Below are 106,770 nucleotides of genomic sequence, written 5' to 3' on the forward strand. Positions count from 1 at the left end.
CTGATCAACGTTCAGGTTGGCGCGAACGTCGGTCAGTCGGTTACGCTCGACCTGAGCCAGGGCGTGTCGGCGGCTTCGCTCGGCACCGGCTTCGTGCAGTCGGGCGACACGCTCGGCTCGATCACGGGCCTGAACCTGAACGCGAACGGCACGGAAAACACGACTGGCAGCGCGGCTGCGATCACGCAGATCAACATCCAGTCGAACGGTACGGGCGGCTTCACGTTCACCGACCAGAACGGCAATGCGATCTCGACGGCGGCATCGTCGGCTCTGTTCACGACGACGACCACCAACGGTGTCTCGTCGCTGTCGCTGAACGCGTCCGCAGCGAACCCGCTGACGCCGGCTGGCGATCGCACCGCGATCAACAACGCGATCACCACCGACGCCGCTACGGCGACCGACGGTCAGGTGTTCGGCGTGATTTCGGGCATCAACATCGACGGCGCAACGGGTAAGGATGCAGCAGCAGGTGCAACGAACACGATTACGTCGGTCACGGTGGAATCGGACGGCAAGGGCGGCCTCAAGTTTGTCGACCAGCACGGCAACCAGTTGTCGTCGGCCGCGAGCGCGGGTCTCTTCAGCGCCGCGAACACGACCGCCGGCATCACGTTCGCCACGGCGCCGACCAGCACGATCGGCGGCACCGCGACGACCGGTCAGCCGAAGGGCACGACGCTGGCAAGCGTCAACGCGCTGAACACGCCGACGTCGGTGTCGCAGATCGACATCAGCACGACGCAAGGCGCGAACAATGCGATCGAGTCGATCGACAACGCGCTGGCCACGGTCGCGAACATTCAGGCCTCGCTGGGCGCCGCGCAAAACCGCTTCACGGCAATTTCGCAGTCGCAGGAGAGCGAGTCGACCGACCTGGCGGGCGCGCAGTCGCAAATCACGGACGCCGACTTCGCGCAGGAAACGGCGAACCTGAGCAAGGCGCAAGTGCTCCAGCAAGCCGGTATCTCGGTGCTCGCACAAGCGAACTCGCAACCGCAGCAAGTATTGAAGCTTCTGCAGTAAGATTCGCCTCCAGCAGTAGCAGCAGCAGTAGGCAGTAACGCACGCGGGTGAGCCGGCAGTACGCGCAACACGGCTCATCCGCGAGCGTGTGCTAACGGGGCCTCGCCCCGTTTGTGCATCCAGGCGTCACGCACGCCTGTACAAGCGTCATGTAAGCAGGCAATCATGCAGTCACGCAGGTGCAGCACAAACGCAGTACACAACAGGCAGCACACAAGCAACAAAGCAACACAACGCCTTATACCCGGATAGTTGCACATTACCCAGGCCCAAGAGGCCGCTCGGAGCCTTTCCATGTCGAGTCTTACACCCGCACAGACCGCGGCCCAGGCCGCAGCCGCAGCCGCGCAAGCCGTCAAGGACGCAGCCCAGTCGCTGATTTCCGGTTCGACCGGCAGTACGCTGGACGTCAGCTCGCTCGTGTCCGCGCTGGTGAAAGCGAAGGTCGCGGGCCCGGCGGCGACGTTGCAGGCGCAAGCGACGAGCGACACGAGCCAGATCACCGCGCTCGCGACCCTGTCCGCGTCGATGTCCGCGTTGCAGTCGGCACTCGGTCCGTTCCTGAGCGGCAGCGCCATGTCGTCGTTCAACGCGACGATGAGCGGCGACGGGATCACCGCAAAGGCCGGTACAGGCGCATCGGCAGGCACGTTCCAGATCAACCCGACACAGGTCGCTCAGGCGCAAACGATTACGTCCGGCACGTTTGCGACGAACGACGCGAACGCGATGGGCAGCGGCACCCTGACTGTTTCGCTCGGTAGCGGGTCGACCGCGAAGTCGTTTCAGATCAATGTCGATGGATCGAACGACAGCCTGCAGGACATCGCCAGCGCGATCAACTCGGCGTCGGGCAACCCTGGCATCAAGGCGGTCGTCGTGAACGGCGTGAACGGCCAGTCGATCAGCTTCCAGTCCACTGCGACCGGCGCGGCCAATACGATCAGCATCGCGGTCAGCGGCGCGGCAAGTGGCAGCCAGCTGAACAATCTCGCGGTAACGACCGGGCCCGGCACGGACGCGAGCGGCGCGTCGACCATCACGGCCGGCGCCGCCAACTGGACGCAGACGCAAGCCGCACAGGATGCGAAGCTGACCATCAACGGCACGCTTGTCACGAGTGCGACCAACACGATTTCCTCGGCCATTCCGGGCGTGACGCTCACGCTCGATCCGAGCCTGGTAACGAGCAATCCCACGGCCAATCCGCCCGTCTCCGGCCAGCAAACGCTCACGATTGCACCGGACAGCAGCTCCGTCGAAACGGACCTCTCCACGTTCGTCACTGCCTATAACGCGGTGATCGACCAGCTGAATTCGCTTGCGGCGCCGAACTCCACGGCCACCACGGGCGGCGGCGGCCTGCTGCTCGGCGACGAAATGCTGAACCAGATCGGCGCGGCACTCGGCGGCATCGCAGGCGGGAAGATATCGAGCGGCGGACTGCAGGGCACGCTCGCCTCGCTCGGCATCACGTTCCAGACGGATACCGGCGGCAACCCGTTCGCGGAGCTGCAGATCGACGCGGACCCGAACGGCCCGACGCTCGACGATGTGGTCGCGAACAATCCGGGCATCATTAGCGCGCTGTTCAACGACACCAACGGCATCGCGCAGCAACTGAACACCGCGCTGGATAGCTATACGTCGGTCAGCGGTATCATCGCGAGCCGTACCAGCGCACTGACGGACGACATCAAGAGTCTCGGCCAGCAGCAGGACGACCTGAACGATTACTCCACCCAGTTGACGTCGCAGTTCAATGACCAGTTCACCGCGCTCAATACGTTGATGGCGCAGGCGCAGTCGAATACGAACTTCCTGAACGCGCTGTTCGGCAGTAGCCAGAACCCGGGCGCGCTGGCACAAAACAGCAGCAAGTAAGTGGCGGACAAGCGGCAGATCAGCGCCGCTTGACACCATCGCAGAACGCAACCGCATTACCGTTACACGCTCCGCTCAACAACCGGGAGTTCGCAGGCCATGGACCAGAATCAACTGCTCGAGCGAGTCGTCGAGCTCACCCGCATGATCGAAGAAGCTGCGGCGGTCTCCGACTGGCCGCGCGCCGCGCGTCTGATGGAACGGCGCACGCCGCTGCTCGAATCGCTGACGCTGCCGAAATCGCCTGCGGCATTGCAGGCGCTGCGCCGGGTGCAAGCGTCGATTGACGCGCTGCGCACGCGGGCGAAGGTGTCCCAGGCGGAACTCGAAACGGAATACGGCACGGCGGTCAAGGGCGTCCAGGGCGCGAGTGCGTACGCGCGCGTCGGCATGCTCTGATCCGCGTCGAGGTGGCATAACCCGATACCAACAAGAAAAAACGCGCCAGTTGTCAGGCGCGCTCGTTCAGCTCTGGCCCGCTTCAAGCGGGCTTTTTTATTGGCTCGCTTCCTGTTTTTGCCCGACACGCCCCACCCACTCGCCCGGCACCCACACGTGCGCGTGCGACGCGCCTACGCGCCGAAAAAGGGGGAAATCCTGCATCTGCTCGCCGCATGGTCGGTGACCCAAGTCTCTAGACTGTCCATGGGGCACTTTGCTCTGAAGTCCGATGCCTGGAAGGGAACCCATGACTCTCGACGCCATTCTGCAGCAGGCCGTGCAATGCCATCAGGCCGAAGCTTTCGCAGAAGCCGAACAGCTGTACCGCACGATCCTGCAAGCGCAGCCGGCTCATCCGGACGCGAACCATAACCTTGGCATTCTCGCGGTGCAGTTGGAACAGCCCGCCATGGCGTTGCCCTTTCTGAAAGCCGCGGTCAGCGCCAGCCCGCAGCGCGTCGACTTCTGGCGCGTTTATATCGAAGTGCTCGAGCTCGCCGGCCAGCGCGACGAAGCCGCGCGCGTGCGTGAAGCCGGCCGCCAGGCCGGCGTGTCGGTCGACGGTCATCCGGCCGCCCCGAACGGCACGGCGGGCGCGGCGGGCGCGGCGGGCACGGCAACGCTGGCCGACGTGTTCGCATTGGCCGGCGAATTCGTCGAAACGATCACCACGCTGACCGCGCAGGGCGACTATGCCAGCGCGGAAACCCTTGGCCAGCAGATGACGCAGTTACTGCCCGAGCACGGTTTCGGCTGGAAGACGCTCGCACTCGCGGCGCTGCGGCGCAGCGACCTCGATGGCGCGCTGGCCCCGCTGCAACACGCGGTGCGGCTGCTGCCGCAAGACGCAACGCTGCGCAGCCATCTGAACGCGGCCACGGCGATGCAAAATGCGCGGGCGCTGGATAACGCCGGACAGTATGAGGAAGCAGCCCGGCTTTACCGGTTCGTCGTCGACAGCTATCCGCAGTACGCGGACGCGCTGCATAAGCTTGCCGTCGTGCTGATTCGCCTGTATCAGCCCGACGCGGCCGTGCCGCTGCTGGAGACGGCCCTCGGCATCAATCCGAACCGGCCGCAATACTGGATGAACTACGTCGACGCGTTGCTGCAATCGGGTCAGACGCAAGCCGCATGGGCGGCGCTCGAGATGGGCCAGCAGCGCGGCATGAGCGGCCCCGCCGTGGACGCGATCATCGAGTTGATGACCACCGTCTCGACACAGAAAACGACGACCCGGCCAAGTCCGATCACCCGGCCACAGCGCGACGCGTTCGATGCGTCAACCTTCACGCCGGATCAACCGGTTGCAACGGCCGGCGCTACCGCGCACGGACCGCTCCCGACCAAACGGGAATCCGAGTCCGCGGTCGAGCATTTCAACCAGGGGCGACTCGAAGAAGCGATCGCCGCCGGCCGCCAGCTGACCGAGCGCTACCCGTCACATCCGCTTGGATGGAAAGTACTGGGCTGCAGCGCCTATCGCCTTGCGAGGCACGAGGAAGCATTCGGCGCATTGCGCCAGGCAAGCCAGTTGTCGCCGCTCGATGTCGAAGTCATGCAGGCGTTCGTGAGTCTGCTCCTGTCGAACAGCAAGCAGGCGGAAGCCGAAGCGCGCTGCAAGGCGGCGCTCGACATCGACCCGAACCACACGGAAGCCCAGCGCGTGATGGGTATCGTGCTGCTCGCGCAAGGCCGCCTGAAAGAAGCAGAACGATATACCCGCGATGCACTGGCACAGGACCCCAGCGAGTCCGCCACCCATACCACGCTCGGCGCAATCCTGCTTCAGCAGGGGCGTCATCCGGAAGCAGCGGCGGCGTTCCGGCGCGCGGTCGAATTGAAGCCGATCAACAGCACGGCGTTCGAAAATCTCGTTTTCTGCCTGAGCCATAGCGAAGAGATCGATCCCGACACGCTCTTTGCCGAGCATGTGCGTTATGGGGAGCATTTCGAAAAGCCGCTCAGGAAGCGCTGGAAACCCCACCGCAACAGCAAAGACCCGGAGCGGCCACTGCATATCGGCTTCATTTCGGGAGACTTCCGCGCGCACGCGGTCACCACGTTTCTCGAACCGGTGGTCGAACGGCTTGCACGCGACAGCAACCTGATCCTGCATGCGTACTCGAATACCCCCGGTGAAGACCAGGTCACCGACCGGTTGCGACGCCATTTCCATCACTGGCACTACGTCTTCGGCGCGAACGACGACTCGACGGTCGAACAGATCCGCGCCGACGGCATCGATATTCTGGTGGATCTCGCCGGCCATACCGCCAACAACCGGCTGCTCGTGATGGCGCACAAACCGGCGCCGGTGCAGGCGAGCTGGATCGGCTACCCCGGTACGACCGGACTCACCGCCATCGATTATTTCCTCGCCGATCGATTCTGGGTCCCGTCCGAAGCGTTCCGCAGCCGCTTCACGGAAAAGATCGTCTACTTGCCGGCAGTGGCGCCGTTCCGGCCCGACGACATGTCGCCGCCGGTGAATGCGCTGCCCGCTTTGCACAACGGCCACGTGACGTTCGGCAGTTTCAACCGCATCGAGAAATTGCGCCGGGATGTGATCGAGCTGTGGGCGAAGGTCCTGCACGCGGTGCCCGCATCGCGGATGGTGATCGGATCGATGCCGAAAGACAGCGTGCCCGATGAACTGATCGGTTGGTTCGCGGACGCGGGCATTGCGCGCGAGCGCCTCGATTTCAAACCCCGTTCGTCAGTGCCGGTCTATCTGCAGCAGCATTATCACGTCGACATTTGTCTCGACACGTTCCCGTTTACCGGGCTCACGACGACGATGCAGGCATTGTGGATGGGCGTGCCGACGTTGACGCTGCCCGGCCGCACCGTGCCTGGCCGCAGCGGTGCGACCGCCCTCGCGCACGCCGGGCTCGAGTCGTTCGTCGCCGACGATGTCGAAGATTACGTCCGCAAAGCGGTCGCGCACGCGGGCGACGTACAGGCCCTCGCGGCACTGCGAGCCGGCATGCGCGCACGTTGCGAACAGTCGCCGATGTTCAAGCCGGACCTGATCGCGACCCGCTTCGCGCAGGCGATGCGCGTGATGTGGCGCGGATGGTGCGAAGGCAAACCGGCCGAATCGTTCGATGTCACGCAGTTTGCGCAGACAGCAACGCCTACCACTGCGGAATCCACGCATGCCTGACCAGAAGAACGTTACCGTCGTCACTTCGAAATTTGGCAGTGTGCTGACCTACCAGGATGATCTGGTCACCTCGCAGATCCTTCAGTACGGCAATCACACGAGGCCGGAATTCGCCTTCGCGACCGCGCTGCTCAATCACGACTCGAAGGTCTTCGATCTCGGCGCCCATATCGGCACGTTCACGCTCGAAGTGCTGACGAAACTCGGCGGTGAAGGCCACGTGCTTTGCGTCGAAGGTGATCCACGCACGTTTGATCTGCTCAGGATGAACATCAACCAGCAGCCGCGCCGCGCACAGACGTTACTGCGCAACTGCTTCGTCGGCAGCGGATCCGGTCTTGAGTTCGTGCATGACCCGGACAATACCGGCGCCCATCATCTTCGTCCATCGCAGCAGGGAACGATCGTCGCGGAGCAGCTCGACTCGCTCGTGCAGAGCAGCTTTGAGCCGGACTACATCAAGATCGATGTCGAGGGAGCGGAGTTTTCCGCACTGGGAAATTCCGAATACGTCCGGACTCGCAGACCGCATCTGTATGTGGAAGTGGCCGACCATCAGCTTGCGCGCTTCGGTCACCGCAAAGAGGACCTGAATCGCATGCTGATCGATCTCGGTTATCGGTTCTTCGGGAATGTGGGCGCCCGCAATGCGAGGCATGATCTTTACAAGATCGCGGAAATTGCGAATCTCGTCGACTATGGCGACTTCTTCGACATTCTATGCGTGCAACGGGGAACGCCGGCGTGCGATGCGCTGGCCGAAGCAGCGGCGATGAGCCGGTAAGCGTCGCGGCTCGCTGACCGTCTGGCACCTCGCGCGAGCCCGCCGAGGCAAAGCCGCCGGCCGGCGGCTTTGCCTCATGCATCACTCACGTGTCAAACGTCACAACGCAACACCACGACGTCGGAGTGCGAGCCGATCCGCTGAATCGAAGCGAACTTGCCGGTCTTGCGCAGCGACTCGTCGAGCGGTTCGTAGAAGTAAACCATCGAATTACGCTTGCGCTCATCGTAGTCGCCCACGTAGCCGGAGACGATCAGCGTGCCGGCCGTCGAGCGCGCAAGGAAATCGATCAGCTTGCGATAGTCGGCCTCGGTCGGCTGATGGATCAGCACTTCGAAGCACACGGCCATTTGTCGCGGCGTGAGGACCGGCTGTGACTTGCTGACGTCGATGTGCAGGAACTCCCAGTCCGGACGCGCACGTCGCGCCATTTGCAACGCTTCGCGCGATGTGTCGAGGCCCAGATAGTTCTGAACCGCGAGTCCTCTGATCATCTCGAGATCACCGCAGCCGACGTCGAGGACGCTTTCCGCGCGTTCGATACCCTGTTGCACCAGCAATTCACGCTTGTACCGCAAGTTCTCGCCACGCGAGCCGACGCCTGACCCTCGTTCCGGGAAATGCGCATAGCGCAGATTCCAGAACGTCGTATTTTCGAAGCCCGCGCCGATCTGCCGGTTGGCCGCTTCAACGGCACGACGCTCGAGTTCGTTCAACTGCGCCTTCGGCTCCAGCTTGCCGAGTACATTCAGGCTTACATCGTGATAGTGGAGCAGTGCAATGTTTGAACGGGAATCGAAATATCGATGCTCGCCATCCATATGCACGTAGTAGTTCACGTTGGACGGCGCGGCGCTGTACGGAATGCGGTCCATCACGATCGCAAGCCACATCGACACCTGGTCGACGTGCTGCGCCATGTTGTTGCGCGCGAGGGGCTCGATATTTTCGAGCAGCCACTGCGCCCAGCGGCGCCACGAACGGTCGACCCCTTCAGCGAGCGCTTTCGGAATTCCGTAAAAGCCGCCATTGCAGTTGCCTGCGTAAGTGGGCGCGTGCGCGGCATCGACGGTCCCCACCGGCGGCAGGTTGCGCATGCCGGCGGCACGTCCGATTTCTTCGAGCACCGGCAGCGGCGGCTGCGGAAAATCGACGACCTTCGCAACCAGCGCGTTTTCGCTCAGGAACGGGCGCAGATCCGCGACCGCGATCATATCGGTGTCGAGCAGCACGACATGGTCGAAGTCGAACTGATGCAGGTTCGCCAGTTGCGCGATCTTGTTGCAGTACCGGCCGTCGCCGAAACGTTCGATGTCATGCAGCGTGCAGCCGAGCCGACGGAACACATCGCGTGTTTCAGTGCCGACCTCCTTCGTGAACTGCACGTTGACGTCCGTTGCACTATTGCAGCTGTGCTGGATCAGCGAGCGCGCCAGATGGTAACCCTCGTATGCGAACTTCGGATCCGCATCGACGATGAATGAAAAAATCGTCCGGCCGCGGCGCGCGGCAATCTGCGTGATCGAGCCGGCGGGTGCCATCGCCGGTTGCGGCGCGGCGCCATTCTTTGCGGCGGCCGCCGCCATCGCCGCGGCGACGATCGGCGAACCGGCTGGCGCCTGCGCGAGCGCGGGCCGGCTCGAGACTTGCTGCTGCAACTCTGTGATGCGCTTGTCGCGCTCGAGGATGGCCACCTTCGCCGCTTCGAGCATCGCGTTCAGCAAGCCGGCGTTCTGATAGACGCGCAGCAACGGTTCGATATCGGCGAGGAACTGTCGCCCGCTTTCCAGCGCGCGTTGCAACGTCGCGTCTTCTTCACCGGTGCGGCAGACCGTTTCCAGCGCCGCACACAGCGTCTTCACCAGGCTCGGCGCCGCTTGTATCCCACTCAGATCCGCTGCGGTAAAACGGCTGTGCCGCAAGTCCTCCGACAGGAACGAACGCGCGAACTCGTCCGCGCGCGCCGCATTGACCGGCATATCCAGCCGGCTCGCGAGCCTCGACAGTTCGCCGGCTGGATCGTCGAGCATACGGTCGTAGTCGACGAATGCGCGCACCTTCCCTTTTGTCTCGAGCAGCGAAGGCACGACGTGCGCGAGCCACAGTGCGTAGCCTTGCTCCTCCGACATGTTGTCGCGCTTTTTCAGCGAGCTCACGACGCTGATCGGATTGCGCACCGCAATCACATAGGCGACCTGCAAACCGATCTGCTCGAAAACGGGTTGCCAGAACGGCATCAAGCGCGCGAGCCGCGGGTCCTTCAGCGCGAAGGTCCGGCCCGCGCATTTGGCGCGCAGCGTGTCCGCTGCGCGTTTGCGGAAAGCGTCGAGCTGCGGCTGCGGAATGCGGGCGAGGCCAATGTCGCCTACCGTGTGCCATTGCGCGCCGCCCGCCTCCAGCAGCTCGTGATTGATCTGGAAAACGTCGTAGTCTTCGAAGAAGCCCTTGTCGTTGACGCCGGCCAGCGGCGGCAGCAAGCGGTCGCCGAGCTCAGCGCCGAGCGCCACCATCGCACGCGTGATTGCGCTGGTTCCGCTGCGGTGCATCCCCAGCACCACCACGAGCTTCCCCGACGTCGGCAACGCGACGTTCATGCTGTAGTTCATTCGTTTTCCTGAATTGAGACGGCTGCCGGTTCACCGCTACATGACGGCACGCACAGCCTGCGACGTTATCCTGGTGTGAGTGGGATCGTTCTGCCAGGTCTGCTGCAGAACGGCCAGTACTTGAAACGCGGCGGTAGTCGGGTCGCAGCGGGCGGTCTCGACGCGGATCTCCGGGTTTTCGGGCGACTCGTATGGCGAATCGATCGCGGTGAAGTTTTTCAGTTCGCCGCGCCGCGCCTTTCGGTACAACCCCTTCGGATCGCGTGCCTCGGCAATCTCGAGCGGTGCGTCGACAAAAATCTCAATGAATTCGCCCGACTTCATCAGCGCGCGCGCCATCCGCCGTTCCGCGCGAAACGGCGAAATCAGCGACACGAGCACGATCAGGCCGGCGTCGGCCATCAGCTTCGCAACCTCGGCAACACGCCGGATATTCTCTGAGCGATCGCTATCGGTAAAACCGAGATCCCGGTTCAAACCATGCCGCACGTTATCACCGTCGAGCAGATAGGTCGGTTTGCCGAGCGCGTGCAACTGCTTTTCAACCAGGTTCGCGATCGTGGATTTGCCCGCGCCCGACAAGCCCGTGAACCACAGCACGCAAGGCTGGCTACCCAGCAATGCCGCGCGCGCGGCCCCGGTGACTTCGAGATGCTGCCAATGGACGTCGTTCAACCGCTTCGGTCCGCCAACCCGCGGCATGTTGTCGTTCGACCCCTGAACCATCGAAACACCCTCCGTTCGGTTCGGTCTGCGGTCCGCTGGCGTGCAGCGCCCCTTCGGTAGACGAACGCCGCGAACGGACGACAGACAGAATGTCGCGATTATCGGTGACGACCTGGCGCGCCGAAGCGCTGAATAACGCCCGAAAGTCGTCCCAGTTTGATGACAGCCGGATACACGGCGATGCCGTGACCGCGGCCGCGAAGGAGTTTAACGCCGGAGGGGTCACGCGCGCATTTTGGGCGGCGGGTTCGGAGGAGGATTCTGGACGGCGCGCGCCAGTCGGCTTTCAATACCGGCTGACACGTTCGACGGAGAATAGTTTTCATACGGCCGGGATTCTGCGTGTCACCACCGTCCGGCACGCGGAATCCGCTGCCGAATCAGCACGGCACACGGCACGCATCATTCGCCGCGCAGTGTCCTGCCCTGCTCGCGAATCTGTTCCAGCGTCGCACCAGGCGTACTCGCTTCCTTCGGTATGCGAATCTCAATCAACGCCGGCCGCTGCGCCGCCACAGCACGCTCAAACGCAGGCATGAATGCTTCGGTGCGCTCCACCGTTTCACCGTGCGCGCCGAATGACTTCGCGAACGCGGCGAAATCCGGATTCGTCAAGCCGGTGCCGTGCACGCGGCCCGGATAGTGCCGTTCCTGATGCATCCGTATCGTGCCGTAGTGACCATTGTTCACGACGATAAAGATGACGGGCAACGCATACTGCATCGCGGTCGCCAGTTCATGGCTCGACATCATGAAACAGCCGTCGCCCGCGAAAGCGACGACCATTCGCTGTGGATACATCGACTTCGCCGCGATCGCCGCGGGCACGCCGTAACCCATCGCGCCGCTCGTCGGCGCCAACTGCGAGCGGAAATGCCGGTATGCGAAATGACGATGCAGCCAGCTCGCGTAATTGCCGGCGCCATTTGTGACGATCGCGTCTTCCGGCAAACGCGTGCGCAGCTGTTGAACGATCTCGCCGAGTTGCACGTCGCCCGGCATCGGCCGCGGCTTGCGCCATTCGAGATACGCACGGTGCGCTTCTTCGGCCGCCCCGCGCCATGCCGGCTCCGTCGCCGGACGCAGCGCCGCGAACGCGGACGCGATCTCCGGCATGCCGGAGACGATCGGCAAATCCGCCGCATACACGCGTCCGAGTTCGTCCGCGCCTTGATGCACGTGCACCAGTGTCTGCTTCGTCTTCGGAATGTCGAGCAACGTATAGCCGCCGGTCGTCGCCTCGCCCAGGCGCGGCCCCAATACGATCAGCACGTCGGCATCGCGTATGCGTTGGGCCAAAGCCGGGTTGATCCCAAGCCCCACATCGCCCGCATAGTTCGGATGTTCGTTGTCGAGCGTGTCCTGAAACCGGAACGCAAGACCAACCGGTAACCGCCAGGTTTCGATAAAGCGGCGCAAATCGGCGCACGCTTCAGGCGTCCAGCCGCTGCCGCCTGCGATCAGCATCGGGCGTTGCGCGCCTTCGAGCAGTGACTTCAACCGCTCGATCTGCGCCGCTGACGGCGCCGCCGCCACGCGCTGGTACGCCGGCGCGCCCGGCACCGTCGCGCACGCATCGCTCAGCACATCTTCGGGCAACGCCAGCACAACCGGGCCCGGCCGGCCCGAGGTCGTCGTATGAAACGCATGGCTCAGATACTCGGGAATGCGCCGCGCGTCGTCGATCTGCGCGACCCACTTCGCCATCTGCCCGAACATCCGCCGGTAGTCGATTTCCTGGAAAGCCTCGCGGTCAAGATGCTCGCGCGCGCATTGGCCAATCAGCAGGATCATCGGCGTCGAATCCTGAAACGCGGTGTGCACGCCGATCGACGCGTGCGTCGCACCCGGACCACGCGTGACGAGCGCGATGCCCGGCCGCCCGGTCAGCTTGCCGACCGCCTCGGCCATATTCGCCGCGGCCGCTTCGTGACGGCAGACGATCGTCTGAATGCGCTCGTTCTCGTCGTGAAGCGAATCGAGCACCGCCAGAAAGCTTTCACCGGGTACGCAGAAAACACGCTCGACACCGTGCGTGAGCAGCGCATCGACGATGAGGCGCGCACCGGTCGTCGTGGCAACGGAAGAAGCGGCAGAAACAGCGGAAGTGTTCGACTGAGACATCGCGAAAGCGTCCTCGAATGTTGTTGTCGGGCCGGACTGGCCGGTCGGCTTCGACCCGCTGGGCTCGCACAGCTTACGCCGCAACGGCGGCCGCTGTCACGGTCGGGACATTGCGCATGGCCGATCGCGGCGGTCCTGCGTCAACACTCGATAATGTTCACCGCGAGCCCGCCGCGCGAGGTTTCCTTGTATTTCGTTTTCATATCGGCGCCGGTTTCGCGCATCGTCTTGATGACCGAGTCGAGCGACACGTAGTGGCTGCCGTCGCCGCGCAGCGCCATGCGCGCCGCGTTGACCGCCTTCACCGATGCCATTGCGTTGCGTTCGATGCAGGGAATCTGCACCATCCCGCCGACCGGATCGCAAGTGAGCCCGAGGTTGTGCTCCATGCCGATCTCCGCGGCGTTTTCGACTTGCAGCGGCGTGCCGCCCATCACCGCGGCAAGCGCACCGGCCGCCATCGAGCACGCGACGCCGACTTCGCCCTGACACCCGACCTCCGCGCCGGAAATCGACGCGTTCAGCTTATACAGAATGCCGATCGCCGCGGCGGTCATCAGGAAATCGACCACGCCCTGCTGGTTCGCGGCCGGCGTAAAGCGCGTGTAGTAATGCAGCACCGCCGGGATGATGCCGGCCGCGCCGTTGGTCGGCGCCGTGACGACCCGGCCGCCGGCCGCGTTCTCTTCGTTGACGGCAATCGCGTACAGATTGATCCAGTCGACCATCGACAGCGGATCCTGCAACGCGCGCTCCGGGTTGTTGGTCAGCGCACGGTACAGCTGCGGCGCACGGCGCTTCACCTGGAACGGACCGGGCAGCGTGCCGTCCGCATCCGGATTGCCGATGCCACAGCCACGCGCGACGCACGACTGCATCACGTCCCATATCTTCAGCAAGCCAGCGCGAATCTCGTCGTCGGCATGCCATGCACGCTCGTTTTCCCACATCAGCTGCGCGACCGACTTGCCGGTCGACTTGCACATCTCGAGCAACTCATTGCCGGTGCGAAACGGATGCGCGCGGTCGTCGACGGCGGCCAGCACTTTCGTATTCGGTGCGCCCGCGGTCACGACAAAGCCGCCGCCGACCGACAGATACGTCGATTCGCGCAGTGTCGCGCCTTGCGCGTCGTACGCGCGCAGTTTGAGCCCGTTCGGATGTTCGGCCAGCGCCTGGCGGTAGAACGCAATGTGTTCTTTCGGCACGAACGGCACGTTGTGTTTGCCAAGCAGCGTCAGCGTGCGCGACGTGCGGATTGCATCGAGGCGCTCGCCGATCGATTGCGGGTCGATCGTGTCCGGTGCTTCGCCGATCAGGCCCAGCATCACACCGCGGTCGGTGCCGTGGCCCTTGCCGGTCGCGCCAAGCGACCCGTAAAGCTCCGCCTTCACCGACGCGGTCGCCGCAAGCAGGCCATCGCGCTCCAGCCCCTGGGCAAACATCAGCGCCGCGCGCATCGGGCCGACGGTGTGCGAACTGGACGGCCCAATCCCGATTTTGAAAAGGTCAAATACGCTGACTGCCATGACTGCTCCTGCAATGAGTGGTGCCGTGGCGGCCCGCCTTGTGAGCAGCCGCCGCACTGGCCGCGCGCATCAGCCACCGATCAGCGGCCAGTACGGCTGATTGCCAGGTGAGTTATCGCGCCGGCAACGGCAGACACACGGCGAGCCACGCGGGCGGCGTCGGTGCCAGTTTCAGCGCGATCGGCATGTATTTGCCGTCGAGCCGCGCAGCGAGGTGAAACAGTTCCGCTGCGTCCTTCGGGTCCCATGGTCCTGTGAAGCCGGGCAAGCCCGCTGCGCGGCGCTTTGCATCGAACGGCACCTTCGAGTTCACGAATTCGTCGTGCGTCTTCGCGCCCGTCGCGTACGGCGTGAGCCATGCAAGCGCCGCGGCCAGCGTCGCCCCGCTCGGTGCGCGCAACGTCTGCCAGTTGCGATTGTGGCGGCGCGCGGCCAGCGCGGCGACCACGAGCGGCTCCAGGTCGTACGTCACGTAATGCAACGCATCGCGTTCGGTGAAATCGACGGTCGAGCCGTCCGGCGCGATGTTGTCGTTGATATGCTCGATAAAGAGACGTTGCGCCGCGTCAATCATCTTGCGGTTATCGAGCGTAAACGCCGCCATCGCAATCAGTTTGATACGGTGGCTTTGCCAGTTGTTGCGGAATGTGCCGGTAAGCGGCCGCGGCTGCGCGTCAATTTGCGCGATATAGCCGTTCGCAAGTTTCGTCAGAAATGCCATCGCCGCGTTGCGCGTTTTCACCGGCAACGCGCTCGCGGTCATGTCGTAAGCGAGTATCAGCCCGGCGAGCGGCGCTTCGTCGATCGGGTTGAAGCTCGGCTGGTAGGTCGTCACCCACGCATACAGCACGCGATCGACGTATCGCAGATAGCGCTCGTCGCCCGTGGCACGCCACGCGAGCGCCGCATCGCGCAGCAGTTCGAGATCCTGCTCGGCCGCCTTGCTCTGATCGTAGATGCCTTCGTGCGGCAGCGTGCCCTCCGTGTGGAGCCTCGGCAGCGCCCGTGGCGGGTCGTTCAGATGCGCTTGCACGTTACTGACAAGCGCCTTGACACCCGGGTCGGCGTTCGTGCGCTCGCTCGATTGCATCGCCGGCGCGGCGCAAAAATTCATCGCGGCGCGCGCCTGTGGCTGACACAGCAACGATGCAACGCACGCTACGGCCCAAGCCAGTAGGCGCTGATTCCGGTATGGCATCGCTCGCACCTTTCGCACCATCGGATACTCCTTCTTTGTGCAAATTCGGTGTGAGATGTTAGCCGTTCCGGACCCGTAGCGACAGCCATTGGCAGCACAACGGTGCGCGTCGGCGACGCGACGCGTACCGTTCAAGGACCGATCGTACGCGTCACGCACTGGTAGGTGCGGGTTCGATCACTCGTAATCGGCGACCGGCACGCACGAGCAGAACAGGTTGCGGTCGCCATACGCGTTATCCGCGCGGCCGACCGGCGGCCAGTACTTTCTCGCGACGAGCGACGGCAGCGGATACGCCGCCGTTTCACGCGAATAAGCATGCTTCCAGTCATCGGCGACCACCGCCGCGGCCGTGTGCGGCGCGTGCTTCAGCGGATTGTCCTCGCGCTGCGCGCGGCCTTCCTCCACCGCGCGAATTTCGTTACGGATTGCAATCATCGCTTCGATGAAACGGTCGAGCTCGTCCTTCGATTCCGATTCGGTCGGCTCGACCATCAGCGTGCCCGGCACCGGGAAGCTCATCGTCGGGGCGTGGAAGCCGTAGTCCATCAGACGCTTCGCGACGTCATCGACCGAGATGCCGCTCGCGTCCTTGATCGGCCGCAAATCGAGTATGCACTCGTGCGCGACGAGTCCGCCCGGGCCCGCGTACAGCACCGGAAAGTGCGGTGCGAGCTTGTTCGCGACGTAGTTCGCGTTCAGGATCGCGGTTTCGCTTGCGGCGGTGAGGTGCTTCGCGCCCATCATCGCGATATACATCCACGAGATCGGCAAGATCGACGCCGAGCCGTACGGCGCCGCCGACACCGCGCCGATCCCGTGGGGGTCGCGCTCGTAGCCGGTCGACGTCTGGTTAGGCAGGAACCGCGCGAGATGCGCGCCGACCGCGACCGGCCCGACGCCCGGTCCGCCGCCGCCGTGCGGGATGCAGAACGTCTTGTGCAGGTTCAGGTGCGACACATCGCCGCCGAACTGGCCCGGCGCCGAGAGGCCGACCATCGCGTTCATGTTCGCCCCGTCCACATAGACCTGGCCACCGTGCGCATGCACGATCTCGCAAATCTCGCGCACGTTCTGTTCGAACACACCGTGCGTCGACGGATACGTGATCATGATCGCCGCGAGTTTCTGCGCGTGCTGTGCGGCCTTCTTTTTCAGGTCTTCGATATCGACGTTACCTTGCGCGTCGCACGCGACCACGACGACCTGCATGCCGGCCATCTGCGCGGACGCGGGGTTGGTGCCGTGCGCGGACGCCGGAATCAGGCACACGTTGCGGTGGCCTTCGCCGCGCGACGCGTGGTACGCGTGGATGATCAACAACCCGGCATATTCGCCTTGCGAACCCGCATTGGGTTGCAGCGACACCGCCGCATAGCCAGTCGCGGCGACCAGCATCTGTTCGAGCTGGTCGATCATTTCGCGGTAGCCGACCGTTTGTTCAGCCGGCGCAAACGGGTGAATCTGCCCGAATTCGGGCCACGTGACCGGCAGCATCTCCGACGTCGCGTTGAGCTTCATCGTGCACGAGCCCAGCGGAATCATCGAGCGGTCGAGCGCGAGGTCCTTGTCCGCGAGGCTGCGCAAATAGCGCAGCATTTCCGTTTCCGAATGATGGCGGTTGAACACGTGATGCGTGAGGTATGCGCTGGTGCGTTCGAGCGCGGCCGGAAACGTGTTCGACACACCCAGCTGCGCGTCGAGACCATCGACTGCCGGGACGTCGCTGACGAACGCGGCCTGTGCGAATGCCGCGAGCAGATCGGCAAGGTCCGCGCGGGTGGTCGTTTCGTCGAGCGAGACGCCGACGCGCGTGTCGCTCACGTGGCGCAGATTGATGCGCCTCGCCGTCGCCGCGTCGTGCAGCACCTGCGTGCGCGCGCCGGTTTCGAACGTGAGCGTGTCGAAGAACGTTTCGTTGACGAGCGTATAGCCGAGCTGCTTCGCCCCTTCGGCGAGCAGCGCGGCCATCCGGTTTACGCGCTGCGCGATCATCTTCAGACCGTGCGGGCCGTGGTAGACCGCATACATGCTCGCCATGATCGCCAGCAACGCTTGCGCGGTGCAGACATTCGACGTCGCCTTTTCGCGGCGAATATGCTGCTCGCGCGTTTGCAGCGCAAGACGCAGCGCCGGATTGCCTTGCGCATCGACGGTCACGCCGACGAGGCGCCCCGGCATCTGCCGTTTGAATTCGTCGCGCACCGCGAGGTACGCGGCATGCGGGCCGCCGAAACCGACCGGCACGCCAAAGCGCTGCGAGTTGCCGACCGCGACGTCCGCGCCCCACTCGGCGGGTGGCGTGAGCATTGTCAGCGCGAGCAGATCGGCGGCGGCGATCACGTGACCGCCCGCCGCATGCACCGCTTGCGCGAGCGCGCGGTAATCGCGCACATCGCCGTTCGCGCCCGGATACTGGACCAGCACGCCGAACGCGTTCGCCCGCGCAGCTTCGGCGGCAGGCCCGACCTTCACTTCGATGCCGACCGGCTGCGCGCGCGTTTTCACCACTTCGATGGTTTGCGGCAGCACGTCATCGGCAACATAGAACACGTTCGACTGCGATTTGCCGACGCGCTGCAACAGCGTCATCGCTTCGGCGGCGGCCGTTGCTTCGTCGAGCAACGACGCGTTCGAGATCGCGAGGCCGGTCAGGTCGATAATCATCTGCTGATAGTTCAGCAGCGCTTCGAGTCGGCCTTGCGAAATCTCCGGTTGATAAGGCGTGTACGCGGTGTACCACGCCGGGTTCTCCATCACATTGCGCAGAATGACAGCCGGCGTGTGCGCGTTGTAATAGCCCTGCCCGATATAGGAGCGGAACACCTGATTCTTGTCCGCAAGCTCGCGCAATGCGGCCAGCGCCTCCGCTTCGCTCTTCGGCTCGGCGAACGGACCGAGCGGCAGCGCGTCGGTGCGGCGGATCGCCTGCGGAATCACCGCGTCGATCAGCGCGGCGCGCGACGCGAAGCCGAGTGCGTCGAGCATCGCCTGCTGATCGGCCGCATCGGGGCCGATGTGCCGTTCGGCGAAGGCATCGTGCACTTCGAGCGCAGCGAGCGAAAGAGGGGTGCGATTCATCAGACGGTCCGGGTGTTCGAGCTTCATTGAAGATTCCTGCTGGCGCGGCCTGTCTCGGCTGCCTGTTCGTACATTTCGACCAGTCCTGTTTCGGACCGCCGCGCCCGGTGTTGAAAAATTACTCGCCGATCGACTTGCCGTAGGCGGCGGCGTCCATCAGCCGGTCTTGTCCTGCACCGGCGGTCGGTTTGATCTTGAAGAGCCAGTTTTCATACGGGCCGCCGTTCACCGAATCCGGCGTGTCGACCACGGTCTGGTTCATTTCAATGACCTCGCCCGAGACCGGCGCGTAGATATCCGAAGCGGCCTTGACCGATTCGATGACGGCGACCGTGTCGCCCGCCGAAACCGTTTTGCCGAGTTGCTGCACTTCGAAGAAGACGATGTCGCCGAGCGCTTCCTGCGCGTGGTCGGTAATGCCGACCGTCAGCGTGCCGTCCGCTTCGGTGCGGACCCATTCGTGCGATTCGGTGTATTTCAGATCGGCCGGGATACTCATCGGATGCTCCTATGCGGTTGAATGCGCAATGTGATGCGGATGGATATGAAGGGGGAACGCACGCGACGGGCTCCATGACTATTCGATGACCGGACCGTCCGCTCAACCGACGAGCACTTTGCCGTTGCGTACGAACGGCAGTTTTACCACGCTTGCGGGAAAGGCTCTGTCACGGATGTGCACATGCACGATATCGCCGGGTTGCACGCCTTTCGGCACGCGTGCGAACGCGATCGATTCCTGCATGGTCGGCGAGAATGTGCCGCTCGTGATCTCGCCGGCGCCGTGCGGCGTATCGACTTTCTGATGCGCGCGCAGCACGCCGGCGGCCTTGCCGTTTTCCTTCTGCAGAATCAGTCCGACGAATGCATGCTGCGAACCCGCCGCCTCGAGCGCGGCGCGGCCGACGAAGTCGCGCGGCGCGGTGAGGTCGACGGTCCATGCGAGGCCCGCGTCGAGCGGCGACACTGCATCGTCCATGTCCTGGCCGTACAGGTTCATGCCCGCCTCGAGCCGCAGCGTGTCACGCGCGCCGAGGCCAGCCGGGCGCACGCGTTGCGCCTGCAGCGCTTTCCACAGTGCGTCGACATGCGCGGCCGGCGCGATGATCTCGAAGCCGTCCTCGCCGGTATAGCCGGTGCGCGCGACGGTCAGATCGCCGAACGGCGTGCTTGCGACGCGCGCCGCGTTGAACGGCTTCAGCGCTTCGGTCGCGGCGCGCGCGGCCGGCACGGTTTCCCAGACTTTTTCACGCGCTTGCGGCCCTTGCACCGCGACGATCGCGAGATCACGGCGCGGCGTGATCGTCACACCGAAGCCGCGTTCGGCATTGAGCTTGTTGAACCACGCAATATCTTTGTCCGCGGTCGCTGCATTCACGACGATGCGGAACGCCGCTTCGTCGAAGTAATAGACGATCAGGTCGTCGATCACGCCGCCTTCAGGATTCAGCAGGCACGAATACAGTGCGCGGCCGGGCGTCTGCAGTTTACCGACGTTATTCGCCAGCGCGTATTCGAGAAATGCGCGGGTGCGTGGGCCGTTGAGATCGACGGCGCACATATGCGATACGTCGAACATGCCCGCGTCGGTGCGTACCGCGTGATGCTCTTCGATCTGCGAACCATAGTTGACGGGCATGTCCCAGCCGCCGAAATCGACCATACGCGCGTTGAGCGCACGGTGGGTGGCGTTGAGCGGAGTGCGTTTGAGTTCGGTCATCGGGGCCTCTGGCCTGCTCAGGTGTGTCGACGGATTCGGAGCCACGCAGCAGGTTCGCAGCCGGATCACGCATTGGCTGACGAGCGGTACTTGCATGCCCCCTCTGTCCTCGATACCTGAGAGATTGCGCTACCGTTAACACAACTGACGTTGCCACGGTAAGCGCGCGCCCCTTCGGTGGGCAGCCTGCGTGCACTGCACGCTACTGCCGCTCTCCAGAGTGCGAAAAACCGGTGCCTGAGTGCGCTGTTTGACCAGATTTCAGGGCGGGTTTTTCGACGCGGCCGGTCCTTTTGCCTGAGAGTTTGCGGGTGTGCCCCTTCGGCGGCGCGGCCCGGCATTGCTCGTGTTGCAATGCGGCCAGCGCGCTCTCCCGACGCGTGCGGCGAATGTACGCGACGGTCCGGGGCTTGTCAATTGAAGGTTTCGACGTCTGAGCGGGCCTGCGGTATGCGGGCGCAGCGCGAATGGCGCACCGCCCGCTGACTGCGCGTGCAGCCTGACCCCTCGAAACCGGATGGTCAGTCACCGCGCCTGAACGGCAAGCGCACGCCTTCGTTGTCGCTGCGCTGAGCGAGTTCGATGACCGTCATCACATCGACTGCGTCTTGTGCGCTTACCGGAAATGGCGCGCCGTCCTGAATCGACGCGGCTAACGCGCGATAAAAATCCGCGTAGGCACCGTCGCGGGTCGGTGACGTGCGTTCGACTTCCTGCTCACCATCGAGCACCCGCAGCGTGCCAGCTTCATTGCCGCCGCCGAAGCCGGCGTCCCCGGGGCGCAGGCCCGCTTTCAACTGGTCTTCCTGCGTGTCGAGACCGTACTTCAGGTAGCTGCCGCGTGTGCCGTGGATCGTAAAGCGTGGGGCGGCGAGCGCGGTCAGTGCGCTCGCATGCAGCACGACTTCGTGCGCGGCATAGCCCAGTTGCAGATGCACGTAGTCGGGCGCACTCGCATGATCACGGTGTGCTTTCACCGTCGCGTACACGGTCTCAGGCACGCCGAACAGCGCGAGCGCCTGATCGATCAGGTGGGGGCCGAGATCGAACAGCAGACCGCCGCCACGCGTGGCGTCCTCACGCCAGCGCTGACGGATTTCCGGACGAAACCGGTCGAAGTGCGATTCGAAATGCGTGACGCGGCCAAGTTCGCCGCTTTCGAGCAACGCGCGCACGGTGAGGAAATCGCCGTCCCAGCGGCGGTTGTGAAACGGCGCGAAAACCCGTTTGCGGCTCTGCGCGAGACTCGCGAGCGTGCGCGCGTCGGCGGCGCTCAACGTGACCGGTTTGTCGACCACGACATGCTTGCCCGCTTCGAGCGTGCGCTTCGCGAGCTCGAAGTGCGTGTCGTTCGGCGTCGCGATCACGACGCATTCGACGTCGGCAAGCGCGAGCAGCGCGTCGAGATCCGGCACGATCGTGGCTTGCGGAAAGTCCGCGCGCGCCTTGTCCGGCTGGCCCGTTGCGATCGCGGCGACCTGCGCGCGACCGCAGTGTGCGATCACCGGCGCGTGAAACGTCGCACCGGCAAAGCCGTAGCCCATCAGTCCAATTTTCAGCGGTGAGCTCATGGCTGTTTCCTGTTCGTGCAAAACGGCGCGCGGCGAAGGCTGCGTGCAACCCCTTGATTGTGGCACGCGCGCGCACGCAATTCGTGAGACTGGCGGCCACGGGCAGAGCGGCAGACCGGAGCCCGCCGTTCGACGCCAGCCGGCAAAATCGTCGACAATGTGCGCAGCCTGCACGACTCGATGCGGCGCATCGACAGGAGACAGATGAATGAAATGCACGATCGTGGGATCCCGCTACTTCGGCGCGTCGGTGCTGGAGGCGTTTCGGGCTGACGGCATCGAGATCGCCGGGGTCGTGGCCCCTTCCGCCGACGACCGTCTTGCGGTGGCCGGCCGCGCGGCGGGTCTGCCAACGGCGATCCACGACAACCCGAGGCGCGTTGAAGGCAGCGCGATTCCCGAAGACACCGGCCTGATCATCGCCGCGCACACGCATGCGCGTGTGACCGACGAGGCGCTCGCACGCTCACGCCTGGGCGGTGTCGGCTATCACCCTTCGCTGCTGCCGCGCCATCGCGGCATCGCGGCGGTCGAATGGACGATTCTCGAAGGCGATCCGATCGCGGGCGGCTCGATCTATCACCTGTCGCACGGCTGGGATGCCGGCGCAATCGCCGCGCAGGACTGGTGCTTCGTCAAGCAGGGCGAAACCGCGCGCGAACTCTGGGAGCGCGCGCTTGCGCCGATGGGGCTCGCGCTGCTGCTGCGCGTCGCGCATTACGCGCGCGAACACGGTGAACTGCCCGCGAGCACCCAGGACGAGCAATTCGCGACGCGCGCACCGATCATCCGTCGGCGCATCGAACTCACCGAGGAAACGCCGGGGCCGCTGGCCACGATCGTCGTCACGGCCATCGGCGCCGACCGTCCCGGCATCGTCAACCTGCTGTCGGAGCGCGCGCGCGCGTTCGGCGCGAACTGGATGGGCAGCCGCATGGCGAGTCTCGGCAGCCAGTTCGCCGGCATGGTGCAGTTCGAAGTCGCACAGCGTCACGCCGACGCGCTCACCACCGCGTTGCGCGATCTCGAAAGCGCGGGGCTGCGTCTCGTGATCGCGCGCAGCGATCTGCCGGCGCTCGGTCAGGGCCGGCGCCGTGTGTCGCTGGAGCTCACCGCGCCCGACCGTCCGGGTATCGTGCAGGACCTGTCGGCCAGTCTGTCGGCGCACGACATCAGTATCGAGGAACTGAGCACGGAGCTCGCGCACGCGCCTGCCGGGTCGCATCAGTTCGGCGTCAAGGCCGTGCTCGCGATGCCCGCGACGATGTCGATCGACGCGCTGCGCGCGCTGCTCGAATCGCTCGCCGCCGAATTGATGGCCGACATGGCGCTCGGCGAAGGCGACGCCTGATCCCGCACGCCTGAATTGCCGCGCGCGAACGTGGAAGGTTGGTTGACGACGGCCTGCGCCGGAATCGCCGTGCCGGCACGATCTTCCGTGTTAACATCGCGGGTCGCCGGCGAGCGGTAGCGCAAGTGAAGCGTCGGCGCCGATGCGCTGTGCTTTGCGTGCGCCATCCCACCCGCCGCTCGCGGCAGCCTGTTTCACGGGCCGGGCAATCGCCGCCGCGCCCATCCTTGCAGAATCCACCCACTGACATGTCCGCAGGCCTTAATTCCGCGCAAAGCGAAGCGGTGCGCTATCTCGACGGTCCCTGTCTCGTCCTTGCCGGCGCGGGCAGCGGCAAGACACGCGTGATTACGCAGAAAATCGCGCATCTGATCGAAGCAAAAGGCTTCGAGCCGCGCCATATCGCTGCCGTCACGTTCACCAACAAGGCGGCCGCGGAAATGCGCGAGCGCGTCGGCAAACTGCTCGAAGGCAAGACACTGACCGCGCCCGGCAAGGAAGGCCGCAAGGTGCCGGTCAATCAGCTGACGGTGTGCACGTTCCATTCGCTCGGCGTGCAGATTCTGCGTCAGGAAGCGGAGCACGTCGGGCTCAAGCCGCAGTTCTCGATCATGGATGCGGACGACTGCTTCGGCATGATCCAGGAGCAGGTTGGTTCGACCGATAAAGGGTTCATTCGGAAGATTCAGTCGATCATCTCGCTGTGGAAGAACGGGCTCGTGATGCCCGAGCAGGCGCTGGCGATCGCCGCAAACGAAGATGAACACCAGGCGGCGATTGTCTATCGCAACTACGTCGCAACGCTGCACGCGTATCAGGCGGTCGATTTCGACGATCTGATCCGGCTGCCGGCCGAGCTCTTCGCACAGAACGAAGCGGTGCGCGACCGGTGGCAGAACAAGCTGCGCTATCTGCTGATCGACGAGTATCAGGATACCAACACGTGCCAGTATGAATTGCTGAAGCTGCTTGCGGGTCCGCGCGCGGCGTTTACCGCGGTCGGTGACGACGATCAGGCGATTTACGGCTGGCGCGGCGCGACGCTCGAAAACCTCGCGCAGCTCGGCAAGGATTTCCCGAAGCTGCACGTGATCAAGCTGGAGCAGAACTACCGTTCGACGGTGCGCATTCTGACCGCCGCGAACAACGTGATCGCGAACAACCCGAAGCTGTTCGAAAAGAAGCTGTGGTCCGAGCATGGCATGGGCGATTCGATCACGGTCACGCCGTGCAACGACGAGGAACACGAAGCGGAGTCGGTCGTGTTTCGCCTGTCCGCGCACAAGTTCGAGCGACGCACGCAGTTTCGCGACTACGCAATTCTGTATCGCGGCAATTTTCAGGCGCGCATCTTCGAGCAGGTACTACGGCGCGAGCGGATTCCGTATGTACTGTCCGGCGGGCAATCGTTTTTCGATCGTGCTGAGATCAAGGATATTTGCGCGTATCTGCGCCTGATTGCGAATGCCGATGACGACCCCGCGTTTATCCGCGCGATCACGACGCCGCGGCGCGGGGTCGGCAATACGACGCTTGAAGCGCTGGGCGCGTTCGCGGGACAGGCGAAGGTGTCGCTATTCGAAGCGGTGTATATGGGCGGCATCGAAGCGCGGCTGTCCGCGCGGCAGGTCGAGCCGCTGCGCGCGTTCTGCGATTTCATCCAGCGCCTGACCGATCGCGCGGACAAGGACCCGGCCACGACCGTGCTCGACGACCTGATGGACGCGATCCATTACGAGGCCTATCTGTACGATGCATTCGACGAGCGGCAGGCACAGACGAAATGGCAGAACGTGCTGGAGTTTTTCGAATGGCTGAAGCGCAAGGGCACGAAACCGGAGCGTGAAATCACCGAAGACGGCGAAGCGACCGGCTACGACAACGCGGATGGCCTCGCGGATACCGGCAAGAACCTGCTCGGACTGATTCAGACCGTTGCGCTGATGTCGATGCTCGAAGGCAAGGACGAGGACCCGGACGCGGTGCGGCTGTCGACCGTGCATGCGTCGAAGGGGCTCGAGTATCCGCATGTGTTCCTGGTGGGGGTCGAGGAAGGGATCATGCCGCACCGCGGCGGCTCTGAGGATGATGGGCCCGTCGACGATTCGCGCATCGAGGAAGAACGCCGGCTGATGTACGTCGCGATAACGCGCGCACAGCGGAGCTTGCACCTGAACTGGTGCAAGAAGCGCAAGCGTGCGCGGGAGACGGTGGTATGCGAGCCGTCGCGCTTTATTCCGGAGATGGCGCTCGATGATGCGCCGCCGCCGACTGCGGAAGAAGCGCCGATGACGCCGAAGGATAGGCTCGCGAGTTTGAAGGCGTTGTTGCAGAAAGGGTAAGCGGCGCGGGCTATCAATGAAAAATCCCTGCGAGGCTTTGATCGGCCTTCGCAGGGATGTTGTCTTTTGGCTTCGGCTTATTTGACCTGGCTGATCATATAGTCGACGGCCGCTTTCACATCCGCGTCGGACGCGTTCGAACCGCCCTTCGGCGGCATCGCGCCCTTGCCGTGCAATGCATAGTTGTAGATCGTGTCGATCGGGTCTTTCAGGCGCGGCGCCCAGGCTTCCTTATCGCCGAACTTCGGCGCGTTCAGTACGCCGGCCGCATGGCATGCCTGACAGACCGACTGATACAGCGCCTTGCCGGCCTGCGATGCATCCGCGCTTTGTTGCGCATCGCCGCCTGCTGCCGGTGCGGCGCTTTGCGGGACGCTGGCGAGTGCGGCGACGGCGGCGGCCGCTTGCGCGGCGCCCTGGTCTGAAGCGGCGGCGCCGGATGCGGCTGCGGCTGCCGCGCCGGACGCCGCAGCGGCAGCCGGCGCACCCGGCACTGGCTTCGGCGGGTCTTCAAAGTGAGCGCCAGCGTTGTTCGCCATATACGCGACGGCGAGACCGATTTCGTAGTCGCTATAGTCGTCGGGGCTCGTGCCACCGCGGGGTGGCATCGCGCCTTTGCCGGTCAGCGCGGTGTGCCAGAGCGTATCGAAGCCTTGCGCGATGCGCGGCGCCCAGTCAGCGGTATTGGTGAATTTCGGGGCGCCGGCGGCGCCGGATGCGTGACAGGCCGAGCAAACGGCCTTGTAGACTTCTTCGCCGGTCTTGTAGGTGCGCGGCGCGTTCGAGTCGCGAATTTCGACCTGGCCGATCGGGGCAATGCGCTTGGCGACCTCTGCGTCGGACAGGCTGTCTGTGCCGGCGCCGGTGCGCGTCGAAGTGTCGACGTAGTGAGCGAGCAGGATGATGATGACGATGGGGATAGCAAATGACGCGATGACCGCGGCGATGAGCTGTCCAGGTGTTTTGATCGGGGCTCCGTGTGGTGCTTCGCTCATGCTTGTCTCGTCTCCCGTGGGTATTGTGAGCGGTACAGCGCGACGGCAACGACTTTATTGTTGATTCAGGCCACGGACGATTATAGACGGAAGGTTTCGGCGTCGGTGCGGGTGCGGAGTGGGTGTTCAGCAGGCGTTTACCCGCAGTTTGTAGTGGGTTTTTAGTCGATTGGTGGTGGTTTCGATGCAGCTGGAATGGCCCCGGGCGGCCGGCGCGGTGGACGGGGCATGCGAAAACGGTTATTCTTTTGGTCTTGCCCGGCGCTGGTTCTTGCTTTTTTGATTGATCGCGGCGCTTGGTTATTGCCTTCCTGCACGCGCCCGTAGCTCAATGGATAGAGTACTGCCCTCCGAAGGCAGGGGTTGCTGGTTCGATCCCAGCCGGGCGCGCCACCTGATTGTTTTGTTTCTCTGCGGCTTGTGCCTTTTGCGGCGCGATGCCCGCGACTGTTACAGCTCCTACTCCCAGAAACGACTCCTGTTGGCCACGCCTGCTGCGCGTGGGTTGCCAACGCCCGCTTCCACACTGACGAGCACTCCTCGTCGGACTCGCACTCAATCTCTGCAAGTGTCTCGAGTGGCGGTAGTTCCGCCGTTTCGGCCAACAGCATGATATCGGCCGCGTCTGGCTTACGACGTCCCGCTTTCCATTTGCTGATTCAGGAATGCGTCCGCCCGATCTTCTCCGCGCTGGCCAGTTGTGATCCGGCAGCCTCTCTAGCGCGTTCGATCAGTTCGACGATATCCATGTGAAGTCCTCCTAACTTGTACCACTTTGGTACATAACTTTCCCAAAACGGTCCCTGACCGGATCGGGACAGCGCTAGTTTGTCAGTCCTGCTCGAAAGGAAAACCGTGAGACGGTTTCGCATGCGAAACCGTCTGTTGATGTAGCCAACGAACGGGGGTCCGTTGTGCCTGCGTCTCGTGTTTATGCCTATACGCAGCACGCGCATACGCGTCGCGACCATCGATCGCGGTAGCGACCATGCGCGCGACAAGACCGGTGTCGAAGTCAACCGGCAGGGTCGACAGCCCAATTTCCTCACGCTGGTGCCGGTCAAAGTCGCGGCACCGGCAAATCCATTTCCTCACTAGCTGTGAACCGTCCCGCGTGCGATTGGGGTAGGTGATCTGGGGCGATACCGGGTTTGCGCCGGATATCGCCACACTTCGGGACCAGTTGACGAGATCGTGGCCGCTTCGCGTTTTTAAGACGATTTTCGCCAAATTCAGTCGATGTCCGTTTTCAGAGATTTATATTCTAAAAGCCAATACGGCTTGACATACTCTGAGGAGCCCTCCATGGGATGCATCAACTCGACAGCAAATGTGGAACAAGCGCGGAACGTTGCGTTGCAGCCAGTGCGGCATAACCCTTCGTCTCAAACACAAACGACCGGTTCGGCCACCCGGCAACAAGTTCGTAACGAGCTAGCTGAATTGTCCCGTCCGCCCAGCAGAACGTCGCTTCGGGAAGGTGACAAGTACCGGACTCTCGGGGTGATTAAACACTATTACGAAATGGATATCGGGGCAGCCGGTGAAGAAAATGCGGTGGAGTACTTTAGTAGTCGGCAGCGTGACCGACACGAAATCAAAATTCAAGATGGAGTGATGCTTCAGAAGACTCGCGATGGCCGCTGGATACCAATGGACACTAACGGGAGACACGCCATATTCGTCATGAACGGACAGGGGACGGTCTACGCCGGCGACCAGGACTTCGTCCCTAAACACAGCTCGTTTTTGGCCGGAGGACCCGTCGCTGCTGCTGGTACGCTAAGCGTAAAAAATGGGCAACCACAACGTGTTACAGATCAAAGTGGACACTATATGCCACCAAGGGAGCATTCGAGCCAATTTGAGCGGGAGTTGCGAGACAAAGGGGTGTCGAGCAACTATTACACACGTTACGATGGGAAAACTAAAGCGCAATTGGAGCAAGCACGCGTTGAACACGAACGTGTCTATCCGGAAGGTGTACGCACGAAGCAATACTAATTAGGGGCGTAGGGCAGTAGGGGTATCGTCTGCGTGGTACTCTGACTTAGGCAAGTCAAAGCAGATTCTCGCCTGGGAAATTAAGTGAACCGCGTCGCGTGGTCTATCGCTTACCTGTGCGTTGGTGTCGCGTTGTCGTGGCTATCGATGGTATGGATTAGCCGATTGTCCCGGCGGCTAGCATGGCCGCTAATCAATACGCGTTGGCATGATTGTTGGGATATCGAGCATTGCCATGTATCGGCGTTAGGTTATACGTTCATCGTCGCGTTCATCGCCGCGCCGAGCCTGATTTGGGCGATTGCCGGATTTAAGCAAGCTAACGCTGCTTCGTCGCGAGCCGTAGCGGCGCTCTCACTTGTCTTGGGTATGGTCTGTTTCTATCTGCTCTACTACGCCGCAGTATGGCGTTGATTATTATCAGACGGCCACCCGTTTCGCAGTCGGCCTTGCCGCCCCGCACGTGCGGGGCTTTCTATTCCAGCGTGCAACGCTACTCCCTTGATTCGTACGTTTCGTGTCCCGTTCCGTTATCCAAACGCCCATCGTTCCTGTCTCTGCGTCGTGTCGGCATGACCAAATGGCGAGCCTTGGCGGTGCGCGGTATTGACACGCTCATATGCCCGCGCGAAATGTTCCGGGCCCCAACTCGATACGACGAGGCGCCGCCCCGCTTACAAGTTTGTAGCTGCAACGCCGGCCGTACAGCGCGCAACGCTCTGACCTTGGAACGTCGCCGGCCGATCTCGTTCTGGGAGATAACGTGAAACGCATCGCAATAACGGCTTTGGGCTTCGGATGGGGGCTGTTTTTGATGTGGTTGACGCTATACATCTTAAGTCGGGTCACCCGGTCGCATGACCATTTACCCGTTTCAGCTTGCAATGACATGGAGCGCTGCAGTTCACGCCTCATCGCTCTTTTGTCCCTGGCAACCGTGTTTTTTGTACCCACATGCGCCTTTGCGCGTCTGAATGCGGTCGCTTACGGGCGTTGGTCAGTGGTCCGGTGGGCTGCGTCTTTTGTGTAGAACCCGCTGCACCACTTCAAAGTCACTTCCCACATCCAAGACTGCAGGCACATGACCCGTATCCCGATAACCGTCCGCACACCAGCCTTCCCACCCAGCAATTTTTGTACTCCACCCTCCATTTCGCGGTAAGATACGCAAATTCGAGATGCGGTAACCCTTTGATTTTATAGACGAACCCGCAATCCGTATAGTTGGACGACGCCCTTCGAATGCCGGGGTTGCAAGTTCCACCCCAGCCGGGCGCGCCAGATTTTTGAAAGGACACTGGGTGATCTGAATTACCCAGCCAGATCAAGGCCCTACGGCGGAAGCCAAGGGTCTTTTTTTCTCGTGTTGCCGGAAACAGTTGCCGGCGCGTAATAGAACAGGTGGGAGGTGGGTGAGTATGCTTAAGCGCTTGATAGCTATTTCGTTGTTGTTCAGTAGCCTGCTCGCATTGGCGGGCTGCAATACGGTCGCAGGCGCCGGTAAAGACCTGACTGACTCAGCGAACGCCGTTAAGAAGGCGCTCTGAAGCCCGGCGAATCTCTTTCGAACAGTAGTGGCTCCGACGAGGGCCGGAGTGAGTCAAACTCCGGCCCTCGCGTTTTCAGATCACGCCGGTGTGATCGTGAATTTGCCCGGCTCGACCGGGTTGCCGAACCGCGCTTCTGTTCCTCCACCTCTCCCTTCTTCGCTCCAACGTTCGTCGTGTCGATTGAGATCGCACACCTTTTTATTTGGCTATCCGATTTATTTTTCCTGACTGCAACGTGGGATGCCTCAACCCACATCCATACACCCTCTTCCCTCGCTTTCAGAGGGCTGTATCGCAACGGGCTCGCAACCGTCGGGCCGGTCGCCATCGCCCAGGTCGGCCAGCTGCATTTTGATCGGTTCTTTATGGGCGCACGCGGCATCGACCTCGAAGCCAGCTGGACCAACGCGAACCAGCTGGAGACCCAGCTGAAACACGCAGCGATCGAACGTAGCCGCCAGGTGTGTGCGATCGCGGACAGCACCAAATGGGGTCAGCGCGGCTTCGTATCGATTGTCCCATTCGAGCGGGTTTCGACCTGGGTGTGCGACGACGATTTGCCGCACAATGCACGTTCGGCTGCTGAAAACGCAGGCATCGAATTGCTGCTTGCCAGCTGATCTTTCCAGGACTGTTCCCCATGCATCGACAATTGGATTTTCTGCGCTGTAACTGTGTGCTGTTTGATATGGACGGTACGCTGCTCGACTCCCGGGCGCCAATGCACCGGGCGTACATCGAGTGGGCGAACCGATACGGGCTGGACCCTGCGCTCGTGGTACGGGAAGCCCAAGGACGCCGCACGATCGACACGATGCGGACATTTGCGCCGGCCGGTGTGGACGTCGAAGCAGACGCGCTTGCTCTGATGCGGCGTGAGTATGACGATACCGACGGCATTATCGAGGTCCCGGGCGCGGGTGCGCTGCTACGCGCGTTGCCCGCGGATCGCTGGGCCGTCGTGACTTCCGCGGATCGGCCGCTTGCGCTCAAACGCCTGGAAGCCGCCGGCTTGCCGGCTCCGCCACTGCTGGTCAGCGCGGAAGACGTCACACGCGGCAAGCCCGCACCGGACGGATTCCAGCTTGCAGCCCGACGCATGAATTCCGACGCGCGCAACAGCGTGGTGTTCGAGGATGCGCCGGCCGGCATCGAGGCGGGCGTTGCGGCGGGCGCCAAGGTAATCGCGATCGCGTGGGCGTCGTCGGCTGCCGGGTTCGGTGAAACCGTTCGCGTGCAGGATCTCCGCTGCATCCGTCCCGTCATGGACGGCGATGATATCGTCCTGCAAATTTCCGCCTGAGCGCCGCGGCGAGTAAGCTCGCCGCCCCTTGCCTGGCTCGCTGGATCATTTCGTACCAGAAAGCGTTATCCTCCGCATCGGTGTGATCGGCATCGATTTCAGATCCGTCTGACCAGAAAGACACAAACTGTCCCTTTGCTTTGGCACAGACTGGTACGTGCGATGCGTTCGCCACGTCCACGCAATACGGTTGCATTGGCACAAAACATGCGGCCCGCCGTTGCAGTTATACACACAGGTCACCGCCGCCGTGCGACCGATCGACTTGCGCACTGACGGGGCGAATCGTAAGGACGCGGACGATGGGTGCCAACGAGCAACTGCAGGATTGGCGTAGCGATGCGCTCAACCTGGAGCGGGAAGCCGCGAAGGCGGTGATCGGACAGCACGACACGGTGCGGCTGATCAATATCGCGCTTTTTGCACGCGGCCATGTGCTGCCTGAAGGCGGTGTCGGCGTCGGCAAAACAACCTTGTTGCGCGCAATCGCCCGCGCGGTCGGCGGCCAGTTCGAGCGTGTCGAAGGCACGATCGATCTGATGCCGGGCGACCTCGTTTATCACACGTATGTCGATGCGGACGGCAAACCGCGTATCGAACCGGGGCCATTGCTAAAGCACGGCGAATCGCTGTCGACTTTCTTTTTCAACGAAATCAACCGTGCCCGCCCGCAGGTGCAATCGCTGTTGCTGAGGGCGATGGCGGAGCGCTCGGTGTTCGCGTTCGATCGTGAATACAACTTTCCGCACATGACGCTGTTCGCCGACCGGAACAAGGTCGAAAAGGAGGAGACCTTCGAACTCGCGTCGGCCGCGCGCGACCGCTTCATGTTCGAACTCAACATGGCCACGCCCGACGACGACGAGGTACGGCGCACGCTGGTGTTCGACCCATTGTTTCACGACACCGACGCGCTGCTGGACCGCGTCGCACCGGCCGTTTTGCCATGGCAGGCGCTGAACACGATTGCTGCGATCATTCAGGCGAGCGTGCACGCATCCGAAGCGATCGAGCGCTATGCGCTGGACATCTGGCGCGCCACCGAGTCGCCCGCGCGCTATGGCATCGCACTCGACGAGGTCGACATGAATAACCTGATCCTCGCGGGCGCCAGTCCTCGCGGGATGAGCATGTTGCTGCGCGCTGCGCGAGTCGTCGCGTGGCTTGCCGGTCGTACGTATATCGAACCCGAGGACGTACACGTCGTCATCGCGCCGACGCTCGCACATCGGGTGTTTTTCACGCCGATCTATGAGCTGCGACGCACCGAGCTCGCGCAGGCGTTGATCGAGCGGATCGTCGAGCGCATCGCCGCGCCGTAATGCCATGCCGCAACTCAAGGAATTTCATTACAGGTTGCCGGTGCGCGTGGCCGGCGCGCGGCCCGGCTCGCATCGAGGCACGAGCGTCGGCGTTGGCCAGGAGTTCATCTCGCACGCACGCCTGTTCGATTATCCGGACCCGCGGCGCATCGACATTCGCGCCAGCATTCGAGGCGGACACGGCGAATGGCTAGTCAGGCTTCACCGGCAGCGAGTCGCGGTGCCCGTCTACGCGGTCGTGGACGTGTCGGCGTCGATGCGGTTTGGCCGACTCTCGTCGAAGCTCGAGGCCGCTGCGCAGTTCGTCGAAGCGCTGGGCTACAGCGCGTTCCGTCATGGCGATCGTGCCGGCATGCTGGCGTTCGATACGAATGAGCGCGAGGACCTGTTTCTGCCGGCTCGCCATGTGCGCGGCGCCGGCGCATTGATGAGCGATACGCTGCGGCACGCGAAACCAGGCGGGGACCCAGGCGGCAAGCGAGGCGCGTCGCCGGTGGCCGGATTGGAAAAGGCGCTCGCGCGCATTGCTGAACGTGCGTGCCTGGTCTTTCTGGTCTCCGATTTCCACTGGCCGCTCGATACGCTGCCCACGATGCTTCGATCGGCTCCCCGTATCTGGCTGGTGCCCATCGTGTTGTGGAGTTCGGCGGAGTTGGAGCCGCCGTCGGCCAACGGCTGGCTCACGACACACGACATGGAAACGGGCGAACCACGCTCGATCTGGATGACGGACGCGCTGCGCGACCGATGGCGCGCGGCCGTAGCCGCCAACCGGAATCACATCAGCACCCTTTTCGCGAACAGCGGCATACGGCCGCTTTTCGCGACCGACACGGTCGATGCCGATGCGCTGAGCCGCTATTTCGTGGAGCAGGTCGCATGACGCAACGAGCGAGCGCGCGGGAGAAAGGAAGCGAACGCGGGCGGGCATGCGTGGCCATCGCGCTTGGGCTATCGATGCTGTGTGCCTGCCGGTTGGCGAATGCAGATCAGGCGATCGTGCAACAGCCTCCTGCGTTCGGCCACGCGATTGCCGATGTGCTCGAGCAAAAGGTGCTGCTGCAGGAGCGCGGCCACCGTGCCGAACTGGTCGCGCTGCCGTCCGCCGGCCGCATCACGCCGTGGCTCGAACGCCGCCCGCCTTCCATTTCGACGGATGATGAAGGCCGCCAGTGGCTCGTGCTCCACTATCAGATTGTCAACGCGCCGCAGCAGCTGGTGTCCGTGACGATCCCCGCGACGAGGCTGCCGCTCACGTCCGGTGCCGCGCTCGATGTCCCTGACTGGGCCGTGACGGTCGCGCCGCTGACACTCACCGACCCGCCGAATCGCGGACTGCTGACGCCGTTGCAAGCGGACCGCGTCATCACCGCGCCCTCTTTGGCGCCCATCCGGCGCGCGCTCGCGATCTGGGCGTCGGCCACATTCGGCGTCCTGATCGCGTGGTGCGCGTGGGCCTTGTGGCGCGACCGGCGCGAGTTTGCCCGGCTGCCGTTCGCGCGCGTGTGGCGAGCGCTGCGCCGCCGCGACCCCGCCTCAGTGGATGACGACGCGACCGCGTGGCGCCTGCTTCACGACGCCCTCAATTCAACGGCCGGCCGCGTGATTCGCGCGCGTTCATTGCCCCAATTGCTACGCGATGCGCCGCACCTGCAGCCGCTTCGCCCGCAGCTCGAGGCGTTCTTTCGTTGCTCGAGCGCGCGCTTCTTCGAAAACGTGCCGCCGCCCGAGCGATTTTCGTTGCGCAAATTCGCCGAGGCGCTGTATCGCGCCGAACGGCGCAACCAGCACTGACCGCCATGCTGGACTTCGCCAACTCCTGGGTACTCGCGCTGCTGCCGCTGGCCGCGCTGCCGCTGTCGCGCCGGCGCATCGATTCGCTACCGTTTCCGTGCGTCGCATGGCTGCCGCGCGACCCGATCGGACGCTTCGTCAGCGTGTTGTGGCGCGTGGCCGCGATGCTCGCGATCGCCGCGATCGTCGTCGGGCTCGCGGGTCCAGGCCGTTCGAATCTGCAACGGCAAGTGATGGGCGCCGGCGGCGAGATCCTGATCCTGATGGATCGCAGCGCCAGCATGGACGCCGAGCTTGGGCGCGGCCTCGCCAGGTTGCCGAACGGCATAGCCGGCGGCGAGTCGAAGAAACAGGTCGCATCGCGCGCGTTGGCGACTTTCGTCGCGCGACGTCCGAACGACAGCTTCGCATTCGTGCTGTTCGGCCTGCAGCCGATGCTCGCGGTCCCCTTTACGCGCGATCACGCGATCGTCGATGCGGCGATGGAGGCGACCAGTGTCGGCCGGGGCATGCCGGACACCCGGCTCGACGCCGGATTGTCCTACGCGGTTCGGCTATTCGACGGGCGACCGCACACGGGCGGTCGTGCAATCGTCCTTGTATCCGACGGCGGCGCGCGCCTCGACGCAATGGCTCGTGAGCGGATCAGTGCCGCCCTCGCGCAAGACAGTGTCGCGCTGTATTTCGTCTATCTGCGCAGCGGCGTCTACAGTCCGGATCTCACTGATATTGCCCCTCAATTCAATCATTCGGCAGAAGCCGAACTACATCGTTTCTTTCAGTCCTTACGGACTCCGTATCACCTGTATCAGGCCAACGACGCGGAGCACATGGCTGCGGCCATGTCCGAGATTGGACGTCGTGAAAATCAGCAATCGGTATTGATCGAGCGGCTGCCGAGACAGGATCGGAGCACTGTATGCTTTGTCGCCGCGCTCGTCTGTTGTGCCGCGTTGATCTGCATCAGCAGTGTTCAGAAGCGGAGCTGGGCATGAGACGCCGATCGATGCACATCCTGTTTGGTGCCGCCGCAGTCTGCTGCGCAGGTGTCGCCGTCTATTACACGCTGCAGCTTGAACGGACCATCGATCTTGATCGGACCATCGCTGCGACACGCAGCGCGACGATCGCGCAACTATCGGCCAGCAACGCTGACGAAGCGCCAGAGGCACGCCTTGCACGCGCGGTCGCGTTATCGGCGGCACGGCGTCAGGTCGACGCGGGCCGGCTGTTCAACGAGTTGATCCAGGGGCCCGCGCCCGTCAGCGTCCAGCGGGCAGCGCTCTACGATCTCGCGAACATGAACTTGCGTGAAGCGGCAGGCGACGACGCGCGCGGGCCGGTACGATCGCTGCCGCTGATCGAGCTGGCGAAAACCCGCTACCGCGATTTGCTGCGCGAAGACGCAACCGATTGGGACGCACGCTACAACTTCGAGCGGGCATTGCGTCTCGCCCCCGAGTCGGCCGACGAAGCCGACACCGATCAGGACATCGAGCAGCAGCGTAGCGTGACGGTACGCGGCGCGCTACCGCAGGAGCTGCCGTGAACGCCGCCGCCGTCGACTGGACGGGCTTGGTGCGCCGACACGCGTTGCTCGGCGCGGTCGTCCTGTTGCTCGCTGCTGCCGTCTGGATGCCGCCGATCGAACACACCAGAGTCGTCACCCGTTACATCGTCACCTTCGACATCACGCAGAGCATGGATACAGAAGACGTCACGCTAAACGGGCGACCCGTCAGCCGGCTGATTTTCGCGAAGGCGGCGATGCAGCAGGCGTTACAGCGTCTGCCATGCGGTTCGAGCGTGGGCTGGAGCGTGTTTACCGGCACGCGCTCGTTGCTACTTTTTGTTCCGGTCGAGGTCTGCACACACTACGACGCGCTGCTGTCGTCTCTGGACGAAATTGGCGGTCACATGCGATGGGCAGATAGCAGCATCATCGCGCAAGGCGGTATTTATTCTGCGGTGCAGGCGGCGTCGCAACCGGAATCGAAGGCGGCGGTCATCTTTGTCACCGATGGCCAGGAGGCGCCGCCGGTGCCGCCGTCCGAAACGACCGTCCATGGAATTGCGCAAGGACAGGCGGGCGGTTGGATCATCGGTGTCGGCGGCGATCAGCCGGCGCCGATTCCACGCACGAACGCGCAGGGCGTGCGCTCCGGATACTGGCGCGCGGACGAGGTGGTGCAAAGCGCGCCCGAGCGAGACGGCCGCACGGCCGGCAGACACGAGGAATTGTCGGAGTTGCGTGAGCCGTATCTTCGTGCGCTCGCCGCTCATACCGGCTTCGGCTATCGGCGGCTCGATGAATTCGCATCCTTATATGCGGCGCTGGCCGACCCTCGATTGGGCCGGCGCATGCCGGTCGCGACCGATTTCCGGTGGTGCCCGGCGCTGGCCGCGTTGCTTTTGCTTGTGCTACGTTTTCTCCCTCGCGGAAGCACCGGCATCGCCACAGTTCGCGATGCCGGCGCTCATCTGACGCGGCATGAGTCGCGTGCTACTGCATCGTCAGCACGACCCGAAAACGCGCCTCTCCACTGATCATCCGGTCATACGCCGCGGCCGCGCGTTCGAGCGGATAGGTCTCGATCATCGGCTTGACGCCGGCGAGTGCGCTGAACTCAAGCGTGTCTTCGGAGTCGGCGGACGTACCGGAAGGCCAGCCCTGCACCGCGTTGCGTCCCATGATGAGCTGCGCGCCAGACACTTCGATCGGCTCGTGCGCGATGCCCAGCACAATGAGCTTACCGTCCAGCGCCAGGCCGCCGAGCGTCGCGGACATCGCATCCGCATTTGTCACGGTCGCGAGAATGACTTTTGCGCCGCCAAAGGCCTTCAGCGCGTCAGCGACATTCTCGCGGCGGCTGTCGATATAGTGATGCGCGCCGAGCTGTTTTGCGAGCGGAGCCTTGTCCTCTCCGCGCGCGATCGCGACCGTGCGAAAACCCATCCGCCGTGCGAACTGCACGCCAAGGTGGCCCAGCCCGCCGATACCGAGAATGGCGACCGTATCGCCCGCGCGTGCGCCGCTGTTGCGCAGTGCATTGAACGTCGTGATGCCGGCGCAGAGAAGCGGTGCGGCGTCCACGTCAGCCATCTCGTTCGGCACGCGCGCGAGTGCTTCCTGCGGCGCCACCATGTATTCCGCGTATCCGCCGTCATAACTGATGCCCGGCACCTGCGCCTTCTGGCAGAGAACGAAGACGCCGCGACGGCAATTCGCGCAGTGTCCGCAATGCCCGCCATGCCAGCCCACGCCGACACGCTCGCCGGCCGTCCAGCCTTCGACACCCGTTCCGACGGATTCGACCACGCCCGCCACTTCATGCCCCGGCACACGTGGAAATTGCAGGCCCGGCCATGTGCCGTCCTTGGTCATCGCGTCGCTGTGGCAAATGCCGCACGCTTGTACCTTGATCAGCACCTGGCCAGCGCCCGCTGCGGGGATGTCGCGCTCCACCAGTTCCAGCCGCCCACCCGGGCTAGCGACCTGTACCGCTCTCATCTTTCGCATGGGTCTCGCTCCAGTTGAAGAACAGTCGATCCAGCGCAGCCGCGATTCGCCCGGCATAGTTGTCGCCAATCCTATGACAACGCCGGGTGCCGCGATCGGCTGGTCCGCACTGGATAGTAGGTCGCGACGCACGTGATCACAACCGAACGGTCGTAAGGATTGCGGATTTTCGTCGCGGCTAGAGTGAGCGCTGGATGGCCTGCTCGAGCAATTCGAGGCCGAGGCCGATTTCGTCCTCGTGAACGGTCAACGGAGGCGCGATGCGGAAGACGCCGCCCATGCCGCGCAACTGCACGATGTTCATGCTGAGCCCCAGATTCATGCACTCGCGGGTAATCCTTGCGCCCAGTTCATCCGCAGGTTCCTTCGTGCGGCGGTCCTTCACGATTTCCATGCCCAGCAGCAGGCCTCGCCCACGCACGTCGCCGATGCATTCGAAGCGCTCCATCAGATCCAGCAGTCCGCGCTTGAGTCGCCCGCCCATCACGTTCGCACGCGCCACCAGTCCGTCGCGCTGCACGACATCCAGCACACGCAGGCCGACGGCGGCGGGCAGCGGATCTGACACATGCGTCGTATAGAACAGATAGCCCAGTTCATGGGCCCGCTCCTCGATCTGCGCGGACGTCACGACGGCCGCGAGCGGCAAGCCCGCCCCCAGCGTCTTGGACAGCGTGAGAATGTCGGGCGTGACGCCGTCACGCTGGCACGCGAACATCGTGCCCGTGCGCCCGATGCCGGTTTGCGCCTCGTCGAGAATCAGCAGCATGCCGCGTTCCTCGCATTTGCGTTTGAGGGCCGCCATGTAGCCTTCCGGGAGTTCGATAATCCCGCCGGAGCTCAGAATGGGCTCCGCGATAAAGGCAGCAAGATTGCCGCTGGATTGACGATCGATGAGATCGAACGCGTAGTCCAGTTCTGCGAAGTAATCGTATTCACCGTTGCGCTCGAAGCGCGGCCGGTACAAGAACGGCGCGGGGATCGCGAACGAACCGGCGGCGGCCGGACCGACACCCTTGCGCCCTGCGCTATAGGTCGCGGATGCGGCCGCGCCCGTCATGCCATGCCAGGACTGTGCGAAACCGACAATTTCATATTTGCCGGTGACCAGCTTCGCCATCCGAATGGCCGCCTCGTTCGACTCGGCGCCGGTGCTGAGCAACAGTGCCCGGTCGAGTCCGTCAGGCGTGATGTCGGCGAGACGGGTCGCCAGTTCGACGACCGGACGCGAAAGCATTCCGCTGAAAAGGTGATCGAGCTTGCCCGCGTATTCGTTGATCACCGAGACGATATCGGGGTGGCTGTGTCCCAGCACTGCGCTCATCTGGCCCGAGGTGAAATCGAGTATCGCGCGACCATCCGCGTCGTACACGAAGCTGCCTTGCGCGCGTTCGATAATCAGCGGCTCGAACGCGCCGCCATAGCGTATCAGGTGCTGCCTGGCGTTGTGCCAGAACGTTGCGTCGTGGTTTCGGGACACCGTCGTTCTCCTCGCGAGTGGGGAATCAGCTTGCAGTCTAGACGGGTCGCTGGGTTTTGGAGAATCGTGCAATGTGCAATAGCCGCTAACGCCCTATCAACCTGCGCTCGACCCGAGTAAAGGCCCAGCTGACGAACAGCGTCGACACCGTGCCGATACCGACCTGCACGAGCCGGAACAACGGCACATCCCACAGCGGCCCTTGCACGGGGACCAGCAGCACAATCGTCGCGGTAATCGCCCCCAGCCGCGCCGCGCTGCCCACATTCACGCACCAGCAAGCGACGATCACTGCGGCGACCGTCGTCGCATAGCCGAGAAGCTCATGCGTGCCGGCGCCAAGCGACGCGCCAACGAAGCCGAATAGCCCGCCCGCCATCGCGCCGATAAACTGATCGCGCGACAGGTTGCGCGTATCCGCGTAGGTATGCTGCGTGACGGCGATAGCGGTGATCGCAGCCCAGAAAGCCTGCTGCGTGTGCAGCGCGATAGCGAGGCCGTACGCAAGACACGCCCCGCACACCGCTTGCAGTGCGACGAGGCAACCTTCGACGACGCGTTCGCGAAACGGCTGGTTCTTCAGCAAGCCGGCCAGCGCATCGGCGGCCCGGGTTCTCGCTTCGTGTCGCCTTTCCCTGGTGTCAATCCTCGTTCCGTTCTGGTCCTCTGTCATCTGCGCGATTCCGAATGGGCATCGCGGCAATCATGCCATGCAACCGGGAGCATTGCGGCACGCATATCGCCACACCCCACCCGCCTAAAGACTCGCGTAAGCAGGCGCCGGTTTCGTGTCAGGAATAACCGCGTTCGCGCCGAAGTACGGCACACAAAAACCAGGCGGCCCGACGCAGTCTCCTGGTCCGTCCGGCTGCCCATGCAAGTTGGCGCAACTCGACAATGCGATCGCCATGGCGACACCGAAAGCGGTCCGCCCTACCATGCAGACAATGCGTCGTTTCATTTCGCTATCCTGATCTAATGATGCGCGTAGATCGTACGATCGAGATAGTTGACCTGGCCATCCTGCTGCGCGTGCACCATGTCATGGTAGACCTGCGCCCGCGTCAGGTCAGTCGACGCATCGGGTTGCCAGTTTCCCGCCTGATTCACAGGCGGCTGCGCAGCATTTGTGTTCTGGCTTGTCGTAAAAGGCTCGCTCGCCGACAAATCTTTCGCTTGCGCGCACATCGGCAAAGCAACTGCCACGGTCATGCAAAGCGCAACCCATCCTCTGATACTGGCGTTCATGCTGAAAACTCCTATTCGGGAATCCCGATCAGTCACTTCCGGTCGCTATTCGGCAGCAACCCGTGGAGACAAGCATAGTGACGTGAGGCTTCATTTACGCCAGCACAAACATGAAGAGATATTTAAGTTGATCTGTCGCGCGACCGCGGCAAGGTCTTGCCGTACCGGCAATGACCAAACAAAAGGCCCCGCGAGCTTCCACTCGCGGGGCCTTCCTTGTTGCTTCGAAGCGAACCGCTAAACCGCGGTAAACGGCTTACTTGCCGCCCACGCTCTCGAGTGTCGTCCACTTGCCGTCGACCACCTTGTACAGCGTGATGCCGCCGTTCTTCAGGTCGCCCTTGCTGTCGTACGAAAGATCCTTCGTCGTCACAGCCGGCATGCTCGTCTTCGCGAGCACCGGCAGGTACTTCGCCGGGTCGGTGGAGTTCGCCTTCTTCATCGCGTCGAACATCGCCATGGCGCCGTCGTAGGCGTATGGCGAGTACGTCTGAACGTCTTCGCCAAAGCGCTTCTTGTACTTTTCGACGTAGTCCTTGCCGCCCGGCATTTCCTCAAGCGGCAAGCCCGCCAGCGACGCCACCGTGCCGTTCGCCGAATCGCCCGCCACTTGCAGGAAGGTCGGCGTGTGAACCATTTCGCCGCCCATCAGCGGCGCCTTGATGCCGAGCGTCTTCATCTGCTTGACCATCGGCGCTGCTTGCGAATCCGCGCCGCCGTAGTAGATCAGATCCGGGCTCTGCGACTTCAGCTTCGTCAGGATCGCCTTGAAGTCGACGGCCTTGTCGTTCGTGAATTCACGGTCGACGATCGTGCCGCCCGCGGCCTTCGCAGCCTTCTCGAACTGATCAGCCAACCCTTGACCGTACGCGGTGCGGTCGTCGACGATCGCGATCTTCTTCATGCCGAGCTTCTTCACCGCGAACGTGCCGGCCACCGAGCCTTGCTGCGTATCGGAGGTCATCATGCGGAACGTGGTCTTGAAGCCTTGTTGCGTGTATTCCGGCGCGGTCGCCATCGAGATCTGCGGAATGCCGGCGTTCGCGTAGATGCGCGAGGCCGGAATCGTCGTGCCCGAGTTGAAGTGGCCGAGCATGCCCTTGATGTTGTCGTCGACCAGTTTCTGCGCAACCGTCGTGCCGGTACGCGGGTCGGCCTGGTCGTCGGCGACGTCCAGCACGAAACGAACCGGCTTGCCGCCGATCACCGGCTTCGTCGCGTTCATGTCTTCGACCGCGAGCGTGATGCCGTTTTCGAAGTCCTTGCCGTAGTGTGCCTGCGCACCCGTCATCGGACCGGCGAAGCCGATCTTCACGTCTTCAACCTGCTGAGCGTGCGCTGCCCCCGCAAGCGACATAGCGGCAACCAGCGTTGCGCTTGCCAGCTTTTTCATCGTGTGTTGCATATCATCTCCTTGGTACCAGGTGTGGATTGGAGCGGATGTCGGGCTCGCCGTGCCGCTGCCGTTTTTTTGAATCGATTGGCGAAGGTTCGCTCAGCCGATCGTCATCAAATTTGCATTGCCGCCTGCCGCTGCCGTATTCACGCTCACCGAACGTTCCGTCAGCAGACGTTCGAGCGCGTAATCTTCGTCGCCGCTTTCCAGCGCCCGTGCCGCGACACCCTGCACCGAGACGATCGGACCGGGCCGCTTCGCGACCTCCTTCGTCAAAGTGAGCAGTTCGTCGCTGTCTCCTTCGAACAGCACCGCGTCGAACGACGCGTCGCCGTTTTTCTTCGCGCTCGCATAGCGCTTCAGCGAAGCCGGCAGTGCTGCGACCAGTTGTTCGCCCGCCGCGCCATCGAACAGCGCGTGATTGTCCGTTGCCAACGCCGCCGCGAATTGCACCCGCGCGCCGCCCGCCGTCGACGCAATACACAGCACGGTGCCGCGCGCGCCCAGCGAATACGTATTGCGTTCACCGGTCGGGCCAGCCAGCACCGCGGTCGCGCCAGCCGGCACGTGCGCAAGGTAACCGTCGCAGCGCGCCGCGAGCGACGGCTCGCGTTCGGCGATCAGCCAGTCGCGCAGCGCGGTCAGTGCGGCCGACGGTTTGTCGTGCGTGAGCGCTTCGCCGTTCGACGCGGACGCGGCCGGCTGAGGCGCGTCCGCGATCAGCGTTTGTGCAAGCGACTTCGGCAAGCCCGCCGGCCGTTTCGCCAGCAGCCGCTGCAAATACAGCGCCCCGCCCGCCTTCGGCCCGGTGCCCGACAACCCTTCACCTCCGAACGGCTGCACGCCGACCACGGCGCCGATCACATTGCGGTTCACGTAGATGTTGCCCACGTGCGCGCGGCTGATCACATGCGCGATCGTCTCGTCAATGCGCGTATGGATGCCGAGCGTCAACCCATAGCCGGTCGCGCGGATCTGCTCGAGCAGCTTGTCCAGTGCGCTGCGCCGATATCGCACCACATGCAGCACCGGCCCGAATACCTCGCGCTTCAACTCGTCGATACTGTCGAGCTCGATCAGCGTCGGCGGCACGAACGTGCCCGCCGTGCAGCCGTCCGGCATCGGCAACTGCACGACCTTGCGGCCCTTTTCGCGCATCGCGGCAATATGCGCATCGATGCCGCGCTTCGCGTCCGCGTCGATCACCGGGCCGACGTCGGTCGACAGACGGTCCGGATTGCCAACGGTCAGTTCCTTCATCGCACCGGTCAGCATCTCGAGCGTGCGGTCCGCGACATCGTCCTGCAGACAAAGAACGCGCAACGCCGAACACCGTTGACCGGCCGAGTCGAACGCCGACTGCAGCACATCCGCGACGACCTGCTCCGCGAGCGCCGACGAATCGACGATCATCGCGTTCTGGCCGCCCGTCTCCGCGATCAGCGGAATCGGTTTGCCGTCCGCGTCGAGGCGATCGGATAGCGTTTTGTTGATCAGCCGCGCAACTTCGGTCGAGCCGGTGAACATCACGCCGCGCGTGCGCGCATCGGCGACCAGCGCCGCGCCGACCGTTTCGCCGTCGCCCGGCAGCAGTTGCACCGCGCCGGCCGGCACGCCGGCTTCGCGCAGAATGCGCACGCCCTGCGCGGCGATCAACGACGTCTGCTCGGCCGGCTTCGCGAGCACCGTATTGCCTGCGGCCAGCGCCGCGGCCACCTGGCCCATGAAGATCGCGAGCGGGAAGTTCCACGGGCTGATACAGACGACTGGCCCAAGCGGGCGGTGCGTGTCATTCGAGAATTCGTTGCGGATCTGCGTCGAGTAATAGCGCAGGAAATCGATGGCTTCGCGGATTTCCGACACCGCGTTCGGCAGCGACTTGCCCGCTTCGCGCACCACGAGGCCCATCAAAGTGTGCATCTGCGCTTCGAGCAGGTCCGCCGCGCGCGCGAGGCAATCGGCGCGCGCATCGACCGGCGTCGCCTGCCAGATCGGCGCGGCCGCGAGCGCATGCGCGAGCGCCGCGCTCACGTGCTCAGGCGTTGCATCCACCACCGTGCCGACGATGTCGCGAAGATCGGCCGGGTTGCGCACATCGCGCGTCGCGCCCACGGCGATCGCATCGTCGGCCAGCATCGGCGTGGCGCGCCACGGATGATGCGCGCTCGCGAGCAGCGCCGACGACAGCGACGCGAGCCGGTGTTCGTTCGACAGATCGAGGCCCATCGAATTGACACGCTCGGCGCCGTACAGGTGACGCGGCAGCGGAATCTTCGCGTGCGGCGCGCCAAGCGGCACGATCTTCGATGCTTCCTCGACCGGATCGGCGACGAGGTCCTTCACCGGCACGCTTTCATCGGCGATCCGGTTCACGAATGAGGTATTCGCGCCGTTCTCGAGCAGACGACGCACGAGGTACGCAAGCAGCGTCTCGTGCGTGCCGACCGGCGCGTACACGCGGCACGGGCGGTTCAGCTTGTCGCGGCCAGTCACTTCCTCGTACAGCGGCTCGCCCATCCCGTGCAGGCACTGGAACTCGTACTGGCCCGGGTAGTAGTTCTGCCCCGCGAGGTGATAAATCGCGGACAGCGTATGCGCGTTGTGCGTCGCGAACTGCGGATAGACCGCGTCGGGCGCGCCCAGCAGCTTCTTCGCGCACGCGAGATACGAAACGTCTGTGTAGATCTTGCGCGTGTACACCGGATAGCCTTCGAGACCATCGACTTGCGCACGCTTGATCTCGCTATCCCAGTACGCGCCCTTCACGAGCCGCACCATGATCCGGTGACGGCTACGGCGCGCGAGATCGACGAGATAGTCGATCACGAACGGGCAGCGCTTCTGGTACGCCTGCACGACAAAACCGATGCCGTTCCAGCCGGCGAGCTCCGGATCGAAGCACAGCGCCTCGAGCAGATCGAGCGATAGCTCGAGCCGGTCCGCTTCTTCCGCGTCGATATTCAGGCCGATGTCGTAGCGGCGCGCGAGAATCGCGAGCGCGCGCACGCGCGGCAGCAGTTCGCTTATCGTGCGCTCCTGCTGCGAGCGCGAATAGCGCGGATGCAGCGCGGACAGCTTGATCGAGATGCCAGGGCCTTCATAGATGCCGCGGCCACCCGCCGCTTTGCCGATCGCGTGGATCGCCTGCTCGTACGACGCGTAGTAGCGTTGCGCGTCCGCTTCGGTGGTCGCCGCTTCGCCGAGCATGTCGTACGAATAGCGGAAGCCGCGCGCTTCGTATTTGCGGCTGTTCGCCAGCGCCTCCGAAATGTTTTCACCGGTGACGAACTGCTCGCCCATCAGGCGCATCGCCATGTCGACGCCCTTGCGGATCAGCGGCTCGCCGCCCTTGCCGATCAACCGCGTCAGCGCCGACGACAGCCCCGTTTCGCTATTCGTGGTCACCAGTTTGCCGGTGATCATCAGCCCCCACGTCGCCGCGTTGACGAACAGCGACGGCGCGTGGCCGACGTGCGACTTCCAGTCGCCCTTGCTGATCTTGTCGCGGATCAGCGCATCGCGCGTCGCGCGGTCCGGAATGCGCAGCAGCGCTTCGGCGAGACACATCAGCGCGACGCCTTCCTGGCTCGACAGCGAAAACTCGTGGATCAGCCCTTCGACGCCGCCGCCCGAGCGCTTGCCGCGCAAGGTTTCGACGAGCTTCGCCGCCATCGCCTCGACGTCTTTTGCGAGGTTCGCGGGAAGGCGGGCCTGGCCGAGCAGGAATGGCACGCACTCCGGCTCAGGACGCCGGTACGCGGCCGTGATCGCCGCGCGCAGCACCGATTGCGGCTGCACGTTCTGCGCGAATTCGAGAAACGGATGCGTGGCGCTGTCTTCCTCCGATGCGCCCGCCGGACCGTCCAGATCGACCGCGCCGTGACTGCCCGACAGTTCGGCCGGAAGCTGGCCGTGCTCGATCTTTTCGAGGTACGCGAAGATCGCCTGCTTGATCAGCCAGTGCGGAGTGCGTTCGAGGCGCGTGGCGGCGTCTTTCAGCCGTGAACGCAACAGGTCATCGACTTTGACGCCAAGGGTAGTGCTCGCCATGTTTCCTTCTTGATGCTGATGCGCCGGCGCACGGACGCCGGCCAAAGACTGAAAGGTTGGCGAATCGTACCAATCTCAATAAAAAGGTGCAACCAATTTGCAAGCGTGGTTGCACCTCGCGTCAAGCCTTGCTGGATAAGGGTTTGCGCGGTTTGCGATGGGTTCTTCGCGAGGTTGGGAGGCTCGGTATTTTCCCTGGCGAGATTTCTTTTGTGGACACCCTAAGTGAATCGCGCGTCGCGCCGTTATACAGGTAAGCAATACGCGCAATCACATAGAACAAGTAAAAACGACCGGAAATCAGGGAAGAAACGCAAGGAAGAAAGGCAATGGAAAAGTGGTGGGTAGTCGCAGCAATCTGGACCATGTGCGCGATGTGCGCGGTGCTGTTTATCCGCGGCGCCACGTGCGAGGCCACGCGCGGCGTGCGCGCAGATCGTCGGAACGAGCGTTCCGGCGATCTGCGCGAGTACAACTCAAACGACGCGTAAGCGAACGTCGCGTGGGTCGTGAGCCGGGCGCGCGTGCGTCCGGCTGCCGGGTCAGTCCAGCGGGGTGAATTGATGGCAGGCGTCGTCGGGCGAGACGAAGCGGTCGTGCCGCATGCACAGCCGCGTCGCCGCTACGCTCGCGCCGAAGCCTGAACCGAAGACAGCGAGGCCGGGAATGCTTTGTTCGATTGAATGCCGATCATCGGCGCGGTATCGGCAACCGGCGCAGCTCGGCCGGCGCGTAGCGGCAGCGGTGAGCGGCGCGGGCCGCTCGGCAACGGCGGCGCTCACGAGCCCTGCCCCAAGCTATTCCAATACGGTGCGAACACGTGCGCGGACAGCACGTAACCGATCACGATATTGACCGCGACGCCCGCCGTAAAAGCGACGAACGGCTTGACGCCGGTAGCGGTCAGCGAGCGCAGACGCGTCGTGAGGCCAATGCTGAGGAAGCAGAAGATAAACGCCCACGTGCGCAGCACGGTGATCGGCGCGACCAGGTCGGGCGTGACCACCTTCCGGTAGTCAGCCAGTGTGTAGTGGCTCGCGATCCACGTGACGAGCGCCGATGCGATCACAAAGCCGATCACGAACTTCGGAAAGCGCGCCCAGATCTCGCCGGCGTCGGCTTTCGCTTTGATCGCGCGACCGTCGCGTTCATCGGTTTCCCAGCGGGTGGTCGCGACGATCGCCAGCAGGAACGCCCAGATGCCGATCCAGATGTCGCGGCCCACGACTTTCATCAGCGTGAACGCCTGTAGCGAGGCTTCCGGTGCGCCGGCGATCGCGCCGCCCGCGTGCTTCGCGAAGTCGCCGTAGGCCTGCGCGGCGGCGATACCCGCCGCGTCCGCGAATTCCGACGTGCCGATCCACGCGCCCGCGACCGCCGTCGATAGACCGAGCGAGCGCGATACAAACGGCAGCACGAAGATCATCACGATCGCCCAAAGAATGACCAGCGTGATCGCGACCGATGCATGCTCGCGCTTCGCGCGCACGGCGCCCGCGATCGCAATCGCCGCGGACACGCCACACACCGCGCCGCCGACGCCCAGCACGGCCGCGAAGCGCTTGTCGAGGCCGAGCGCTTTCGCGACGGTGAAGATCACGAAAAACGTGACGACCGATACGATCGTCGCTTGACCGACCGCGACGGGACCGGCCCAGACAAGCAGCGTGAACGGCAGCGTCGCGCCAAGCAGCACGATCCCCACCTTGATATAAAACTCGACGCGCAAGCCGGCGGAGAACCATGCCGGCAGCGTAAACACGTTCGAGATCAGCAGGCCCAGCGCGAGCGCGACGAGCGGCGGCTCGAGGTTGTACTTCGCGGCGTTGACCCACGCGCCTAGTACGAAGATCAACACCGACGCGATGAAGAGGATCACGAACGATGGCAGAAAATGCGCGACGCGTTGTTTCAACGCGCTCAGCCCGATGCTGAACAGCAACGCGAACACGGCGAACAGCGCGACATAGTTAGGCAGATGGGCGGCAACATCCCGCGCGGCCTGCTCGAGGTTCGTCCATTTTGCCGGCGCGACCGCCAGCCATTTGATGCTGCTGCCCGACGCAAACAGCGCCCACGCAACGACGATCACCAGCAAGCCGATCCATACGGCCCACCAGTCTTCCGTCGAAAAGAGCCCACGTCCGCCAGGCGTGCTGCGCGCCGCGTCATCCTTCGGTGGATGGGCACCCGCCGGCAACGTATGTTTCGTATCACTCATCTTTCATTCCCCGCAGTCGAATGGTGACAGGCCGCATGCCGATTCAATTGTTGTAAAAACACGCGCCGATTCGGCGAAATATAGGTGAGCGTGTCCGCGAAACGAAACGATCTTTCGCTCTATCGATATGACTGAAAGGGATTTGTGAAAGCGCGGGTTTGCCGCCGTGACGGCGTACGCGTCGCTCGATTCAGATGTCGAGCGGATCGACCTCGATGCTCCAGCGCAACACGCCTTTGAGCGCGCGCAGCATCGGCTGCCACGCGCGCAGCGTCGCTTGCAGCGCAGCACGCGACGCGCTTTCGATGAGCAGTTGCGCGCGATGCACGTGCATCACTTTGACGATTGTTAGTGGAACGGCGTCGTAGACTGTCACGCGTTCGGCGGCCGGAATCTCGCGCAGCGCCGTCGCGGCCTGCAGCAGGAACGCGAGCGCGGCTTCGAGCGTTCGGCCTTCCGCACGCAGCATCGCCTGGTAGACGAACGGCGGCAGATGCGCATCGCGACGCTCGGCAAGCGTCGCGTTCGCAAAGCCGACGTAATCGTGGCGCGCGAGCGCGTGATAAAGCGCGTGACGCGGATAGCGCGTCTGCACCAGTACTTCGCCCGGCAGACCGGCGCGGCCCGCGCGGCCGCTCACCTGCATCAACTGTGCGAACAGACGCTCGCTGGCGCGAAAGTCGTGTGAGAACAGCGCGGTGTCCGCGTTCAGCACGCCGACCAGCGACACGCGGCGAAAGTCGTGTCCCTTCGCGACCATCTGCGTGCCGACCAGGATATCGACTTCTCCCGCATGCACATCCGAGAACAGCGCCTGCGCGCTGCCTTTACGGCGCGTACTGTCGGCATCGATGCGCAACACACGCGCACCCGGCACGACCTTCGCAAGCGATTCCTCGACGCGCTGCGTACCGCGTCCGAGCGGCGCGATATCGACGTTGCCGCAGTCAGGACACGCGCGCGGAATGCGCGTCTCCCACCCGCAGTGATGGCAGCGCAGCGCGCGCTCGGGCTTGTGCAGCACGACGTACGCGCTGCAGCGCGGGCAACCGGCCACCCAGCCGCACGCGTCGCATGCGAGCTGAGGCGCGTAGCCGCGACGGTTCAGAAACACGAGGCTTTGTTCGCCGCGCTCGACGCGCGCTTTCAGCGCCGCGACCAGCGGACCGGAGAGACCTTCGACCGACGCGCGGCCGCGACGCCGTTCGTCTTCGAGATCGATCAGCTTGACGGTCGGTAATACCGCGTCGGCGACCGCGCGCCGCGCGAGCGTCAGCCGTGTGTAGCGCGCTTGGTCGGCTTGCCACCAGCTTTCAAGCGACGGCGTCGCCGACCCGAGTACGACCGGAATGCCGAGTTGCTTCGCGCGCCAGATCGCCAGATCGCGCGCCGAATAGCGCAGGCCTTCCTGCTGCTTGTAGGCGGGGTCGTGCTCCTCGTCGACGCAGATGATCGCGAGGCGCGGCAACGACGCGAGCACCGCGAGACGCGTGCCGAGCACGATGCGCGCGCGTCCGGTGTGGGCCGCGAACCAGTTGCGGGCGCGCTCGCCTTCGGCGAGGCCGCTATGCAACGTGACGATCGAGCGGTCGTCGAACGCGGCGAAGCGGCCGCGAAACGCGGCCTCGAACTGCGGCGTCAGGTTGATCTCGGGGACGAGCACCAGCGCTTGGGCGGTGGGATCCGTTGCGAGCAGTGCGGCGAGCGCGCGCAGATAGACTTCGGTCTTGCCGCTGCCGGTCACGCCGTGCAGAAGGAATGGCGCGAAGCCGTGCGCGTTGTGGATGGCGGTGACCGCGGCAGTCTGTTCGTCGGTCAGGACGGGAAGCGCCGCGCTGTCGCGGGCGTCGTCGCTCGGCGCGCGGAGTGCCTGTGGGACCGGCATTCCATGTTCAGCGCGTGCGGTTGGCTCGGCCGTTGCGGCAGCATTGATGAGTTCCAGCGCCACCCAGCCTTTCGATTGCCACGCATCGAGCGTGGCCACTGCCTTCGGATGCAGCCCCCGCGCGTCGGCTGCGGTGAGAAAGTCCGCGCGCGCGAGCTCGTCCGCTAGCCGTCGCAGTGCGCTCGCGCGCGCCGGCAAGCCGTCGGGCAACGCGCTTCTTCCCGCCGGCAGCAGACGATAGCGCTCTTGCGGCGCGAGTAGCCGCGTCCATCGGGCCGCGTCGCGCAGTGCCTGCGGCAGCGCGGGCAACGCGACTTCACCGAGACCGCGCTGGTAGTAGTCGGCGGCGAATTCGGCAAGCTCGAGCCACGCTGTGGACAACGGAGGACAGGCGGTGCAGATGTTATCCACAGCGCGCACGCGGTCGTCGGCGACTTCGCTGTGAGCGGTCACTTCGCACACGAGGCCAACCACCGTGCGTTTGCCGAACGGCACACTGACCAGCATGCCGGGCTGCGGCGCCGCCAGGGGGTCGCAGCGGTAGTCGAATAACGTCGGCAGTGGATGGTCGAGCGCAACCCGGACGAACATGTGACTCACCCGGCGATCCGCCGCGACGACGATGCGCAGAACAGCACAGCCGGCAAACTCGGGGCTCGCGTACCGAACTTAAAGTGAAACATCACATTCGGTGCTAAGTTTTGGATTCGGCAGAACAATTATCTGCTTCCGCGCTCTGTGGATAACTTTGTTGAGAACTTCGCCCCGCAGGCCCGCAAAGGGCGTCGCAACAGGCTTTGTGTGGTTTTCCGCACACTTGGTCCGGCCCCGGTCAAACCCTTACTGGAAAAGGCGCTCACACGAAGTTCCGTGATTTGACAAGGAAAATATGGCGACCCGGCCTTCTACCGCGCCGCAGCGTGATTAATGTGTATAAGTCAAGCCTTGACAACCAGCAGAACGCCATTCGACGGCCTTTGGAATGTTATTTTCCCTCCGGAACCGATGCCGCCGTCATTGCGACGCAACAAATCTGTCACGTTTTCGACACGGCTCCGGGCACTTGCGTCTGCCCTGTCGCGCGTATTGCACGACTATGCCGATGCACTTCATCGACCAGTTCCGCGACGTGTTCCGGCGGCGTGAACTGCGAAATGCCGTGCCCGAGATTGAACACGTGACCGGGATAATTCCCGTAGCTGTCGAGCACCGCGCGCGCCTCGATGCGGATTGTCGATGGCGGCGCGAACAGCACCGACGGATCGATATTGCCCTGGAGCGCGACCTTGCCCGCGACGCGTTCACGGGCGCGGCCGAGGTTCACCGTCCAGTCGAGGCCAACCGCGTCGACGCCCGAGGCGGCGATCTCTTCGAGCCAGAGGCCCCCGCCCTTCGTGAACGTGATGACCGGCACGCGACGCCCGTCATGCTCCCGCTTGAGCTGGCTGACAATCTGCTCGATGTAGTGCAGCGAGAAGCGCTGATACGTGCCGTCGGCGAGCGTGCCGCCCCAGGTGTCGAAAATCATCACCGCCTGCGCGCCCGCTTCGATCTGCGCATTCAGGTAGGCGGTAACCGCGCGTGCATTGACATCGAGAATACGATGCATCAGGTCCGGCCGGCCGTACAGCATCGACTTCACCGTGCGGAAGTCGTCCGAACCGCGGCCTTCGACCATATAGCATGCAAGCGTCCATGGGCTACCCGAAAAGCCGATCAGCGGCACGCGCTGGCGGCCTTGCGCATCGGTCAACGCGCGGCGGATCTGGCTCACCGCGTCCGTCACGTAACGCAGCGTCGCGTCGATGTCAGGCACTGCGAGACGCGCAACGTCGTCTTCGCTCCGGACCGGGCGCGCGAACTTCGGACCCTCGCCGGTCGCGAACTCGAGGCCGAGGCCCATCGCGTCGGGAATCGTGAGGATGTCGGAAAACAGAATCGCCGCGTCGAGCGGGTAACGCTCGAGCGGCTGCAGTGTCACTTCGGTCGCGTAGTCCGGGTTCTGCGCGAGGCCGAGAAAACTGCCGGCACGGCCGCGAGTCGCGTTGTACTCCGGCAGATAGCGGCCCGCCTGGCGCATCAGCCAGATCGGCGTGTAGTCCGTCGGCTCGCGCAGCAGCGCGCGCAAGAAGGTGTCGTTGATCAGTTGTTGAGCCACGTTGCGTGCGTCTGGAAGCCGGTAGGCAAAGGGCCATTCTACCGGACTCGGCCCCTCGCCAGACGTCGGCTGGGCTTCGGCGACGCGTGTGCTTCACGTATCTGAAGCGCGTCGGGATCGCGCGACCCACCCGAGCGTTTCACGAATGGACGCACTTTATCGACAAGCGTAAGTTGCAGCGCTGGCGACGGTTTTCAGCGCTCACTACGTACAATAAGGCCGCCGACGAGGAGATCCCATGAGCAAGGCCGTTTCCATATCGCTGCATGTGTTGTCGATCACGTTTACAGGCGCGCTTTCGTTGGCGCTGTCGGGCGCGTTGCTGTGCGCCGACCCGGCGCACGCGCAGTCCTCCGCCCCCAGCGCAAGCGCGCCGCAGTCGCGGCTCGACGAGATCATTGCGCGCGGCACGCTTCGAGCCTGTACCACTGGCGACTACAAGCCTTACTCGTACTACAGGCAGGACGGACAGTTCGAAGGCATCGATATCGACATGATCGAGTCGCTCGCGAAATCGCTCGGCGTGAAGGCGGAGTTCGTCAAAACGAGCTGGCCGAACCTGTTGAACGACTTCGTCGCGAAATGCGACGTCGCGGTGGGCGGAGTCTCGACCACGCTCGATCGTCAGAAACGCGCGTTCTTCACCGAGGCTTACCAGGTCGACGGCAAGACACCGATCGTCCGATGCGGCGACGTGAAGAAGTACCAAACGGTCGAGCAGATCGACCAGCCGTCCACGCGGGTGATCGTGAACCCGGGCGGCACCAACGAGCGCTTCGCCAGGCAGTACTTTCCGCATGCGACGCTGAACGTCTACCCGGATAACGTCACCGTGTTCAGGCAGATCCTCGATGGCAACGCGGATGTGATGGTGACCGACGCATCCGAGACGCTGCTCCAGCAAAAGCTGAATCCGGGGCTGTGCTCGGTCCACCCGGACAAGCCGTTCCAGTATGGCGAAAAGGCATGGATGGTGCCGCGTGGAGACGTCGTGTTCCAGCAATATGTCGACCAATGGCTGCATCTTGCGCGCGAAAGCGGTGAATATCAGGCTATTTCCGATAAATGGCTGAAGTGACCTATGCCGCGCCGTCGCGACGGTGGCGGATTTCGACAGCATCGACCTGTAACCGTACGACCGCAGACAGCGCGCGCTCCTTCGCCGCCCTTATGTTCGGCCGACCTCACTGCACCGCGTCCCCGATCGCGCCGTTTGCATTGCATCATTTTTCACCGCGCCGCGCTTTCCGACCTTGCAAAACCTTCGGAAGCGACTACGCTTCAACCAACTCCACCCGGCATGCTAGCTATTCCGCGGCAAAATTTTCCGCCGACGATGCACTGCGAAGCAGTGCAATAATCCGTGCGAATCAAATCGGTAAATATAGATTTATTAATTTTCTGCTGGTCGGTAAAAACGAACTTTTAATCGGCAAATAACGGCAAAAAATCCCGGAGAGCCTTATCTGGCGGGCGTTACAACCTGAAACACTTTGTTACCGCGTTCCCGGTTTAATTCGCCCACAATGCCTCTCACGGGTTCAACACGGATGTGGCTTGGTGTGCGGTGTGAGCGGACATCTTTCATCAAGCCGGTCGGCAAATTGCCGGGTCCCTGAGAAGGGGCATCCCTGTTGGAGTCGTGGTCGACGGCGATAGCGTCGTTCCAGTCGATTCCTCCTTTGGTCTCCTCGCGCTAACCCCGTAGCGTGTGGTTTTTAGCGGGCTCCAGGCCCGCTTTTTTTTTGCTCCGCTTAACGTTTGCGCAGTGCAGCGTTTGGCGTGTCGCGGCACCTGTTTTCGGGTGCCGTTTTCTTGCGCGGCGTCCGGTTTTGCATCGTCGTTGGACGCCGCCCCCCTGCGATTTGTGGACGTTCGGGCGTGTCCGCCTAAGCGGTCTTGTCCGGGGTCAGCTTCAGCTCTTCGATCATCCGCTCACGCATCACGAATTTCTGCACTTTGCCGGTCACCGTCATCGGCAGTTCGTCGACGAAGCGGATGTATCGCGGCACCTTGTAGTGCGCGATCTGTCCGCGGCAGAACGCCTGGACTTCTTCCGCCGTCGCGTGCTCGCCGGCGCGCAACACAATCCACGCGCAGACCTCCTCGCCGAATTTCGGATCCGGCACGCCAAACACCTGCACGCTCTGAATCTTCGGATGACGGAACAGGAATTCCTCGATCTCCCGCGGATAGATGTTCTCGCCGCCACGGATCAGCATGTCCTTCAGACGGCCAACGATGTTGCAGTAGCCATCCGCGTCGATCACCGCGAGGTCACCGGTGTGCATCCACCCGTCGACGATGCTTTCGCGTGTTTTCGCGTCGTCGTCCCAATAGCCGCGCATCACCGAGTAGCCCTTCGTACACAATTCGCCCGTCACGCCGACTGGCACCGTATCGCCCGACGCATCCACCACTTTCACCTCGAGGTGCGGCTGCACGCGCCCGACCGTCGTGGTGCGCTTGTCGAGTGGATCGCTGGCCGAGCTCTGGAACGACACCGGGCTCGTTTCGGTCATCCCGTACGCGATCGTGATCTCGGATAGATGCATCTTCGAGACGACGCGCTTCATCGTCTCGATCGGGCACGGCGAGCCGGCCATGATGCCGGTGCGCAGATGCGTGAGATCGAATGTGTCGAAATCGGGGTGGTCGAGCTCGGCGATAAACATGGTCGGCACGCCGTGCAGTGCCGTGCACTTTTCGTCGGAGACGGCGGCAAGCGTCGCGGCGGGATCGAACGCTTCACCCGGAAAGACCATATTCGCGCCGACTGACACGCACGCGAGCACCGCCAGCACCATCCCGAAGCAGTGATAGAGCGGCACGGGGATGCACAGCGAATCCTGCTCCGACAGCCGCATCGCCATCGCGATATAGCGCGCGTTGTTGATCACGTTGCTGTGAGTCAGGGTCGCGCCCTTCGGGTTGCCGGTGGTGCCGCTTGTGAACTGGATGTTGATCGGGTCGTGCGGCGACAGACTCGCGGTGATCGCGTCGAGCTTCGCCGTGTCGCGGGTCTGGCGACCCAGTTCGATCAGCTCGGAAAAACACAGCATGCCCGGCGTCTCGGTATCACCAACGCGGACCACGATGCGCAGATCAGGTAGGCGCGCCGCGTGCAGGTCGCCGGGAGCTTGCTTCGGAAGTTCCGGCGCAAGCTCCGTGAGCATATTCAGATAGATCGACGACTTGAACCGCTCGGCCGAGACGATCGCCTTGCAGCCGACCTTGTTCAGCGCATAGTCGAGTTCGGCGAGCCGGTACGCGGGATTGATGTTGACGAGGATCGCGCCGACTCGCGCGGTAGCGAACTGCGTGAGCAGCCATTCAACGCGATTCGGCGACCAGATGCCAACCCGGTCGCCCTGGCCGATACCAAGCGCCGTGAGAGCCGACGCCACAATATCGACTTCGCCGGCGAATTCCCGCCAACTCCAGCGAATGCCCTGCTCACGGAAAACAACGGCCGGCCGGTCGGGGAAGCGTCGGGCGGTGTCGATCAGGAACTGGCCGATGGTCGCCGTGCTGAGCGGGATGTCCGACGAGCCACGCACGTACGAGAGCCCATCCTTTGGCGCGATCAACGCGTCGTCACCCGCCGCCTGAGACCTGCAGGGTCCACCTTCGGTCGCTGCCATGTTGCTTGTCTCCTATGTCACCCGGACCTGGCGCTTTTGCGCTTTTTGGGTCATGCGGGGCCTGGAAGGCATTCCCGCTTGGCAGAAATGGGTTTGGAAGAGATTGTGCCACTCGCCCATTCGTCGACGGCATCAAGTCTTTCCCTCACCGTTCGGCCCTCAGTCTGCGCGAAAGCCGTTGGATGGTGATTCTTCGAAGCCTTTACGTTAACGTCAAGTAGCGTGCAAATAAAAAGCAGCCGCTAAGGCTGCTTTTTATCTCATCGTGTGACGCTTCGACCGCGTCGCTTAGTGCTGGCCGCGCAGTTTGCGCAGTCGCTGAATTGCCGCGAGCTGCGCCGTCGCATAAGCCAGCTCCGCCTGCGCGGTTGCGTATTCGAGGTTCGAGCCGGTGTTCTGCAGCGCCTCTTCCGCGCGCTTGCGGGCCTGCTCGGCCTTCGCCTCGTCGAGGTCCTTGCCGCGGATCGCGGTATCGGCCAGCACCGTCACCGCGCCGGGTTGGACCTCAAGAATGCCGCCCGCGACGAACACGAACTCCTCTTCGCCGCTCTCCGATTCGATGCGCACCGCACCCGGACGAATCCGTGTGATCAGCGGCGTGTGGCCCGGCAGAATGCCGAGCTCGCCCGCCTCGCCTGGCAGCGCAACGAACTTCGCCTGGCCCGAGAAGATCTCTTCTTCCGCGCTGACGACGTCTACCTTGATAGTTGCCATAAAGTCTCGACTCCTGTCGACGGGAGTTGGCGCTTTGGCGCTTACTCCCGTCCCATGCAAAGCAGCTGGTTGAGCGTGTTGCGTGCGACGCGGCCTTCCTGCGATGGATGCGGCGGCTTTCACCGCCGCATCCGCTGAACACCTGCGCCTCGTTGCCGACGCGTCAACCGTTACTGGATCTTCTTGGCCTTTTCGAAGGCTTCGTCGATCGTGCCGACCATGTAGAACGCCTGCTCCGGCAGGTGATCGCATTCGCCGTCGACGATCATCTTGAAGCCGCGGATCGTTTCCTTCAGCGGCACATACTTACCCGGCGAGCCCGTGAACACTTCCGCGACGTGGAACGGCTGCGACAGGAAACGCTGGATCCGGCGTGCGCGCGCAACCGACAGCTTGTCTTCCGGCGACAGTTCGTCCATGCCGAGAATCGCGATAATGTCGCGCAGTTCCTTGTAGCGCTGCAGCGTCTGCTGGACCGAGCGCGTGATCGTGTAGTGCTCTTCGCCGATCACGTGCGGGTCGATCTGGCGCGACGTCGAGTCGAGCGGGTCCACCGCGGGGTAGATACCGAGCGACGCGATATCACGCGACAACACGACCGTTGCGTCCAGGTGGCCGAAGGTCGTGGCCGGCGACGGGTCGGTCAAGTCATCCGCAGGGACGTACACGGCCTGCACCGACGTAATCGAGCCGGTCTTCGTCGACGTGATGCGCTCCTGCAGCTTGCCCATTTCTTCAGCCAGCGTCGGCTGATAACCCACCGCCGACGGCATCCGGCCGAGCAGTGCCGACACTTCGGTACCGGCCAGCGTGAAACGGTAGATGTTGTCGACGAAGAACAGCACGTCAAGGCCTTCGTCACGGAAGTGCTCGGCCATCGTCAGACCGGTCAGCGCGACGCGCAGACGGTTGCCCGGCGGCTCGTTCATCTGGCCATAGACCAGTGCGACCTTGTCGAGAACGTTCGAGTCCTTCATTTCGTGGTAGAAGTCGTTCCCTTCACGGGTCCGCTCGCCCACGCCCGCGAACACGGAGTAACCACCGTGCTCCTTCGCGATGTTGTTGATGAGCTCCATCATGTTGACGGTCTTGCCCACCCCTGCACCGCCGAACAGACCCACCTTACCGCCCTTGGCGAACGGGCAGATCAGGTCGATCACCTTGATGCCGGTTTCGAGCAGCTCGGTCGAAGGCGACAGCTCGTCGAACGCCGGCGCCTTCTGGTGAATCGCGCGCATCGTGTCGCTCGCGATCGGGCCCGCTTCGTCAATCGGGCGGCCCAGCACGTCCATGATGCGGCCGAGCGTCGGCTTGCCGACCGGCACGCTGATCGGCTTCGCGGTGTTCTTCACCACGACGCCGCGGCGCAGACCGTCCGACGAACCCAGACAGATGGTCCGTACGACGCCGTCGCCCAGCTGTTGCTGGACTTCGAGGGTCAGTTCCGAACCTTCCAGAATGAGCGCGTCATACACCTTCGGCATGTGTTCACGCGGGAATTCCACGTCGATCACCGCGCCGATGCACTGTACGATCTTGCCTTCTACCAAAGCAGTTGTACTCATCGCTTTTCCTTTAGATACTCAATTCTTCACTCGCGCCACGGCGCGGTTGGTTGCCCGCAGCTTGTTCTTTCGTGCGCAGACGCGTTCGGTTGCGGTCGCTACGCTCAGACTGCCGCCGCGCCGCTGACGATCTCCGACAGTTCCTTCGTGATCGCCGCCTGACGGCTCTTGTTGTACGACAGCTGCAACTCGTTGATGACCGTCTTCGCGTTATCCGAAGCGGCCTTCATCGCGACCATCCGGGCCGACTGTTCCGACGCCATGTTTTCCGCGACGGCCTGATAGACCAACGCCTCGACATAGCGCACCAGCAGTTCGTCGACGACCGTTTGCGCGTCTGGCTCGTAGATGTAGTCCCACGATGCGCTCGGCGTCGCCTTGTCGCTTTCCTCAACCGCCTCGAATTTGTCGGCCGACAGCGGCAGCAACTGCTCGATCACCGGCTCCTGCTTCATCGTGTTGATAAAGCGCGTGTACGCGAGGTACACCGCCGACACCTTGCCTTCCGAGTACATGTCGAGCTGCACCTTCACCGCACCGATCAGCCGTTCGAGGTGCGGGGTATCGCCCAGCTGCACGACATTCGACGTGACCTTCGCGTGCAGGCGGTTCAGAAACCCGAGGCCCTTGCTGCCGATCGCCGTTGCATCGATCGTCTTGCCTTCGCCTTCGAGCTCCTTGAACTTCTGCAGCGACGCACGCATCACGTTCGTATTCATCCCGCCGCACAGACCTTTGTCCGTGGTGACGAGAATGAAGCCGGCCACCTTCGCGCTATCGTTGGCCACCATGAACGGGTGACGATACTCAGGATTCGCACGGCTCATGTGCGCGGCGATGTCACGGACCTTGTCGGCATACGGACGGGCAGCGCGCATGCGCTCCTGGGCGCGGCGCATCTTCGATGCGGCGACCATCTCCATCGCTTTGGTGATCTTGCGCGTGTTTTGCACGCTCTTGATCTTCCCGCGAATTTCCTTCATTCCAGCCATTGCTTGCTCCTTGATCGAAGCGGCGCGAGCGTGTTCATCTGCTGCGCGCGCGGCTTCGAGGTCCGGTTATGTCTCGCGGATCGGATCAGTAAGCGCCGGACTTCTTGAAGTCCTTGAGAGCCGCATGCAGCGCAGCTTCGTCGTCCTTCGACAAATCCTTGTTGTCTTCGATGCGCTTGATCAGATCGGCATGGCTCGCCTTCAGGTATTCGCGCAGGCCACGCTCGAATGGGAGCACGTCCTTCACGTCGAGATCGTCGAGGTAACCGTTGTTCGCGGCGAACAGCGCCACGGCCAGTTCCCACACCTGCAGCGGCTGGTACTGCGGCTGCTTCAGCAGTTCCGTCACGCGGCGGCCGCGCTCGAGCTGTTTGCGGGTTGCTTCATCGAGATCCGATGCGAACTGCGCGAACGCGGCTAGTTCACGGTACTGCGCGAGGTCGGTACGGATACCGCCCGACAGCTTCTTCACGACCTTCGTCTGCGCCGCACCGCCCACACGCGACACCGACACGCCGGCGTTAATTGCCGGACGGATACCGGCGTTGAACAGGTCGGTTTCAAGAAAGATCTGACCGTCGGTAATCGAGATCACGTTGGTCGGAACGAACGCGGTCACGTCACCGGCTTGCGTTTCGATCACAGGCAGCGCGGTCAGCGAACCGCTCTTCCCCTTCACTTCACCCTTCGTGAACTTCTCGACGTACTCTTCCGACACGCGCGCGGCACGCTCGAGCAGACGCGAGTGCAGATAAAACACGTCACCCGGATACGCTTCACGGCCCGGCGGACGGCGCAGCAGCAGCGAGATCTGGCGATACGCCCAAGCCTGCTTGGTCAAGTCGTCGTAAATGATCAGCGCGTCCTGACCGCGGTCGCGGAAGTATTCACCCATCGTGCAGCCTGCGTACGGCGCGAGATACTGCAACGCAGCCGATTCCGAAGCCGACGCGGCGACCACGATCGTGTATTCGAGCGCGCCCGTTTCTTCGAGCTTGCGCACCACGTTCATGATCGACGAAGCCTTCTGGCCGATCGCGACGTAGATACAGATCAGGTCCTTGCCCTTCTGGTTGATGATCGTGTCGACGGCCACCGCGGTCTTGCCGCACTGACGGTCGCCGATGATCAGCTCGCGCTGACCGCGGCCGATCGGCACCATCGAGTCGATCGACTTCAGACCCGTTTGCACCGGCTGCGACACCGACTTACGCCAGATCACGCCCGGCGCGATCTTTTCGATCGCGTCGGTCATCTTCGCGTTGACCGGGCCCTTGCCGTCGATCGGGTTGCCCAGCGTATCGACCACACGGCCGATCAGTTCCGGGCCCACCGGTACTTCGAGAATGCGACCCGTCGTCTTGACGATGTCGCCTTCCGAGATGTGCTCGTACTCACCGAGAATCACGGCGCCGACCGAATCGCGCTCGAGGTTCAGCGCGAGGCCGAACGTGTTGCCCGGAAACTCGAGCATTTCGCCCTGCATCACTTCCGACAGGCCGTGGATACGCACGATACCGTCGGTCACGGAGATCACCGTGCCCTGGTTGCGAACGTCTGCGCTCGCTTCAAGGCCCTGGATCCGGCTCTTGATCAGCTCGCTGATCTCAGAGGGATTGAGTTGCATTATTCGCTCCTGATAGTCAATTCTGTTGCGTGCCAGCCGCTATGCGCGTGCTACGCCGACGTGTGCAAAATCAGGCGGTCAGCGCCGTCTGCATCCTCGCCAGCCGCGCGTGGACCGAGGTATCGAGCACTTCGTCGCCCACTGTCACGCGAACGCCGCCGATCAGCGATGCGTCCACCTGAACGGTCGGCTTCAGCTTGCGTTTGAACTTGCGTTCGAGCGCCGCGACGAGTTCATCCAACTGCTGGCCTTCGAGCGCAAACGCGCTGACGATCAGCGCATCGGCCGCGCCGTCACGGGCGTTCTTCAGCGCTTCGAACTGCGTCGCGATTTCCGGCAGCAACGGCAGCCGATGGTTGTCGACCAGCATCTGCACGAAGTTCTTCGCCTGTGCATCGTCTTTCAACGGTGACCTCACGGCCGCCAGCACGAGGTCGACGACCTGCGCGCGGCTCACTTTCGGGCTCGTCGCGATCGACTCCACCTCGGGCAAGCTCGAAACCTGAGCCAGTTCCTGCGTGAGCGTGGACCAGCCGGCGGCGTCACCCGCTTGCGCGACGGCAAACAGCGCTTCAGCGTACGGACGGGCGATAGTGGCAAGTTCGGCCATGATCAGAGCTCGGTTTTGAGTTGATTCAGCAGATCGGCGTGAACCGACTGGTTCACTTCACGCTTCAGGATCTGTTCGGCACCCTTCACCGCGAGCACCGCGACTTCGCCGCGCAGCGCTTCGCGCGCCTTCACGATTTGCTGGTCAGCATCGGCCTTCGCCTGAGCAATGATCCGGGCGGCTTCGGCCTGCGCCTGCGCCTTGATTTCATCAGCGACCGCGACCGCGCGCTTCTCAGCTTCGGCGATCCGGTGCTGGCCATCGGTGCGTGCCTGCGCAAGCTCCTGGTCGACCCGCTTGTGCGCGGCTTCCAGTTCCGCCTTGCCCTTTTCGGCGGCCGACAGGCCTTCGGCGATTTTCTTTGCGCGCTCGTCGAGGGCGTTGACCAACGGCGGCCACACGAACTTCATCGTGAACCACGCGAGGATCAGGAACACGACCATTTGCGCAAACAGAGTTGCGTTGAGATTCACGGTGTTTCCTCAAATGTTGCTAGTTCGGACGGGGAAACGGGAAACGGCAAGGCGCTCATCGAATCAGTGCTCGATCAGCGCCTGGTGCCCGTTCCGCTTAGCGCCATTCCCTGTTATAGGTCAGGCGCGCAGTTCCGAGGAACCTCAGCCTGCCAGCTTCGACAGCAGCGGGTTCGCGAACGCAAACAGCATGGCCACACCGACGCCGATCAGGAACGCCGCATCGATCAGACCTGCGAGCAGGAACATTTTCGTTTGCAGCGGGTTCATCAGTTCCGGCTGGCGGGCGCACGCTTCAATGTACTTGCCGCCCATCAGGCCGATACCGATACAGGCGCCGATAGCACCCAGGCCGATGATGATGCCGATACCGATGGCGGTCAGACCCTGGATGTTGGCGATGAAAGCTTGCATGATCACTCCTTTGTGAAAAGTCTTTTTGGAACTGGGATTTAGAAAAATTAAAGCGATTCTTTTTTAGCCGACAGGACCGGGGTTAATGGCTGTCGTGTGCCTGGCCGATGTAAACCAGCGTCAGCATCATGAAAATGAACGCCTGCAGCAGAACGATCAGGATGTGGAAGATCGACCACACGCTGCCTGCGATCACGTGGCCGATGAAGCCAAGCACCGTCGTGTCCGCGCCGAAATTCCAGATGCTGCCCAACAGGGCAATCAGCAGGAACAGCAGTTCACCCGCGTACATGTTGCCGAACAGCCGCATGCCGAGCGAAACCGTCTTCGCGACGAACTCGATGATGTTCAGTGCAAGGTTCGGGATCCACAGCAGCGGATGCGCGCCGAACGGAGCGGACAGCAGCTCGTGCACAAAACCGCCTGCGCCCTTGATCTTGAAGTTGTAGTAAATCATCAGCACGAACACGCCGAGTGCGATACCGAGCGTGCCGTTCAGATCGGCGGTCGGCACGATGCGATGATGCGGAATGATGTTCGACAGGCCCAGCCAGCCGATGATGCGGGGCGGCAGGTCGACGGGGATGAAGTCCATCGAGTTCATCAGCGCGACCCAGACGAACACGGTCAGCGCGAGCGGAGCGATGAACCTGCGGTTGCCGTGGATCATCGATTTCGATTGGTCTTCGACCATCTCGACCAGCATCTCGACCGCGCACTGGAAGCGACCCGGGACGCCCGGCGTGGCTTTGCGCGCCGCGAGACGCAATATGAGAATGGTGACGAGGCCACAGACGATCGACCAGAAGAGCGTGTCCAGATTCCAGACATGAATGTCGAAAATCGACGTCTGATGCGCGGTGGAGAAATTCTGCAAGTGGTGCGCGATGTACTCGGACGGATCCAGAGCGCGCGTTCCTTCGCTAGCTGCCATGTCTTTATTGCCACCCAAATTGTCGAAAATCGATCGAGGCCGCCCGCCGCCGTTCGCGTCGCAGGCCTGCCCGGCACGGGCCGTCTCGAGCCCGCACGCCTTTTGCCGACGCCGCAGTCGTGCTACCGCGTCAGCCAGTGTTCTATACCTTCGTTACCGCCAGGCCAGTGCAATCCAGTACGTCTTGAGCGCAACCAGGTATGTGACGAGCAGCGGCACCCACTGCACCCCGTGATACCAGAACGCGATGGCAACGAACATCGCGATCGTCGCCCCCATCTTGAGCGCTTCACCGATCATCCAGCTCATCGCCGTCTCAGCGCCGCTCAACTTCTTAAGACGTGCCGCGAACAACGCGCTCGGCACCCAGCAAATCGCCCCCCCAAGGAATGCGGACAGCGCAGCATCACCCGGCGGCTTGTAGAACAGCCACCACAGCAGCGTCGCACCCAGGGACAAAACCATTTGCGCCGCCACCACCTTGTAAGGCGTAACGCGCGATGGACGACTCACGTTCGGACCGAATAGCTTTTCTGCTTCTGCCCGAGTGAGCGGAACGATGTTGTTGTTATCTTGCTGCTCGGCATCCCACGCATCAGACTGCGCGGCAGGCAAACTTCGAGACGAATCTGAATTAGTCTCAGAGACAATAGGCTCGGTACGGTGCTCGTCGTCGCTTTGCTTCGGCGCATGATGCGACGCCGTGCCCGACTTTTGTACCGCCATTGCAGTGTCCCGCCAAGTTCTGTTCAGCCCGCGAGCTTACTCACCGCTTACGGGGGTGCCTAGCAAATAAATCCGGGGGATTGTAAGCGATAGTTGCAGGCAATTCAAGACTTTAGGGTACTCAATAAATACCCGCCGACCGTCTCCCGTGATACGAAAATCTGTCTCTTTTGCGTCAAACAGGCGTCAACTGTAAGCGGCGTGCCGGCATGCCGGGGCCGTTGCGGCTTCGAAGATTTTTCGCTGCCTTTTCAACGCGCGGCAGGCGCTTTTATGCGGTGTGAGTGAGTGTCAGAAATGCAACAGCAGCCACGCGCCGAGCATACCGCTGACGAGCCAGAACGGCACGGAATAAAGGTGGAACAGCGTCAACATGCCGCGCTCGTTCGACAGCCGCATCGCAATCAGATTGGCGAGCGAACCAATTGCGATACCGAAGCCGCCGACGCTCACGCCGAACGCCAACGCGCGCCAGTCGCTGGAAAATTCCGCCAGCATGATCGCGGCGGGAACGTTGCTGATACCCTGCGACAGCACGGCGCCCGCCACATAAGTTCTTAACGGCGTGGCGAGTTGCCATGCGCTCACCGTCTCGTGCACGTGCGGCAGGGCGGCGACGCTGCGCAGCACGATAAACATCAGCACGAAAATCAGCAGCAACAGCCAGTCGATCTTCAGCACGATCGACGGACGCCAGATCAAAAAGCCGAGCGCGACGCCAGCGAGACCGATGCCGGGCCGATGCGCGTCCGCGAGTAGCACAAACGCGACGAACAAAAAAGACGCGATGCCCATCAGCGGGCGCTCGACCGGATGCGGCTCGACGTCTCGCGACAGATCGAGCGGCGTGGCACGAAAACTCGCGATAGTCAGCAGATACAGCATGACCATTAACACCGCGCACAGCGGCGCGAGTGCCCAAACGAAATGGCCGAACGACACACCGCTCGTTTGCCAGAGAAACAGATTCTGGGGATTGCCCAGCGGCGTCAGAATCGAGCCCGCGTTGACCGCGAGCGCGACGAATACGACGAGGCGCTTCATCGGCAAGGGTGTCAGCTTATGCAGTGACAACGCGAGCGGCACGACGACGAACAACGCGACGTCATTGGTCAGCAGCGTCGACAATGCCGCGGCGAGGCCGACCAGCAGACACGCAAGCGCGCGCTCAGTATGAATGTGATGAACCACACGATGCGCGGCCCACATCAGGAATCCTGACGATTCCACTGCCTTTGTCAAGATCAGCAAGCCCGTAAGCGTCAATACAGTCTGCCAGTCGACGAGTGCCGGCAGCGACGTCCATGGTCGCGCGTGAAAGATCTGCAGCAGGATCAGCGCCAGCGCGAGGATCGCCAGCACCGGCTCCTTGATGACGAGTCGCCAGGTTGCCCGCAGCACTGCGTGCGCGGGCCTGAGCGCGCGTTCCGCGGGCGGCACGATCGCAGCGCTTACGCGGTCGCGTTGCCGCGAAGGCGCACGAGAATGCCTTCCAGCGCGTCGAGGTCGCCGAATTCGACGGTCACCTGGCCGCGACCGCGGCGGCCGAGCTTGATTTTCACCGTGGCAGCGAGCAGATCCGACAGTTCTTCCTCGAGTCGCCGCGTGTCGCGGCCGCCGTCGTGGTCGACGCGCGTTTTCGGCGCGGGCGCGGCCTTGTTAGTCGCGGTCACGAGCTTCTCGGTTTCGCGTACCGACATGCCCCGATTGACCACCTGATTCGCGAGCGTAATCTGCGTCGCCGAATCGACCGCGAGCAGCGCGCGCGCGTGGCCCATGTCGAGATCGCCGGCGAGCAGCATCGTCTGCACCGGCGTCGCGAGATTCAGCAAACGCAGCAGGTTCGATACCGCACTACGCGAGCGACCGACCGATTCGGCCGCCTGTTCATGCGTGAAGTGAAATTCGTCGAGCAGACGCTGAATGCCCTGCGCTTCTTCAAGCGGGTTCAGGTCTTCGCGCTGGATGTTCTCGATCAGCGCCATCGCCGCGGCGGCCTGATCCGGCACATCGCGCACGAGAACCGGCACTTCGTCGAGGCCCGCAAGATGCGCGGCACGAAAGCGGCGCTCGCCCGCAATGATCTCAAACTTCTCGCCACCGATCGGGCGCACGAGAATCGGCTGCATCAGGCCCTGCGCACGAATGCTGGCCGCGAGCTCCTGTAAAGCGCCCTCGTCCATTCGCGTACGCGGCTGATACTTGCCCGCCTGCATCCGCGACAGCGGCAGCGTATGGGGCGCGCTATCGATCTTCACGGCTTCGGTGATGTCCGCACTTCCGCCAAGCAGCACGTCGAGTCCTCGGCCAAGCCCCTTCTTTCTTGCCACTGCGTTCATCGTCTTTCCTCGGTCCGCTTTGGATGATTGGCGTTGTGTGGTCACAGCGTGCGCACCCGTTCGATCATTTCCGCGCCGAACTGCACGTACGCCTGCGCACCGCGCGACGCACGGTCGAATACGACGCCCGGCAGGCCGTAACTCGGCGCCTCCGCCAAACGCACGTTGCGCGGGATCACCACGTCGAACACCTTGTCGCCGAAATGTTCCTTCAATTGGTCGGAGACCTGCTGCTGCAACGTGATGCGCGGATCGAACATCACCCGCAGCAGGCCGATCACCTTCAGGTCGCGATTCATATTCGCGTGCACCTGCTTGATCGTGTTGACGAGATCGGACAAGCCTTCAAGCGCGAAATACTCGCATTGCATCGGGATCACCACGCCGTGCGCCGCGCACAGTCCGTTCAGCGTCAGCAGCGACAACGCCGGCGGACAGTCGATCAACACGAAGTCGTAGTCCTGCGTGACGTGCTGCAACGCTTCCTTCAATTGACGCTCGCGATTGTGCACACCGACGAGTTCGATTTCGGCGCCGGCCAGTTCGCGATTCGCCGGCAGCACGTCATAGGAGACCGCCTCGGATTTCACCCTTGCATCGGCAACCGACACGCCATCGCACAACACTTCATAGACGGTGTTCTCACACGCGGCCTTGTCGACGCCGCTGCCCATCGTCGCATTGCCCTGCGGATCGAGATCGATGAGCAGAACACGTTGTCCCTGCGATGCGAGGCTCGCGGCGAGATTGACAGCCGTCGTCGTTTTGCCGACTCCGCCCTTCTGGTTCGCAACGCAGAAGATTTTTGCCATCTTGGATGTGTCCCTTTGCAGCCTGAATGTTTGGTATGGATGTGCTTCTGTCGCGCTCGGCCGGCGTTATGCCGGCGTCAAGGCCGACGACTGCCCCTCAACCCGCACTTCGACCAGATGCCGTTCAGCATCCAGTGATGGCACTTCGAGCCAGATGATCTGCTTCGCTTCAGTGCCGGCCGGCAAACGCGCGATCTCGGCGTCCGGACGCACGCCCTTCATCGCCCAGATCGCTCCGTTTTCCGCGACCAGATGACGGGCCAGTGTAACGAAATCCGCGAGCTCTGCGAATGCGCGCGACACGATCACGTCGAATTTTTCCGGTACTTCGACACCCGGGCGCAAGGTTTCGACCCGTCCGGTCACGACCGACAGGTTTGCGAGCGCCAGCTCGGCCTTCGCCTGAGCCTGGAACGCGGTCTTCTTCTGCACGATGTCGTTAAGCGTGATCCGCCAGTCCGGCAGCGCGATCGCGAGCACGATACCAGGCAAACCGCCGCCCGATCCGACATCAAGCGCCGACGATGCTCCTCGCCCCGCAAGATGCGGAACGATCGAAAGCGAATCGAGAATATGTTGGATCAGCATCTGCCGCGGGTCGCGGATCGCCGTCAGGTTATAGACGGCGTTCCATTTCGCGAGTAACGCGACGTAGTCGAGCAGCTTCGTGGATTGCGTATCGGTCAGATCGATGCTCAGTGCGCGGGCGCCTTCGGCCAGCATCGCCGCCAGTGTTTCGCGGCTGGCAGCGGCTGGACTACCGTGGCGCGCCGTCATTGAGCCGTCGGCGTGCTGTCGACGCCGGAGTCGATCGGCTTGGCCGAACGGCGACCCAAGCCCCGCTTCAGATGAACCATCAGCAATGAAATCGCGGCTGGTGTGATGCCGGATATTCGCGAAGCCTGGCCGATCGTTTCCGGCCGGAATTGTGTGAGCTTTTGACGCGCTTCGAACGACAAGCCGCGCACCTCCGCGTAGTCAAGCCCTTCCGGCAGTCGCGTGTTTTCGTGCGCCTCGTTCCGCTCAATCTCGTCCGCCTGGCGCTCGATATAACCTTGGTACTTGATGCCGATTTCAATCTGCTCCTTGATCTGCTCGAGCAGCACCGGATCATCAGACAGCGCGTCAGTCGGTGCGCATGCGCCTTCACGCAACCCACACACGCCATCGTACGTAACGCCCGGCCTGCGCAGCAGTTCAGCAAGGCTATATTCGTGATCGATTGGTTTGCCGAGCAGCGCGGTCGCTTCATCAGAAGAAAGCGTCTTCGGCGTCACCCATGTTATCCGCAGACGTTCTGTTTCACGTGAAACAGCGTCGCGCTTGCGACTGAACGCATCCCAGCGGTCGTCATCGACGAGGCCAAGTTCACGGCCGATTTCCGTCAGACGCATATCGGCATTGTCTTCGCGCAGACTGAGGCGATACTCGGCCCGGCTCGTGAACATCCGATATGGCTCCAACACGCCGCGCGTCACCAGATCGTCGACCAACACGCCAAGGTATGCTTGGTCACGGCGTGGACACCACGCGTCCTTGCCCTGCACCTGCAGACCAGCGTTGATCCCAGCGAGCAGACCCTGAGCGGCCGCCTCTTCATAGCCAGTCGTGCCGTTGATCTGTCCCGCAAAGAACAGTCCATGGATCGCCTTCGTTTCCAGCGACGCCTTCAGTGCGCGCGGATCGAAGTAGTCGTATTCGATCGCATAACCGGGCCGCAGGATATGAGCGTGTTCAAGACCGCGCATCGAGCGAACCAACTCCAATTGCACGTCAAATGGGAGACTCGTCGAGATGCCGTTCGGGTAGAACTCGTTAGTGGTCAAGCCTTCCGGTTCGAGAAAAATCTGATGCGATTCCTTCGATGCAAACCGATGGATCTTGTCCTCGATCGACGGGCAATAGCGCGGCCCGACGCCTTCGATGACCCCGGTGTACATCGGCGACCGATCAAGGCCACCACGGATGATGTCGTGCGTACGCGTGTTCGTATGCGTGATCCAGCACGGCACCTGGCGTGGATGCTGTTCGGCGCGGCCGAGGAAAGAGAACACCGGCACCGGGTCGAGATCGCCGGGTTGCTCTTCGACCTTCGAAAAGTCAATCGTCCGGCCGTCGATACGCGGCGGCGTGCCCGTCTTCAGGCGGCCTTGCGGCAGCTTCAATTCCTTCAGACGAGCCGACAGCGACACAGCCGCCGGATCACCGGCACGACCACCGGTGTAGTTGTTCAGCCCCACGTGAATTTTGCCGTCAAGAAAGGTCCCGGCCGTCAGCACGACCGCGCGCGAGCGAAAGCGGATGCCGACCTGCGTCACCGCGCCGACGACCCGATCGCCCTCCACCATCAGATCGTCGACCGACTGCTGGAACAACCACAGATTCGGCTGATTCTCCAGCCGACGGCGGATCGCCTGCTTGTACAGCAGCCGATCGGCTTGCGCGCGCGTCGCGCGAACTGCGGGTCCCTTCGACGAGTTGAGGATGCGGAACTGGATGCCGCCTTCGTCGGTAGCGGCCGCCATCGCACCACCAAGCGCATCGACCTCCTTCACGAGGTGGCCCTTGCCGATGCCACCGATCGACGGATTGCAGCTCATCTGGCCGAGCGTCTCGATATTGTGCGTAAGCAGCAACGTCTTGTTGCCCATGCGCGCGGAGGCCAGCGCCGCTTCGGTGCCGGCGTGCCCGCCGCCGACGACGATTACGTCAAACTCTGTGGGAAAAAGCATCGGAGACCTCACGCAGACCGTTCGCGTGAGCCTTTCAGAAAAATGTATGGGCGAATTATAACGGGTTCGCTTTTGGCCCGATTTTCGTTGAATTGATCGAGGGCGTAAAAAACGCGGCGTGTTTCACGTGAAACACGTCGCCGCGGCTTAATGTTCGCGAACTCATCGGCGCGCGCCGCCGTCACCTTAACGCGATTTCAAGGTCTGGCCAGCTTCTTCGCCAGCCCCAGATACGTTTCGATCACCTGCGGGTTTTGCGCAAGATCCTTCGCCGCACCTTTGAGCGCAAGTTCACCGGTCTCCAGCACGTAGCCATAGTCGGAGATTTGCAGCGCCGCGCGCGCGTTCTGCTCGATCAGCAGCGTCGCGACGCCGGTGGCTCGCAGCGCACTGATGATGTGAAAAATCTCCTTCACGATCAGCGGCGCGAGCCCGAGGCTCGGCTCGTCGAGCATCAGCAGATCCGGCTTACCCATCAACGCGCGCCCCAACGCCAGCATCTGCCGCTCGCCGCCGGACAACGTGCCTGCGGCCTGCTTGCGACGCTCGTTGAGTCGAGGAAACAGCCTGAATACCGGGTCGAGCTGATCGAGATAATTTCGCTCCCCGGCCTTCCTGCGACGATAGGCACCGAGCACCAGGTTGTCCTCGACGGTCATCGTCGCGAACAGCTCACGCTTTTCCGGCACCAGGCACATGCCGCCCGCGACACGCTGTTCGACCGGCAACGCACTGACATCGTCTCCGCGATAGCGGATCTCGCCCTTCGCCTGCCCGGTCGCCGGTAGCGAGCCCATGATCGCGTTCAACAGCGTCGACTTTCCCGCGCCGTTCGGCCCGATTACTGAGACGATCTGCCCCGGCCGCACCTGAAGTCGCAGGCCATGTAGCGCCTCGACTTTCCCATATCGGGCCGACAAGCCGTTGACTTGCAAAATGGGCGCGGACGTCGAATCAACCGATGTCGCCCTGTTTGCCGTTGTCATCATTCCACCCCGCCGAGATAGGCTTCCAGCACAGCCGGATCTCTCTGCACTTCATGCGGCAAGCCCTCGGCGATACGTGTGCCGAACTCCATCACCACCAGTCGATCCGTCAGGTTCATCACGAAGTCCATGTCGTGTTCGACGAGCAGGATGCTCATCCCTTCCTCGCGCAACCGACGCAGCAGCGCAGCCAGTTGCTGCTTCTCCTGATAACGCAAGCCCGCGGCCGGTTCGTCGAGCAACAGCAACGTCGGGTCGCAGCACAGCGCACGCGCGATCTCGAGAATCCGCTGCTGGCCGAGCGCGAGGCTCCCGGCTTCGTCGTACAGATGCTTCTCGAGCCCGACGCGCCGGATCTGACGTGCGGCTTCCGCCATCAGGCGCGCTTCCTCTGACCGGTTTAGCCGCACAATGCTGCGCCAGACGCCAGCACGGCCACGCAGATGCGCGCCGATCGCGACGTTCTCCAGAACGGTCATACCCGGCACCAGCTTCACGTGCTGAAACGTGCGTCCGATGCCGCGCCTCGCGATCTCTCGCGAATTCAGCGCATCAATCCGCTCGCCGCGAAACGTCACCGTGCCACGCGTTGGCTGCAGCACACCGGTCACCAGGTTGAAGGTGGTCGACTTGCCGGCGCCGTTCGGGCCGATCAGCCCGATGATGTGTCCGGACTTCACGTCGAAACTGACATCGTTCACGGCGACAAGCCCGCCGAATTCCTTGCGCACCTTGTCGACGGAAAGCAGCCGCTCGCCGGCCGCCGGTTTGCTGCGCATCGGCAGCGGATGCACATCGTTCGGCGCGCGCGCTTGCGGGCCGCGCGGGAAGAGCCGCGCAACGAACGGCCAGACACCGCCGCGCGCGTGTTGCAGCAGCAGGACCATCAGAATGCCGAACACGATCATTTCGAAGTTGCCGTTTTCGCCGAGCAGCTTCGGCAACAGTGTCTGAAGGTAGTCCTGCAGTAGCGTCAGAATCGCCGCCCCGAGCACCGCGCCCCACACGTGCGACACACCGCCGACCACCGCCATGAACAGATACTCGATGCCGTGATTGAGACCGAACGGCGTCGGATTCACCGCGCGCTGCAAATGCGCGTACAGAAAGCCGGAGATTGCCGCGAGCACGGCCGCATAGACAAAAATCACGACCCGCATCCAGCCAGTATCGACACCCATCGCCTCCGCCATCGATCCGCTGCCACGCAGCGCGCGGATTGCACGGCCAGGTCGACTATTAAGCAAATTCTGAACAGAGACGACTGCGCCTAAGACGACGATCCAGATCAGGTAGTAGATATGCCGGCCCGTCTCGAGATCGATGCCGAGCAGGTTCAACACTGGAATGCCGTTGATGCCGTCGTATTTACCCAGTAGTTCGAGGTTGCCGAACAGAAAGAACAGCGCGAGTCCCCAGGCGATCGTACCGAGCGGCAGGAAATGCCCGGACAGCCGCATCGTCACCGCGCCGAGCACCCACGCGATCAGCGCGGTCAGCAAGACACCGGCAATCAGCCCGAGCCACGGCGACACGCCGAACTGCGTCGTCAGATACGCGGTCGCATAGGCGCCGATGCCGACGAACGCGGCCTGCCCGAAGCTCGTCATTCCGCCGATGCCGGTCAGCAGCACGAGCCCGATTGCCACGATTGAATACAAGCCGATGTAATTGAGCAGCGTGATCCAGTACTCCGGTACATGAAGCGGCTTCGGCAGCACCGGCAGCGCGAATAACACGATCAGGAACATCCAGAACGGTCCGTTCTTCACGATACGTTTCATCGCGTCACTCCTCCGCTTCTTCAGCATGCGGCGTCGTGAGACTGCGCCACAGCAGCACCGGGATGATCAACGTGAACACGATGACTTCCTTGTACGCGCTCGCCCAGAACGATGAATACGATTCGAGCAGCCCGACCAGCACGGAGCCGGCCGCCGCGAGCGGATAGCTGACCAGCCCGCCGATGATCGCGCCGACGAACCCCTTTAAACCGATCAGGAAACCCGAGTCGTAGTAGATCGTCGTCAACGGTGCGACAAGCATGCCGCACAACGCGCCGAGGCCCGCGGCGAGCGTCAATGCGAGACGTCCGGCCTGCGTCGGACCGATTCCGACCAGCTGCGCGCCGACGCGGTTCACCGATGTCGCGCGTAATGCCTTACCGGAAATCGAACGATCGAAGTACAGATACAGCGCGACAATCAACACGACAGCGGTGCCGATCACCCAGAGACTTTGCCCCGAGATCGCCAGCGTGCCGACGTTCCACGTCGCATCCGAGAACGCATGGGTGCGCGAGCCTTCCGCGCCGAACATCACAAGCCCGAGGCCGACCATCGCGAAGTGCACCGCCACCGACACGATCAGCAGCAACAGCGTCGGCGTCCCGGCGATCGGCTCAAACGCGAGCCGGTACACGAACGGTCCCATCGGAATGACGATTAGCAACGCCAGCGCGATCTGCACCATCATTGGCAGTGGCTGCATGAACAGGCCGCGCGTAACTGCGCACACGGCAATCGGGAACAGCAGATATTTGCCGGCGAGCGTGACGAGCGTGCGCGCCCCATGACGACATCGTTCGGGACGCCGAACGAGTCCGCCCGCTTCGACGACAAAGCATGCGGCGCCCATCGCAACCAGCATCCAGCAGGTGGCGGGAAACTTCTGTGACTGCAGCGCGGCCAACGTTAGCGCGCCGTATGAAACGAACTCCCCTTGCGGGATAAAGATCACGCGCGTGACTGAGAACACCAGCACTAGCGCGAGTGCAAGCAATGCGTAGATCGCGCCGGTCGTGATGCCGTCCTGCGCGAGGATCGTCGCGATTGATAGGTCCATACAAACTCGTCCTGGAGCGTCGAAAACCGAAGCGGGAAAAGCAAACGGAACAGCCGGAAGACCGAACGTGTCAGAACCGGCAGTGAAGCCTTGAAGGCTGATTCGTGCAGCAGGGGCGCAGCGCGTTCAACGCGCGGTTCGATCGCCACTGCTGCTGCGGCGGCCGCTGGTGCACCGACCCTCGCCGAGACCGACTATTGATGTGGCAGCGCCTGCCATTGTGCTTGATACGACGCTTGTTCGCCGCAGTTACGGCGCGTTCGTTCTAGTTCTTTGAGATGCTTTTGAGCCCGGACCGCGCTGCACGCAGGCAACAAAAAAGGCGCGTCGATGATCCGCACGCGCCTCTTTGCTCCGGAAGCTCCGACAGCCGATGTGACCTAGTCGGACACGAGTTTCCATTTCCCGTCGACGATCTGCACCATCACGCGCGCCCGCTGATCGAGGCCGGCGTGATCATTGACGCTCATGTTGAAAATGCCCTGCGATGCCGGCAAATCCTTGGTGTTCTCAAGCGCTGCGCGCAGCGCTTCGCGGAACGCCGGCGTACCCGGCTGCCCCTTCTTCAACGCGGTCGGAATCGCGCGCTGCAGCAGCAATCCAGCATCCCACATATGGCCGCCGAATGTCGACACCGAACCCGGGCCGAACGCCGCTTCGTACGCGTGCTTATACGTTAGTGCGGGCTGTTTGGCCGGATTCGAATCCGGCAGTTGATCCGCAACCAGCAGCGGCCCCGCCGGCAGATACGTGCCTTCGCAATCCTTGCCGCAGACGCGCAGGAAGTCGTTATTGGCGACGCCGTGCGTCTGGTAGTACTTCCCCTTGTAGCCACGTTCCCTTAGCGTTTTCTGCGGCAGCGCGGCGGGCGTGCCGGCGCCGGCGATCAGCACCGCATCCGGGTTCTGCACCATCATCTTCAGCACCTGGCCGGTCACCGATGTGTCGTTGCGCGCGAAGCGCTCGCTTGCGACGATCCTGATCTTCGCAAGCTCGGCGGCCCTGGAAAATTCCTTGAACCAGCTCTCGCCATAAGCATCGGCGAAACCGATGAACGCAACGGTCTTCACGCCATGACTGGCCATGTGCCGCGCAATCGCCGTCGCCATCAGAATGTCGTTTTGCGGCGTCTTGAAGACCCAGGCGCGCTTCGCATCCATCGGCTCGACAATCGCCGCCGCGGCCGCAAGCGAGATCATCGGCGTTTGCGTTTCGCTCGCGATGTCGATCATCGCAAGTGAATTCGGCACGACCGTGGAGCCGATCAGTGCATCGATATGATCTTCGCTGGTCAGCTTGCGTGCGTTCTTGACGGCCTGAGTGGAGTCCGTCGCATCGTCCAGCACGATGTAGTCGACTTTCTGCCCGGCGATCTCTTTGGGCAATAACGTGGTGGTGTTCTTCTCCGGGATACCGAGGGAGGCTGCCGGACCCGTCGCCGATACGGTAACGCCAATCTTCACGTCCGCTGCCGCCGGGCCGCTGTACGCCGCACTCAGGCCCGTCGCGACGAGTGCCGCGCTGATCCACCGCAATGCCGACTTCATTCCGCTCCTTTTGCCCGTGTTCGAAACGAAGTCGAAATAAAGGGCCGGTATAGAAGGGCCGACCCTATGGTCTGGCCGCTATCAAGGGAATCGCGAGTGTAGCGGAGCGTTGTTCGATGCGGCAAGCGTTTGCCGATCTGGACAAAGCGCGCGTAAAGCGGGGTTCGCACCCTCGTCGGCAGTCATGCAGCGGACGGAAATATTCTGCCGGGACGCGATTCAACGACGCGGCACACTGAATGTGCCGGAAAGAGGGCTACAAATAAAAAGCGCTGTTGGACCCAGTCCAACAGCGCTTTCGTGTGGGCGCTTAGCGCCTCATGTCTCCTCGTTCTCCACCTGCAAAATTCGGGTGCAGCAGAACTGTGTGAAGATTAAACAACCGGTCTTTTCCAAACAACTAGCATTTACCCTAGTGGTGCAGTTTCGCACCGCAATGGGGCGCGCTGTCGACACTTTAGGGCGCTCGCCGAGCGCACCCGATCGCTTCGCTTTTTATATCGGACGCCGAAACAACACACGAAGGCAGGAAGCGTTTCCACCCGCTTATGCCCTCAGCGGCTTCACCCGCGCGACGATCTCACCGACGATCCCGCGCCGGAACGCGAGCACGCACGCGATGAAGATCAGGCCCGTCACAATCGTGACCGACTCGCCGAGCGAGTGAAACCAGTCGATTCCGGTCGCCGACGCGATCCCGTTGCCGATGTCGCCGAGCCGGTCTTCAAGCGCGACGATCAGCGCGGCGCCAAGCAGCGGTCCAAACAGCGTGCCCATCCCACCGACCAGCGTCATCAGCACCACGAGGCCGGACATCGTCCAGTACGCGTCGCTCAGGGTTTCGAAGCCAAGCACCAGCACTTTGAGCGAACCGGCGAGGCCAGCGAGCCCGGCGGACAGCACGAATGCGAGCAGCTTGAAGCGGTTCGTGTCGTAGCCCAGTGAAATCGCCCGCGGCTCGTTCTCCTTGATCGCGATCAGCACCTGCCCGAACGGCGAGTGCACGATACGCACGATCAGCAGGAACGCGAGCACCATGACCAGCAGCACGACAAAGTACAGCGTGAGATCCGACGACAGATTGAGCAAACCGAACAGCTTGCCGCGCGGCACACCTTGCAGACCGTCCTCGCCATGCGTGAATGGCGCCTGCAGGAACACGAAGTAAACCATCTGTGCGAGCGCGAGCGTGACCATCGCAAAGTAGATGCCCTGCCGGCGGATCGCGAACAACCCGACGACGAGGCCGAGCAACGTCGCGGCTGCGGTGCCGGCCAGCACGCCGATTTCGGGCGTTGTGCCGAGCGTCTGGATCGCGTAGCCCGTCACATACCCGGCCGACGCGAGAAACATCGCATGCCCGAACGACAGCAGCCCCGTATAGCCGATCAAAAGATTGAACGCCGCCGCGAAGAGGGCGAAGCACAGCACTTTCATGACGAACACCGGATACGCACCTGCGAACGGCGCGACGATGAGCCCGATCAGCAGCAGCACGTAAAGCGCTTTTCTCTGCATCATTTTTCCTTGCCGAAGAGACCCGTCGGCCGCACCAGCAGCACGAGCGCCATGATCACGAACACGACTGTCGCCGATGCTTCCGGATAGAACACGCGCGTGAATCCCTCAATCACGCCGAGCACGAGGCCGGTCACAATCGAGCCCATGATCGAACCCATCCCACCGATCACGACGACCGCAAACACGGTGACGATGAACGGCTGCCCCATCAGCGGCGAGACCTGGATCACTGGCGCAGCGAGCACGCCCGCGAACCCCGCAAGCGCGACACCGAAGCCATAAGTGAGCGTGACCATTAGCGGCACGTTGACGCCAAATGCCTCGACTAGCTTCGGGTTTTCCGTGCCCGCGCGAAGATACGCGCCAAGGCGGGTCTTCTCGATCACGAACCACGTCGCGAAGCAGACGACCAGCGATGCGACGACCACCCACGCGCGATAGTTCGGCAGAAACATAAAGCCGAGATTGGTCGCACCGGACAGCGCAGCGGGCACGTCGTATGGTTGGCCGGACGCGCCATAGATCGAGCGGAACACGCCTTCGACGACAAGCGTGAGGCCAAATGTCAGCAACAGGCCATAGAGGTGATCGAGCTTGTACAGCCAGCGCAGCATCGATCGTTCGATCAGCATGCCGAACAATCCGACGATGATCGGTGCCAGCGCGATCATCACCCAGTACGGCAGGCCGAAATACGCAAGCCCCATCCATGTGAGCATCGCGCCCAGCATGAACAATGCTCCATGCGCGAAGTTGATCACGTTAAGCAAGCCGAAGATCACCGCGAGGCCCAAGCTCAGGATCGCGTAAAACGAGCCGTTCACGAGACCCAGCAGCAACTGGCTCAACATGGCCGGCAGCGGGATGCCAAAGATATCCATTGAACGCGTCGTCAAAGTGAAAGCGAAAGCGCACTGGGCGCATCGGACCCGCTTCGGCCCAATGCGCCCAGCACGCGGAACGTGCTCACCTGCCGCGTGCTATGCGCGCGGCAGGCAGTCACCGCCGGCGCTTATTTCCACAACGCACAGCGCGTTTCCTGCTTTGTCGTAAATGCCTGCTCGCCCGGAATCGTCGCCGTTATGTTGTAGTAGTCCCACGGCTCCTTCGACTCGGCCGGCGTCTTTACCTGCATCAGGTACATGTCATGGATGAAGCTGCCGTCCTGACGGATATAGCCCTTCCCGTAGAAGTCGTCGATCTTCGTCTTCTTCAATTGCGCCATCACCTTGTCCGGGTCGGTCGAACCGACCGCCTGCACCGCCTTCAGGTAGGTCATCGTTGCCGAGTAGTCGGCGGCCTGCAGACTGGACGGCATCTTTTTCATCTTGTCGAAGTAGCGCTGCGCCCACTTGCGCGTGTTCGGGTCCTTGTTCCAGTACCAGCTGTCCGTTGCAACGAGACCTTGCGTGGTCTCGAGCCCGAGGCTGTGGATATCGTCGATGAAGATCAGCAGCGCGGCGAGTTTCATCGTCTTCGTAATACCGAACTCCTTCGCGGCCTTGATCGAGTTGATCGTATCGCCGCCGGCATTGGCCAGGCCGAGAATCTGCGCCTTCGACGCTTGCGCCTGCAGCAGGAACGACGAGAAATCCGATGCGGATAGCGGATGCCGCACTTCGCCGAGCACCTGGCCGCCGTTCGCCTTCACGACATCCGCCGTGTTCTTTTCGAGCGCCTTGCCAAACGCGTAATCGGCCGTGAGGAAATACCACGTCTTGCCGCCCTGCTTCGTGATCGCGGAGCCAGTGCCTTTTGCGAGCGCCGTCGTGTCGTACGCGTAGTGAACCGTGTACGGCGTGCATTGCTCGTTGGTCAGCGTGTCGGCGCCCGCGCCGATGTTGATGTACACCTTGTGCTTCTCGCCCGCGACCTGGTTGGTCGACAGCGCGGTGGCCGAGTTCGTGCCGCCGATCACCGCGTCGACGCCGTCGCGGTCGAACCACTCCCGTGCGCGCGATGCGGCGATGTCGGCCTTGTTCTGGTGGTCCGCGTAGAGAATCTGGATCGGTTTGCCGTTCACCTTGCCGCCGAAATCCGCGACTGCCATACGAATCGCTTCGAGGCCGCCCTGGCCATCGATATCCGCATAAAGCCCCGACATGTCCGTGATGAAGCCGATCTTGACGGCGTCATCGGCTGCCCGCGCGCTGCCCACGGTCAGCGCGATACCGGCCGCCGCCGCGCAACACAATGTGGTCAGGCGCGCGAGAGTCTTCCTTTTCATGTATGTCTCCTTCGTTCTGCGTTGTGGTTATCAGAGGCAATGTGTGCTGCGCGAGCGGCCCGAAAAGCGTCTGCGCCGTTCACACCCCGAGCAGGTCATGCAGGACCGGCATCTTGCTTTCGAGCTCCTTCGCACCGAAATGTTCGACGATACGGCCGTGCTCCATCACATAGAAACGGTCCGCCAGCGGCGCGGCGAAGCGGAAATTCTGTTCGACCATCACGATCGTGTAGCCGCGCGCCTTCAGCGTGACGATCATCCGCGCGAGCGCCTGCACGATCACCGGCGCAAGTCCTTCCGAAATTTCGTCGAGCAGCAGCAGGTGCGCGCCGGTGCGCAGAATGCGCGCGACCGCCAGCATCTGTTGCTCGCCGCCCGACAGCCGCGTCCCCTGGCTCATCCGGCGCTCGTGCAGATTCGGAAACATCTCGTAGATTTCGCCGAGCGACATCATGTGCGCCGGATCGCCCACTGGCGGCGGCAACAGCAGGTTTTCCTCACAGGAGAGACTCGAAAAGATGCCGCGCTCCTCGGGGCAATAGCCGATACCGCAATGCGCGATTCGGTGCGTGGCCAGGTCGATCGTCTCGCGGCCGTCGATGCGGATCGAACCCGTGCGCCGGCCGGTGAGACCCATGATGGCGCGCAAGGTCGTGGTGCGCCCGGCGCCGTTGCGGCCGAGCAGTGTGACGACCTCGCCGGGCGCCACCGTCAGGTCGACGCCGTGCAGGATATGCGACTCGCCGTACCACGCCTGCAGCCCGGCGATCTCGAGCGCGGGCTGCGCGCTTATCGACCCGTTCGTCGCGGTGTTCTCGTTCTCGGTCACCGTGCTCATGCATGGGCTCCGGCCAGCGTGGCATCGGCACTGCCCATGTAGGCCTGCGTCACGAGCGGGTTCTTCGACACCTCGGCGTACGTCCCTTCCGCCAGCACTTCACCGCGTTGCAAGACCGTGATCGTGTCCGAGATGCCGGCAATCACATTCATGTTGTGCTCGACCATCAGGATCGTGCGGCCCGTCGATACTTTTTTGATCAATGCGGTCACACGATCCACGTCTTCATGGCCCATCCCTTGCGTCGGTTCGTCGAGCAGCATCAGCTCGGGCTCCATCGCGAGCGTCGTCGCGATTTCGAGCGCGCGTTTGCGGCCATAGGACAGTTCGACTGTGGGCACGTCGGCGAAATCGGCAAGGCCGACTTGTGTCAGCAAATCCAGCGCGTTGTCGTCGAGCTGGCGTAGCGTGCGCTCGCTCTTCCAGAAATGGAACGCGGTGCCCAATGCGCGCTGCAAGCCGATCCGCACGTTCTGCAATGCGGTCAAATGTGGGAAAACCGCGGAAATCTGAAACGAGCGAATGATGCCGCGCCGCGCGATCTGCGCCGGACGCTCGCCCGTGATGTCGATGCCATTGAAGACGATCTGCCCCGCGGTCGGTTCGAGAAACTTGGTGAGCAGATTGAAGCAGGTGGTCTTGCCCGCGCCGTTTGGTCCGATCAGCGCATGAATCGAGCCACGGCGCACCCGCAGGTTGACGCCGTTGACCGCAGTAAAACCTTTGAACTCCCTCGTGAGCCCGCGCGTTTCGAGTATCGTATCGCCGAGAATCATGTTCCCTTCCATGCGAAGTAAGGCGAAGCACTACGGTAATCCGCGCAGAACTTGCGCAAGGTCGGATGGCGGTAAAACCCCCGTTGCCGTTCGTGACGTGATGCACCAATACGAACGGCAAGCCATGCCGCGCTACGCAGCATGGCTGCCATTGTCGCGCCAATGATGCAGCGCATTCATTGGGATTTGCACTAAGTACGCGGCGACTATCCGGTGCATGCATCCCGCACTGGTGCGCCGCCGCGAATATGACACTGTCACGCGACCGACATGGGCGTGCTCACTGCGGGTGTGGGTTCGTTCGACATCGTGCTGCGTTGCGCGCGTCGATCGGCACGGATCATTTCGCTTGCGCGCTCCGCGATCATCAACGTCGGCGAGTTCGTATTGCCCGATGTAATGACAGGCATCACCGATGCGTCGACCACGCGTAAGCCTTCGACACCGATCACGCGCAACCGGGTATCGACCACTGCTGCGGGATCGTCGGTTGTGCCCATCCGGCAGGTGCCGACCGGATGAAAGATCGTCGTGCCGACATTGCCGGCTGCACGTTGCAACTCTTCTTCTGTCTGGAACTGCATGCCGGGCAGAATCTCCTGCGGCGAGTAGCGCGCAAGCGCGGGCGCCGCGACGATACGGCGCGTCAGACGCAGTGCATTCGCGGCGACGTGCCGGTCATAGTCGGTCGACAGATAGTTGGGGGCGATCAGCGGCGGTGCATGCGGGTCTGGCGACCCGATGTGAATGCTGCCGCGCGAAGTCGGCCGCACGTGACAAACCGAAGCGGTAAACGCGTTGAAACGATGCAACGGTTCGCCGAAGCGTTCGAGCGACAGTGGCTGTACGTGATATTCGAGGTCGGGACGCGTGATCGACTGGTCGGCAGGGTCCGACTTCGCAAATGCGCCGAGCTGCGACGGCGCCATCGACATCGGGCCGCTTTGCAGCAGCAGATACTGCAGCCCGATCACCAGCTTGCCCCACCAGTGCGCGGAAGTCGTATTCAGCGTGCGCACACCACGCACTTGATAAGCCATCCTCAATTGCAGATGGTCTTGCAGGTTCTCGCCGACCCCGCGCAAATCCTGAACGACGTCGATGCCGAGGTCTTGCAGACGCGCCCCGTTGCCGACACCGGACAGCTCGAGCAATTGAGGCGAATTCACCGCGCCGGCGCTCAGGATCACTTCGCATTTTGCTTTTGCGATGTAATCCACCTCATTGCCGCGATACTCGACACCGACGCAGCGCTTGCCGTCGAACACGAGGCGCTCGGTATGCGCACCGGTGATGATGGTCAGATTCGGGCGGCCCATCGCAGGCCTCAGGAATGCCTTTGACGCATTCCAGCGAATGCCGTGCCTCTGATTCACGTCGAAATAACCGACGCCACAGTTATCGCCGCGATTGAAGTCGTCGGTCGCGGGAATCCCCGTTTCCTGCGCCGCGTGCGAAAACGTTTCGAGTATTTTCCATTTGAGGCGCTGCTTTTCGACGCGCCATTGTCCGCCCGCGCCGTGCCACTGGTTCGCCCCGCCGTGATGGTCTTCGCTGCGCTTGAAGACCGGCAACACCGCGTCCCACGACCACGACGGGTCGTTTGTCACGCGCGCCCATGCGTCGTAGTCCTCACGCTGGCCGCGCATGTAAATCATTCCGTTGATCGACGAACTGCCTCCGAGCACTCTGCCGCGCGGATACGACAGCACGCGGCCATTCAGACCCGGTTCGGGACAAGTCTTGTAGAGCCAGTCCGTGCGCGGATTGCCGATGCAATACAGGTATCCGACTGGCACGTGAATCCAGTGGTAATCGTCCTTCCCACCGGCCTCAAGCAGCAGCACCGACACGTCGCGATCCTGGCTCAGACGGTTTGCGAGCACGCATCCCGCCGTGCCCGCGCCAATCACGATGTAATCGAATTCGCCTTCGACGGTTCGGGCGCGCGCCGTCTGGGCGGCTGCCGATGATGCGTTGGTTGTGGTCATCGTTGGTCTCCTTTTGCAATCCCGCGCACCATCCGGGGTGTTCGCGCTTTCACTTCGAATCAAATGACACGCTGCCGCTTCGGCTTATTTCGCCACCGGCATCGCGAACTCGGCGCCTTTCGCGATGCTGTCCGGCCAGCGCTGCATGATGCTCTTGTAGCGCGTGTAGAATCGCACGCCTTCTTCGCCGTATGCGTTGTGATCGCCGAACAGCGAGCGCTTCCAGCCGCCGAACGAATGCCAGGCCATCGGCACCGGAATCGGCACGTTGATCCCGACCATGCCGATCTGGATCTGCCGCGAGAATGCGCGAGCCACTCCGCCGTCAGTCGTAAAGCACGACACGCCGTTGGCAAACTCGTTTCGGTTGATCAGTTCAACTGCCGAAGCAAAGTCGGGCACGCGCACGACGCACAGCACCGGCCCGAAGATCTCGTCGCAATAGATCGACATATCGGTCTTCACGTGATCGAACAGCGAGCCGCCGAGGAAGAAGCCTTGTTCACGACCGGCCACTTCATGATCGCGGCCATCGACGACCAGCGTCGCGCCTTCCTTCACGCCGGCGTCGACATAGCCCGTCACCTTCGCGCGATGCGCGCCCGTGACGAGCGGACCCATCTCGGCCGCCGGGTCCATACCGTTTGCGATCTTCAGCGCTTTCACGCGCGGCGTCAGACGGTCGACCAGTTCGTCGGCGATATGACCGACCGCCACCGCGACCGAGATCGCCATACAGCGTTCGCCGGCCGAACCATATGCGGCGCCGATCAATGCGTCGACCGCCTGATCCATGTCCGCATCCGGCATCACGACGAGGTGATTCTTTGCACCGCCGAGCGCCTGCACGCGCTTGCCGTGCTTCGTGCCCTCCGTATAGATGTACTCCGCGATCGGCGTCGAGCCGACAAACGACACCGCGCTGATATCCGGATGCACGAGCAACGCATCGACTGCCACCTTGTCGCCGTGCACGACATTGAACACGCCGTCGGGCAAGCCGGCTTCCTTCAGCAATTCGGCCAGCCGGACCGACGCGGACGGGTCGCGCTCCGACGGCTTCAGCACAAACGTGTTGCCGCATGCGATCGCGACCGGGAACATCCAGCACGGCACCATCATCGGAAAGTTGAACGGTGTAATGCCGGCCACGACGCCTAGTGGCTGGCGCAGATTCCAGTTATCGATGCCGCCGCCGATCTGATCGGTGAAATCGGTCTTCAGCAGGTTCGGAATGCCGCATGCGAATTCGACGACTTCGATGCCGCGAATCACCTCGCCCTTCGCATCGGAGAACACCTTGCCGTGCTCCCGCGTGATCAGTTCGGCGAGCTCGTCATGATGCTTGTCGAGCAGCTCCTTGAACTTGAACAACACCCGCGCGCGCTTGATCGGCGCGGTTTCGCTCCACGCGGGAAACGCCGCCTTCGCCGCGGCGACCGCCGCGTCCACTTCGGCGACGCTCGCGAGCGGCACGCGCAGCGCCACGCTGCCGAGCGCCGGATTGAACACGTCGCCGAAGCGCCCGCTCGTACCTTCGACCGCGCGTCCGTTGATCGCATGCGTCAGTGCGCGCAGGCGCGAAGGGTTTTGATCTGTCTCGCTCATGTTTTCCTCGTCGAAAAAGTCGATGAATGCGGCTCGTTGGCGCGCTTATGACCTGCCGCTTATGACCGGCAATACACCGAAGCGTAATCGCGTTCCGGATGCGAAATCCAATGAGTATTGCTCAATTGCGATATAAGCTGCGCTAATATCAGCGGATGGACCTGACACTGCTTAGGGCATTTGCGACAGTCGCGCGCGAGGGTAATCTGACGCGCGCCGCCGCGCAGCTGCATCTGACCCAACCCGCCGTCAGCCTGCAGATCAAACATCTGCAGGAGGCCCTTGGCGTGACGCTATTTACGCGCTCGTCGCACGGTCTGACGTTGACCCGCGACGGCCAGGCGCTGCTGCCGCACGCGGAACGCGCGCTCGCCGCCGCCGGCGACGTGGAGCGCGCCGCGGCGACATTACGCCACGAAGTGCGCGGCCGGCTGCGCATCGGCACGATCCTCGATCCTCAATTTCTACGCCTCGGCGGCTTTTTGCGCCAGTTGGTGGAAACCTGGCCGCATATCGAAACCGCCTTGCGGCACGGCATGTCGGGCTGGGTGCTCGAGCAGGTTCGCGCGGGCGAACTCGATGTCGGCTACTACATCGGCCAGCCCGCCGATGATGACCCACGCGACGCGGCGATCTTCCATACGCTGACGCTGATCCGCTTCCAATACCGCGTGCTGGCGCCGGCCGGCTGGAAAGACCGCGTGAAAGCGGCGCACGACTGGCGCGCGCTCGCCGCGCTGCCATGGATCTGGGCGCCGCCGGCGTCGGTGCACAACCGGCTGCTGTCGCGGCGCTTTGCCGCAGCAGGCGTCAAACCCGTGAAGGTCGCCGAGGTGGATCAGGAGCAGTCGATGCTCGATCTGGTCAAATCCGGAGTCGGGCTTTCGCTGGCGCGCGATGCGACGGCGCTCGCCGAGGCCCATGCGCACGCGTTGACGATCGTCGAAGGGATCACCGTTCCGACCGAACTCAGTTTCATCACGCTAGCCGCGCGCAAGGATCAACCTGCGATTGCAGCCGCATTGAAGCTGATCGACGCGCAGTGGGCGATATGAGCGACGCTCATGTCAGTTGCGGATGTCCGCCGCGTCAACGCGGGGTCACGCGCTTTTTGCTAGATTGTCGGTTCCCCGTCTTCTGCCGCTCTCCCGTTTTCTCCCGTTTGGCCCTTCGTCCGGTATCCGGCACGCATTGATCTGCGCAAACGCAGATCGCCGCCGTCCGCGCTCGATGGACTCCGGGACGTTCGTGCTTTTTGTCTGTCAACCGCCGACTCTCTCAACAGGAGCTCTACATGGCCCGCAACATCGAAATCAAAGCCCGCGCCCCCCAGTTCGACTTGCTTCGCGAGCGCGCCGCCGCCCTTTCGCCTGATGCTCCGTTGATCTTCCGACAGCAGGACAGCTTCTACGACGTGCCGCGCGGCCGCCTGAAGCTGCGCCAGTTCGACGACGGCACGCCAGCCGAACTGATCTTCTATCAGCGCGACGACCGCGACGGTCCAAAGGTTTCGTATTACACGAGAAGCCCGGTGACCAATGCCGACGCGATGCACGCGCTGCTCGCGACCGCGTTGACGACGCGTTGCGTCATATCGAAGGAACGGCATGTGTATCTGGTGGGCCGCACGCGGATCCATCTGGATCGCGTCGATGGGCTCGGCGACTTCATCGAGCTCGAAGTCGTGCTCGCGCAGGACGACGACGAAGAAGGCGGCGAAGCCGAAGCTCACGCCATGTTCAGGAAGCTGGGTGTGCCGGAGTCGGATCTGGTGGCGGTCGCTTATGTCGACCTGCTGAATCCGGTGCAGGAGCCGTTGAAGGTAGCCTGAGCGGCGCCGGGCGCAGCCGGCCATTTCGGCTATTCGGCCGCGGTGCCCGGCGACAGATGCCCGAGCGGCAATGGCCCATTGCGCTTGAACGTGGTCAGCACGATGTTCGAGCGCACGCTATCGACCCCGGGCACGCGCATCAGTTTCTTCATCACGAACGCGGACAGCGCGGTCAGATCCGGCGCGACGATGCGCAATAAATAGTCCGCATCGCCGACCACCGCGTGACATTCGAGCACTTCCGGCAACGCGTCGATCTGCTGCTGAAACTGTTCGATGATCGAATCGCCGTGGTGCTTGAGCTTCAGGCTCGTGAACGCGGTCACGCCAAGACCCAGCTTTTCGGGCCGCAGCACGACGCGATACCCGTCGACGACGCCGATCGCCTCAAGCCGCTGCAAGCGCCGGCCGATCTGCGAGGGCGACAGCGGCACCTGCTCGCCAAGCTGCTGATGGGTCGCGCGACCGAAGCGCTGGAGCACATCGAGCAGCGCGAGATCGAAATGATCGAGCTCCATCATAGAATTTCCCCGCATATTCCGCCGATTTAACGCGCAATTATCGCATCGGATCAAGCCAGCGAGCGTTCGCGCGCCACACCTGCCGCATTGCCCAGCTCACTGCAGGGTATTTTCTTCCGTGAAAGAATAGAACGGTCTTATACGATGGGCTGATGCCCCGGAGACTCGCCGATGAGCCGCAAATTAAGCCCCGACGAACGTGCTGCGCAACTGCGCGAGTTGAAGGACTGGCAAAGCGCCGCGAATCGCGATGCAATCGAGCGAAATATCGAGTTCGCCGACTTCAACGAAGCATTCGGCTTCATGACGCGCGTGGCCATCAAGGCCCAGGAAATGGATCACCATCCGGAATGGTTCAATGTCTACAACAAGGTGCGAATCACGCTGTCGACGCATGACGCGAACGGCATTACCGGGCGGGATGTCGAACTCGCACGCTTTATCGATAGCGTCGTGAACCGTGACTGATCATTCATCCGCGTCGCATGCGGTGAAAGGATTTTGGAGGTATTCAGGCCACCAAACCTTCACTTCTAAAGGCCATTCTTAAGGCGAACGTAAGAGTTCCAAGCGTCCCGTGCAGCCCCGTCCAACGCTTCCTGCGACACCAGGTGCTGTCGCTGTACAATCATCAACGCATATGGCTTGGAGAGCGCGTTTGCCTCCTCGCACAGTGCCAGTTCGTCGCCTTTTGAAGGTGAACGGGCACGCCAGAAGTTGATTGCGGCTTCGAGTTCGTTGATCGTGATTTCGGACATGACTTTCGTGATCATCCCCGCCGCGGCATGCGGCGGCCTCCTGTGTAGCAGGCGCACCGGCGAACCGCGTGCCTGACATGCCTAACCCATTGTACTTGAGCGAAACCCATGCGACTCCTTCTGATTGAAGATGACCGCCCCATCGCACGCGGCATCCAAAGCAGCCTCGAACAAGCCGGCTTCACGGTCGACATGGTCCACGACGGCATCTTTGCCGAACAGGCTCTCACGCAAAACCGTCACGAGCTCGTGATCCTCGATCTGGGCTTGCCCGGCATCGATGGCATGACGTTGCTGTCGCGGTTTCGCCAGAGCAACCGGCATACGCCGGTCATCGTGCTGACCGCCCGCGACGAATTGAACGACCGTGTGCAAGGCCTGAACTCCGGCGCGGACGACTATATGCTGAAGCCGTTCGAACCCGCCGAGCTCGAGGCGCGCATCCGCGCCGTGATGCGCCGCAGCGGCCCGCACGGCGATATGCCGCGCCCGGAAGTGTCGCTCGGCGGCGTGCGCCTGTCGGGCGTCGATCGTCGCATCTTCAATGACGACAAGCCGCTCGAGTTGTCGCCGCGCGAGTTCGCGGTACTCGAAATGCTGCTGCTGCGTCATGGCCGCGTGGTCAGCAAGGCGCAACTGCAGGATCACCTGACGCACTTCGGCGGCGATCTCGGCGACACCGCGATCGAAGTCTATGTCCACCGGGTCCGCAAAAAGCTCGAAAACTGCCGCGTCGAGATCGTCACGGTGCGCGGTTTCGGTTATTTGCTGCAAGAGATCCGTCAGGCTGCATAATGGCTGCATGACCGCAGTCGCCTGACGGCCTGGCGACGCGCATTGCGCGAGTGCCGGTTTGGCCCGTCCGCCGCCGGCACCGCAAGCGTGTCCCAGACGTCAGGCGCCCTGCACCGCGCCGTGCTTCACGTCAACACGGCGACGTGAACCCGCCGGCGGTGCTTTGCCGCCGTTCATGGGTGTAACGGGCCCGCGGTCGACGCCCGCGGGTTATTTCTCGCGGTTCTTCGCCGTATTTGTTCTTTCGCGGGTTCGAGCATGTCCTATCCGGCCGCGAACAGTCTGCGCCGCTCGTTGCTGCGCCGCCTCGCCGCTCCTTTGTCGCTGCTCGCGCTGATGAGCGGCCTGATCGCGTACTGGCTCGCGTGGCAATACACGCAGCATGTCGTCGACCGGTCGCTGGCCGATCTGGCGACCGCGATTTCCAAGCAGATCCAGATCGCCGGCCCCAACGCGCGCATCGCCGTGCCGCCGCTCGCGCAGGCGATGTTCTCGGACCCGGTCGAGCATCTCGTCTACCGGATCAGCAACGGCGACACCGAGATCGCCGGCGATCCGAACCTGCCGCTGCAAGGCACCAGCGTGCGGCGCATGCACTACGCCTATGTATTCGAAACGGAGCACAACGGCGTGACGGTACGCGTTGCGCAGGTGCGCGTCGATCAGCCGGTTGGCAACCCAATCGTGATCGAAGTCGGCCAACCGGTGCGGCATCGCTTCCGGATCGCCGCCGAATTCCTGATCGCGATCATGATGCCGCTGCTGCTGCTGCTGCTCGCGGGCTGGGTGATCGTCTGGCGCGTCGTGAACCAGCAGCTGAATCCGCTCACCGACCTCGCCGATTCGCTGAACCGGCAGACCCACACATCGCTGGAACCGGTCGACGAAACCTACGTGCCGGTCGAAATCCGGCCGCTGACCGGTGCACTCAACGGTCTGCTCGACCGCCTGAAAGCCGCACTCGATTCGCAACGCAAATTTATCGCGGATGCGGCGCATCAATTGCGCACGCCGCTCACCGCGGTGAAGCTGCACGCGGAGCAAGCCGCGGTCGCGCGCGACCCGCAACAGACACTCGCCGCAGTTCGTGAACTGCGCGCCGCGGCGGACCGCGCGGTGCGGCTATCGAACCAGTTGCTGTCGCTCGCGCGCGCGGAGCCGGGTGAACAGGCCGCGCGCTTCGTTAATATCGACATCGCCGCGCTCGCCTTCGATACAGGCGCCGAATGGGTGCCGCGCGCACTCGCCGTACATGTCGACCTTGGCTTCCAGCGTCTCGACGATCCATCGAATGACCGCCCGCTTATTGCGCGCGGCAATCCGGTGCTGCTGCGCGAAGTGATTGCGAACCTGCTCGACAATGCGCTGAAGTATGTGCCGCTCTCGCGCCTGCATGGCGGCCGCATCACGATGACCGTCGAACAGATGGTGATCGACGGCATAAGCATGGCGGAGCTGACTGTCGACGACAACGGTCCTGGCGTGCCGGCGACCCAGCAGCCGGATCTCTTCAAGCGGTTCTTCCGCGGTGACCGGCATGGCGAGACACTAAGCGGCGTGGACGGTGGCGCGGGTCTCGGGCTTGCGATCGTCCATGACATCATGGTGCTGCACCACGGCAGCGTGCATTACGAAGACGCGCCCGAAGGCGGCGCGCGTTTCATCGTGCGGATTCCGATCGTACTTGGCACGACCCGGCGCGATCCGGACAAGGATCAGGCCAACACGGACGCTAGCCGCGCGGAGCGCGGCGTACCCGAAGCGACGTCCGAGGCGACGGCCCCTCAGGATGCAAAAAAATCGGCGCATAACGCGCCGATCGATCTATAACCGCAGTGACCATTCAAGCGGCAGTGAAACGGCGGCGAACTGGTGAACGGCCCGCTGCAGGCCCGTCGCCAATGGTCACTTCTTTTTCTTCTTGCTTTTCTTTTCCTTCGCGTCCTTTTCCGCCGGTGCGAGCATCGTGCCGCGGCACTTGCGCGCACCACACCGGCATTCGTATTCGCGCTTGAGCTTCTTGGTCTGGCGCGCGTCGATGACGAGCCCATAGTCGTAAAACAGCTCTTCGCCGGCTTCGATATCGCGAATCGCCGCGATATACACGTGCCCGTCGATCTCTTCCGCTTCGCAATTCGGCGCGCATGAGTGATTGATCCAGCGCGCGCTATTGCCGTTGACCTTGCCGTCGATCACGCCGCCATTGTCGAGCGCGAAGTAAAACGTGTGATTCGGTTCGTCCGGATTATGCGGATGACGCCGCAGAGCCTCTTTCCACGAGATCCGCTCCCCCTTGTATTCGATCAGGCGCTCGCCCGTGGTGATCGGTTCGAGGGCAAACACGCCTTTGCCATGAACGCCCGATTGGCGCACGGCGATCCTGCGTGAACTCATTGAATGAATCCTTCTTAAAACCTAAGGTGGACTTCCCGTCTGTTCCGGCTCTTGCGGGCCTTGACCGGTTCCTGATACCCGATTGCATGACCTCGCTCTGTTCGTGCGCCGCTGCTACCCGATCAGCCCCGCACGGCCTCGCGCCGCTTTCCTGACCTGGATAGCAAACGCGGCGCCTTGCTGGCGCCGCGTCGACTGGTGATGCGCAACCGCATCACAACCGGCATCGTACACGTTCGGGACGGCTTCGTTCAAGCGTCGGCGCATGCCGTGCGCCGCTTCCCGCGAGAACTCCGCAACGTCAGCGCTGCCCGAACGAAATATCGCCGAACAACGCCTTCTGTTCGCGCGGCTGCGAACGCCAATACTGCGGCGGCGCCTTCACCGACGCGCCGAGCTGCGCGGCTGCATGCCATGGCCAGCGCGGATCGTACAGCATGGCGCGCGCCATCGCGACGAGATCGGCATCGCCGTCTTCGATGAGCCGGTTCGCGTGTTCGGGATCGCTGATCAAACCGACCGCGATTGTCGGCAGGCCGGTCGCCTGCCTGATCTCCTTCGCGAACGGCGCCTGATAGCCCGGCTCGAGCGGAATCTTCTGTAACGGCGATACGCCGCCGCTCGACGCGTCGATCCAGTCGCAGCCGCGCTTCTTCAGTTCCTGCGCGAACGCGATCGTCGCATCGATCGTCAGGCCGCCATCGACCCAGTCAACCGCCGATACACGTACGCCGACCGGTTTATCAGCCGGGAATGCGGCACGCACGATGTCGAAAATCTCGAGTGGAAAGCGCATCCGGTTGTCGAGCGAACCGCCATACTCGTCGCCGCGCTGGTTCGCGATCGGCGAAAGGAATTCGTGCAGCAGATAACCGTGCGCGCAGTGGATCTCGATCGCATCGATGCCTAGCCGTGCCGCGCGCCGCGTCGCAGCGCCAAAGGCATCGCGAATACGGTTCAGCCCTGGATAGTCGAGCGCCAGAGGCGACTCTTCGCCGGCCTTGTGCGGCAACGCTGAAGGCGCATGCGGTAGCCAGCCGCCTTCGGACACCGCAATCAGCTGTCCGCCGTCCCACGGCGCGTGGCTCGATGCTTTGCGGCCGGCATGCGCCAGCTGCATCGCGACCGGAATGTCGGAATGCTTGCGGATTGCCGCCAGCACCGGCACGAGCGCCGCTTCGGTCACATCGTCCCACAGGCCGAGATCGCCCGGTGTGATGCGTCCGTCCGGTTCGACGGCGGTTGCTTCGATGCACAGAAGACCCGCGCCGGACAGCGCGAGATGTCCGAGATGGATCATGTGCCATGCGGTCGCTTCGCCGCGTTCGGCGGAGTACTGGCACATCGGGGAGACGACGATGCGATTCGGCAGCGTCACGCTACGCAGCGTGAGTGGAGAGAACAAGGCGCTCATAGGATGGGGTCCGGACGCACGGGGAGGAAGGAGCGTTCGAGAATAGCACCTGCCCAAGACAGCTGCAGACGAGTCCGGACACGCTTCCCGCGCCTGTGCGCGGGAGCGTTCAGTCAGCTCGCCGGCGTGTCGAGTCTACGGGTCCACGACTCGACGGTGCCACTCGCGAGACGTTTTGCGGCAGTCGCACGCCACGAAGGTGTCAGGGTTTCCAGATTCGCCATCTGCTCGAGCGCCGCGCGATCATCGCGTTCGACATACAGCACGCGTAACAACCGCGCGATCGTCCAGTCCGCATGCACACGCGCAAGCCGCTCGATCCGATCGCCGGCGCCGATTTCGCCGGCTTCGAGCACGCGGTAATACCAGCCGGTGCGAAGCGTCTGCTGAACGCGCCGCGACATGTTGTCGCGGGCAAAGCGCAGGTTCAGTTTCCAGCATGGCTGACGCGGTTGCGAGATCTGCACGATCGCCGCGCCGATCCGGTAGACATCGCCGACGCATACGTTCGCTTCAGTCATGCCGCGCGTACTAAGGTTTTCGCCGAACGCGCCGCATGCTGCCATGCGTGCAAGACCGATTGCAGCCTCGCTGCCGCCGCTTTCCCATTCGCTACGCCAGGCGGCGTAGTGGTCGAATGGATAGTGATGCAATGCTTTCTCCGGCCCACCATGATGCTTGCGTTCGGCCTGTTCGTCGCCGTCGAGCCCCGTTTCACCAAGACGAATACGCGCAGCCACCGGATACTTGTCGATTGCGCTGGTCTTGCCGAAGTCGCCCAGCGGCGCAACCTTGCCGGTCAGTACGGCGTCGACGCGGCAAACAGGGTTGTTCATAGCGCTAACGGGAGAGAGGGGATCCGAAGGATATCCGTTACGACCGCGTGTCGAGCTGATCGAGCCATTCGTCGAACATCCGCCATGCGGCGACCTCGAGCGATGGACCGAAGTGCGCGGTATCCGCGCGCAATTGCTGCACGCTCAAGCCGTGCGCAGCCAGCTCGCTCGCATGGCCGATCAGCCAGGGTTCGAACCGCTCGGTGCGAATCTCAGGATGGCATTGCAAACCGAGTACGTGATTGCCGAACGAAAATGCCTGGTTCTCGCAAAGAGACGTAGACGCAAGCCGCGTCGCACCCAACGGCAAGTCGAACGTATCGCCGTGCCAATGCAGCATCGACGTCAGGTTGCCATCCAGATGACGAATCGGTGACATCCGTCCGGCGTCGGTCAAGGTCAGCGGCGTCCAGCCGATTTCCGCGTGCCCCGACGGATACACGCGCGCGCCCATCGCACGCGCGATCAGCTGCGCGCCAAGGCAGATGCCGAGCGTCGGCAAACCTGCTGCGACGCGTCTTTCGATCATCGAAAGGAGTGGCCCGAGCGTCGGGTAGCGCTCGTCGTCATAGGCGCCGATCGGGCCGCCGAGCACGACCATCAGCGACGGCGCGACCGGATCCGGCGCCTCGATGCGCGCGAACCCGACGTCGAGATAACGCACTGGCCAGCCACGGTCGCCCAGCACGCGTTCGAGACTGCCCAGATCTTCGAAGTGCACATGGCGAATGGCCAGAACTTCGTGATTCATCGGCACATCCCACATCACGTTGACAAAAGAGGCGCCGTCCCGCCAATGCGAGAAAGCTCACCGCGCAACGCCGCCTGATACGACGTCGCAACCGCATTGCGAAGCAGCAGGGCTCGGAGCATTCCATCGGCCCCGCTACTTCGTTACCCCTGGCGTCTTCACGCAGCGTCAAACGTCAAACGCTGCCGCCGCAAGCCGGCTCCGCAAGTCAGCGGTGTCAGGCCTGCTGCGCGAAGATCTTCCAGGTTTTCTTTTGCGTCGCGATATCCGCGGTTTCGTGGACCGAGCAATCGAGCCGCAGGTCGGTATCCGACATCGTGATGTCGAGCAGCGCGCAGCGGTGCAACGACTTCTTCGGATTCTTGCTGGGTTCGAAATGCGAGCAGGTCACGCACATCCGGTGTGCCGGGATGTGGCCTTGCACTTCCAGTTGCCGGACCGTCTTCAGCAGCGTGCGATAGAACATGGCCTGTTCATCGTCGCGCAACGTACCGACTGCCTTCGACAGGAAGTCGGGCCATTGCGCCGCGCGCTTGGCGGCCGTGCGCCCGCGCGCCGTCAGACGGACCGCGAGTGCGCGACCGTCATCCAGCGCCCGCCGCTTCTCGACAAGGCCTTTGCCTTCCAGCGTGCTCACCGCATCGCTCGTCGTCGCGGCGGTCAATGCCGTTTCACGTGCGATCTCGCCGAGACGCATCGGGCCCTTGCGCTGCATCAGCAGCACAAGGATTTCGCCCTGGGTGGGCGTGAGGCCTGCGCCTTCCGCCCATTCCCATGCCTGGCTACGCATTGCCGTGCTGAGTCGCAACAGGCTGTGGGTCACCCGCCCGGTAGCCTGCTCTCCGTAAACGCCTTCGCTCATAGTCATTCGTTGGTTATGACAGCGTGCCGCAGCGTGTTGACTTCAACGCAACGCGCCGGCAGCCGTGTGGGGTTGTCCCGCCAGAAAAGCCGGCGAGCCGATTCCTACTATCTCAAAAATTTCCTGCTCTGCACGCCTGTCCCGGCGTGTTATTGGAGAGTCGCACACTCTCTTTTTGTCCGCAGCGACCATTGCACCCGGTTGACCCTCCGAACCCGCTGGACCCGACGATGGAACTGTCGTTGGACCTGCTGTTGGATCAACCTCAAACCGGATGCAGCGGGACCATTCACTGCAGCGAAGTCGTCATTCTATTCGAGAGCGGCAAATCGTACAGCTAAGTTGTCCAACGCAATCTGTGGATAACCACGGGAAAAGACTTGTGACCGCCTGTGCGTGAATATTTGATAACGGTCGCCGCGGTCAATTACTTAACCAGGTTACCCGCGGTTACCCACCACGGTCCAGCCCCGCTCCATATGGTTATGATTTACGCAGTGCTTTGACTTTTCAGGAGATTATTCTGTTGTCCACAGGCAAGTGCAATGCTTGTTAACTACTACTACGTTTGTATATGTAAACATTGGAAAGAAGCTCGGAGCCCGAAGCTGGGACCGTTTAAACGAAAAAACCCGCTGGAAGCGGGTTCATCAAGATGACAGAAAATGACTTCGGCCGTTGTATGCGTCAGGCACGCCACTGCAGACACTGCTGACGCACCGCTTCGTGAAGTGATTTTTCATGGCTGTAGACGCTTCGCAACCACGTCGCGTCGTTGACCTGGCCACGCGCGATCGAGCCGATCTCGTCGAGCGCCTTCATCGAACCCAATACTTCGGCATGCGGCGCGATCTGATCGAGTGTTTGAATGATGTCTTCCGAAATGGTCCGGCGTTCCCCGGTCTGCGGATCGATACAGGTGCCCGCGAGGCCAAACCGGCATGCCTCGAAACGGTTAAATGTATAGACGAGGTAGTCGTCCTCTTTTGGCGTAAGGGGCTTATCCAGAAGAAGATGGCGCGCGAGCGTCTGGATATAGCAGGCAATCGCCGCCGCGCGATCAACCGAGAGCGGCGTATCCATCACACGCACTTCGATCGTGCCGAAGCCGGGCTTGGGGCGGATGTCCCAATAGAAATCTTTCATGCTGTTGACAACGCCCGTGTGGACCATCTTCGAGAAGTACTCTTCGAAGCTGTCCCACGTCAGCACGAACGGCGCGCGGCCCGACAACGGAAACGCAAACACCGAATTCAGACGTGCCGAATGAAAACCCGTGTCGACGCCCTGCACATACGGAGACGAAGCTGACAGTGCAATGAAATGCGGAATGAATCGGGACATCGAATGAAGCAGAAACAGCGCGCTGTCTGAATCGGGGCAGCCGATATGCACGTGCTGGCCGAACACCGTGAACTGCTTCGCGAGATAACCGTAGAGTTCGGACAGGTACTGAAAACGCGGCGTATCGACGATCTGCCGTTCGCTCCACTGCTGGAACGCATGCGTGCCGCCACCGCACAGACCGACGTTCAGGCGATCCGCCGCGGCAACCAGCGTGTCGCGAATCGTGCGCAGATCGGTAATGGCCTGTTCGTGCGACGTGCAAATGCCGGTCGACAACTCGATCATGCTTTCGGTGATTTCCGGCGTGATATTGCCGGGAATTTTCTCGTCCTTGATCAGGCGCAGCAGATCCGACGCCGCTTTGGTCAGATCATAGTCATGCGTGTTCACAATCTGCATTTCGAGTTCGATACCGAAGGTGAACGGTTTCGAATCGACGAAGGGTTCGAGTGACATGGTGTCCCTTGACTCTGGGTTACGTGTTCGTGTTCCTGGTATGGCTAACTTATTCGCGCCGTTCACCGACCAGTGCAAGGCTTCGGTAAACGAGCCACGGCCCGACAAGCTGCAGCACGACGATTGAGCACATCACGACCGCGCGAAGCTTCGGGTCAAAATTCGGATACAGCGTATAGGTATCGTCCACCAGCAAATAGGCGAGCGCGGACATTGGCGACAACGACAGCCCGAGCGCGGCGCCCTGCTTCCAGTTCAGCCCGCTCGGCTTCGCGAACATGAGCACGCCGACCATCTTGCCGACAAGCCGCGCGACGATCAGCCCACAGGCCGCCACACCGCCGAGCGCGATATCGCGCCATTCGAACGTCGTGAGCGTGAGCACGAACAGGATCACGGTGAGCAGCCACCCTGCGGTGCCGAAATGCTGCGGCCACAGTTGCGGGCGCGCTTCCAGATTCTTCACGATGATGCCGGCGGCAAGCAGCGCGAGAATCGTCGACAGCTTGAACACCTGAGCAATGGCGATCGCCAGCAGCACGAGCCCGAACAGCGCGACGAACGAATGCTCGTCCTGCATGTTCACGCGTCGATAAAAGAATGTGCAGGTACGCGCCAGCAGATACGCAAGGATCAACGAGCCGACCAGCAGATAGAGCGGCTGCAGGATCGTCGCGAACACGTTGCCATAGACCTCCTGATGCAGCCAGCTCGACGCGAGCTTTTCGATCACGACCGCGTACATGCTGTTCAACGCGGTGAGCGTCATCAGGCGCTGCGTGACCTGGCCTTCCGCGCGCAGTTCGGTTTTCAGCTGGATCACCATCGCCGGCGACGTCGCCATGGCAATCGATGCGAGCACCATCGCCGTCATCACCGGCACGTGCACGAACAGCAATACGGTCAGCACCAGCACGAAGGTTAGCGTCGCTTCCGCGATGCTAGACAGGATCAGCCACGGATTGCGGCGGATCCAGCGCAAGTCCAGACGGCTGCCGAGCTCGAACAGCAACAGCCCTAGCGCAACGTCGAGCAATGGGCGTGCCGCGCTCGCTGACTCCGCATCGATCACGCCCGACCCCGCGGCGCCGGCAATCAAACCGATTACTGCATAACCGGAGATGCGCGGCAGATGCCAGGCGCGATAGCACAACTCGCCGCACAGACCCGCGGCGAGCAGCGCGAGCCCTGCCCAGAACAGCGCATCGGGCGTCAGAGGCCAGGCGGGAAAGAATGAAAACGCCGACTTCATCGTGGTGGGTTCTCCTTGGGCAACAACCGCAACAGGCCCCGGTCGGCGCAAAGGGATTCGCCGATGAGCAAAACCCTGAGCCAGCCCCGGGCCAGGTGCGAAGCGGGTTCGTTGCAGTGATCGCTTCGCGCCGACCTGCGTTGCGCGTTGTCAACGATCGGGTGAAAAACAGGACGAACACGCCGACACCGCGGTCACTACAAGCGGCGTCGACACGGGGGATAGAACGCCGTCGACTTTCGGATCAGATTCTGATGAAGCGGCAACCGTTCCTTAGGTGCGCTGCGCCACCCAAGGCGGCACTCGACGCGTGAAGAACGGCGATTGTGCCATAGCTTTCCGGAAGCGGTTGCAAAAGCGTCGAACTTACCGTCAAAGACGGTAAAACGTACGCGATCTGGATAACAACAGGAAAAAGCGACCTTTGTTGGCATGTACCGGGGGCGGTTCTACCGTCAAAAGGTTGCGCCTGCAATCGATTCGGCAGTCGGCAGTGGCTTCTGGTTTGGGCTCGGTTTTTTTCCGAAAGTTTGCGACGAACGCACTCGGCCGACCGACCATGGGTCTGCTATTCAAAGGTTTACCTGTATGTATACGTAGTAGAAGTTAACAAGGGTGCGTCGCTTTTGTGGACAACGCCGGTTTACCAAACCAAATCATTGGCTTGAAGCGCGCATAACCGATCGTAAAGCGTGTGCGCGCGTGGGTGGCTTCTGCGGGTAACTTTTGGCCTTTAACGGGCAGACTCCCACTTACCCCGTTTACGTCCACATCGATTCCACACGCGTTTCGCGTTGAATTCGACCGGTTATCCACAAACCCGAGTGGATAACCGGGGTCGGTCCTTCGCCTGGGCAAACCGCTTACTCAAAAGCGTCGTGCCGCAACGCACGCAGCAGGAAACGAGCAGGATCGATGGCTTCGGCCAGTTCGCGCTCGATCGGCCACGGTTCGCCTTCCAGTTGCGACGCAATCAGTTCGGCGCCAAGCGCCGCCCAGACAAGCCCGCGAGACCCGAACGCAAATGCACCGCAGAGTCCGCTCGCACGTGGCAAGTCGCGCGGCCACGCGCCGCGTAGCTTCGCGGCATCGGCGATCGCGGCGGTTTCGTCGGCCAGGGTGCCGATCATCGGCAAGCGGTCGCTCGTCACGCAGCGAAATGCGACGCGTCCGGTCAATGTGGGTGATGTGAGGAATTCGCCGGCTTCAATGGGTACGCGCATGGACCCGTCGGCTAGCGAAGGCAGCATCTGTGCCACACGCTCGATGTTTTCGATATGTGCTTCGGCGCGCAGCGCCGTATCCGGGTCGTCGATGTCGTAGGTCGCGCCGGCAAGTGTGCTGCCTTCGGCGAGCGGCACCGCGTAGCCTTCGCCGATCACCGGAACGCGTAGTCCTGCCAGCGTGCCGTTCGGCACCAACGTCAGCTGCCCGCGCACGCTGCGTGTCGGCGCGTGATTCAAACCCGCGAGACGCGCCGCGTCGTGAGCATTGGCCATGATCACGACCGGCGCGCGGGCAAGCGTTTGTCCAGCGCCGTCGAACACGGTCCATTGATCGCCTGAGCGTTCGATTCGCGCCGCTTGAACGCCGTAACGCCGCTCGAGGCGCTGGCCGGCGCTCGCGCATTGCGCTGCACACAACTGCGCAGGGTCAACCCAGCCACCATGACGGAAATAGCAGCCGCCACGTGCGACCGGTACGCCGGCGATCCGTGCGGCGTCATCGCGCGAAACGGGAATCACGAACTCGGGTGGATAGCCAAGCGCCGCAAGCACTTGTGCGAAGGCCCGCGCTTCGTCTTCCGATTCGGCGATCTGCAACAGGCCTTCGCTACCGCGCGCGGGACGCCACGCTGAAGTCTCCAGCATCGACCAGCGCCGTAACGTGTAGAGAAAACCTGCGCGTGTGATACGCGATGCGACGCTGTCATCACGCGATAGCATCGGATGGAATACGCCTGCCGGATTGCCGGATGCTTCGCGCGCCGCGGCGTGATGCCGCTCGAGCAAAGTGATGTGCCAACCGCGCGCGGCGAGCCGTTCGGTTAGTGCGCAACCGGCCAGTCCCGCGCCGATGACAATCGCGTGCCGCTCGCTGACGGAAAGCGCAACCGGCGGTTCGTAGCGCCGAACGCGCCAGCGCGGCGCGAAGCGGCCGACGAGCATCGCGCGCTTACCGGCGAAACCTTCGACCTTGCGGCATTCGAAGCCCGCTTGTGTGAGCCCGCGTTTGACGTCGCCGGCGCTCGAGTAGGTCGCGAAGGTCGCGTCGTCGGCTGCGACGCGAGTGAGCGATCTGAAAACCTCAGGGCTCCACAGATCCGGATTCTTAGCGGGCGCAAACCCGTCGAGGTAGAACGCGTCGGCACGCATCCATAGTGACGGCAGCGTGTGCTGTGCGTCACCGAATACAAGCGTAAGCGTGACGTGGCCGTTTTCGAATTCGAGCCGGTGCATGCCCGGCACCAGCATCGGCCACGCATCCACGAGTGCGCGCGATAGCTTCGCGATTGATGCATCCGCAACGATCGCTTCGTGTGCGGTGCGCAAATCCGCTTGCGAAAACGGATGCTTCTCGATCGACACGAAATGCAGCCGTTCGCAGCGCGCCGGATCCGCGCGCCAGTGCGCCCATGTCGCCAGAAAATTGACGCCTAGCCCAAAGCCGGTCTCAAGAACGCTGAATACCCGGCGGGCGCGCCATCGTTCGGGCAGCGCGTTGCCCTGCAGAAACACGTGGCGGGCCTGCGCAAACGCGCCGGCGGCGCTGTGATAAACGTCGTCGTGCAGCGGCGAGTAAGGGGTGCCGTCCGTCCGAAAAACGAGCTTAGCGGGTGTCAGGGAAGCGGTCATGCTGGCGAAAAACAGTCGGCGGTTCGGAACCGGTGCTGCGCGAAACCTTGCTGGAACGGCTTGCAGCGGGCGTCTTGCGGCGGCTCGACTGCTCAAAACGTTGGCAAAAACCAACGCTGAACTGCGTCGAAACCCGGCCTGGAGTGCGAATACGGCGCTATCCGAGCGCAATTTGCCGGTTTCCATGCTGGATCGGGCAAAGCGCGATGTAATTCTTCGAAACCCTTGTCCTGATTGGGTTTGCGCTGAGCTATCATAGCAAGCGCCGCGAGGGAAGCGGCAGCACGGTGTTCGATGCAGTGCGGCAGCGCGCTGCTTAGGTCGGGGAATTCCCAAGCCGTCGCTGCTCGACGGCGCGGCGCGCGCACGTATAATCGGCGCGTTCGCGCTGTTCGTGTCAACCTAAACCAGAAAGGAACCTTAATGAACAAACAGGAACTGATCGACGCCGTCGCAGGACAGACGGGCGCCAGCAAGGCTCAAACCGGCGAAACGCTGGATACGCTCCTCGAAGTGATCAAGAAGGCAGTGTCGAAGGGTGACTCAGTTCAGTTGATCGGCTTCGGCAGCTTCGGTTCGGGCAAGCGCGCAGCACGTACGGGCCGCAACCCGAAGACCGGCGAAACCATCAAGATTCCGGCGGCCAAGACGGTCAAGTTCACCGCCGGCAAAGCATTCAAGGACGCAGTCAACAAGCGTTAAGCGAGCTTTTCTTTAGCTTCGCGTCATGTGTTGACACCCGCCGCTCGGCGGGTTTTTTTTGCCTGCGACTTTCCGGATCGATACGCAGGGGCGATGAGCGACGGTAGCCGGCATTCAGCCAGCCGAAGCAATCGGCAATCGAACCGTTGCCGCCCTGCCTGCTCAGTGCGGATCACGATGCACGATTTCGCCTTCGCCATGATGGTCATCGTGATCGTGGCTGTGGTCGTGCGCGTCGCTCTCGTCGAAATTGGCGTCCCAGGATGGGAATGGGTCGGCGAACTGAAGCCAGCCTTCAGGGCCCAGCGCGTATTCGTCATCGGTCAGCAGGCACGCGTCGAACTTCGCCTGCCAGTGCGCCGGATCGATGTCGATGCCGATCATCACCAGCTCCTGACGGCGATCGCCGATTGTCGTATCGTCGAGCTCGCCGTGCCAGTCCGCGACGATTTCGGCCATCAGTTCGTCGGCGCCGTCCGGCCATTCACTGCGATCCTGCGCCGCCCACCAGGTGCCGGCCGGCCCATGCCGGCACGCGCCGCCCGCTTGCGACAACATGCCGCCCATATCGTTGCGAGTCGCCAGCCAGAAAAAACCTTTGGTGCGCAGGATACCTTGCCATTCTTCGTGCATCAGCGCCCACAGCCGTTCCGGATGAAACGGCCGGCGCGCGCGATAGATGAAATGGCCGATTCCGTATTGATCGGCTTCGCCGGCATGGTCGTGGTCGTGATGCAGCGACGCGAGCCAACCCGGCGCATTCGACGCGCTATCGAAATCGAAGCGCTTCGTGTCGATCACCTCGCCAAGCGGCACTTCACCGAAGCGACTCACGATTTGCGCGGCGCGCGGATTGATCTGCGCGAGGATGCGTTGCAGCTTCGCCAGTTCGTCCGCGCTGACCAGATCCGCCTTGTTCACGACCAGCACGTCGCAAAACTCGATCTGGTCGATCAGCAGTTCGACGAGCGTGCGATCGTCTTCCTCCGATGCCGCGATACCGCGCTCGGCCAGTCCGTCGGCACAAGCGTAGTCGCGCAGGAAATTGAACGCGTCGACGACTGTGACCATCGTGTCGAGCCGCGCGACGTCGGCTAGCGACGCGCCGTCGTCGTCGACGAACGTGAAGGTTTCGGCGATCGGCATCGGCTCGGCAACGCCGGTCGATTCGATCAGGATTGCATCGAATCGCTGTTGTTCCGCAAGACGCCGGATCTCGGCAAGCAGGTCGTCGCGTAGCGTGCAGCAGATGCAGCCGTTCGACATTTCGACGAGCTGCTCCTCGACGTGCGACAACTCGGCGGCATCGCGCACCAGCGTGGCGTCGATGTTGACCGCGGCCAGATCATTGACGATGACGGCCACGCGCAACCCGGCGCGGTTCGCGAGAATGTGATTGAGGAGCGTGGTCTTGCCGGCACCCAGAAAACCGGAGAGCACGGTGACGGGTAGGGGCGGCTGGTTCATCGCAATACGGAAAACGTGATCGGAAAACCGAAGTATCGGTCAGGAAGCGAGTGTGCGGCCGGAATTTCGGCCAGCGCAAGATGCGTCGGGGTTCTGCCGGAGCGCGTCTTGCCGCTTTTTGGCCGTTAGCGGCGTTTCGCTGCGATAGCGACGCAAACGGGCAACCGCGGCGCGAAGCCGCATTGTGCATCAAATATCGGGATGCCGTTGCGCTTAGGTGAGTTAGGTTAAAATGCGCGCAGCGTTCGTTCAGGTCCTATACCGCTCATCCCGCTTACCCCGGTCCCTTCGACGGCGGCATCAGATTCCACTTCTGCAAAATCGCGACGATCTGCCGGGCGTACTTGTCGCGCAGCGCGGGTGTTTCCGAGTGATACGCGCCGACTGCCTGCCAGGTGTTGCCGTATTTGTTCATCTTCTGGCGCAGATGCCAGGCGGCGATGTAGACGTTCTTGCACGGCTCCATCAGCGTGCCGCTGGAAATGCCATATTGAGCAAGCACCGGCAGATGCACCGAGTTGATCTGCATCACACCGTAGTCGGTCGAGCCGTCGGCGTTCTTATGGAGCGCATCGGGCCGGTTATGCGATTCCTGCCATGCGATCGCCCGGAGAATCAGCGGGTTCACCTTCTGGTACTGGGCCGCTTCGTCGAAGCAGTCCGCCCGTGCGTTGCCGGCCGCGAGTAGCGCGGCGAGGGCGGCGGTAACGGTCAGAAGAGTCGGCTTCATCGGGCGATAGCAAAGTAAATGGTAAACAGTTTTAACGGCGAACCGTCAACGGCAATCAGACAAACGGACCAGCAACGGCACAGACAACTGACTCACAGCGACCAATCAAGATGACTAAGCAAATCAAAAATCGAAAGTAAAGACGGTGCGGGCGCTCACAAAAAAAGCCCGGTATGGCGCCAATAAAGCGCGCCATCGGGGAAAACCCGCTCTAGCCAGGCGTCTTCACCGCATCGAACCGCCCGTATCATACCGGCAGTCAGCGGCGCGTCAATGTTGGCCGACGGACATATACCGCGCAAACCGTGGCGTCCGTGTGTCATTGCGCACGCAACCAGGCTCAAGGCTTTCAAACCCTTACGGAGCCTGTGGGCGTGAGAGAGTCTTACGGAACCACTTAGTTTTGTGACATTTCCGACACGAAAAGCTGTTACTGTTCCTGCTTTTCCGAATACCGGAGCGCTGGCGGCCGAATGGCCATCGAGACCCATCGAGTGTGCCAGCCGACGACGGGGACGATGTCTTACCGGGGTATTCGCTGCGAACAGTCGGCGCAGCGCGCCGGCATTCATTTCACATCCATGAGAAGAAACCGTTTTGTATTGCGTCGCTCGGCAACGGCGCTGGTGATGGCTGGTCTGTTCGCCGCGCAGGTCGCGCAAGCGCAGGTCACGCTCAACTTTGTCAATGCCGACATCGACCAGGTGGCGAAGGCCATCGGCGCCGCGACGGGCAAAACCATCATTGTTGACCCGCGTGTCAAAGGTCAGCTCAATCTGGTGTCGGAGAATCCGGTCCCGGAGGATCAGGCGCTCAAAACCCTGCAATCCGCATTGCGGATGCAGGGCTTTTCGCTGGTGCAGGATCATGGGGTACTGAAGGTCGTGCCGGAGGCCGATGCAAAGCTGCAAGGCGTACCGACGTACGTCGGCAATGCGCCGACCGCGCGCGGCGACCAGATCATCACGCAGGTTTTCGAACTGAAGAACGAGTCGGCCAATAATCTGCTGCCGATCCTGCGGCCGCTGATCTCGCCGAACAATACGATTGCTGCCTATCCGGCCAACAACACGCTGGTCGTCACCGATTACGCGGACAATGTGCGCCGCATTGCGCAGATCATCGCGGGCGTCGATACGGCGGCCGGGCAGCAGGTGGTGGTCGTGCCGCTGAAGAACGCGAATGCACTCGACATCGCGCCACAGCTTTCGAAAATCATGGATCCGGGCGCGATCGGCAGCACGGACGCGACGCTGAAGGTGTCGGTGTCCGCCGATCCGCGCACCAATTCGCTGTTGCTGCGGGCCTCGAACATCGCGCGGCTTAACGCGGCGAAGACGCTCGCGAAGCAACTCGATGCGCCAACCACCGAACCGGGCAACATGCACGTCGTCGCATTGCGCAACGCGGATGCGGTCAAGCTCGCGAAAACCTTGCGCGGCATGCTTGGCAAGGGCGGCGACAGCTCTTCGGGGGGTGGCGCCGGCGCAGGAGGCGGTGGCGCGAGTTCGTTCAGCCAGGGTCAGGGCGGCGGCAGTTCGACCGGTACGTCCGGCACGCCGCCGCTGCCGGGCGGATCGAGCTCGTTCGGCACTTCCTCGATGAGCGGCGGCAGCTCATTTGGCGGCAGCAGCGGTTCGTCGTATGGCGGCAGCGGCGGTGGCGCCGGCGGCAACGCGCCGTTTCTCAGCAGCGACAAGGATGGCGACGAGGACAATCCGGCGGGCGGCATGATCCAGGCCGACGCCGCGACGAATTCGCTGATTATCACCGCGCCGGAACCGGTGTACCGCAATCTGCGCTCGGTGATCGCGCAACTCGATGCACGCCGCACCCAGGTGTACATCGAGGCGCTGATTGTCGAGCTGAACTCGACCACGAGCGGCAGTCTCGGCATTCAGTGGCAGGTCGCGAACAATTCGCTGTTCGCCGGCACCAATTTCCCGCCGAACAGCATCATCAATCTGACGGCCGCCGCAGCCGCGGGGACGCCCCCCGGTCTTGCCGCGGCACTTGCAGGTCAGGGGATCCAGAATGGCCTGAACATCGGCTGGATTCACAATATTTTCGGCGTGCAGGGGCTCGGCGCGTTGCTGCAGGCGCTGTCGACGAACCAGGACGCCAACGTGCTGTCCACGCCTAACCTGATTACGCTGGACAACGAGGAAGCGAAGATTGTCGTTGGCACGAACGTACCGATCACGACGGGTTCGTTCTCCAACCTGACCAGCGGCAGCACGTCCAATGCGTTCAACACGTTCGACCGCGTCGACGTCGGCATCGTGCTGCACGTGAAGCCGCAAATCACCGACGGCGGCATTCTGAAGTTGCAGCTTTACACGGAAGACTCAGCGATCGTGGCGGGCACGAACAACGCGGCGACCAACCCTGCGGGTCCGGAGTTCACCAAACGCTCGGTGCAGTCGACGGTACTCTGCGACAACGGCGAGATTATCGTGCTGGGCGGCCTGATGCAGGATAACTACGGAACCAGCAACAGCAAGGTGCCGCTGCTCGGCGACATTCCGTGGATCGGGCAGTTGTTCCGCTCGGAGCAAAAGAACCGCACAAAGACGAACCTGATGGTGTTCCTGCGGCCCGTGATTCTCACGGACAACGCCACCACGCAGGCGGTGACGTCGAATCGCTATGACTATGTTCAGGGCGTGCTGGGCGCGTACAAGTCGGACAACAACCTGATCAAGGACAAGGACGACCCGGTGCTTCCGTCGATGCCGCTGGGTCCTAGCCAGGGTGCGTCGCCGGCCTTGAATCTGTTCAATCTCGATGAGATGCGGCGTCAGCAGATGGCGCCGCCAGCGGTGGTGCCGGCGCCGGCGCAGGTTCCGTCTCCGAGCCAGGCCACGGTGCCGGCCCAAGGTCAGGTTCCGGCGCAGGCTCCAGCCCTTGCGCCGGCACAGGCTCCGACGCCAGCGCCGGCGCAGATGCCGGTCCCGGCCCCTGCGCAGATGCCGCCGGCGACCAACACCGCACCGGGCCTCCAGTCTCCGGGAGCGCAGCCGTGACACAGGCGCTTGCACAGGCAGCGGATCCTCGTTCGGGCGGCGATCCCGCCAGCGAGCGGGGCACGTTGCCGGCCGCCGGCGAGCGCGCGGCGCCCTCGCCGCTCGCGGCGCGGCTCGTCCCGTACAGCTTTGCAAGGACCGGCCAGATCCTGGTCGCGCACCAGCATGCGGACGGGCTCGAAGTGTGGATCAGCGAACGCACCAGCGACGCGGCGCTCGCTGAAGTCGCGCGCAATCTCGGTGTGCTGTCGGTCGTGCGGATGCCCGCCGACGAACTCGCGCAGGCCATTAACGCCGCGTATTCGCGCCAGGACGGCAGCGCCGCGCAGGTGGTCGGAGAAGTGGAAGGCGAAGTCGATCTGTCGCGGCTGA

The 106,770-nt window shown here is 62.7% G+C and carries 84 protein-coding genes, 1 tRNA gene, 2 pseudogenes and 2 riboswitches; of the genes and pseudogenes, 28 read left to right on the forward strand and 59 right to left on the reverse strand.

The annotated features are described in order from the left end of the window. The 5 genes from HV796_RS24740 to HV796_RS24760 all read left to right on the forward strand — a co-directional run. The coding region (locus tag HV796_RS24740; protein WP_175229141.1) for a flagellin at positions 1-1,029 on the forward strand (1,029 nt) is incomplete at its 5' end. Between the two features lie 294 nt (positions 1,030-1,323). Further along, positions 1,324-2,913, forward strand: coding sequence for a flagellar filament capping protein FliD (gene fliD, locus HV796_RS24745; RefSeq protein ID WP_175229142.1), 1,590 nt, complete (start codon positions 1,324-1,326; stop codon positions 2,911-2,913). 99 nt (positions 2,914-3,012) lie between these two features. Further along, positions 3,013-3,312 (forward strand): flagellar protein FliT, encoded by a 300-nt coding sequence (gene fliT, locus HV796_RS24750; protein ID WP_175229143.1) that lies wholly within the window; start codon positions 3,013-3,015, stop codon positions 3,310-3,312. 289 nt (positions 3,313-3,601) lie between these two features. Then, positions 3,602-6,523, forward strand: a complete 2,922-nt coding sequence (locus HV796_RS24755; RefSeq protein WP_175229144.1) for a tetratricopeptide repeat protein — start codon at positions 3,602-3,604, stop codon at positions 6,521-6,523. Continuing rightward, positions 6,516-7,307, forward strand: coding sequence for an FkbM family methyltransferase (locus HV796_RS24760; RefSeq protein ID WP_175229145.1), 792 nt, complete (start codon positions 6,516-6,518; stop codon positions 7,305-7,307). The genes HV796_RS24755 and HV796_RS24760 overlap by 8 nt, the downstream gene beginning before the upstream one ends. Positions 7,308-7,399: 92 nt before the next feature. Here HV796_RS24760 and HV796_RS24765 read toward each other — a convergent pair whose 3' ends face one another. From HV796_RS24765 to HV796_RS24805, 9 genes and pseudogenes are all read right to left on the reverse strand, one after another. Further along, a complete protein-coding gene (locus tag HV796_RS24765; RefSeq protein ID WP_175229146.1) occupies positions 7,400-9,913 on the reverse strand; it encodes a hypothetical protein in 2,514 nt (837 codons plus the stop codon). Positions 9,914-9,949: 36 nt separating this feature from the next. Then, positions 9,950-10,672: pseudogene (gene cysC, locus HV796_RS24770) on the reverse strand (adenylyl-sulfate kinase); the annotation flags it as partial. A 369-nt stretch (positions 10,673-11,041) separates the two neighbouring features. Then, positions 11,042-12,763, reverse strand: a complete 1,722-nt coding sequence (locus tag HV796_RS24775) for a thiamine pyrophosphate-binding protein (protein WP_175229148.1) — start codon at positions 12,761-12,763, stop codon at positions 11,042-11,044. A gap of 140 nt (positions 12,764-12,903) precedes the next feature. Then, entirely contained in the window at positions 12,904-14,292 is a 1,389-nt protein-coding gene (locus HV796_RS24780; protein WP_175229149.1) for an L-serine ammonia-lyase, read from the reverse strand. Between the two features lie 112 nt (positions 14,293-14,404). Beyond that, complete coding sequence (locus HV796_RS24785) at positions 14,405-15,511, reverse strand: alginate lyase family protein (RefSeq protein WP_175229150.1); 1,107 nt, start codon at positions 15,509-15,511, stop codon at positions 14,405-14,407. Positions 15,512-15,667: 156 nt separating this feature from the next. Next, on the reverse strand, positions 15,668-18,598 hold the full coding sequence (gene gcvP, locus HV796_RS24790; protein ID WP_175229151.1) for an aminomethyl-transferring glycine dehydrogenase: 2,931 nt from the start codon (positions 18,596-18,598) through the stop codon (positions 15,668-15,670). A gap of 91 nt (positions 18,599-18,689) precedes the next feature. Beyond that, positions 18,690-19,070: a glycine cleavage system protein GcvH gene (gcvH, locus tag HV796_RS24795; RefSeq protein WP_175229152.1), complete on the reverse strand. Its 381-nt coding sequence runs from the start codon at positions 19,068-19,070 to the stop codon at positions 18,690-18,692. Between the two features lie 102 nt (positions 19,071-19,172). Further along, entirely contained in the window at positions 19,173-20,291 is a 1,119-nt protein-coding gene (gene gcvT, locus HV796_RS24800) for a glycine cleavage system aminomethyltransferase GcvT (RefSeq protein ID WP_175229153.1), read from the reverse strand. A 93-nt stretch (positions 20,292-20,384) separates the two neighbouring features. Next, a riboswitch (glycine riboswitch) is annotated at positions 20,385-20,520 on the reverse strand. Between the two features lie 45 nt (positions 20,521-20,565). Beyond that, positions 20,566-20,677, reverse strand: a riboswitch (glycine riboswitch). Positions 20,678-20,812: 135 nt separating this feature from the next. Further along, positions 20,813-21,862: an oxidoreductase gene (locus tag HV796_RS24805; RefSeq protein ID WP_175229154.1), complete on the reverse strand. Its 1,050-nt coding sequence runs from the start codon at positions 21,860-21,862 to the stop codon at positions 20,813-20,815. Between the two features lie 208 nt (positions 21,863-22,070). Between HV796_RS24805 and HV796_RS24810 the strand changes: the two genes are divergently transcribed. Beyond that, on the forward strand, positions 22,071-23,213 hold the full coding sequence (locus HV796_RS24810) for an ACT domain-containing protein (protein ID WP_175229155.1): 1,143 nt from the start codon (positions 22,071-22,073) through the stop codon (positions 23,211-23,213). 248 nt (positions 23,214-23,461) lie between these two features. Continuing rightward, positions 23,462-25,555, forward strand: a complete 2,094-nt coding sequence (locus HV796_RS24815; RefSeq protein WP_175229156.1) for a UvrD-helicase domain-containing protein — start codon at positions 23,462-23,464, stop codon at positions 25,553-25,555. 77 nt (positions 25,556-25,632) lie between these two features. Here the strand turns inward: HV796_RS24815 and HV796_RS24820 are convergent, their stop codons facing one another. Continuing rightward, positions 25,633-26,550, reverse strand: coding sequence for a c-type cytochrome (locus tag HV796_RS24820; protein ID WP_175229157.1), 918 nt, complete (start codon positions 26,548-26,550; stop codon positions 25,633-25,635). A 317-nt stretch (positions 26,551-26,867) separates the two neighbouring features. Here HV796_RS24820 and HV796_RS24825 point away from each other — a divergent pair. The 11 genes from HV796_RS24825 (at position 26,868) to HV796_RS24875 (ending at position 37,070) form a co-directional block, all read left to right on the forward strand. After that, a tRNA-Arg gene (locus tag HV796_RS24825) sits at positions 26,868-26,943 on the forward strand. 912 nt (positions 26,944-27,855) lie between these two features. Further along, the gene (locus tag HV796_RS24830) at positions 27,856-28,554 is read left to right on the forward strand and encodes a hypothetical protein (RefSeq protein ID WP_175229158.1); all 699 of its coding nucleotides are present in this window, start codon (positions 27,856-27,858) and stop codon (positions 28,552-28,554) included. A gap of 84 nt (positions 28,555-28,638) precedes the next feature. Continuing rightward, the gene (locus HV796_RS24835; protein WP_246356026.1) at positions 28,639-28,968 is read left to right on the forward strand and encodes a hypothetical protein; all 330 of its coding nucleotides are present in this window, start codon (positions 28,639-28,641) and stop codon (positions 28,966-28,968) included. Positions 28,969-30,277: 1,309 nt separating this feature from the next. Next, positions 30,278-30,724, forward strand: coding sequence for a DeoR/GlpR family DNA-binding transcription regulator (locus HV796_RS24840; RefSeq protein WP_246356027.1), 447 nt, complete (start codon positions 30,278-30,280; stop codon positions 30,722-30,724). Positions 30,725-30,744: 20 nt separating this feature from the next. Next, complete coding sequence (locus tag HV796_RS24845; RefSeq protein WP_175229159.1) at positions 30,745-31,407, forward strand: HAD-IA family hydrolase; 663 nt, start codon at positions 30,745-30,747, stop codon at positions 31,405-31,407. Between the two features lie 302 nt (positions 31,408-31,709). After that, the gene (locus HV796_RS24850) at positions 31,710-32,729 is read left to right on the forward strand and encodes an AAA family ATPase (protein ID WP_175229160.1); all 1,020 of its coding nucleotides are present in this window, start codon (positions 31,710-31,712) and stop codon (positions 32,727-32,729) included. Between the two features lie 4 nt (positions 32,730-32,733). Further along, positions 32,734-33,612, forward strand: a complete 879-nt coding sequence (locus tag HV796_RS24855; protein WP_175229161.1) for a DUF58 domain-containing protein — start codon at positions 32,734-32,736, stop codon at positions 33,610-33,612. Next, a complete protein-coding gene (locus HV796_RS24860; RefSeq protein ID WP_175229162.1) occupies positions 33,609-34,523 on the forward strand; it encodes a hypothetical protein in 915 nt (304 codons plus the stop codon). The genes HV796_RS24855 and HV796_RS24860 overlap by 4 nt, the downstream gene beginning before the upstream one ends. Continuing rightward, positions 34,520-35,518, forward strand: a complete 999-nt coding sequence (locus HV796_RS24865) for a vWA domain-containing protein (RefSeq protein ID WP_175229218.1) — start codon at positions 34,520-34,522, stop codon at positions 35,516-35,518. The genes HV796_RS24860 and HV796_RS24865 overlap by 4 nt, the downstream gene beginning before the upstream one ends. Next, a complete protein-coding gene (locus HV796_RS24870) occupies positions 35,515-36,072 on the forward strand; it encodes an MxaK protein (RefSeq protein WP_175229163.1) in 558 nt (185 codons plus the stop codon). The genes HV796_RS24865 and HV796_RS24870 overlap by 4 nt, the downstream gene beginning before the upstream one ends. Continuing rightward, complete coding sequence (locus HV796_RS24875; protein WP_246356028.1) at positions 36,069-37,070, forward strand: vWA domain-containing protein; 1,002 nt, start codon at positions 36,069-36,071, stop codon at positions 37,068-37,070. The genes HV796_RS24870 and HV796_RS24875 overlap by 4 nt, the downstream gene beginning before the upstream one ends. Here HV796_RS24875 and HV796_RS24880 read toward each other — a convergent pair. The 6 genes from HV796_RS24880 to putA form a co-directional block, all read right to left on the reverse strand. After that, entirely contained in the window at positions 37,027-38,043 is a 1,017-nt protein-coding gene (locus tag HV796_RS24880) for an alcohol dehydrogenase (RefSeq protein WP_175229164.1), read from the reverse strand. The two genes, HV796_RS24875 and HV796_RS24880, sit on opposite strands and share 44 nt — an antisense overlap. A gap of 178 nt (positions 38,044-38,221) precedes the next feature. Then, positions 38,222-39,523, reverse strand: a complete 1,302-nt coding sequence (locus tag HV796_RS24885; protein WP_175229165.1) for an aspartate aminotransferase family protein — start codon at positions 39,521-39,523, stop codon at positions 38,222-38,224. An 85-nt stretch (positions 39,524-39,608) separates the two neighbouring features. Then, positions 39,609-40,196, reverse strand: coding sequence for an FUSC family protein (locus tag HV796_RS24890; protein WP_175229166.1), 588 nt, complete (start codon positions 40,194-40,196; stop codon positions 39,609-39,611). A gap of 302 nt (positions 40,197-40,498) precedes the next feature. Continuing rightward, positions 40,499-40,771: a DUF4148 domain-containing protein gene (locus HV796_RS24895; protein ID WP_175229167.1), complete on the reverse strand. Its 273-nt coding sequence runs from the start codon at positions 40,769-40,771 to the stop codon at positions 40,499-40,501. A 256-nt stretch (positions 40,772-41,027) separates the two neighbouring features. Beyond that, positions 41,028-42,176, reverse strand: coding sequence for a branched-chain amino acid ABC transporter substrate-binding protein (locus HV796_RS24900; RefSeq protein WP_175229168.1), 1,149 nt, complete (start codon positions 42,174-42,176; stop codon positions 41,028-41,030). Positions 42,177-42,266: 90 nt separating this feature from the next. Then, positions 42,267-46,217: a trifunctional transcriptional regulator/proline dehydrogenase/L-glutamate gamma-semialdehyde dehydrogenase gene (gene putA / locus HV796_RS24905; RefSeq protein ID WP_175229169.1), complete on the reverse strand. Its 3,951-nt coding sequence runs from the start codon at positions 46,215-46,217 to the stop codon at positions 42,267-42,269. 329 nt (positions 46,218-46,546) lie between these two features. Here putA and HV796_RS24910 point away from each other — a divergent pair, with 329 nt between their 5' ends. Then, a complete protein-coding gene (locus HV796_RS24910) occupies positions 46,547-46,708 on the forward strand; it encodes a hypothetical protein (RefSeq protein ID WP_175229140.1) in 162 nt (53 codons plus the stop codon). A 51-nt stretch (positions 46,709-46,759) separates the two neighbouring features. Here the strand turns inward: HV796_RS24910 and HV796_RS24915 are convergent, their stop codons facing one another. The 4 genes from HV796_RS24915 to hemE form a co-directional block, all read right to left on the reverse strand. Then, on the reverse strand, positions 46,760-46,999 hold the full coding sequence (locus HV796_RS24915; protein WP_175229170.1) for a hypothetical protein: 240 nt from the start codon (positions 46,997-46,999) through the stop codon (positions 46,760-46,762). Then, positions 46,996-48,438 (reverse strand): YeiH family protein, encoded by a 1,443-nt coding sequence (locus HV796_RS24920; RefSeq protein WP_175229171.1) that lies wholly within the window; start codon positions 48,436-48,438, stop codon positions 46,996-46,998. The genes HV796_RS24915 and HV796_RS24920 overlap by 4 nt, the downstream gene beginning before the upstream one ends. Before the next feature lie 190 nt (positions 48,439-48,628). Further along, complete coding sequence (locus tag HV796_RS24925) at positions 48,629-50,914, reverse strand: primosomal protein N' (RefSeq protein ID WP_175229172.1); 2,286 nt, start codon at positions 50,912-50,914, stop codon at positions 48,629-48,631. A 445-nt stretch (positions 50,915-51,359) separates the two neighbouring features. Next, positions 51,360-52,481 (reverse strand): uroporphyrinogen decarboxylase, encoded by a 1,122-nt coding sequence (gene hemE, locus HV796_RS24930; RefSeq protein WP_175229173.1) that lies wholly within the window; start codon positions 52,479-52,481, stop codon positions 51,360-51,362. 238 nt (positions 52,482-52,719) lie between these two features. On the opposite strand from hemE, the gene HV796_RS24935 reads away from it, so the two are divergent. Continuing rightward, on the forward strand, positions 52,720-53,559 hold the full coding sequence (locus HV796_RS24935; protein WP_175229174.1) for a transporter substrate-binding domain-containing protein: 840 nt from the start codon (positions 52,720-52,722) through the stop codon (positions 53,557-53,559). A gap of 811 nt (positions 53,560-54,370) precedes the next feature. Here the strand turns inward: HV796_RS24935 and HV796_RS24945 are convergent. The 26 genes from HV796_RS24945 to HV796_RS25070 all read right to left on the reverse strand — a co-directional run bounded on the left by HV796_RS24945 (position 54,371) and on the right by HV796_RS25070 (position 84,401). Further along, positions 54,371-56,125, reverse strand: coding sequence for an AMP-binding protein (locus HV796_RS24945; protein ID WP_175229176.1), 1,755 nt, complete (start codon positions 56,123-56,125; stop codon positions 54,371-54,373). Between the two features lie 288 nt (positions 56,126-56,413). Beyond that, a complete protein-coding gene (locus tag HV796_RS24950) occupies positions 56,414-56,839 on the reverse strand; it encodes a F0F1 ATP synthase subunit epsilon (RefSeq protein ID WP_134191537.1) in 426 nt (141 codons plus the stop codon). 170 nt (positions 56,840-57,009) lie between these two features. After that, the gene (atpD, locus tag HV796_RS24955) at positions 57,010-58,404 is read right to left on the reverse strand and encodes a F0F1 ATP synthase subunit beta (protein ID WP_175229177.1); all 1,395 of its coding nucleotides are present in this window, start codon (positions 58,402-58,404) and stop codon (positions 57,010-57,012) included. Between the two features lie 104 nt (positions 58,405-58,508). Beyond that, positions 58,509-59,396 carry a F0F1 ATP synthase subunit gamma gene (gene atpG / locus HV796_RS24960; protein ID WP_175229178.1) on the reverse strand — a complete coding sequence of 296 codons (888 nt, stop codon included), beginning with the start codon at positions 59,394-59,396 and terminating at the stop codon, positions 58,509-58,511. 85 nt (positions 59,397-59,481) lie between these two features. Further along, positions 59,482-61,023 (reverse strand): F0F1 ATP synthase subunit alpha, encoded by a 1,542-nt coding sequence (gene atpA / locus HV796_RS24965; protein WP_175229179.1) that lies wholly within the window; start codon positions 61,021-61,023, stop codon positions 59,482-59,484. A gap of 70 nt (positions 61,024-61,093) precedes the next feature. Next, on the reverse strand, positions 61,094-61,633 hold the full coding sequence (locus HV796_RS24970) for a F0F1 ATP synthase subunit delta (RefSeq protein ID WP_175229180.1): 540 nt from the start codon (positions 61,631-61,633) through the stop codon (positions 61,094-61,096). Positions 61,634-61,635: 2 nt separating this feature from the next. Beyond that, the gene (locus HV796_RS24975; protein WP_175229181.1) at positions 61,636-62,106 is read right to left on the reverse strand and encodes a F0F1 ATP synthase subunit B; all 471 of its coding nucleotides are present in this window, start codon (positions 62,104-62,106) and stop codon (positions 61,636-61,638) included. Between the two features lie 144 nt (positions 62,107-62,250). Further along, complete coding sequence (atpE, locus tag HV796_RS24980; RefSeq protein WP_007180033.1) at positions 62,251-62,520, reverse strand: F0F1 ATP synthase subunit C; 270 nt, start codon at positions 62,518-62,520, stop codon at positions 62,251-62,253. A gap of 82 nt (positions 62,521-62,602) precedes the next feature. Then, a complete protein-coding gene (atpB, locus tag HV796_RS24985) occupies positions 62,603-63,454 on the reverse strand; it encodes a F0F1 ATP synthase subunit A (protein ID WP_175229182.1) in 852 nt (283 codons plus the stop codon). A 153-nt stretch (positions 63,455-63,607) separates the two neighbouring features. Next, positions 63,608-64,180, reverse strand: a complete 573-nt coding sequence (locus HV796_RS24990; RefSeq protein ID WP_175229183.1) for an ATP synthase subunit I — start codon at positions 64,178-64,180, stop codon at positions 63,608-63,610. Between the two features lie 291 nt (positions 64,181-64,471). Beyond that, complete coding sequence (locus HV796_RS24995; protein ID WP_175229184.1) at positions 64,472-65,620, reverse strand: SLC13 family permease; 1,149 nt, start codon at positions 65,618-65,620, stop codon at positions 64,472-64,474. An 11-nt stretch (positions 65,621-65,631) separates the two neighbouring features. Then, entirely contained in the window at positions 65,632-66,519 is an 888-nt protein-coding gene (locus HV796_RS25000; protein ID WP_175229185.1) for a ParB/RepB/Spo0J family partition protein, read from the reverse strand. A 41-nt stretch (positions 66,520-66,560) separates the two neighbouring features. Further along, entirely contained in the window at positions 66,561-67,331 is a 771-nt protein-coding gene (locus HV796_RS25005; RefSeq protein ID WP_175229186.1) for a ParA family protein, read from the reverse strand. A gap of 66 nt (positions 67,332-67,397) precedes the next feature. Then, positions 67,398-68,108, reverse strand: a complete 711-nt coding sequence (rsmG, locus tag HV796_RS25010) for a 16S rRNA (guanine(527)-N(7))-methyltransferase RsmG (RefSeq protein ID WP_175229187.1) — start codon at positions 68,106-68,108, stop codon at positions 67,398-67,400. Next, the gene (gene mnmG / locus HV796_RS25015; RefSeq protein ID WP_175229188.1) at positions 68,105-70,063 is read right to left on the reverse strand and encodes a tRNA uridine-5-carboxymethylaminomethyl(34) synthesis enzyme MnmG; all 1,959 of its coding nucleotides are present in this window, start codon (positions 70,061-70,063) and stop codon (positions 68,105-68,107) included. Before mnmG ends, rsmG begins: the two co-directional genes overlap by 4 nt. Before the next feature lie 197 nt (positions 70,064-70,260). After that, positions 70,261-71,049 (reverse strand): ABC transporter ATP-binding protein, encoded by a 789-nt coding sequence (locus HV796_RS25020; protein WP_175229220.1) that lies wholly within the window; start codon positions 71,047-71,049, stop codon positions 70,261-70,263. After that, positions 71,049-72,833: a branched-chain amino acid ABC transporter ATP-binding protein/permease gene (locus HV796_RS25025; RefSeq protein ID WP_175229189.1), complete on the reverse strand. Its 1,785-nt coding sequence runs from the start codon at positions 72,831-72,833 to the stop codon at positions 71,049-71,051. Before HV796_RS25025 ends, HV796_RS25020 begins: the two co-directional genes overlap by 1 nt. Positions 72,834-72,837: 4 nt before the next feature. Beyond that, entirely contained in the window at positions 72,838-73,893 is a 1,056-nt protein-coding gene (locus HV796_RS25030) for a branched-chain amino acid ABC transporter permease (RefSeq protein ID WP_175229190.1), read from the reverse strand. A gap of 380 nt (positions 73,894-74,273) precedes the next feature. Further along, complete coding sequence (locus HV796_RS25035; RefSeq protein ID WP_175229191.1) at positions 74,274-75,440, reverse strand: ABC transporter substrate-binding protein; 1,167 nt, start codon at positions 75,438-75,440, stop codon at positions 74,274-74,276. 546 nt (positions 75,441-75,986) lie between these two features. Next, positions 75,987-76,958 (reverse strand): branched-chain amino acid ABC transporter permease, encoded by a 972-nt coding sequence (locus HV796_RS25040; RefSeq protein WP_175229221.1) that lies wholly within the window; start codon positions 76,956-76,958, stop codon positions 75,987-75,989. Further along, on the reverse strand, positions 76,958-77,842 hold the full coding sequence (locus HV796_RS25045) for a branched-chain amino acid ABC transporter permease (protein WP_175229192.1): 885 nt from the start codon (positions 77,840-77,842) through the stop codon (positions 76,958-76,960). The genes HV796_RS25040 and HV796_RS25045 overlap by 1 nt, the downstream gene beginning before the upstream one ends. A gap of 131 nt (positions 77,843-77,973) precedes the next feature. Beyond that, on the reverse strand, positions 77,974-79,188 hold the full coding sequence (locus HV796_RS25050) for an ABC transporter substrate-binding protein (protein WP_175229193.1): 1,215 nt from the start codon (positions 79,186-79,188) through the stop codon (positions 77,974-77,976). A gap of 79 nt (positions 79,189-79,267) precedes the next feature. Continuing rightward, a complete protein-coding gene (locus HV796_RS25055; RefSeq protein WP_175229194.1) occupies positions 79,268-80,026 on the reverse strand; it encodes an ABC transporter ATP-binding protein in 759 nt (252 codons plus the stop codon). Next, the gene (locus tag HV796_RS25060) at positions 80,023-80,802 is read right to left on the reverse strand and encodes an ABC transporter ATP-binding protein (protein ID WP_175229195.1); all 780 of its coding nucleotides are present in this window, start codon (positions 80,800-80,802) and stop codon (positions 80,023-80,025) included. The genes HV796_RS25055 and HV796_RS25060 overlap by 4 nt, the downstream gene beginning before the upstream one ends. Before the next feature lie 257 nt (positions 80,803-81,059). Next, positions 81,060-82,793 (reverse strand): GMC family oxidoreductase, encoded by a 1,734-nt coding sequence (locus HV796_RS25065; RefSeq protein WP_175229196.1) that lies wholly within the window; start codon positions 82,791-82,793, stop codon positions 81,060-81,062. Between the two features lie 84 nt (positions 82,794-82,877). After that, a complete protein-coding gene (locus HV796_RS25070) occupies positions 82,878-84,401 on the reverse strand; it encodes a CoA-acylating methylmalonate-semialdehyde dehydrogenase (protein WP_175229197.1) in 1,524 nt (507 codons plus the stop codon). A 155-nt stretch (positions 84,402-84,556) separates the two neighbouring features. Between HV796_RS25070 and HV796_RS25075 the strand changes: the two genes are divergently transcribed. Both HV796_RS25075 and HV796_RS25080 read left to right on the forward strand, forming a co-directional pair. After that, the gene (locus HV796_RS25075; RefSeq protein WP_175229198.1) at positions 84,557-85,456 is read left to right on the forward strand and encodes a LysR family transcriptional regulator; all 900 of its coding nucleotides are present in this window, start codon (positions 84,557-84,559) and stop codon (positions 85,454-85,456) included. A 239-nt stretch (positions 85,457-85,695) separates the two neighbouring features. Beyond that, the gene (locus tag HV796_RS25080; protein WP_175229199.1) at positions 85,696-86,232 is read left to right on the forward strand and encodes a class IV adenylate cyclase; all 537 of its coding nucleotides are present in this window, start codon (positions 85,696-85,698) and stop codon (positions 86,230-86,232) included. 29 nt (positions 86,233-86,261) lie between these two features. Here the strand turns inward: HV796_RS25080 and HV796_RS25085 are convergent, their stop codons facing one another. Further along, positions 86,262-86,753, reverse strand: coding sequence for an Lrp/AsnC family transcriptional regulator (locus HV796_RS25085; RefSeq protein ID WP_175229200.1), 492 nt, complete (start codon positions 86,751-86,753; stop codon positions 86,262-86,264). 171 nt (positions 86,754-86,924) lie between these two features. Between HV796_RS25085 and HV796_RS25090 the strand changes: the two genes are divergently transcribed. Further along, the gene (locus HV796_RS25090) at positions 86,925-87,221 is read left to right on the forward strand and encodes a 4a-hydroxytetrahydrobiopterin dehydratase (protein ID WP_175229201.1); all 297 of its coding nucleotides are present in this window, start codon (positions 86,925-86,927) and stop codon (positions 87,219-87,221) included. A gap of 65 nt (positions 87,222-87,286) precedes the next feature. Here HV796_RS25090 and HV796_RS25095 read toward each other — a convergent pair whose 3' ends face one another. Continuing rightward, entirely contained in the window at positions 87,287-87,511 is a 225-nt protein-coding gene (locus HV796_RS25095; protein WP_175229202.1) for a DUF3717 domain-containing protein, read from the reverse strand. Between the two features lie 108 nt (positions 87,512-87,619). Here HV796_RS25095 and HV796_RS25100 point away from each other — a divergent pair, with 108 nt between their 5' ends. Together HV796_RS25100 and HV796_RS25105 are read left to right on the forward strand one after the other, a co-directional pair. Next, positions 87,620-88,306, forward strand: coding sequence for a response regulator transcription factor (locus HV796_RS25100; protein WP_074262960.1), 687 nt, complete (start codon positions 87,620-87,622; stop codon positions 88,304-88,306). 258 nt (positions 88,307-88,564) lie between these two features. Beyond that, a complete protein-coding gene (locus HV796_RS25105; protein WP_175229203.1) occupies positions 88,565-90,136 on the forward strand; it encodes a sensor histidine kinase in 1,572 nt (523 codons plus the stop codon). A 75-nt stretch (positions 90,137-90,211) separates the two neighbouring features. On the opposite strand, the gene HV796_RS25110 is transcribed toward HV796_RS25105, so the two are convergent. From HV796_RS25110 to mnmC, 9 genes are all read right to left on the reverse strand, one after another. Then, the gene (locus HV796_RS25110; RefSeq protein WP_175229204.1) at positions 90,212-90,700 is read right to left on the reverse strand and encodes an SET domain-containing protein; all 489 of its coding nucleotides are present in this window, start codon (positions 90,698-90,700) and stop codon (positions 90,212-90,214) included. 114 nt (positions 90,701-90,814) lie between these two features. Continuing rightward, positions 90,815-90,955, reverse strand: coding sequence for a hypothetical protein (locus HV796_RS25115; RefSeq protein WP_175229205.1), 141 nt, complete (start codon positions 90,953-90,955; stop codon positions 90,815-90,817). Positions 90,956-91,001: 46 nt separating this feature from the next. After that, complete coding sequence (locus tag HV796_RS25120) at positions 91,002-92,114, reverse strand: NADH:flavin oxidoreductase/NADH oxidase (RefSeq protein WP_175229206.1); 1,113 nt, start codon at positions 92,112-92,114, stop codon at positions 91,002-91,004. A 113-nt stretch (positions 92,115-92,227) separates the two neighbouring features. Further along, positions 92,228-92,950 (reverse strand): MOSC domain-containing protein, encoded by a 723-nt coding sequence (locus HV796_RS25125; protein ID WP_175229207.1) that lies wholly within the window; start codon positions 92,948-92,950, stop codon positions 92,228-92,230. Between the two features lie 37 nt (positions 92,951-92,987). Beyond that, complete coding sequence (locus tag HV796_RS25130; RefSeq protein ID WP_175229208.1) at positions 92,988-93,701, reverse strand: glutamine amidotransferase; 714 nt, start codon at positions 93,699-93,701, stop codon at positions 92,988-92,990. A gap of 217 nt (positions 93,702-93,918) precedes the next feature. Next, positions 93,919-94,563, reverse strand: a complete 645-nt coding sequence (locus tag HV796_RS25135; protein WP_175229209.1) for a MarR family winged helix-turn-helix transcriptional regulator — start codon at positions 94,561-94,563, stop codon at positions 93,919-93,921. A 687-nt stretch (positions 94,564-95,250) separates the two neighbouring features. Then, positions 95,251-96,366, reverse strand: a complete 1,116-nt coding sequence (locus HV796_RS25140) for a YbdK family carboxylate-amine ligase (RefSeq protein ID WP_175229210.1) — start codon at positions 96,364-96,366, stop codon at positions 95,251-95,253. A 49-nt stretch (positions 96,367-96,415) separates the two neighbouring features. Continuing rightward, positions 96,416-97,618, reverse strand: a complete 1,203-nt coding sequence (locus tag HV796_RS25145) for a cation:proton antiporter (RefSeq protein WP_175229211.1) — start codon at positions 97,616-97,618, stop codon at positions 96,416-96,418. A gap of 863 nt (positions 97,619-98,481) precedes the next feature. Next, positions 98,482-100,473, reverse strand: a complete 1,992-nt coding sequence (gene mnmC / locus HV796_RS25150) for a bifunctional tRNA (5-methylaminomethyl-2-thiouridine)(34)-methyltransferase MnmC2/FAD-dependent 5-carboxymethylaminomethyl-2-thiouridine(34) oxidoreductase MnmC1 (protein ID WP_175229212.1) — start codon at positions 100,471-100,473, stop codon at positions 98,482-98,484. 423 nt (positions 100,474-100,896) lie between these two features. Between mnmC and HV796_RS25155 the strand changes: the two genes are divergently transcribed. Continuing rightward, complete coding sequence (locus HV796_RS25155; RefSeq protein WP_018441348.1) at positions 100,897-101,175, forward strand: HU family DNA-binding protein; 279 nt, start codon at positions 100,897-100,899, stop codon at positions 101,173-101,175. Positions 101,176-101,337: 162 nt separating this feature from the next. Here the strand turns inward: HV796_RS25155 and HV796_RS25160 are convergent, their stop codons facing one another. Together HV796_RS25160 and HV796_RS25165 are read right to left on the reverse strand one after the other, a co-directional pair. Then, entirely contained in the window at positions 101,338-102,642 is a 1,305-nt protein-coding gene (locus tag HV796_RS25160) for a GTP-binding protein (RefSeq protein ID WP_175229213.1), read from the reverse strand. A 274-nt stretch (positions 102,643-102,916) separates the two neighbouring features. Continuing rightward, complete coding sequence (locus HV796_RS25165) at positions 102,917-103,372, reverse strand: lytic transglycosylase domain-containing protein (protein ID WP_175229214.1); 456 nt, start codon at positions 103,370-103,372, stop codon at positions 102,917-102,919. A gap of 629 nt (positions 103,373-104,001) precedes the next feature. On the opposite strand from HV796_RS25165, the gene gspD reads away from it, so the two are divergent. Next, positions 104,002-106,398 (forward strand): type II secretion system secretin GspD, encoded by a 2,397-nt coding sequence (gene gspD, locus HV796_RS25170; RefSeq protein ID WP_425497100.1) that lies wholly within the window; start codon positions 104,002-104,004, stop codon positions 106,396-106,398. After that, positions 106,395-106,770 (forward strand): annotated as a pseudogene (locus HV796_RS25175) (type II secretion system protein GspE); the annotation flags it as partial. The gene gspD and the pseudogene HV796_RS25175, both read left to right, overlap by 4 nt.

Origin of the sequence: Paraburkholderia humisilvae (genome assembly GCF_902859855.1) — a bacterium.
GTDB classification, from domain to species: domain Bacteria; phylum Pseudomonadota; class Gammaproteobacteria; order Burkholderiales; family Burkholderiaceae; genus Paraburkholderia; species Paraburkholderia humisilvae.

What these genes read in the sequence shown, in the direction of transcription:
- HV796_RS25120 (WP_175229206.1), bottom strand. Translation starts at nt 92,114, where the DNA reads ATGAGCGCCTTGTTCTCTCCACTCACGCTGCGTAGCGTGACGCTGCCG.
- HV796_RS24805 (WP_175229154.1), bottom strand. Translation starts at nt 21,862, where the DNA reads ATGAGCTCACCGCTGAAAATTGGACTGATGGGCTACGGCTTTGCCGGT.
- atpB (WP_175229182.1), bottom strand. Translation starts at nt 63,454, where the DNA reads ATGGCAGCTAGCGAAGGAACGCGCGCTCTGGATCCGTCCGAGTACATC.
- atpE (WP_007180033.1), bottom strand. Translation starts at nt 62,520, where the DNA reads ATGCAAGCTTTCATCGCCAACATCCAGGGTCTGACCGCCATCGGTATC.
- HV796_RS25110 (WP_175229204.1), bottom strand. Translation starts at nt 90,700, where the DNA reads ATGAGTTCACGCAGGATCGCCGTGCGCCAATCGGGCGTTCATGGCAAA.
- HV796_RS25020 (WP_175229220.1), bottom strand. Translation starts at nt 71,049, where the DNA reads ATGACAACGGCAAACAGGGCGACATCGGTTGATTCGACGTCCGCGCCC.
- HV796_RS24880 (WP_175229164.1), bottom strand. Translation starts at nt 38,043, where the DNA reads ATGCGAAAGATGAGAGCGGTACAGGTCGCTAGCCCGGGTGGGCGGCTG.
- atpG (WP_175229178.1), bottom strand. Translation starts at nt 59,396, where the DNA reads ATGGCTGGAATGAAGGAAATTCGCGGGAAGATCAAGAGCGTGCAAAAC.
- HV796_RS24895 (WP_175229167.1), bottom strand. Translation starts at nt 40,771, where the DNA reads ATGAACGCCAGTATCAGAGGATGGGTTGCGCTTTGCATGACCGTGGCA.
- HV796_RS25135 (WP_175229209.1), bottom strand. Translation starts at nt 94,563, where the DNA reads ATGAGCGAAGGCGTTTACGGAGAGCAGGCTACCGGGCGGGTGACCCAC.
- HV796_RS24950 (WP_134191537.1), bottom strand. Translation starts at nt 56,839, where the DNA reads ATGGCAACTATCAAGGTAGACGTCGTCAGCGCGGAAGAAGAGATCTTC.
- HV796_RS25130 (WP_175229208.1), bottom strand. Translation starts at nt 93,701, where the DNA reads ATGAATCACGAAGTTCTGGCCATTCGCCATGTGCACTTCGAAGATCTG.
- gcvT (WP_175229153.1), bottom strand. Translation starts at nt 20,291, where the DNA reads ATGACCGAACTCAAACGCACTCCGCTCAACGCCACCCACCGTGCGCTC.
- gcvP (WP_175229151.1), bottom strand. Translation starts at nt 18,598, where the DNA reads ATGAAGCTCGAACACCCGGACCGTCTGATGAATCGCACCCCTCTTTCG.
- HV796_RS24845 (WP_175229159.1), top strand. Translation starts at nt 30,745, where the DNA reads ATGCATCGACAATTGGATTTTCTGCGCTGTAACTGTGTGCTGTTTGAT.
- gcvH (WP_175229152.1), bottom strand. Translation starts at nt 19,070, where the DNA reads ATGAGTATCCCGGCCGATCTGAAATACACCGAATCGCACGAATGGGTC.
- HV796_RS24760 (WP_175229145.1), top strand. Translation starts at nt 6,516, where the DNA reads ATGCCTGACCAGAAGAACGTTACCGTCGTCACTTCGAAATTTGGCAGT.
- HV796_RS25095 (WP_175229202.1), bottom strand. Translation starts at nt 87,511, where the DNA reads ATGTCCGAAATCACGATCAACGAACTCGAAGCCGCAATCAACTTCTGG.
- HV796_RS24900 (WP_175229168.1), bottom strand. Translation starts at nt 42,176, where the DNA reads ATGCAACACACGATGAAAAAGCTGGCAAGCGCAACGCTGGTTGCCGCT.
- HV796_RS24850 (WP_175229160.1), top strand. Translation starts at nt 31,710, where the DNA reads ATGGGTGCCAACGAGCAACTGCAGGATTGGCGTAGCGATGCGCTCAAC.
- HV796_RS25165 (WP_175229214.1), bottom strand. Translation starts at nt 103,372, where the DNA reads ATGAAGCCGACTCTTCTGACCGTTACCGCCGCCCTCGCCGCGCTACTC.
- HV796_RS24870 (WP_175229163.1), top strand. Translation starts at nt 35,515, where the DNA reads ATGAGACGCCGATCGATGCACATCCTGTTTGGTGCCGCCGCAGTCTGC.
- HV796_RS25025 (WP_175229189.1), bottom strand. Translation starts at nt 72,833, where the DNA reads ATGAAACGTATCGTGAAGAACGGACCGTTCTGGATGTTCCTGATCGTG.
- HV796_RS25075 (WP_175229198.1), top strand. Translation starts at nt 84,557, where the DNA reads ATGGACCTGACACTGCTTAGGGCATTTGCGACAGTCGCGCGCGAGGGT.
- HV796_RS25155 (WP_018441348.1), top strand. Translation starts at nt 100,897, where the DNA reads ATGAACAAACAGGAACTGATCGACGCCGTCGCAGGACAGACGGGCGCC.
- HV796_RS25080 (WP_175229199.1), top strand. Translation starts at nt 85,696, where the DNA reads ATGGCCCGCAACATCGAAATCAAAGCCCGCGCCCCCCAGTTCGACTTG.
- HV796_RS24920 (WP_175229171.1), bottom strand. Translation starts at nt 48,438, where the DNA reads ATGAGTGATACGAAACATACGTTGCCGGCGGGTGCCCATCCACCGAAG.
- gspD (WP_425497100.1), top strand. Translation starts at nt 104,002, where the DNA reads ATGGCTGGTCTGTTCGCCGCGCAGGTCGCGCAAGCGCAGGTCACGCTC.
- HV796_RS24970 (WP_175229180.1), bottom strand. Translation starts at nt 61,633, where the DNA reads ATGGCCGAACTTGCCACTATCGCCCGTCCGTACGCTGAAGCGCTGTTT.
- HV796_RS24775 (WP_175229148.1), bottom strand. Translation starts at nt 12,763, where the DNA reads ATGTCTCAGTCGAACACTTCCGCTGTTTCTGCCGCTTCTTCCGTTGCC.
- HV796_RS24765 (WP_175229146.1), bottom strand. Translation starts at nt 9,913, where the DNA reads ATGAACTACAGCATGAACGTCGCGTTGCCGACGTCGGGGAAGCTCGTG.
- HV796_RS24785 (WP_175229150.1), bottom strand. Translation starts at nt 15,511, where the DNA reads ATGGTGCGAAAGGTGCGAGCGATGCCATACCGGAATCAGCGCCTACTG.
- HV796_RS24810 (WP_175229155.1), top strand. Translation starts at nt 22,071, where the DNA reads ATGAAATGCACGATCGTGGGATCCCGCTACTTCGGCGCGTCGGTGCTG.
- HV796_RS25105 (WP_175229203.1), top strand. Translation starts at nt 88,565, where the DNA reads ATGTCCTATCCGGCCGCGAACAGTCTGCGCCGCTCGTTGCTGCGCCGC.
- HV796_RS25090 (WP_175229201.1), top strand. Translation starts at nt 86,925, where the DNA reads ATGAGCCGCAAATTAAGCCCCGACGAACGTGCTGCGCAACTGCGCGAG.
- HV796_RS25145 (WP_175229211.1), bottom strand. Translation starts at nt 97,618, where the DNA reads ATGAAGTCGGCGTTTTCATTCTTTCCCGCCTGGCCTCTGACGCCCGAT.
- mnmC (WP_175229212.1), bottom strand. Translation starts at nt 100,473, where the DNA reads ATGACCGCTTCCCTGACACCCGCTAAGCTCGTTTTTCGGACGGACGGC.
- HV796_RS25035 (WP_175229191.1), bottom strand. Translation starts at nt 75,440, where the DNA reads ATGAAGTCGGCATTGCGGTGGATCAGCGCGGCACTCGTCGCGACGGGC.
- rsmG (WP_175229187.1), bottom strand. Translation starts at nt 68,108, where the DNA reads ATGACGGCGCGCCACGGTAGTCCAGCCGCTGCCAGCCGCGAAACACTG.
- atpD (WP_175229177.1), bottom strand. Translation starts at nt 58,404, where the DNA reads ATGAGTACAACTGCTTTGGTAGAAGGCAAGATCGTACAGTGCATCGGC.
- HV796_RS24815 (WP_175229156.1), top strand. Translation starts at nt 23,462, where the DNA reads ATGTCCGCAGGCCTTAATTCCGCGCAAAGCGAAGCGGTGCGCTATCTC.
- fliD (WP_175229142.1), top strand. Translation starts at nt 1,324, where the DNA reads ATGTCGAGTCTTACACCCGCACAGACCGCGGCCCAGGCCGCAGCCGCA.
- HV796_RS24855 (WP_175229161.1), top strand. Translation starts at nt 32,734, where the DNA reads ATGCCGCAACTCAAGGAATTTCATTACAGGTTGCCGGTGCGCGTGGCC.
- HV796_RS24830 (WP_175229158.1), top strand. Translation starts at nt 27,856, where the DNA reads ATGGGATGCATCAACTCGACAGCAAATGTGGAACAAGCGCGGAACGTT.
- HV796_RS24860 (WP_175229162.1), top strand. Translation starts at nt 33,609, where the DNA reads ATGACGCAACGAGCGAGCGCGCGGGAGAAAGGAAGCGAACGCGGGCGG.
- fliT (WP_175229143.1), top strand. Translation starts at nt 3,013, where the DNA reads ATGGACCAGAATCAACTGCTCGAGCGAGTCGTCGAGCTCACCCGCATG.
- HV796_RS25030 (WP_175229190.1), bottom strand. Translation starts at nt 73,893, where the DNA reads ATGGACCTATCAATCGCGACGATCCTCGCGCAGGACGGCATCACGACC.
- putA (WP_175229169.1), bottom strand. Translation starts at nt 46,217, where the DNA reads ATGGCGAGCACTACCCTTGGCGTCAAAGTCGATGACCTGTTGCGTTCA.
- HV796_RS25000 (WP_175229185.1), bottom strand. Translation starts at nt 66,519, where the DNA reads ATGAACGCAGTGGCAAGAAAGAAGGGGCTTGGCCGAGGACTCGACGTG.
- HV796_RS24910 (WP_175229140.1), top strand. Translation starts at nt 46,547, where the DNA reads ATGGAAAAGTGGTGGGTAGTCGCAGCAATCTGGACCATGTGCGCGATG.
- HV796_RS24945 (WP_175229176.1), bottom strand. Translation starts at nt 56,125, where the DNA reads ATGGCAGCGACCGAAGGTGGACCCTGCAGGTCTCAGGCGGCGGGTGAC.
- mnmG (WP_175229188.1), bottom strand. Translation starts at nt 70,063, where the DNA reads ATGCTTTTTCCCACAGAGTTTGACGTAATCGTCGTCGGCGGCGGGCAC.
- HV796_RS25160 (WP_175229213.1), bottom strand. Translation starts at nt 102,642, where the DNA reads ATGAACCAGCCGCCCCTACCCGTCACCGTGCTCTCCGGTTTTCTGGGT.
- HV796_RS24890 (WP_175229166.1), bottom strand. Translation starts at nt 40,196, where the DNA reads ATGACAGAGGACCAGAACGGAACGAGGATTGACACCAGGGAAAGGCGA.
- HV796_RS24755 (WP_175229144.1), top strand. Translation starts at nt 3,602, where the DNA reads ATGACTCTCGACGCCATTCTGCAGCAGGCCGTGCAATGCCATCAGGCC.
- HV796_RS24780 (WP_175229149.1), bottom strand. Translation starts at nt 14,292, where the DNA reads ATGGCAGTCAGCGTATTTGACCTTTTCAAAATCGGGATTGGGCCGTCC.
- HV796_RS25005 (WP_175229186.1), bottom strand. Translation starts at nt 67,331, where the DNA reads ATGGCAAAAATCTTCTGCGTTGCGAACCAGAAGGGCGGAGTCGGCAAA.
- HV796_RS25100 (WP_074262960.1), top strand. Translation starts at nt 87,620, where the DNA reads ATGCGACTCCTTCTGATTGAAGATGACCGCCCCATCGCACGCGGCATC.
- HV796_RS25085 (WP_175229200.1), bottom strand. Translation starts at nt 86,753, where the DNA reads ATGATGGAGCTCGATCATTTCGATCTCGCGCTGCTCGATGTGCTCCAG.
- atpA (WP_175229179.1), bottom strand. Translation starts at nt 61,023, where the DNA reads ATGCAACTCAATCCCTCTGAGATCAGCGAGCTGATCAAGAGCCGGATC.
- HV796_RS25055 (WP_175229194.1), bottom strand. Translation starts at nt 80,026, where the DNA reads ATGAGCACGGTGACCGAGAACGAGAACACCGCGACGAACGGGTCGATA.
- HV796_RS24935 (WP_175229174.1), top strand. Translation starts at nt 52,720, where the DNA reads ATGAGCAAGGCCGTTTCCATATCGCTGCATGTGTTGTCGATCACGTTT.
- HV796_RS25065 (WP_175229196.1), bottom strand. Translation starts at nt 82,793, where the DNA reads ATGACCACAACCAACGCATCATCGGCAGCCGCCCAGACGGCGCGCGCC.
- HV796_RS25060 (WP_175229195.1), bottom strand. Translation starts at nt 80,802, where the DNA reads ATGATTCTCGGCGATACGATACTCGAAACGCGCGGGCTCACGAGGGAG.
- HV796_RS24925 (WP_175229172.1), bottom strand. Translation starts at nt 50,914, where the DNA reads ATGTTCGTCCGGGTTGCGCTCGACCATCCACTGCCGACGTTATTCGAC.
- HV796_RS25040 (WP_175229221.1), bottom strand. Translation starts at nt 76,958, where the DNA reads ATGCAGAGAAAAGCGCTTTACGTGCTGCTGCTGATCGGGCTCATCGTC.
- HV796_RS25045 (WP_175229192.1), bottom strand. Translation starts at nt 77,842, where the DNA reads ATGGATATCTTTGGCATCCCGCTGCCGGCCATGTTGAGCCAGTTGCTG.
- HV796_RS24990 (WP_175229183.1), bottom strand. Translation starts at nt 64,180, where the DNA reads ATGGCGGTACAAAAGTCGGGCACGGCGTCGCATCATGCGCCGAAGCAA.
- HV796_RS25125 (WP_175229207.1), bottom strand. Translation starts at nt 92,950, where the DNA reads ATGAACAACCCTGTTTGCCGCGTCGACGCCGTACTGACCGGCAAGGTT.
- HV796_RS25050 (WP_175229193.1), bottom strand. Translation starts at nt 79,188, where the DNA reads ATGAAAAGGAAGACTCTCGCGCGCCTGACCACATTGTGTTGCGCGGCG.
- HV796_RS24820 (WP_175229157.1), bottom strand. Translation starts at nt 26,550, where the DNA reads ATGAGCGAAGCACCACACGGAGCCCCGATCAAAACACCTGGACAGCTC.
- HV796_RS25070 (WP_175229197.1), bottom strand. Translation starts at nt 84,401, where the DNA reads ATGAGCGAGACAGATCAAAACCCTTCGCGCCTGCGCGCACTGACGCAT.
- HV796_RS25140 (WP_175229210.1), bottom strand. Translation starts at nt 96,366, where the DNA reads ATGTCACTCGAACCCTTCGTCGATTCGAAACCGTTCACCTTCGGTATC.